Below are 113,785 nucleotides of genomic sequence, written 5' to 3'. Positions count from 1 at the left end.
TGACGAGCTTCAACGTCACGCGGCCGTTGTCGGCCTTCTGATCTCCGGACGTATCGGTCGCAGCACTCGACGGAGCGGCGCTACGAACCGTCGGCGCGGATTTTCCCGCATCCGCAGCGTTGGCAGCTGGCGAAGTCGGCGAAGGCGTCTTGTTGGCATTGCCGGGATTGATTCTGGCCTGCTCCGCTTCCGCGCCAAGAAGTGGCAGATTGCGGTTGCTCTTCGCCTGGTTGAGATCGCTCCGAAGCTCCTTCTCCACGAAATGCGCGAGCTTGCGATTACCCGCTACCGTGAAGTGCACACCATTCCTGAGGCGCAGCAAACGGATAGCGCCTTCGAGATCGGGCCCGTATGCCGAATACCCGCCCGCTTCATCGGTGAAGCCTTGATAGGCGTCGATATACTTGTACCCGTTGAGGTACGCGCGTTCGCGCAAGACGCCATTCATACGCTGCGCGATGTCGTTTGCGTCATTGCGCGCAAGGATCGGAAGGCCGACCCAATAGACGCCGACGTTCTTACGCTTGAACGCACGCATCAGCAGGTCGATCCGGCGCGTAAATTCCGCCACCCACTCTTCGCCGCCCATAGCGAGGCGCTTGCCGTCGCGGTTGCGCAATGAAATCCAGACGTTCTCGCCAATCATGACGACAGCCGCGCCAAGCGGCTTACTGGCGATCTTCTGTTCCAGCGCCGCAACCTTGGCTTCGAAATCCGCCGCGCCGACAGGTGGAACCGTGTTGATCTGCCGATCGATGTTGAGACGTACGTCAGCGTTGAACGCCTGTATCAGCCCGCTCAGCAAGCCCTCAGCGAAGCCATCGCCAAAAGCCGAGATCTGATAAACGTCACCATCTGGAAACGGTGTGAGGAACGTCGCGCCTTGATCCTCATTTGCAGCGTGCGCAGAAAGAGAGAACAGCGCAATTGCCATCGCCATCGCGACTGTCGCGATCCAGACCGGCAGACGGAAAAGGCCTTGTCTCATCCGGGCGCGTTGCCTTGTCACTCGAAGGTGTCTCTCGAAAGTGTCTTCACGGACGCCTTTAGAAGAGCGGCCCGAAGCGAAGCATACCGCGTTGCGAGCCACGCTCCAACTCATCAGACGCCCCCGCCTAACACCCCATCGCCTGAGACAGGCAGATCAGCGTGCCGCCTGCGAATTGGCGTGCTTTAGCACCGATTCGGACGGCCAACAGTCGATTTTGATGCCGTTCGTCTTCTGATAGCGGCCAATCTGCTTGCGCGTGTTCGAACCGATCTTGCCGTCGATCTTATCCATCGGATAGCCGAGCGTTTGCAGCCGGGCCTGGAGATCGTGAACCGTTTTCGTCCGCGGCTGCGAGAATGAATCCCACGGCGTCGCGAAATCGCCGCCACCCCGGATACGATCCGACAGATTGCCGACGAACAGCGCATAGAGATCAGATGTGTTGTAGAGGCGAATAACGCGGAAGTTTTGCCCAGCCAGGAATGCGGGGCCATATCCTCCCGCAGGCATCATCAGATAAGCGTCTTGCTTCATCTCATCCGCTGTAAACGGCTTGGGACCGACTTTGCGGAAACCCATGCGCACCCATTCGCTGATCGGACGCGTATCGGGCGGGCCCTCAAGCGAACAATCGGATTTCGGCGGCGCGATCACTTCATAGCCCCAGCGCTGCCCGCGCACCCATCCCTTGCCTTCAAGCTGCCGCGCCGTAAACGCGAGCGCATCTTCCACCGAGCGCCAGATATCGATCTTACCGTCGCCATCCCCATCGGTCGCGAACTTGAAGTATTCCGTCGGCATCGCCTGCGTCAGGCCCAAAGCACCGGCCCAAGACGAGCGCATGTCCGAACGTGGTACGCCGGATTCGAGCATCTTGAGCGCCGCGATCAGCTCTTCGCGAAATTTATCCTTGCGCTTGCCGGTGTATGCCAGCGTCGCCAGCATGCGAATGGCGTCGTTCGGCGGCTTATAGCTGCCGTAAGCGGTCTCGCGTCCCCAGATCGCAACGAGCGTGAACCGATCAACGCCAGTCAGCTTCTCGATCCGACGCAATCCTGTATCGTGATCCTTGAGAAATTTACGACCCTGCACAGCAAGCTTCGTCAGATACGGAACCGAGAGATAATCCGCCGCCGTTTTTGTGAATTCCGCTTGCCCGCTGTTGTCGACCTTAGGCCGCCCGGGAAGATCGAGATCCGGGATCGAAAGATCGGGCATCAGCCCCGCAAACGCCGCGTCGAACGTTTTACGGCTGACGCCAGCACTCTTTGCCTCCGGCCAAAGACCTTCGACAAACGCCGGGAAATCATCACCGGGACGAGCATCGCTGCTGCCAACCAAACAGGTCCATGCAAGCACCGAACAGAAAACCAGCGTGCATGCCCGGAAGAATGTCGTGTTGAAGCTCATCTCATCCCTGAAGGTTCGTGCGCCGCCCGTAATCAGGCGTAACGGAGTGCCTTCGGATGCGCAAATTTCAGGGCGATTTTGCGGCTTTACGCCGTTAATGACGTACCCTTGAGCTGATCGACCCGCCGCTCCCACGCAAGCGCTTGCCCAACGATTCCGTCGAGATCCTCGTGCTTTGGGCGCCATCCGAGCGTCGCGCGCAGCTTGTTGGATGCCGCCACGATTGCGGCCGGATCCCCGGCGCGCCGGGGCGAACGAACCACTTTGAAATCAACGCCTGAAACGCGCTTCACCGCCGCGATCACGTCATCCACGGAATATCCCTTCGAATATCCGCAGTTGAATATATCGGAAGCGCCGCCATTCCGCAGATAGGTCAGCGCCGCGAGATGCGCCGAAGCAAGATCGTTGACCTGGATATAGTCGCGAATGCACGTGCCATCGGGTGTCGGATAATCGGTGCCGAACACTTCCATCTGCGCCCGCTTGCCGAGCGCAGTTTCCGACGCGACCTTGATCAGATGGGTCGCCTTCGGCGTCGATTGCCCGGACCGCCCTTTCGGATCGGCGCCCGCAACGTTGAAGTACCTCAGCGCGACAAAGCGGAAGTCGTGCGCCCTTGCCGTATCCGCAAGCATGACTTCCGTCATCAGCTTTGACGAACCATAGGGCGACATCGGGGTGAGCGCCGCCGTCTCCGTCACAGGATTCTCCACCGGATTGCCATAAACGGCAGCAGTCGATGAAAAGATAAACGTCTTCACGTTTGACGCCACGGCCGCAGCGATCAAGCCGCGCGACTTGACCGTGTTATTCAAATAGTAACCGAGCGGATCAGCGACTGAATCCGGCACGACGATCGATCCAGCGAAATGGATGATGGCATCCACCTTATGCTTTCGGATCGTCTCCATCACGACATCGGTATCGGCGATATCCGCCACGACGAGGTCTGCGCCCGCAGGCACCGCCCAGCGATACCCCGTAGACAGATTATCGATCACAACAACCGACGCACCCGCATCCAACAGCTCAAGAGCCATGTGGCTACCGATATAGCCGGCGCCGCCAGTAACCAACACACTCATCTTGAACGCAACCTCGAGTTTTACAGACACAAAGACCAGCCACCCGCTTCACGCGGCGACAAATCCGCGCTAGCAGTCCGCCTGCCCCGTTTCGAGCGCGTCGAATCCGTAGAGCAAGGCGTTAATCGGAAACGACTAGCAGATTGTTCTTGATACCTCGTTTAATTCCCGGAGCATGAAATGACCCGATCCCCCAAGCCGATCCGCAAGGCCGTATTGCCCGTAGCGGGGCTTGGAACGCGCTTCCTCCCGGCCACCAAGGCCGTCCCGAAGGAAATGCTCACGGTCGTGGATCGCCCTGTTCTGCAACACGTCGTCGATGAGGCGCGCGCTGCGGGAATCGAGCACTTCGTATTCGTGACCGGCCGGAACAAGGGTGTCATCGAGGATCACTTCGATAACCAGTTCGAACTCGAAGCAACCCTTTCCTCTCGGGGCAAAAAGAAAGAGCTTGAAGCGCTCGAACGCGATCTCCCGGGCGCTGGCCAAACGAGCTTTACACGCCAGCAGGCTCCGCTCGGCCTCGGCCACGCCGTCTGGTGCGCGCGCGAGATCATCGGCAATGAACCGTTCGCGTTGCTGCTTCCCGACATGATCCATCACGGCACCGAACCCTGCCTGGCGGAAATGATCGCGGCCTATAATGAGACCGGCGGAAACCTCGTCGCCGTTGCGCCCGTCCCTGAAGATCAGACGCATCAATACGGCATCGTCGGCGTCCAGGACGCCGCCGCCAAGGTTTCGCAAATCACCTCAATGGTCGAAAAACCGAAGCAGGGCACAGCCCCTTCGAACTTGCACATCACCGGTCGCTACATTCTGCAGCCCGAGATATTCGGCTTGCTCGAAAATCAGACCCACGGTGCGGGCGGCGAAATCCAGCTCACCGACTCGATGCTGCGTTTGATGGCTGACGCATCGCAGCCATTCCATGCCGTCCGTTTCGACGGCACGATTTACGACTGCGGCTCGAAACTCGGGTTCCTGACGGCGAACGTTGCACTCGCACTGGAACGCGAAGATCTCGGTGCAGACTTCCGCCGCGAGATCACGCAACTGCTCGCAAAGAAATAGCCCGCCTACCGCCGCAGTCTGATGCCGACGTGAATTTCGTCGCCGGTGTAGTCGCTCGGAATTCCGATGCCATCGAAATTCACGTGCGAATACCGGCCGAACAGAACGGTATTCCGGTCGGCGAAATATTCGAGACCAATCGTTTCGCGGAACTCGTTGTCGTTGATAACGCCGTCCTGCGAGTCCTGGTTCGAATATCGGAAACCGGCCGACGCAACGAGATAGCTCCGCAGTTGGTGACGAAGCTCAATGCCTGCCGAACGATAAAACGCCCCGCCAACTCCGCTGGTGATCGTCTCTGAGACATCCGAGTTTGCGGTGAAGAGAAGCGACGTCAGAGGCGTCACGCGCCACGTAGCATTTGCGTCGATGATCAACCCATCCACGGCATGTAACCGGTTATCGACCGGCCGCTGCACGCCGTATCCCAGGCTAATCTCTCCACGGATAATCTCGCCGGTATCGCCGAACGAAATGCCGACGCGGTAGCGCTGTCCGTTCGATGTCCGATTGATAAAATCCGTCTGCGCCACTTCCGCATAGTCGCGGTGATTGTTGGCGACTTCGATGAACGGCGACAGCGACGGCTTGAGTTCCCAAGTCGCCCGCCCCGCTTCTTCAAATTGCGTAAAGTCGCGATCTCGGTTGTTAAACTCGGTATTCGCGATATCCGTATCACCGTACGAATTGTCCGTGACGCTTCCACGGATCTGCAACGACAGCCGGTTAAAGCGCTGATTGTACGACGCCTCGGCGCGATCGACCAAAATCTTTGCGCGCGATCCAACGGTGCTCGCATCAAGCGCCGAACGATCCTCAAACGATTGCTGCCGCGCGATCAGCGCCTGAATGTTCGCTCGCCGCGTAATATCCAAACGCCCGCGCGCTTCAAGCGCATAATCCCTGTCGTCCTCGCTCACGTAAGTGTCGTAGAAGCTCAGCGTTCCACGGCCGTTGAACTCCAGCGCATGTCGCGACCAATTCGAAACAAGCCGCGCCGAAGGATTGACGTCGAGTGCCATATCCGAGCGCGCGGGCGTGGTGTGAAACACGTTCGAATAGTACGACGTCCCGAGTTCAAGCTCCGGGAACAGCACGAAGCTGCCAACCTTGATTCCCACCGGATCGTATGGCTCTTGCCGGAACAGGCGGCGCACCGAGCGGTTGTCGTAGATCGGATCGAGATTTTCGATTTGGTAAAGCAGCGGATCGGGCGCAGCCGGACGATTGTCGAAATTCGAGACCGCACCCGTGCCCGGCATATCGAGAACAGGCGTATCGATACCGTCAACAGGCGCCGCGCGTTCGGCGCTATCGACATCGCCATCCTGACCTCGCGCAGGGACCGCCCCGCCCGACGCATCGCCATTTTGAAGGGTGTCGTAGAGGTCGCTGTCGTCCTCGATGGGCTCGGTCGTCGTCTCGCCCTCTTCCGGACTGACTCCATCAGGCAATACAGGGACGAACCCATATCCACCCTCGCCGCCGTCGCGCCAGGTCTGCCCGGCTTCGCTCGGATCGGTCGGGATGTAACGTGCAGATGCGGGCTTGGCCGCCGACGCGCCAGCGCCCACCAACGACAATGCCGCCAGCGAAACCAAAAGCGTACTAAAGGACGCGTAAAAACGCCGGTCGCCCATGATTTTGTGGCGGCCCCATGTGAGATTCCAACTGAACGCTGTACGATTCGAAGATCCCAACTTAAAAACGCGGGGTTAACGTGCCTTTAAGGCTGCGAACGGCTTGCGCATCTATGCGGGGCGCGGAAAAACGAAGCAACGAGTAAGCGAGTCTCAGTTGGCAAGACGACGGAACGAGCAAGGATCGGCGAGGCCCATGCAGAAGGTGGTCCCTTTTCCGCGCGCCACAGCCAAAAACGGCGCGGCAGCAGTGAAACGGCGAACCGAAGCGCCAGTCGCCTCGGCCGTGCGCACCCTCAACATTGAGACCGAAGGCTTGGCGCTGCTGGCCAAGGAACTCGACGGGCCGCTCGCGCCCCACTTCAACGAAGCCGTGCAGCGACTGGCAGCCGTCAAAGGCCGAGTGATCATCACCGGCGTCGGCAAAAGCGGTCACGTCGGCCAAAAGATCGCGGCAACATTCGCCTCCACCGGAACGCCCGCGTTCTTCGTCCATCCGACGGAAGCCTCCCACGGCGATCTCGGCATGGTGACGCCAGCAGACATCATCCTGGCGCTGTCCTGGTCCGGCGAGACGCTGGAACTAAAACCGATCATCACGTATTCGCGCCGCTTCGCCGTGCCGCTGGTCGCGATAACGTCTCAGGAAAAATCAGCCCTCGGCCAGCACGCCGACGTTCTGCTGCTGATGCCCGCGGCGAAGGAAGCCTGCCCCCACGGCCTCGCGCCCACCACTTCGACGACGATGCAGCTCGCCCTCGGCGACAGCCTCGCCATCGCCCTTTTGGAAGCACGCGGCTTCACCGCCAATGACTTCAAGATTTTTCACCCGGGCGGATCACTCGGCGCCAATCTGAAATACGTGTCCGATATTATGCACCGCGGCGATCGGCTGCCGCTGATCAAGAGCGGCGCCTCGATGGCGGAAGCCCTGGTCTCGATGACGGAAAAGAGCTTCGGCTGCGTCGGTGTGCTCAATCGTTCCAAACGGCTGATCGGTGTCATCACCGACGGCGACTTGCGTCGTCACATGCGGGGCAATCTGCTGCAAGCCAAGGTCGACGACATCATGACGGCAAAGCCAAAGACCATCCGTCCTGAGATGTTGGCTTCTGCGGCGCTCGAACTGATCAACTCCTCGTCGATCACCGCGCTATTTGTCGTGCAAAACGGCAAACCGGTTGGACTGATCCACGTCCACGATCTCCTCCGTCTCGGCGTCGCTTAAGCGACATCAAACCGAGCCGGCCGGTCATACGCGGCGACGCGGGAGTTTAACCCGCTGCGTCTACTCGCGAGACGACAAGCACGGTGCCATCAACGCCCGTCACCTTGACGCGCGCACCCTTCGGAGCATCTTCACCTTCGGCAGCCCACACAGAATCGCCGATTTGCACCCGTCCGCGGCCATTCACGATTTCAGTCTCAACAGCCACGATGCGACCGATGTACTGCGCGCCTCTGATATTGAGATCGGGCACGTCAGACCGCGCACTCTCCGCACTGCCTCTGTTTCGCACCCAGAACACAGTCGCGAGCGCAATCAATGCGAACGCAATAAGCTGCCATTCCCAGGCGAATGGCACAGCAAGCGCCACGATGCCGACGATCGTTGCGGACAAACCGAACCAGACAAAATGCACGCCCGGAACGAGGGATTCGAGTACGAAAAGAACCACCGCCAGCGCGAACCATAACCACGCGCCGAACTGTGCGATCAAGTCAGACAGTGACTGCATAATATCGCCCTCGATTGCCCGAACGATCGCGCACTAAGCCCGTGGCACTGTTCCGGAACGCGCGGCCGGCGCACGCGGTGCTGCACCACTCGGCCCATCGCCGCCACCAAACGTGTCGGAAGCAATCTGCGCGATGCCCGCAAGTGACCCAATGACCGACGACGCTTCGAGCGGCATGAGGATCACCTTCTGGTTCGGTGCCTTTGCCAACGCTTCCAGCGCCTTCATATAGTTGTTGGCCACGAAATAGTTGATGGCCTGCACGTTGCCTGCCGAGATAGCGGCTGACACCATCTGCGTCGCCTTTGCCTCGGCTTCAGCGGCGCGTTCGCGCGCTTCAGCATCACGATAAGCAGCTTCCCGGCGGCCTTCAGCCTCCAGAACAACGGCCTGCTTTTGGCCCTCAGCTTTCAGAATTGCGGCCTGCCGCAAGCCTTCAGATTCCAGGATCTGCGCGCGCTTTTCGCGTTCGGCTTTCATCTGCCGCGCCATACTGTCAACGAGGTCACGCGGCGGCGCGATGTCCTTGATCTCGATACGCGTGACCTTCACGCCCCACGACTCCGTCGCTGCATCGACGACCTGCAGCAGCCGGTGATTGATCTGGTCGCGATTTGAAAGCAACTCGTCGAGATCCATCGAACCCATCACGGTACGGATATTCGTCATCGTCAAATTCACAATCGAATGATCGAGATTATCGACCTCGTAGGCCGCCTTCGCCGCATTGAGCAGCTGATAGAAGGCGACGCCGTCCACCCGCACCATGGCGTTGTCTTTGGTGATGACGTCCTGGCTCGGAATGTCCATCACCTGCTCTTTCATGTTGAGCTTGTGCGTGACCTTTTCCAGAACCGGAATGAGGATGTGCATTCCCGGCGCAAGCGTCCGGGTATAGCGGCCCAGATTTTCGACCGTAAAATTGAAACCCTGCGGCACAATTTTTACGGTGGACCAAAGCACCCAGATGGCGGCCACCAGCAAGATGAACCCAAACGATTCGAATCCGCCAAATCCAGGCATAGCCATTCCCCTTCTCAAGCGAATCAATCGCTATTCCGCTATTCCGCGGGTTTTAATCACCCGGCAACGAAGAAAAGGTAAACAACCCGTAATTACAGGCAGAATAACGGCTTCAACTCGTTCTTCTGTAGGCGGACTTTAAAGATCGATAGGATTCTTCCAGATCTCTGGAACTTAAATCCAGCCCATAAGCTCTCGACGCGTCACGGCTTCAATAACGTCTATTCCCTCGGGACTGTCATTGAGAGCCGGTAAATAGGCGAATTTTTCTCCGCCGTTGCCTTCAAAATAGTGACGATTTTCGCCGTCCAGCTCTTCCAGCGTCTCGAGGCAATCGGCCGAAAACCCTGGCGCCACCAGAGCAAGCCGCTTTACGCCGGACTTCGCCAATTCCTGCACAGTTTTGTCCGTGTACGGCTGAAGCCACGGATCGTTGCCAAATCGGGATTGAAAAGTCGTTAGCCAACGGTCCGGCTCGATACCGAGTTCGGCACGCAGCAACCGAGATGTCTTCTGGCATTGGCAATGATATGGATCGCCTTTCGCCAAATAGGCTTCCGGCATTCCATGAAATGTCGCGATGATCTTTTCCGGTTCGAAATCGAGTTTCGCCAAGCTCTTCCGAATTGATGTAGCAACGGCCTTGATATAGGCTGGGTCTTCGAAATACGCTGGTGCCGCGCGCACCGCGGGCTGCCAACGCATTTTCATCAACGCCCGAAACGCCTGATCGCATGCCGTCGCCGTCGTCGCTGCGGCGTACTGCGGATAGAGCGGCACAAGCAGAATGCGGTCGCACCCCTGATCTTTCAGCGCCTGAATCCTGCTTTCCGTCGTCGGGTTCGCATAGCGCATCGCCCAATCGACGACGATACGCGGATCGCTCTTGAATCGCTCCGCCAGTTGCGAAGCCTGATTCCGCGTGATCGTTTTGATTGGGCTCTCATCTTTCTCCTTGTTCCAGATCGTGGCGTAGTCCTTGCCCTTACGCGCCGGTCGAACCGTCAGAATGATGAGATTGAGGATCGGCCACCATTTCCAGCGCGGAACTTCGATCACACGCTCGTCCGAGAGAAACTCTTTCAGGTAGCGCCGCATAGGCCAGTAGCCGGTTCCATCCGGCGTGCCGAGATTGAGCAGCAATATGCCAATCCGTCCGAACGCGACTCGCGGATGATCTGCCGGAGCATTGGCAGGTCGAATGCCAAATTCGCTCGACTTCGGAAGTTCGTTCATGCGCAATTCGGTCCTTGCGATATCGGAAAATCAAACAATAGCCGATCAAGCGCGCCGTTGCGACGGCACTGCGACAGCGGGAGCAGGAGCAGACTGCGCCTTGCTTGAAGACCCGGCCGTATCGAGAGTCGTGACAGTCCCGAGCATCTTGTCGCTCGCACGAGCGTTCGCCTGGCTGCGGACGATCGGCACGATATCTGGAAACGGCGCCGCGTGGCCGCATTTCCAATACGCCGCCATCCGCGCAATGAACGCATCAGGCTTTTCAGCAAATAGCCGATTGACGGATGGACCCACCGAAGCCCTGATCTCCTGCTGACGAGCAAAGCAGAGCTCGACAATCGCTTCCTTCTGCTCAGCCGAAAAATCGGTGGCCTTGATCGTTGCAGCAATCAGCATGGCCAGATCGTGATCGTCGCCTAGCGCCTGTGAAAGCCCACGCGCCGCCTCAACGCGCACGGCATATTCATCGGGCCATGCGCGCGCCAGCAAACTCATCTGACGCCAATGCCATTGCACGGTCTTCCGCAGCGTATGGAAGCTTTCATCCGATGGCTCGCGATACGCATCTTTCAAAGCCTTACGCGCACGCCGGTAGCTCGTTTCGAGGCCGCCCTTCTGAGCGGCAAATCCCCTATGCTTCAACTTCGCACGGCCAAAGGTCTCCGCCTCGGAGCGAAGAAGAACGCGCATCCGCTCAATGCTCTGAGGATCGATCTGCGCCTGTTCTGCTTCACTACCAAAATGCAATAGCCATGGAGCAAGAATAGCTGCCGCGTCAGGTCCGCCTTTGGCTGCAAGCTGGCTCACCGTATCGCGCAGAACGGCTTCGTCGCGGCGGCTCGCAAGCATCCGCCCGGCATCGGCCAGAGACTTCCCCAGCCGCTTCGCGCGTTTCGACCCAAGCGACGGTCCGACAAGGCGCACCAGAGCCCTCAGCCGCTTCAGCGCCTTCCGGCATTCGTGCACGCCCTTGGGCCGCATGTCCGGCGATGCGAGTTCCGAAAGCACCACCTCAAACTGTTCGCGCGCGATGCGGCGAAAGCCCTTCTCCACCGGCTCGTCGATCTTAAATCTGTACGGCATCGGGAGGGGTCTCGATTGATATGAGGTTTACGGCGCAGTTTAAGTATGGGGATGGATGGCGTGTCAAACGCCCTCAATAATACTTTCGCAGAATAGTAAGTTAGACCTTACGCCCTAATTCCTTGCCCAATTCACCCATTCCCGAACCCTGGCAATGGGATCGGCCGCTGTCACAAAGTCGGTAATGACGGCCAGACTGTCGGCCCCCGCCGTCGCCACAGCCGGCGCACGCTCCGGCGTTAACCCACCGATCGCAACGAGTGGCAGAGATCCGACCCGCGTTCGCCAGCTAGCAAGCTTGTCCAAGCCCTGCGGCGCCCACGGCATTACCTTTAATTTCGTCTCGTAAATCGGTCCGAGCGCAACATAGTCGGGACGGGCGGCAAGAGCTGTCGCGAGCTCCGCATCATCATGCGTCGAAATTCCGATCCGGATCCCCCGCGCGCGGATCGCAGCGAGATCCGCACTCGCAAGATCCTCCTGGCCCAAATGGATGAAGTCCACTCCCTCATCGATTGCGACGGCCCAGTAATCGTTCAGCACGAATTGGCAGCCATGCTCGGCGCAGATCGCGAGCGACCGCCGCGTTTCTCTGGCGACGTCACCCGGCGTCGCATCCTTCATGCGCAATTGAACCAGCTTGACGCCGAGCGGAACAATCCGGCCCAGCCAATCGGCGTCCGGCACAATCGGATAGAAACGCGGAAGGCGAAGGGGATGTGAACTCACCGGATACTCAATCGATATCGAAGAAGGGCGTGCCCGCAACCGGCGTCGAAGGCACCGCCATGTCACGCGCAGGCATCAACCCGGCTTCAAAGCCTAGCCGCCCCGCCTTGATCGACAGCGCGAACGCGTCCGCCATCGCAACGGGATTGGCCGCTTTCGCCACGGCCGTATTCAGCAAGACCGCGTCGTATCCCAATTCCATTGCCATCGCCGCATGCGACGGCGCACCGATACCGGCATCGATGATCAGCTTTACATCGGGAAAATAAGCCCTGAGGCTGCGCAACGCCGAGACATTCGCAAGGCCGCGCCCACTACCGATCGGCGCAGCCCACGGCATGATGACTTCGCAACCCGCACGCTGCAGACGCTCTGCCACCGACAGATCTTCCGTCGTATAGGGAAACACCTTGAAGCCATCCGCCGTCAGCGCAGTTGCCGCCTCGACCAACCCAAACACATCAGGCTGCAGCGTATCGTCGTTGCCGATGACTTCGAGCTTGACCCAGTCAGTCTCGAACAGCTCGCGGGCCATCTGCGCCGTCGTAATCGCTTCCCGCGCCGTCCGGCATCCTGCCGTATTCGGCAGCACGAGCACATTAAGGTCGCGGATCAAATCCAGAAACCGTTCGCCGATCTTGCCACCCGCCGCTTCCCGGCGAAGCGAGACCGTCACCACACTCGCGCCGGATGCCTTTACGGCGTCTTCCAGAATGGCGGGTGAAGGATATCCGGCCGTGCCGAGCAGCAGCCGCGACTCGACCGCCGTGCCATAGAGCGATAGCGCCTTCGGCGCATGGAGACCTTGATCCCGAATGTTCATCGCTGCCTGATGCTCGCTTAGCCGCCTTGCCGAGCGGATACGATTTCAACGCTGTCGCCAGCTTCGATCGGTGTGGTAGCACGCCTCGCCACCGGCACGAAATGACCGTTAAGCGCAGTGGCAACCCGCAAGTCACCCGCTGCGTGGTCCTTCACGAGGGCCTCCAGCGTTCGAGCCGCCGTGCCGGTCTGCCGTCCATTGATTAAAATTTCGATTTTAGCCATTGGCATCTGCATAAGTGAGATTTTCGTTCCGGCCTTTTGGAAGTAGGAATTTCATGGGCAATTACTAGAGCATTTAACGATTTTTACCGCGAACCTGCCTGGCAGGTCAAAGCATCGTTGTTCCGCCTTATTGACGAAGTTCCTTCGCCTTCCTTCCAAGGATGATCCCAATGTTTTCTGAGTTGATGACGTCACGGCGGTTCGCGCCTCTCTTCTGGAGCCAGTTGCTTGCCGCACTGAACGACAACCTCCTCAAGAACGCACTCGCGATGCTCGTCATCTACCGGCTCGCGATGGAGAACGGACCCGCGATCGGAACGCTCGCCGGGGCGGCCTTGATCCTTCCATTCTTTCTGTTCTCGTCTCTCGCCGGTCAATACGCAGACAAGTATGATAAAGCCGCGGTCGCAACGCGTGTGCGCCTTCTCGAAATCCCGATCGCGCTCGCCGCTGCCATAGGGTTCCTGATCCCGTCCGTCACGCTGCTCTTCATCGCGCTCATTCTCTTCGGAACACTCAGCGCGTTCTTCGGCCCGGTGAAATACGGTCTGCTGCCGACCCACCTCGAACTCAAAGAGCTACCCGCAGGCAACGCCGCCATCGAAGGCGCCACGTTTCTCGCAATTCTCATGGGAACGATCGGCGGAAACCTCGCTTCAGGCGGTGACCGTGAGGTGCTGTTCGTAGCAGGGGCCATCGTCATCATCTCCGTTCTCGGCTGGCTTTCGGCGCGCGCCATACCGCCCGCACCGTCACCGGTCCCCGACCTCGTCGTCGATACGAACATCTTTACCTCGACCAAAACGCTCATCGCCGACCTGAGAACAGACCGCCGCATTTGGCAGGGCGCGCTCATCACGTCATGGTTCTGGCTCGTCGGCGCTGCGGTTCTCGCGCTGCTACAGAACCTCATTCCTCAAGCGCTGAATGGCGCGCCGTCCGTCTACACGCTCGCGCTCTTCACCTTCGCGGTGGCAGTCGCCCTCGGTTCTATCGCCGCGGCGCGCGCCAGCAGAAACCGGCCCAACCTCGCCCTTGTTCCCATCGGCGCTTTGCTGATGGGCCTGTTCCTTCTTGATCTCGCGCTGTTGGCGTCCAGGCTTACGCCAGCTGCAACGCCGCTCGGAATGTCCGATACGCTCCAATCGGTCACCGGCATCCATATGCTGATCGATCTCGCAGGCATCGCTTTTGCGGGCGGCCTCTATATCGTTCCAGCGTTCGCCGCCGTGCAGGCGTGGTCCCCCATCGACCGCCGGTCTCGTGTGATCGCAGGATGCAACGTCCTCTCCGCGGCCTTCATGGCGCTCGCAGGCCTCGCCATCGCCCTGCTGCAATACGAGAAGATCTCCGTTGCCCTGCTGTACGCTGGACTGGGACTTGCAAACTTGATCGTCGTCGCGCTGGTGCTCCGCGCCTGGGGCGCAGAAGGCGTGAAAGATGTCGGCGTCTTCCTCTTCCGAACGTTTTTCGGCGTCGAAGTGATCGGCCGCGAAAACCTTCCGCAGCCCGGTGAAAAGGCCATCATCGCGCCGAACCACGTCAGCCTTCTCGACGCACCGTTGATGCACGCGCTAATGCCGTCGCACGCCACGTTCGCGATAGACACCGGCATGGCGAATACCTGGTGGGTGAAACCGTTCCTGAAACTCGCGAAGGCCTACCCCATCGACCCGACGCGACCGCTCGGCATGCGCCATCTCATTCAGGCCGTGAAAGACGGATCGTCCCTGATCATCTTCCCGGAAGGCCGACTGACGGTAACGGGCGGCCTGATGAAAGTTTACGACGGCACGGCAATGATCGCCGACAAGGCCGACGCACCAATCATCCCAGTGCGCATCGAAGGCCTCGAACGCTCCCGCTTCGGTTACCTGAGTAGTTCGCAGACGAAAAAATCCTGGTTCCCGAAAACCACCGTAACGATCCTGCCGCCCGTCAGACTGAAGGTCGATCCAGCGCTGCGCGGAAAGCAGCGTCGCCTCGCTGCAGGCGCGGCTTTGCAAGATGTCATGACGGACTCAGCCGTTATGACGACGAACATCGATCAGACGTTGTTCGAAGCTCTGGCCGAAGCCCGCAACACGCGCGACACCGGCAAGCCCGCAGTTCAAGATCCACTCGGCACGAAGCTGTCGTACAAGAAGCTCATCGTTGGCGCGCAAGTGCTCGGCAAGAAGCTCGAGCCGATGCTGCCGCCTGCTGGCGAGACCGTCGGCGTGCTTCTGCCGAATTCCGCCGGCGTCGCAGTCACGTTTTTTGCCTTGCAGACGATGGGCCGCGTGCCCGCCATGCTGAACTTCTCAGCCGGCGCGGCAAACGTCCTTGCCGCATGCAAGGCCGCCAAAGTCAGCGTCGTTCTGACGTCGCGCGTATTCGTCGAGAAGGGCCACTTTGAAAGTTTAGTCCAGGCGATCGAAGGCGCGGCCCGCGTCATTTATCTCGAAGACGTGAGGGCAACGGTCTCGTTTACGGACAAGCTCCGCGGTCTCGCGCAAGGGTCAACTCCACAGGTTAAACGCGATTGCAATTCGCCTGCAGCCATCCTCTTCACATCGGGCTCGGAAGGATTGCCGAAAGGCGTCGTACTCTCGCACCGCAATCTGCTGGCCAACTGCGCACAAAGCCTGACGCGCGTCGCGTGCAACGGCAGCGACAAGGTGTTCAACGCACTCCCAGTGTTCCACTCGTTCGGACTGACCGCCGGATTGTTGATGCCGCTCGTCGCAGGCGTTCCGGTCTATCTCTATCCAACGCCGCTGCATTATCGCATCATCCCGGAACTCGTGTACGGATCGAACGCCACGATCCTGTTCGGCACGGATACGTTCCTGTCGGGCTACGCGCGTGTGGCGCACCCGTATGATTTCGCGCGTGTCCGCCTCGTTCTGGCCGGCGCCGAAGCCATCAAGGACCGCACACGCCAACTCTACATGGACCGTTTCGGCGTGCGCATTCTCGAAGGCTACGGCGTCACCGAAACCGCACCCGTCCTTGCTATCAACACACCGCTGGCCAACAAGGCCGGAACGGTCGGACGTCTCTCGCCGCTGATGGAAGCACGCCTCGATCCCGTGCCCGGCATCGAAACCGGGGGGCGCCTCTACGTGCGCGGCCCGAACGTCATGCTGGGTTATTATCGCGCCGAAAATCCCGGCGTTCTCGAACCGCCGCAAGACGGCTGGCACGACACGGGCGACATCGTCGAGATCGACCCGCAGGGATTCATTGCAATCAAAGGCCGCGCCAAACGCTTCGCGAAAATCGCAGGCGAGATGGTCTCCCTCTCCGCTGTTGAAGCGCTCGCCGCCGAGCTTTGGCCAAACCTCATAACCGTCGTCGTCTCGCTGCCCGATGCGCGCAAAGGCGAAAGGCTGGCGCTACTGACGACCGATGCTTCACCGACACGCGAAGCCTTCTCGCAATTCGCACGCCGCAAGGGCGCAACCGAGCTGATGGTGCCCGCCGACATTCTGCACGTGAGCAAAATTCCGTTACTCGGATCGGGCAAACCGGACTACGTCGCGGCGCTCGAACTTGCCAAAGCGGCGATGGCTGAAAAATCAGGATCGTCGGCCGACAGCGCCAAAGAGCGGCCCGTCGCTCCGGCCGTCTAGGACGAACTGCACGACCGCTTGCGCCAACACCGGCGCAAGCAAAAATCCATGGCGATAGACGCCATTCACCCGGATCGTGCGCGCACCATCTTCCACGACAATGCGCGGGACGTTATCCGGAAATGCGGGTCTGACGCCCGCACCCATGTCGAGGATCGCCGCTTCCGCAAATGCCGGATGCAGCGCATACGCCGATCCCAACAATTCGAGCGCCGACTTGACCGTCATCGGCCCGTCGTCCTCCCGCTCGATCACACTTGCGCCAACGACGAAACGTCCCTCGCCCTGTGGAACCACGTAGAGCGGCTGGCGTGGATGCAGAAGTCGCACCGGCCGCGAAAGCGTAACGTCATGTGATTGGATTATCAGACGCTCACCGCGAACGCCGCGTAGCTTCGGCACGTCTCCCTGCGCACCAATCCCGCGGCAGTCGATCACAATGTCCGTCGCCAAGTCGTCGGTAACAAACGGCTGACCGAAAGACGTCTCAACACCCAGCGCGCGAATTTCGCTCAGCAGCCAAGTCAACGCATCCATCGCGCCGACGTGCGCCTCACCAGGAAACAGCAGCGCCCGCGCAAACCGTCCCGCAAGCGCAGGTTCAAGTTCCGCTATCCCGCGCGCTTCGACAACGTCATGTCGCTCCGTCATCCGCTCGAAACGCGAAAGATCAGCCGCATCGCGCGCTGGCGCGACCACAAGCGTGCCGTTCACGATCGTGCCAGGATAGGCGCGCCACAACTCCACGCTGCGGCGGCCGAGATCGCGAATGATTGACGGCGCGCCTTCGGCCTCGCATTCCGGCGCAATCATCGCGGCTGCCATCCGGCTCGCGCTCGCGACGAACGGCACAGCGCTTCGCTCCCATAGGCGAACGCGAAAACCGGCACGCGCAAACGCATACGCCTGCCACACGCCGACGATCCCAGCACCTGCAATAGCAATCGATCGCTTGCTCACGGCGCCGCCTGAACGCTCATATCGGCTTCATGTTCGGCAGCATCGGGTCTTTCAATCGCCAAGCGCAATTCCTTCCCGGCGCGGATCGGCGCCACCTTCAAGATGCCCGTTCCGGCGCACGATGGTGTGCACGCCGGAGGTCATCGTTGTCCGGCTGATAACATGACCATAGGACGTCAACTCGAACGCGGGCCAGATGAAATTGTCGGAATATTCGATGATCAACGGCCCACCTTGGCTGCCGAAGTTCGGCAACGCCACAGCCTGCTGCGCATCGAGCCCCCAGTCCATCAATGCAACGAGGTTTTTAACTACATAAAGGATGATCTGCGATCCACCCGGAGATCCCGTGACGATCTCCGGCAGCCCGTCGCGACCAAGAACGATCGTCGGCGCCATCGAACTTCGCGGGCGCTTACCGCCAGCAACCGCGTTCGCGATCGCGTCACCGTTGGCGTCGACAGGCTCGAACGAGAAGTCCGTCAATTCGTTGTTCAGCAGAAAGCCCGAAGCCCACAGCCGGGATCCGAAGGCATTCTCAATCGTGACGGTCATTGCCAGCGCATTACCGTCTCCGTCGATGATGGAAACGTGAGTGGTGCCCGGAACCTCGTGCGTCGCATCGATGCCGAATGTCTTCTTGGCCAGTCCCGGAGGAAATCCTGGCTCCGCTTTCTCCATCGCGCGCGTCGCATCGATCAGGCGGCGGCGCTCATCCAGATAGACAGCATCCAACAAACCCGATGGCACCCCAATATGATCGGGGTCGGCGATGTAGCGATTGCGATCCGCGAACGCCAGCTTCTGAGCTTCCGCAACAATGTGCAGCGCCGGAGCGCTCATGCGCGCGTCCACGCCTTGAACTTGCGGAAATGGTTCGATCAGCTTCAGTGTCGAACCAACAGTCAATGCGCCAGAGGACGGCGGCCCCATCCCGCACACGCGCCGCTCTCGATAATCAACGCATGTCGCCGGACGCTCCTTCGCAACGTACGACTTGAGGTCAGCGAGCGTCAGATCGCCCGGATGCCGTGGCGCATTCTTCACAGCCGCCACGATCGACTCTGCGATCGGGCCTTCGTACAGCGCCGACGCACCTTTTTCCGCAATGCTTTTGAGAGTCGCCGCATATTCAGAATTCTTGAGGATTGTCCCCGCAGTGCGCGGCGTCCCAGCCTCGTCGAAAAAATAACCGCGCACAGCGGGCGCGAAATCATCAGGTTTCAAAAGCGCAAGCAGCGTCGCAAGCCGTTGCGAAACAGGAAAGCCGTTTTCGGCCAGCGCAATCGCAGGCTTGAACAAATCCGCCCACGGAAGCTTTCCATAACGCGTGTGCGCGTCTTCCAGCATCCGCATCAATCCCGGCACGCCGACGCTGAGACCCGAATTCACCGCATCGGGAAATGCCATCGGCTTGCCGTCACTCGTGAGAAATCGATCGGGCTTTGCAGCGGCGGGTGCCGTTTCTCGCCCGTCGAACGTCTCAAGCGAACGCGACTTCGCATCGAAGTAAACGATGAACCCACCACCGCCTAAGCCTGACGATTGAGGTTCGACAAGCCCAAGCACCATCTCCGTTGCGATAGCGGCATCGACGGCTGAACCACCTCGGCGCAACATCTCGCGACCCGCCTCCGCCGCCAGCGGATCGGCCGCTACGATCATTTGATGATCGGCAACGACAACATGCTTCTCGCGAAATCCAGAGGACGCTTCAGGCGCAGGCCGCATATCCTGCGCGCTCACCGCCGCGGCAGCGATAACGAAGCCGAACGCAACCAAGAATCGCCTGAACATCGCGTCTCCGGAATTTACGATCTACGCGGATACTTGTAAGGACCAAACGCTAGCCACACGATAGCGCGCCGCTGTTTTGCAAAGCAAATATCGCTACAGGAGATACCATGCCGAATTTGAATTCTCTTCATGTGATGGCTGCGGCAGGTGCGCTCGCCATGTTTGTTCTTGGGGCCGCAACGTCCAGCGCGCTCACGCCCGCCCCGCCGCGAATGATGCCGCTGCTCTCGACCGACGAAACGATCATGGGCGAACCAATCGTATATCCCGCTGGTTCCGCACTGCTGACGACGGCAGTGATCTCCTTGCCGCCTGGAGGACAAACCGGTTGGCACACGCACGGCGTTCCCGTGACGGGTTACATACTCGAAGGCGAATTGACGGTCGATTACGGCGAGCGCGGCAAACGCAAATACAAGAAAGGTATGTCAGTCGCCGAGGCGATTTCTATTCCTCACAACGGCACAAACACCGGTGAGACAGATATGCGCCTGTTCGTTGTCTACATCGGCGCTGAAGGACTACAGAACTCAACCCCGGCGAAACAATAGCGCGTCACGGACTCGGATGCGGATTGCTCGCCAATCTAATCAGATATGAGCGAGAATGTTGACGAGTCTGCCGAATGGATCGCGCACGTAGAAATGCTTGACGCCCCATGGCTCCCGCTGCGGTCCGTATTCAATGGGCAGCCCTGCAGCTTTCACGCGTCCAAGCACATCGTCGAAATCGTCCACTTCAATTGAGATATCGGGGACGGGAGTGCCCGAGCCTCCTTCGCTGGCAAAACTGATCTGCGGCTGAGCAAGAACCGCCGGCGCGGCCAAGGTCGCAATCCATCCATGATCCATCACCGTTTCGAGCCCTAGAATTTCGCCATAGAAAGCGCGCGCGGCTTCAGGATCCGGAGTCGCGACATTGGCGATTATGCGTTTGACAGACATGAGGTCCTCTATTGCGAAGGGTGCTGGATTTGGCCCGTCGACCGGACTGACGCCCACCGGCCGCGTGGCAATTGAAGCACGTCTTCCAACCGCTTGCAGGGAACAGAGCGCTGTTACCGATCCGTGAGTTGCAAGCGCCACGAAGCTGCGCCTAGGGTCCCGCCGGGATTCTCAATCCCGGAAAGATCGGAGGGGAATATGCGTTTTTTCAAACTCAGCCTCATCGCCGCTGCATCGTTCATAGCAGTCTCAGCTTCAGCTCAGGCCGGCGATTGCGTCCGGGTATCGGCCTTGGGCGATGGCCTCACTCATGACCTCGCCGTCGTCATGTCCACCCACGGCCTCGCCAACATCATCGAGAACAAGGGCCGCAAAGGCTCCGGCAAAATCCAGACGACATGCGCCCCGGCCGCGTTCTTGACCGAGTGCAGGTCCACGCAGCTCGCCTGCAAGTAAGCTTTCGAACGACCCAGAAGCGTCATCGGCACGACGGTGTCGGATGGCGCTTTTGCTGTGTTTGAGCCCCGTCACAATCCTGTTATCCGGCGCGCGATTGTCTTGGGTTGCAGAGCGATCTCATGGTGAGGTACGCCAAATTTCGTTCGCACTTTGTGCACGTCAAAACGGCAGTTGCCCACTTCTGCGCCAAACAAAAAACGAACCTACCTGTCGCAGTCGTCGAATAGCAACACGAAGAGGCGCAAATCCGAAGAGAGCGAAGGAAATAAGGCACTCATCCGTATTACAAAATGGAGTGTGGCTTCCCTGCTCTGCCGGTTCCGATCAGACTGATTTATACCGGCTCTTCATTAATCAAAGTCAGGATAACTAAGGTTATCCTGCTATACTCCTTTAGACACTTTTTGGAGCATCCCCCCGATGGCCCTGCCTCCCCGCTTCACTGGACTTGCCCTCGCCGCAATGACACTTGCTGGCGGCCTGATTTCGATACCTGCTGCTCAAGCGCAGGATATGGTCGACTTCATGTGGGGCGGCGGCGAGGAATACGGCGGCGGCCGCAGCGTCGTTTCCTTCAGCCAGAAGTACAAGCCGGGCCAGATCATCGTCTCGTTCTCTGACCGTAGGTTGTATCTCATCACAAAGCCTGGCCAGGCGATCACCTATCCGATCGCTGTGCCGAAGGCTGACGCACGTTGGCAGGGCGTAACGTTCGTCTCCAACAAGCGCGTGAATCCGTCGTGGACGCCGACGCCTGAGATGATCAGCAAGAACCCGCGCCTTCCGCGTTGGGTCCCGGGTGGTCATCCGATGAACCCGCTCGGCATTCGCGCACTCTATCTCGGTTCGAGTGCTTACCGCATTCACGGCACAGACGCGCCCTGGACCATCGGTCAAGCCGCTTCGGCCGGTTGCATCCGCATGACCAACAAGGACGTGCTGGATCTCTATCCTCGCATTCCGGTTGGCACGCGCGTCACCGTAACGTGGGAACGCTTCAAGACGGGCTCGGGCCGTTACTCGTCATCTGACTACGATTACTCGAGCAGAAGCACGGCCGCCTACAACAACCAGAGCAGCAACGAAGAAGACTATTCCGCCGCTGACGTTGCCGACACACCGGCACCGACGCCCGCACCCCGGCAGGCCGCCCGCTCCAACGGCGCCGCTCCGGACGGTAGCTTGTCGAGCCTGTTCTTCTGGGACGATGCACCTGCCGCCCGCAAAACGGCTGCACCTGCCGCTGCTCAGAAAGCGCCAGTAGCAAAAGCTCCTACGCGCACCGCGGCAGTAGCTGACGAAGGCGTCGACGCAACTGTTGAAATGGATGAACCCGCAGTAGCACCGGCTCCGGCAAAGAAATCGGCCTCGACAGCTACGCCTGCGAAAAAGAAGGCTGAGTCTAAAGCACCCGCCGCGCCTTACGCCAATGTCTCTGACCCGGTGAAAACCCGTTCACCTGCTGCAGCTGACCCGGTTTCGTCCAAGACGGTGGTCGCGGCGACGAAGGCAGCAGCCTCATCGACCGACACGGCGGCGCTCCAGAAGTCAACCGAACAAAGCCAGTAATCGCCTTTCACGGCGTTCGAATTTTACGGGGCAGCCATAACAGGCTGCCCCGTTTGCGTTTAGCAGGCATGCCAGACGAGAATCCTCCAATGTCACAGGTGCAACACCGCACGGATCAGCGTTAGACTGGCGCCAAGTCATTCGCGAGTTGATCCATCTTGGTAACTTTACTCGACACCACAGGCGCCAAGCCACGCCCGCGTCATCCGGAAAAGGCATGGCGCCCGGATTCGCCACAGCTCGCCAAGCCACCTTGGCTCCGCGTTCGCGCACCCGGTAACACCGGCGCCTATGCCGAAACCCGCGCCATCGTTCGCGAGCACCGCCTGCATACCGTCTGCGAAGAAGCCGCCTGCCCCAACATCGGCGAATGCTGGCAGAAGCGGCACGCAACGATGATGATCATGGGCAGCATCTGCACGCGGGCCTGTGCCTTCTGCAACGTCGCGACCGGCCGCCCGCAGCCCTTAGACCACGAAGAACCAATGCGCGTGGCCGATGCCGTCGCGCGATTGAACCTCGACCACGTCGTCATCACGTCGGTCGACCGGGACGACCTCGCCGACGGCGGCGCAGACCATTTCGCTCAGGTCATAACAGCGATCCGCGCAGCAGCTCCCAGCACCACGATCGAAATCTTGACGCCTGACTTCCTGCGCAAGGACGGCGCGGTGGAGACAGTCGCCGCCGCACGCCCGGATGTCTTCAATCACAACCTGGAAACCGTGCCTGCCCTGTACCGTCAAATTCGGCCCGGCGCGAATTACGCGCACTCGCTCGCGCTCCTGCAGCGTGCAAAACACATTGACCCTCGGCTCTTCACCAAATCCGGCATCATGGTCGGGCTGGGAGAAACACGAGATGCCGTGCTTGGCGTCATGGACGATTTGCGCGCGCACGACGTGGATTTCTTGACGATTGGCCAATACCTGCAGCCCACGCGCAAGCACGCCGCCATCGCGCGATACGTCCCGCCGGAAGAATTCGATAGTCTCGCAGAAGCCGCCCGCGAGCGCGGATTTCTTCTTGTCGCCGCTTCTCCTTTGACGCGATCGTCGTATCACGCGGGCGAAGATTTCGTCCGGCTAAGAAACGCCCGCGCTGCCGCACTCGCCACACACGACGCACGACACGCTGCGAAAGAGATCTAATGCCGAAGTTCGCCGCAAACCTCTCTCTGCTTTTTACCGAGATGCCGTTTCTTGACCGCTTCGACGCAGCGGCGTCCGCCGGCTTCACTGGAGTCGAGTTCCTGTTTCCGTACGAATACGACATCGAAGATCTCACCCCGCGTCTCAAAGCCAACGGCCTGACGCAGGTGTTGTTCAATCTCTCCGCAGGCAATTGGGCTGCGGGAGACCGCGGCATGGCGATCTATCCAAATCTGGAGCGCGAATTTCGAGACAGCGTCACGAACGCCATCCGATACGCAAAAGCCTTGGGCTGCACGCAACTTCATTGCCTTGCGGGCATCGCACCCATCGGAGCGGACCATCGCTCGATGCGGAAAACTTACGTCGCCAATCTTGAATTCGCCGCCAAGGCACTGGCCGACGAAGGCCTGACGCTGCTGATCGAACCAATCAACACACGCGACGTGAAAGGGTATTTTCTCGACTCGACCGCGAAGGCAATGGACGTCATCGAAAGCGTCGGCGCACCCAATCTCAGGCTGCAATACGACGTCTATCACATGCAGATCATGGAAGGCGATGTTGCGCCGACGATCCAAAAATGGCTGCCGCACATCGCGCATGTGCAGATCGCCGACACGCCAGGCCGACACGAACCCGGTACGGGCGAAATCAATTTCCAATACATTTTCGATCATCTCGACCGGCTGGGATACGGCGGCTGGATCGGCTGCGAATACAATCCGCTGACATCAACCTACGACAGCCTTGCATGGCACCGCGCGCTGCGTGACAAGCGCCAACCGCGCAATGCCTAGGCAAGCGTCTCGGACGGTCCCTGCGTTCCTGCCTTCACGACCTTTTCCGTCAGCTCAGGTGCGCACAAAGCAATGAAGCGGTAAGCGAAGCCGCGCAAAAATCGCCCGCGACGCAATGCGATACGCGACGTCGACTGCGGAAAGAGACGCGAACTGTCGAGCAGGCGTAAACCCGAATCTCTCGCGGGATCAAACGCCATCGACGCAACGATGCCGATACCGAGGCCAACTTCAACATATGTCTTGATCACGTCCGCATCCAGCGCAACCATCACAATGTCTGGCGCAACCCCCGCCCTCGCGAAGGCTGCATCGATCGCAGGCCTGCCGGTGAACCCTTCGTGATACGTAACGATCGGCCACTCTCCGACCTTTTCGAGAGTCAGCGGAGATGCAGTTTCCAACGCATGCCCCCGCGGCACGATGATGCCATGGTGCCAGGAATAGAATGGAAACGAGACAAGCTCTTCCGCATCTTCGAGCGCCTCAGTCGCAATTCCGATATCCGCCGTGCCATCTCGCAACATGGCTGCGATCTCAAGCGGACTTCCCTGCTGCAGAACCAAACGAACGTTCGGAAACTCCGCTTTGAACTGCGCAATGGCCTTGGGAAGCGCATACCGCGCCTGCGTATGCGTTGTTGCAATGGTGATTTCGCCGCGATCCGTTTTCGAGAACTGTTCCGCAAGCCGCTTGATGTTGTTCGTATCGAGAAGAATACGTTCGACGATCTGCGCCAATTCCTTGCCGGGCTCGGTCAAGCCGAGCAGTCGCTTACCGCGCCGAACGAAGATCTCGACACCGAGTTCGTCTTCTAGGTCCTTGATGTGCTTCGACACGCCGGACTGCGACGTATAAAGCGCGTTGGCAACTTCGGTCAGATTGAAGTTGCGGCGAAGCGTTTCGCGGATAATGCGGAGCTGCTGAAAATTCACGACGTCATATACCGTTCTGTTCTGGAAAAACGCTCAGCCGGCTGCTTCTGATTTTAACGCGCTGGCCGGCCGAAAGACCTAGCGACGCCGCTTCGCTTCCGGCAATTTCAACTTCAAAAAATTCTTTCCGGTTTTCGCGAGCCGCGTCATCGGCGACAAGCTCGATCCGCGCCACCGTAGAATTTCCAAGAATGCGATCGATACTGGCGCTTATGCCATCGTCAGACGCATCCGGCACGATCTCCGTATCATGCGGCCGGACAAACGCAACGACCTCCTGCCCATCCCGCAGATTGCTCGCGTTATGCGCCAAGCGCTCGTCGCCAACCCGCACATACCCACCCTCGATCCTGCCGCGAAATTCGTTAACAGGGCCAATGAACCCGTAGGCGAACGCCGTCGCAGGCCGCTCGTAAATCCCTTTTGGCGTGCCGACCTGTTCCACGCGACCCTTGTTGATCAACACAACGCGGTCGGAAACCTCGAGAGCTTCCTCCTGATCGTGAGTCACAAAAATCGAGGAAATATGCAGTTCGTCATGCAGCGCCCGAAGCCAGCGACGCAACTCCTTGCGCACCTTTGCATCAAGCGCGCCGAACGGTTCGTCGAGCAGAAGCACGCTCGGCTCCACCGCAAGCGCACGGGCAAGCGCAATGCGTTGGCGCTGCCCGCCTGACAACTGCGACGGGAAACGGTTCGCGACCCATGACAACTGTACAAGTTCGAGCAAACGATTGACCTTCGCCCTGATCTCTTTTTCGCTTGGCCGTTGCGAACGTGGTCGCACCCTCAATCCGAACGCAATATTTTCAAACACCGTGAGATGCCGGAACAGCGCATAATGCTGAAAGACAAACCCAACGCGACGCTGGCGCACATCCTGATCCGTCGCATCGTGACCGTCGAGAATCACGCTGCCGCTATCGGCATGCTCCAACCCCGCGATCACGCGCAGCAGCGTCGTCTTCCCGCAGCCTGACGGACCGAGCAGCGCGACGAGTTCTCCGTCCGGAAAATTCAGAGAGATATCGTCGAGCGCCTTGAACGTCCCGAATGCCTTGTGGACGTTGCGAACTTCAATGCTCATGTCCGTGCCCTTCCAAACTCATCTTGCGTCCACGCCATTCGACGTAGGTTTTTAGAAATAATGTCACCAGCGCGAGAAGCGCGAGCAACGAAGCAACCGCAAACGCCGCCGAGAATTGGTACTCGTTGTAAAGAATCTCGACGTGCAGCGGCATCGTGTTGGTCTCTCCGCGAATATGTCCGGATACGACCGATACGGCGCCAAACTCACCCATCGCGCGCGCGTTACACAGGATCACCCCGTACAGCAGAGCCCACTTGATGTTCGGCAGCGTCACTCGCCAGAAAGTCTGAAAGCCATTTGCACCGAGAGAAACGGCGGCTTCTTCTTCGTCCCTGCCCTGCGCCTGCATCAGCGGAATAAGTTCGCGCGCGATGAACGGAAACGTCACGAAGACTGTCGCCAGAACGATCGCCGGAACCGCAAAGATTATTTTGATGTCATGCTCGCTCAGCCACGGTCCAAACCATCCCTGTCGTCCGAAGACCAACACATACACAAGCCCCGCAACCACCGGCGAAACCGAGAACGGAAGATCGATCAGCGTAATCAGGAAATTCTTGCCGCGAAATTCGAACTTGGCGATAGACCAAGCAGCCGCCAGCCCGAAGATAAGATTAAGCGGAACGGCAATCGCAGCAGCAAGCAACGTCAGGCGAATGGCTGCCAGCGCATCGGGCTCAATGAGCGCCGTGAAGTACGCGTCGATGCCTTTCCGGAAAGCCTCCGCAAATACAGCAACCAGCGGCAACAGCAGAAATGCTGAGACGTAAGCAAGCCCCAAACCAACGATGAGATACTTGACCCAAGGAGGATCGCGCGTCGCGGCGTTGGCTTCGAACTTGCTCGCGATTGGCGCGCGTGTGTCGAACGTGGCGACAGTCCCCGACATCTACGAATTCCTTCCAAAGCGCCGCGAGTTCCACGCCTGCAGGGCATTGACGACAAGAAGCAGGACGAACGAAATCACGAGCATAACGGCCGCCACAGCGGTCGCGCCGCGATAGTCGAATTGCTCAAGCTTGGTAATGATAATCAGCGGCGTAATTTCCGAGACCATCGGGATATTGCCAGCGATAAAAATCACCGATCCGTACTCGCCAACAGCTCGTGCAAATGCCAGCGCAAATCCCGTCAGCAATGCCGGAAGCAACGTCGGAAACACAACCCGCTGAAACGATTGCCAGCGCGTCGCGCCGAGGCTCGCGGCCGCTTCCTCATATTCCGTTTCCAGATCTTCGAGGATCGGTTGAACAGTGCGGACGACAAACGGCAACCCAATGAACGTCAGTGCCACAAGCACACCAAGTGGCGTGAACGCGACCTTGATGCCAAGCGGCTCCAAGAGGCTGCCAACCCAGCCATTTCCTGCGTAAATCGCAGTAAGGGCAATGCCTGCGACTGCCGTTGGAAGCGCGAATGGCAGATCGATCAGAGCATCAATAATCTTGCGACCGGGAAACGTGTAGCGCGTCAACGCCCAGGCAAGCAGCAATCCAAACACCGCATTGATGCTGGCAGCCAACAGCGAAGTCCCAAATGTCAGCTTGTACGACGCGACCACCCGCGGCGACGTCACCGCCGACCAAAACTCTTGCGGCGCCATAGAAGACGATACGATGAACACCGCTGAAAGAGGGATGAGAACGATCAACGACAGATACGTAAGCGTAAATCCGAGCGACAAGCCGAAGCCCGGAAGAACACGTTTGTGGGAAGCCCCCGCCATGACTTGCCCGCGCCTCAAACAGAAATCGTTATGATAAGAATGAACGCGCTCGCGGCCAGAAAGCCAATCCAAGCAATAGTTTCTCGCGCTCGATATTGGCGAAACATTCTAGCCTCCGTTAAAGCGTACAATCTGCAGACTAAGTGAGAGGCATGCCTCCGCTAACGAAGAAGACATGCTAAGGATATTCCACTTGGGAAATTGAGGGCGTGAGCTGAATGAGAGAGTGGCGTTAGAACGCCCGCACGCGCGAGCAACTGCCATCCGCCGCGGTGACGACAAGAAACGCCTTTGCTTCGGTGGCGCCCGCATTGCGAAGACGATGCTCAGTATCCGCGTTGAAGAGAACAGCATCTCCTGCGCAGAGCCGGGCCGGAGAATATTCCGCCACGATCACTTCGACCTCGCCAGTGACGACAACAAGCGCCTTTCTGGTGCCCGCCGAATGCGCAGCGATGCGTTCGCTGTGGTGCGGCGCTATCGTAACTTCGTAGATCTCGATGCTCTGCGGGTCCCCCCAGGGGAACAGCGCACGACAGGTAAACCCGCCTTCGCCCGAACTCACGATCGTCGCCTTCTCGCGCAGAACGACAACTGTGCTAGCACTGCTGGAATTTGAGATCAGACTAGGAACAGAAACCTTCAGCGCGTCCGCAATACGCCCCAGAAGATTGATCGTCGGCGCACTTTTTCCTGACTCGATTTGACCCAGCATCGCACGGCTAACGCCGGAAAGATGAGCAAGCTGCTCGAGTGAAAGTCCGTTACGCCTGCGCAAATGGCGAAGGTTTTCTCCAACAACGGCCGAAAGTTTGGTCACAACCTCTTGCTGCCGACCAACCGGCATTATCGTCTCGTTTGCCACGCCCATTGCTTCGCCCGTTGCCTGCAGAAATTCTGCAATCATCGATAGTCAGCCGACGATATCAACGGAACGAAGAAGAAGTGCTGAGCTTATGACCACGAGACGCCACTGCTTAAATTGGTCGTTTTCTATGCTCCCCAAGCACCCCGCACGAAAAAGGGCGGCGCCAAGCACCGCCCTTCCAATGAAACGCCCGCAAGCGCTTGATCTAGAAGTTGACTTTAACGCCCCCAATGACCTGATCGAACGCCGCCAACGATGTACTCGTCGTATCGGTGCCGATCAGCGCTTCACCATCGGTATGCTGGTAAACCAAATACAGCATCGTCTCTGCCGCATCGAGATACTGAGCTGCGCCAAGCGCCCACCACTCGACTGTTCCACTTTGCGTCCGAAGCGCACCTGACGCGTTCAGGTTAGATCCGGCGTCGTCCCTGCGATAATGGCCGAAAAAGTTGGTCTTCCCGAGCGAGAACCATTTCTGTTCGATACCCGCTTGAACGAACCAGGTCGTATCCGTCTTGTCGACGAGTTCCGGATTGATCGCAAATTCCGCCCGCGAGTTGTCGTTCTGCTCGCCGTAACCTGCGTATGCAAACAGGCCGGTTGGCTTGTGCTGCACGAAACCCGAAACGCCCCACCATTCGCAATCGCCGTTCTCTCCTACCGAGGGAACCGTATGGCACGCCGTCGAGCGCCCATCCGTCGAATGTCCATAGCCCGCGCGCGCGTTCACCGTGAAGTCGCCGATCTCACCTTTGTAGATGAGAGCAGCATCCCAGATGTCGTCCTCTCCCCACGACGTTGTTGCGGAAAATCCCGCGACCGTCGGCGTGTCATAGCGAACGATATTGCGGCGGCCGTTGTCGCCGGGCGTTGAGTTGTTGAACCCACGTGTGACGTCGCTCCAGCGGAGATTGCCACCACCCGACGAAATGAACGCGCCATTCCGGTCTCGCACGAAGAACTTGGCCTGATAGTCCGGCGGACCTTCGGCATCATAGAAATTTCGCGTCATCGTCGTGTCTGCGTCGTCAAGCAGGTGATACGTTGACGTTCCGTCTTGACCGACAAGAACCTTACCGAACCTGGCACTCTTGATGAACCAGCTGCTCTTGCGAACATTCAAGCTGTTGGCACCAGAGCCGTTCAGATTGTTCTGATCCCACTGACCGCCAGGCGCGCCGTTCACGCCGATTTCGAGCACATATCCCGCAGACCAATCCTTATCGATCTTAGCTTCGCCAATGAAGCGGAAGCGCGATTGCTCAACCGGGTTGGTGCCGATGTAAACATTCTGCTCGGTGCCATCATCCCACCAGGCAATCTGTTCGCTGACCCACCCCGAAATCGTAAGACTGACTTTGCGATTTCCCTTTCGCGCTGTCGTCGCTTCGAGTTCCGCGATGCGCTCTTCGAGATCCGCGCAGCAATTGCCGCCAAGATCCGCAGCAGTTGCCGGTAACACCGATGCCCCCATCAGGAGTATTGCGGCGCTAGTTAGCAAACCCTCCTTCAAACCGACTGTCATCATTCACCCCCGTTCGATCCGAATGGATCCCCAACTAGCCGTCTAGATATTTAAATGATTCCCACCGCCAAATAGCGCATACCGAATCGATGCAAATCATCGCTGTCCGCTTCTGCAATAGCGGCGTGGCTATCTAGCACCACGGACATGCTCATTCTTTGAGCAGGCAAGACCGAAGCGATTACGAGGCAGGTAGCAAACTTAGATCGCCAAGCTATTCCGCCACTTTCGAAATTCGAGAACGGTTCGGTGCAGCAGCGTGGGCTGCACCGAACGCTCGAAAGCTTAGCTTTTGCCCGTCGTATAGATTTGGTCGAACGACGCGCCGTCCTTGAAGTGCGCTTCGTAAGCCTTCGTCCAACCGCCGAACGCGGCATCGATCGTGAACAAGTTCACTTTCGGAAACTGGCTGTCGTACTTGGCAGCAACCTTCTCGTCACGCGGACGATAGTAGTTGCGGGCTGCAATCTCCTGCCCTTCTGGCGAATAGAGATACTTCAAATAAGCCTCCGCCACCTTCCGGGTGCCGTGCTTGTCGACGTTCTTGTCAACAACAGCGACTGTCGGCTCAGCGAGAATAGAAACCGACGGAACGACAACCTCGAACTTCTCCGGCCCGAGTTCCTTGATCGCAAGGAAGGCCTCGTTCTCCCAGGAGATGAAGACATCGCCAACGCCGCGCTCAACGAACGTGGTGGTCGAACCGCGCGCGCCGCTATCAAGAACCGGAACGTTCTTGTAAAGCTTCGTCACAAACTCTTTAGCCTTGTCCTGGCCGCCATACTTCACGTCGGCATAATGCCAAGCCGCGAGGTAGTTCCACTGCGCGCCACCCGATGTCTTGGGGTTCGGCGTAATAACCGAAACGTCCTGCTTCACCAGATCGTCCCAATCCTTGATGCCTTTCGGATTTCCCTTGCGCACCAGGAACACGATCGTTGAGGTGTACGGCGCCGAATTATTGGCGAGATGCGATTGCCAGTCTTCCGGTAAAAGCTTGGCGTGCTGCGCAATGCCGTTCACGTCCCGGGCAAGCGCCAGGGTCACGACGTCAGCTTCAAGCCCATCGATAACGGCTCGAGCTTGTTTGCCTGATCCCCCGTGCGACTGCTTGATGCTGACGTTTTCGCCTGACGTCTCTTTCCAATGCTTCGCGAATGCTTTGTTGAAATCGGCGTAAAGCTCGCGCGTCGGATCATAGGATACGTTCAGAAGCGTTTTCTCTGCAGCCGACGCATACCCTGCAGCGCCGGCAATCCCGAGCCCAAGCGCTGCGGCAATTGCCGACCGGCGCGTAAGAACCGTCAATGACATGTGAACCCTCTCAAGCTGAGTTGACCTGAGAGAGAGGCTATCGGCGCCGGAAACGCTCATGAACGAAGAAGAACTGCTGAGCTTATGAGAAAGCCAAGCGCCGGAATTGAACAGCTCTCTAGTTTTCGCCCGGCTACTTCGTCCGCGGCTGCACGCTATCGGCCGCTATCGTATAGCCCGCATCGGCAAGTCCCGTTGATGCGACAGCTGTCGTCAGCTTACCGGTAACCGTCACCGGATCGAACATCCCGCCGACTTCGAAGCCCTTGTCGGACTTGACGTAGATAATCTGGTTCGCAGGCGGCGGCGGAACGTGAATGCAGGCACCGACAAATGGCACCAGCAGAAATTCCTTAACAGTCGTCGCGTCGAAATCGAGCGGCACCACATAGCCACCGATCGAAACAGACTTTCCGTCGAGGTCTGCAACAACTTCAGGCGGCCGATCGCTACCCGGCTGACGGCGCTTGACCGACATGAAGTTGCCTTCCGCGAGTGGCGGCGGTGCAGCGTCATCTCCGTGAACCGGCGTCGATCCGCCGAAGAACGTCTTTGCTTTTGACGGCTGCGCAGGCGCGGTCTTCGGGATGAGATCGGCCCACTTGAGCATTTGCGGCGAATCCGACGCAACTGCCGGAACGACGCCCGCGAGAAGAGCCAGTACAACGGCACCCTGAAGCAGCTTATTTCGCAGTCCCATAGGTCGTCTCCAATTCGTTCGTCAGGTTCTGACGGTCATTCCGTCCGCAAGCGAAAGGCGGTAAGCCCTGATCGCCGGCAAAAGCGCGGCGACAAATCCCGCCACAACAATGAGTGCAAGTTTCATCCATTCATCGAAGCGTGGCGGATCGATCGTCAGGCTGAGGCCGTATGTGTGATCGATGAATGGCCGGGCCAAAACAAGAGTTGCATAAAGCCCAACGACACCCGTTACGACGCCCGCAAGGGTCAGCAGCCCACCCTCAGCTGCGAGCAGACCGAGAACAGTGGCCGGCGTCGCACCAACAGAGCGAAGGATCGCCATTTCGCGCCGCCGCTCATTTAGCGTGGTCAGGATCATCGTCATCATCCCCAGCAGCGCCGTGGCGACGACCATGGCAGAGACGACGGAAAGCGCGGTTTCAGCCGTACCAATGAGGCCCCAAAGTTCCTGCAGCGCAGCGCCCGGCAAAATCGCCGAAAGCGGTTCCTCCGCATATCCGTTGATCGCCCGCTGCATTCGGAACGTCGCGATCTTCGATTTTAGGCCAACGAATGCCGCAGTAATCGCACGCGGCGCAAGATCCATCTTGCGCACCTCGTCGGCCGAAAGACTTTGCCCCGGCACCGGCGCGCCACTCTGCCAATCCGCATGAATGGCTTCGATCGCTTCGAGACTGACATGCACAGTGCGATCGATCGGCGTACCGGTCTTCGTCAATATCCCGCTCACGCGAAACGGCTTGTCCTCGTGCTCAACGAACGAGATCGCCCCAAGACCGTGCGCAACGATGATCTTATCGCCAACCTTGTAGCCGAGCGCTTCGGCCACATCGGAACCGATCACCGCATCGAAGAGATCGCTGAATGGCTTGCCGTCAGCGAACTCGATGCCTTGTCCGCGGCGGAATTTATAATGCTTGAAGTAATCGCCATTGGTTCCAAGAACGCGAAATCCGTGATGGCTATCGCCGAGCGAGATCGGCACGATCCAAGCGACATCCGGCATGGCCGCAATGTCCTGATAGCTCTTCCACGTCACGTTGTTCGTGGCGTTACCGATCCGGAACACGGAATAGAGCAGCAGATTGAGACTTCCGCTTCGGGCGCCAACGATGAGGTCCGTTCCGGAAATTGTATCGGCGAAACTCTGCCGCGCGCCAGTTCGAATTTTCTCGACACCAAGAAGCAGCATGACGCTCATCGCAATCGCGAGAACCGTTAGAAGCGCCGTTACCCAGCGGTTCCTCAAAGATTGCAGCGCAAGCCTGACGATCATCATAGGGCTTTGCCTCGCGTCGTCGTCGCGATCTCGTTGAGCCGCACAACGCGATCGAAATGCCGCGCGAGGCTCTCATCATGGCTGACCATCATGACGCTGGCTTGCCATGCACGGCTCTGATCGAACAAGAGATCGAGAAACGCGCCTTCCGTATTGCGATCCAGCGCCGAGGTCGGTTCATCGGCAACGATGATCTGCGGCGCTCCGATAAGAGCGCGCGCCGCCGCCACACGTTGCTGCTGGCCAACGCTGAGATTCGCAGCCTTTGCACCGTCGATAACAGCCCGATCAATGCCCAACGCTTCGAGCAACCGAACCGCTACATCTTCAAGCGGTCCCTGTCCCTTCGTCCGCTCCCGGCGCAATTGAGAGAAGCGGAGCGGCAGCAGAACGTTGTCGACCAGAGACGCATAGGGAAGCAGGTTGAACATCTGGAAGATGATCCCGAAGTGCTCGACGCGAAACCGGTCTCGCCGCGCGCCGCTGAGACGCGCCATGTCGGTTCCCAGCACTTCGACGCGTCCGGAGCTTGGAGTCACGATTCCCGCCAGCAGACTAAGAAACGTACTCTTGCCGCTGCCGGACGGCCCAAGCAGCAGCAGCTTCTCGCCACGACCCAGCGCAAAGCGATCGACGCTCAGCGTGAACGGCGATGCACCGCCCCAGGAATAACGAACGCCTTCGAAAGAAACGGCGTCACGGGATTCAACCGCCGCTTCCCCTGGGTCATTCGCCATCAATGAAGGATTACCAGCGCTCACATCGCACCCGAAAGGTCGAGCATCGGCTTGTCACGCGTCATCTCGGCCTGCGTCTGCCCTTTGGGCGAAACGAGCGTGACGTTCAACGCCTTCGCGCCTGAGAATTCTGAGAAGTAAGCCGTATCGAGCCGCGTGAGCTTATCCGGCGCATCGCACTTCAACTGATAGGTGGCGTGGAATTCCGAATGCCCCGCATGGCCATCCTTGTCGGCCGCATCGTGGGAATGTTTGTCGTGATGATCGTGTCCGTCGTGGCCCTCATGATTGTGGTCGTGGTCCTCCTCATGATGCGATTCCTGATGCGTTTCAGCGCTCGCCGTCTGAACCTTGCAGTTCGCCGCATCGGGGAACTTAAAAAGCTTCGTCACATCCGCGAGAGACGCCTTGGCTTTCTCAACGGCGGCTTTCTGCTCGCCCGATGAAGCCGCATGCTCAAACCCGACGACGTCCATTCCCGGCGCGACGAGTTCCAGTGAAACGGTTTGCCCCTCGATTACAATGTCGAGCGTTCCGGTTCCATGCACGTGCGCACCAAGCTGGCGATGACGTGTCTCGTCCGCGAGCGCGGGAGCACTAACCAAAAGGGCGACGACGAGGCCGCTGCAAATCTTTAACATCCTATGTCTCCTTGATGGACGACTGAGCTCGCATCTGTCGCCAGTCTATGGCGCCAGCAAGCGCACATGCGCGGGGCATACCGTCCGGTTTTGCTATCGAATTAGAAACACTTGTCGATCATGCGGAAAGCGCCCGCCCCAGAGGGCAGCGAGACGCTCAAAGATCAGACGAATGCGGGCGGACCGCGTGCTTGGAAAAAGTTGCGATGCGCAACCTCAGCACAGTCATTTGAGGCAACGCTCATCCGCCCATCGATTTGCGACGGCGCCACGGGCGCACCGGTGGCAGGAGGCAGAACAGAATGGCCTGCCGCAGCAGTCGCCCAGCAGAGAGCACACCCATGTGAATTCTGCTGGCACGGATCGGGTTTGCAGCCCACACCCGATTGGTCACAATACCCCGCGGTGATCGCTCGTGAGGCAAGATCGCCCGGCCGCGGTGACGGATGGTGATGAGCAGCAGCGACGACGAGTTGCACGCCGAACGCAAACAGCGTCAGCCATGCCAATCGGATTCGTCGGGGCTTCATCATCATGCTTGGTCGATCATTCCCTGTCCCAGAAGTCGGTCGGAGATATGTCACTATCGTGGCATTACCGACCCAGGGCAAATGTGGTTACGAATGAGTAAGATATTTTCGGCCTAAAACGCACCTCAACCGCAGGCGTACGGAACCGAAATTGCCCTTTGGAATTATGGTGATGTAGGATTCCTGCATGTTACGGCGCTATGATTGAAAATCGCAAAGAGGAAGGGGGGGAAGGCCAGGGCACACGCAGCCCGAATACGTATGTGCGTGCATTTAGCAACCTCCTGAGCCGCACCCCCGCCTGGGCGTTTGTCTGCGTCCTTCTCCTCCCCTGGATCGCCCTGAGCACATTCGTCGTCTCGGTCTTGAATACCCGGGATCGTTCGACGCTCGTCCAGGCTGCCGAAACGCGGGCGGATCTCGCGTCGTCGATGCTCCAACAGCAAATGACGAGCCTCATCCACACCGTCGCTGCCGCCTCCAGTGCATCGCCTGCGGTGACATCGACAGAGTTAAGCGCCTTCTTAGGAACCGGCGTCCGGATCCTGAGACCGGAAACGATCCTCAGCGCCAGCAATCCGAGTACAGAGGACGATAAGAAGACGCCAGCGGCGCTCGCACTTTCATCCAAGACGCCGCAAGTCTCGACGTTCTCGGAAGGCGACGACGTTGGCATCGACCTTTGGCTGCCCGTTGACGACAAGAGCGGCGGAAACACAGCCGTGTTGCAGATTCACGTTCCTTCGTCGCACCTTTCGAAAATACTGAGCGGCTTTGTATCAGACCCTAAGTGGTCGATCGCTCTGGCCGGTCGCGATGGCCGCGTCTTCACACAATTCGGTAGCAACTCGGATTGGAACACTAGCGCGCCATCAGCATCGTACGCCAAAGCACTATCGGAACCATCTGACCTTGGTCTTCGGGTCGGGGCTGCGACCTCATTTGCCTCGGTTAACTCCGATGCACAGCGCAACTGGGGACGTCTCTTGGTCGTTACTTGTCTTCTCAGCGCTGCAACGCTGGCAGCGGGAAGAACATTAACGCAGAGGCTCGTCCTGGACCTGAATGAACGCATACCAAATCCCCGGAAGTCGGACACCGGCGAAGCAGTTGGCCTGAGCGGCGGATCGCGCTTGGACTCGAATACCATCCAGTTCAAGCGCGTCGACTCACCGTTGCCAGGACACGGCGCAATGGACGAAGACCGCCTTCGTCTCGCGTTAAGCTCCGGCGGTCTATTCGCCTGGAACTGGGACGTCGCCAGCAGAAAGATTAACTGGGATACACCCGCAAGAACGCTGCTGCGCTTGCCCTCCGGCGCTGAGGAACCGACGATCGCTGAACTCTTGCGACGCACGACGCCAAGAGACCGCCGACGCTTGCTGCACGCAGTAAATCGCTCGCTGCATCACGCGCAGTCGTTTGCCTTCGATATCGCGCTGCATTGTTTCGATGGGACAGATCGTTGCTTGTCGATTGACGCCTCGCCGTTGAAAGATCACCGCGGCAACGTCTCGGGTCTGGTGGGAATTGCGTCGGACGTCACCAACCAAAGGCTGGCGTTGGCACGCACGGATTCGCTGCTGCGCGAAGTTTCTCATCGTTCCAAGAATCTCCTGGCGCTCATCCTGGCCATGGCGCGATTAACCGCGCGCGACGCCATCAACATTAAGGCGTATCTCAAGGACTTCACGCTACGCGTCGCCGGCCTCGCCGCATCGCAGGATCTGATCGTTGCGTCCGATTGGCAAAATGTCGATTTCCGCACCCTGGCATCGGCCCAGATCGAGGTCGTCGCGCGCGCCGACGCAAGTCGCGTCAAGATTTCGGGACCGGCGTTCCTACTCGCGCCTGAAGCTGCGCAAACCATCGGCATGGTGCTCACCGAGCTTGCCCTGAACGCTGTCGAGCACGGCGCGCTGTCAGTCGCCACGGGTGAAGCAAAGCTGTCCTGGCGCTTCCCGACACCGCTGACGATCGAAATCATGTGGGAGGAAACCGGCGGACCGGCTTACGATTCCAATCGGCGCAAGAAATACGGTCACTCAGTCGTTGAGCGCTTTTCGACTCAGGGCTTGAAGCTGCATTCGAGCCTGCAAACAGATGCCGGGAATCTTCGTTGGAGCTTGAAGGGGCCAGTCGGCACGCTTGGCACAGTCCCTCCGCGGCCGTCGTCCGCGCCAGCAACGGGCTGACCGTGCCTCAATAGCATCGCTTGCACGCAACTGACCGAAGGCCAGGAACCCTTGGCACCGCACCGCGTTGCTCACCTAACGCCTTCTCCAATGAGAGAGCGCGGTTAGGACAAGGGCGGGAAACCTTGAATATTCTGATCACAGAAGACGAACCGATCCAGGCTGAAGAGCTTCAGGCAATCGTTAGAGACTTGGGACATCAGGTTTTAGGAGTCGCCGCCACCGTGCGCGCGGCAATGCGATTGGCGGAACATGCGGAATGCGATCTGGCTCTGGTCGATGTTCACCTGCGCGACGGCGCGACCGGACCGGAACTCGCTCGCCGACTCTGGCAGGAAAACGGAATAGTGGTGATCTTCACCACATCGAACCCAGACGGAATTCCCGACGACTTTGGCTCCGCATGCGGCGTCCTCACGAAACCTCTATCAGAACAAAGCATCAAATCGACAATCCGCTTCGTCAAGGACTGCATGACGACGGGATGCGCCACCCGGCCAAAGCCGTACGGGCTCTCGCTGTCCCCTGCATACGCAAAACGCTGGAACGTCGCTTGATCCCTGCACCAGCGCCATCAACCGTCTGACGACTCTGTCAGCGGAAGTTCGGTTAGACGAACGATGACTCGCGTTCCCGGCCGAGCGGCGTTCTCAGGCGATGCCAGCTCATAACGGATTGTTCCTGCGAACTGTCGCGTGAGCAAAGCCGCGATCTTGGTGCCAAGACCTTCGTGCACATTCGCCGCCTCAACCTTGTCTTGACGCATGTCCTCAGGAAGACCCACGCCGTCATCCTCGATGATCAGATCCGCCATATCCTCGCCGGTCTTTCTCAAACAGACGCTGATATTGCCTTTTGGCTCATCGACGAACGCATGCTTCAAGGAATTGATGACAAACTCCTGAACGAGAACGCACAGTGAAGTTGCGATCTGTGCCGGGGCCAACAGCGGCCGAACGTCGACGTTGAGCGTAATCTTCTCTTCAGCGGTCGCCGCAACAACGTCGCCCATAACGTCGTGAATAAGCGTATCGATACGCACCAGCTCCAGATCGTTAGCAACGTTGATACGCCGCTGAGCACTGGCGATGGCGTGAATGCGATCGCGCGCACCCGTCAGCGTCTTGACCGACCTCTCGTCGGTCGTATGGCGAATGTGCAAATTGATGAAGCCGACAACGAGCGACAGAGTATTCCCGATGCGATGCGTAACGTCACGAAGCAAAGCTTCCGCGCGCTCCCGTTCCACTTCCGCTCTATCGCGCGCATCCGCGAGTTCCTCGGTGCGCGCAGCGACACGTTCTTCAAGAGACCGGTTGGCTGATGTTAAAGCGAGTGCCGTCAATTCAAGCGCCGCCGCGCGTTGCCGTTCTCTGACGATCGCAATCATCGCCAGCCCTCCACTGGCGAGCAACGATGCCAGCAAAGCAGCGAGCAACCAAAAACTCCGGTCGCGAAATTGCACGATACGAGCTTCGAACAGCGTCTGCTTTTCGAGCTGCGCCACGGCGAACTGTTGGCGCAGGCGATCCATCATCTCCTTGCCATGCGCATAGTCCGCAGTACGGAGCGCTGTCTTGGCTCCGGTCTGGGCCGCTTCCGCGAGCACGAGATCAATGCTCGCCAACCGCTTGTTGATCGTATCGTTAATGGCTCGGACGACGGCTGTGTCCCGCGCATCGTTCGCAACCATCTGACTAAGGTCGGAATAGATGCCGTTGAGCGATGCCTTGGCAGACCGATAAGGGGCCAAGTAACGCTCATCGCCGGTCAAAAGATAACCGCGCTGCCCGTTCTCGAGATCCTGCGCAGCACTCCACCATCTGGCGAGCTGCTGCTGCACGACCTGCGTATGCGTTGCACCGCCCGCCGCCGAAACCGTCCAACGCCAAGCCGCAAGGGCTGCAACCGCGGAAAGAACCGCAATCCCGATCCAAATCGCAACCGCACGAGGTAAGCTGGGCGTATGCAATGCCATCGAATGTCGAATCGTAACCCAAGATCCAAGCCGCGAGGGCTGATGCTTAGAGCGTCTTGACCGGCGATGCTATGTCTTTTGATATTGTAGAAGTGAGCCTTTTCCGGCTACTCGATCTCCCCGGCGCCATGCCAGCGCCTCGAACAATGCGTGACGAATGCTACGAAAGTCGATGCATGCAGCATATCATTCAGGGCGTCTTCCGGCTTTCCCCGGATAGACAAAATGACGACGGCGAGGGTGTCGAAGCAGGTGGGCACTTCGCATGACCGGCCAGGGCAATACAAAAAAATCGGCGCGCGGTCGCGCTGCCGCTCGCGAATCGCAACAAACTCCGTGCGTAAAATGTCCGTTGAGGAAACTCGCCTGCTTTTGTGACGTATCGCAGGACGAACTCGATTTCATTCAATGGATGAAATCGGGTGAGTTGGTGGCCGACCAAGGCACGACCGTGCTTATGGAAGGTCACAGCAGCCCGCACCTCTACACGATACTTTCCGGATGGGCATTCCGCTTCAAATCTCTGCCCGATGGCCGTCGACAAATTCTGAACTTCGCATTGCCAGGCGATTTTCTCGGCTTGCAAACATCGATGTTCAACGAAATGCAGCACTCCGTTGAAACACTGACCAACACGGTCATGTGCGTTTTCCCACGCGACAAAATCTGGACGCTCTACAAGAAATTTCCCTCACTCGCTTACGACCTGACATGGATCGCATCGCGTTCGGAACGCTTACTGGACGAACAACTCCTCGCCGTCGGCCGACGATCGGCACTCGAGCGTATTGCGTTTGTTTTGCAGCATCTGGCTTCAAGAGCTCAGCTCCTCGGTCTTGGCAACGGAAACAACCTCGCCCTTCCCATCACCCAGCAACATTTGGCCGACGCTCTTGGTCTGTCTCTGGTTCACACGAACAAGACACTGAAGATCCTGAACGACCGAAAGATCATACGTTGGAAGGAAGGCAGTTTTGCTATCCTTGATGAAAAGGCCATGCGCACTCTTTCGGGCCTCGAAGCTGATCCGCTTTTACGTCCGCTCATCTGATTTTTTTTGAATTCGACCCGGAACCCCACTCGCAACAGCGAGTTTTCTATAAGTGACCGCGCCTCTACTCCCTCCACTCCCCCGTGGCCCCCAGGTGCGGCCCAGATAAGGACCCGCGTACGCTTCCCCCCAGCGACGCGGGTCCATTCTTTTCAAGCCCTCCTACACATCGCACCGTTAAAACGCGTCGCCGCAAATTCGCGCGACTCGCGACGGAAATGTGGAACCCACGGCAATTGCAGAGCGTTTTATTCCCATCGAGAATTGCAATTGGAGGCTCCACGATGGGCAATCTTTTACACTACGCTATCGTGTTTCTGGTCGTCGCCATCGTGGCCGCGTTTCTTGGCTTCGGCGGTGTAGCGGGCACGGCTATGGAAGGCGCACGCCTGTTATTCTGGGTCGCCATCGTTCTGTTCGTCGTCGCGCTTATCGCAAACTTTGTACGGCGAGCGTGAAGCTGACCCGTCTATAAAATCGGCATCCGTTGCTGACATCGGACGCATCAATCGGCTGGCTCACGCTGGCCGATTTTGCTTTTCGAACGATATGCCTGGCGCGCTTTGCCTGCTGCCGTTCCTAAGCACATGAAACGCCATCCGGAACGAAACGGCTGCCCCCGCATTCTTTGATCACAAAGAATTGGAGGCCCTGCTTATGAGAACATCAAGCACTCTTGTTCGCGTCGCGACGATCGCGGCTCTTGTTGCCGCGCCTACCGCGTTCGCGACATCAGCGTATGCTCTATCATTCGTTCCCTCGCAATCGAGCGGCGAGCAAAGCTCTTCGAGCATCGTCGGCCTGAGCGTTGAGAACGCGAACGGCGACAAACTCGGCAGCATCAACTATCTCGTTCTCGACTCCACCGGAAAAGTCACCACCGCGGTGATCGGCATCGGCGGAGTTCTCGGCGTGGGTGAAAAGAACATCGGCGTACCCTACTCCGAACTGAAATTCGGTGAAAAAGACGGCAAACAAATCGTGATAATCGACGCTACCAAAGACACGCTCGGAACAGCCCCGAGCTACCTTTGGAAAGAAAAATCCACGATCGAAAAACTGAAAGAAGATGCCGAGCGCTTAACCGACAAGGCAAAAAACGCAGCTGGCACAAACCATCCCGCGCCCCCGCCAGCGGAAACCAAATAGCGCTGGCGATCCGCATAAAATAAAATGAGGGCGCGGATGACATGACATCATCCGCGCCCTCTCAATTTCCAGAGATTATTTCGTTCAGGCCGCGCGCTGGCCTGCCTTGTTGGAGCGAAGGTCAAAGAACAGCGATTGGCTGATCATGGCTTTCACAACGGCAGGCTCAAACGGCTTGGTGATCAAGAACACCGGTTCGGGCTTGGTGCCGGTTAGCAAGCGCTCAGGGAAGGACGTGATGAAAATCACCGGCACGCTAATCGTTTCGAGAATCTCGTTGACGGCTTCTAGACCCGAGCTTCCGTCCGCAAGGTGAATATCGGCAAGAACCAGCGACGGCGCCTTCCGCTCAACCTCAGCAACGGCTTCCTTGTGTGTACGCGCCACGGCTTGAACACGGTGCCCGATATCGACAACGAGCGCTTCAAGATCCATCGCAATCAGCGGTTCGTCTTCGATAATCAGAACATCAGCCGATAGCTGCTCAGCGATCTCGGCGCCGGCCATCTGCAGCAGTTCCGTTACATGCGCGGGCGTAACATCGAGAATCTGCGCGGCTTCCGCCGTCGTAAACCCCTCCACGGATACGAGCAGAAACGCCTGCCTCGGCAGCGGGGTAATCGATTCAAGCCGCCGCTCAGGAAGAGATTTATCCTGCGATGTCGGTTCTTCGCCGACGCGATTGACGGCCACCGAATTCCAAACCTTCGTAAACGCACGATACAGCGCCGCACGAGACGAAAGAGATTTATCGAACGTGCTGGAATCCTCGATCAACGCTTCGAGAACCGCTGCCACATAGTTGTCGCCTGACAGCTGGCTGCCTGTCAGCGATCGAGCATACCGCCGCAGATAGGGAAGATGAGGAGCGATAGATTCGGCGATCGACATTAAAGATACCTCGCGAATTTCTATTCTTCAGTGTTCATACCGGCGAGAAGCGGGACTTCCCCCAGCTACCGCACGACGTTCTGCCCCATACGAACAAGACCGATAAAATCGTTGCTGGAAGCAAAAGTCTCTCCAGCTTCCAACCCGAGATTTTTGGCCAAGGCGACGCGCGCGCGATTAACTCGGCTCTTCACAGTGCCAACAGCCGCGCCGGTAATTTCAGCTGCTTCTTCGTACGAAAATCCTTCCGCACCCACCAGAAGCAGAACTTCCTTTTGATCGTCGCTTAACGTTCCGAACGCTTTCTTGAAGTCGATAAGATCCATGCGGACTTGCTGCTCGGGAAGCACAGACATGCGCTCCGCCATCGCGTTATCCGCATCCTCAACCTCTCGGCGACGTTTCCTAAGCTCCGAGAAATACGTGTTTCGGAGAATAGTGAAAAGCCACGCTTTCAGGTTCGAGCCTTCTTGAAAGCTTTGAAGATTGGTCCACGCTTTGACGAGTGTATCTTGCACAAGATCATCCGCTCGTGTGGGATCGCCACACAGCGAATTGGCAAACGCGCGCAGGTTCGGGACGGAACCAATTAGCAAAGTTTGAAGATCGCTCGAAGGCTGAGTCACGCTCCTTGGCCTCCACTTTGATCTTCACTCGTCTTCAGCTGCTGCAAAAGCTGAACGAAACGATCAGGCACAGGTTCGCCGATCAATTCGTTATAAACTTCACGCAGGCGCTGTCCGATCTGCCCTTGGAGCTCAGCCGGAATCGGTGTCTGCATGCTGACCGAATCCCCTCCTTTGGGAGCACTGTCGGTGCCCATCAAAAAGACCCCTATTTCAATGCCGCGGATCGCGGATCTGCCTTAACGTTCATCGTGATAAATGCCTGACGGCGCTGAAAAGTTCCGCACGCGGCATGCGGCGTCAAGAAGAGTTAATTATTAAGCAAATTCAATGTGATAGCAGCCGCTAAAGCGCGGCGTTGTCTATTAAGTGAAAGAACGAGCCCGTAACGAGGCCGCGTCGGCTGCTACCGGAAGGCACTGCACGTCCGTCGCTATCGGTCAGCGCAAACAGCTCTTCATCCGTCGATGAGGTCACGCTGGCATAATGAAATTCATGCCCCGCGAACGACCGACCGGCTTCCCCAAGCGCGCAGGCAGCGAGCAACCGGGCCTTGCGATAACCGAGCGTCATTTTTCGAACAGCGAACGAGGTTTCGAGGCCAAGGAGACCAAGCATCTCGTGGCGCGCGCCGTCCGCGTCTACAAGGCCCGCTCCGAGCGCCATGTATCCTCCGCACTCCCCATGCACGGGACGCGTTTCTGCAAAACGGCGCATGCCCGCCTTGAAGTTGCTTGCCGCCGCCAGCGCGCCAGCGTGCAATTCGGGGTAACCCCCCGGGAGCCAGACGACGTCGGCAGTCGGGTCTGGCGCTTCGTCGGCTAGAGGAGAAAACGGAATGATCTCCGCGCCCGCCGAGCGCCACACTTTGATGAGGTGCGGATAAACAAATGAAAATGCAGCATCACGCGCCAACGCAATACGCTGTCCCGGCGGGCGAACGGCTGGAGGCGCTTCAACAGTCACCGTCCCGGACAGGGCAAGTCCAGCAAGCCGCCCCACATCCACATGCGCCTCGACAAAATCAGCCAGCGCATCAAGACGCGCCTCAAGCGCTTCGGTCTCCTCGGCTTGCACAAGCCCCAGGTGCCGCTCGGGCAGGATAATTGTCGGCGTTCGCGGCAATGCGCCGACAACCGGCAGCCCAACCGCCGCCATCGCATCGGACGCCAATCGAATGTGCCGCTCACTTCCCGTGCGATTGAGAACGACGCCCGCTATAGTGACGCCCTCGCGCAATCCTTGAAAGCCACGCGCAACGGCGGCTGCCGTCTGCGACTGACCCGAGACATCGAGAATGAGGATAACGGGCCAGCCGGTCGCTGCAGCAAGATCGGCGCTCGCGCCGTTGCCCCATTGCCCGGGCAACGACACACCATCGAAGAAGCCCATTAACGCTTCCGCGATGCAAAGATCCGCGCCCTCCGCAGCTTTCGACATCAGCGTCGCCGCGAGTGGCCAACGCATCGCCCAGCTATCGACATTGTAAGACGTCCGCGCAACCGCCCGCTCATGGAACGCAGGATCGATGTAGTCCGGACCGCATTTGAATGGCTGAACGCTCAACCCTCTGCGATGAAGGGCACGCAACAATCCGAGCGTAAGTGTCGTCTTACCGGAACCCGACCTTGGCGCGCCGACGATCAGACCCGGGGGCAATGTGAGCGCGTGTGTCATGCGTCCTGGCCACCGCGAAACCGCCGCCGGTAATCCACGCTGTAAAGAGCGCTGTCGCGGAAATCCTCATGCGCGAGCGCCGCGCCGACCAGGATGAGCGCCGTTCGCTCCAGCCCCAATGCAGCGGCGTCTCCCGCAATGGTTCCGAGCGTTCCCCGAATAATCTGTTCCTCCGGCCATGACGCACGACAGACGACTGCGGCCGCACAATCTGCTCCATACAATGGCAGAAGACGCGCAACCACATCGTCGATCGCGTGAATAGACAAGTGGATCGCAAGCGTCGCGCGCGTTGCAGCGAACGCTTCCAGCGTTTCGGTATCAGGCATCGAAGACGCCCGACCAGACGTCCGCGTCAAAACCACTGATTGCGCCACTTCCGGAAGCGTAAGCTCACGGGCAAGCGCAGCAGAAGCAGCAGCAAACGCCGGAACACCAGGCGTAATCGTATAGGGAATGGCAAGACGGTCGAGCCGCCGCAGCTGCTCCCCAAGCGCACTCCATATCGAGAGATCGCCGGAATGAAGCCGCGCAATGTCCTTCCCGTCGCGCGTTGCCCGTTCGATATGCGCAATGATTTCGTCGAGCGTCATCGGCGCGGTATCGATGATCTCAGCCCCGGCCGGGCAATAATCCAGCAGAGCGCGCGGCACCAAAGATCCAGCATAAAGACAGACCGGCGATTGCGCGATCCGGTCTCGCCCACGCACCGTGATGAGGTCCGCGGCACCCGGACCCGCACCGATAAAGTGCACCGTCATGGCCCGCCCGCTCCTTCGCGATTGTCGTGCGTAACCGCTGCAGCGGCTGTCACGCCGCCAAATATCCGCCGCGGCGCAATCAATTTCGCGCTCGGGCCTGCCGCCGCCAATGCCGCCGTTTCCGCAACCGAGGGCAGACCATAACGCGCCTGCGCATGCTCTGAATGCGTAAGACACTGTTCCTTACGTTGCAGCAATTCAGCTACCGGCAATGCACGCAACGCGATACCCAAATCGGCGGTCGTCATCGTGAGAGCATCAAGTGCGCTCAAATCATCGACAGTCGCAACAACATCGACTCCGCCCGCGAGCCCACGCATGCCGTCGATCGCCACCGCAAAATCAGCTTGCGTTGCGCGACTGTTCGCTCCGATGCCGATTGCGATCATGTCGTGCTCGCCGGTTTCACGCACACCCATTGCACCACGGGCAACGCCGGGCGCCACGCCATGCGCCGGCCGATCGGCTCCGCGCGTTCCGCACTCAATCGCGTCAGTGTTCCGCCGTGCAAATGATAAGCAGCGATCAGCGCCTGCTCCGACTCGAGCGTCACGCTGTTGACAACGATCCGCCCGCCCGGCTTCAGCGCGGCCCACGCCGCTTCAATCGCCTTTCCGCCATCCGTTCCGCAACCGATGAAGATCGCATCTGGCGCAGGCAATCCAGCAAATGCTTCAGGCGCACCGCCACGGCGAATATCGAAATGCGGCACACCAAGCGCCACGGCATTACGCTCCGCACGCGCAGCACGCACATCGTCCCTTTCGATACCAATCGCTCGATTAGCCGGATGCGCCAAAAGCCATTCGATGCCGATGGACCCGCTCCCGACTCCCACATCCCAAAGCAACTCACCGGGAGACGGCCGCAGAGACGACAGCGTCACCGCGCGAAATTCTCGTTTCGTAAGCTGCCCGTCGCTTTCAAAATAATCATCCGGCAACCCGCAAGTGTAAGGAATTGGCCTCGCGTCGGGACCAGCAACAACATCGATCCCGATCACATTGAGCGGATCGACGCTATCGAGATCGAAGCCTTCCGCCGTGGCATGGCGGACGCGTTCGCGCGGCCCGCCAAGCGCTTCCATAACCGCTAGACGGCTCGGCCCGTAGCCCGCAGAAACAAGAAGGGCAGCCACGTCACGGGGTGTTTCTCCGTTAAGTGCAAGAGCGATAATTTTCCGCCCGTCATGAACATGGCGGCGCAACAGAGGCACCAACCCTCGCATGTTGAGCCCAAGCGTCTCGACATCCTGCAGCGGCCAGCACAGACGCGACGCAGCCAACGAAAAACTGGATGGCGACGGCAGCACGAGCATTTCCTCAGCGGGGATAGAACGGGCAATCGTTACGCCCGCGCCAAACCAGAAAGGATCACCCGACGCCAGAACGACGACAGGCCGTCCACGCAATGCCAGAATTTCTGCAACTGTCGCGTCAAGCGGCGTAAGCCACTTGAGTTGCCGCCCCGTCGTCGCGCCGATCAGATCGAGATGACGCTGTCCGCCGACTACCAGTTCTGCACTGTCGATGAGCGAGTTGGCCGCCGCGCTGAGACCCGCGCGCCCGTCCTCCCCAACTCCAATGATGGACAACCAGCGGCTGCTCATGGCATGGCGCTCATATGACGGAAGCGATCACGGAAAATCGAATGAACGTTCTGCTGCTCGGCGGCACCAGCGAAGCCACGCGCCTCGCGGTGCAACTTGCGGCCGAGCCGGGCATCGACGCTACGCTCTCGCTTGCAGGACGCACCGCGCGCCCGCCCGCCTCTCCGTTGCCAGTACGCAGCGGTGGCTTCGGTGGCGCAGGCGGACTGGCCTGCTATCTCATCAGCGAAGCGATCGGACTTGTGATTGACGCCACTCACCCCTTCGCCGCCCGCATCAGCAGCAACGCAGTTCTCGCCTGTGCAGAAGCGCGAATTCCGCTCATAGTTGTGGAGCGACCACCCTGGCACAAAACGTCCGCCGACGACTGGCAAGAGCATGCAACTGTCGCGGAGGCCGTCGCCGCGCTGCCAGTAACGCCCTGTCGAATTTTTTCCGCTCTCGGCCGTTCGGCCATCACCGAACTCGAAACCCGCCCCGAGCACCACTACATCATCCGCGTCGTCGATCCGCTGACACCACCCCCCGGCCTCGCCACGGCGACGATCATCGCCGCCCGCGGACCGTTCAATGTTGACGACGATACAGCACTCTTTCGCAAACACGGAGTTGATCTCGTGCTGGCAAAAAATTCGGGAGGCGATGCCGCCTACGCCAAGATTGAAGCCGCGCGCCGACTTGGAATCAAAGTGCATTTGATCCGCCGCCCGATTATCGCTGAACGCGAGACCGTTAGATCGGTTGACGACGCAATGGATTGGATACGCGCTCATTATTCGACCCTGACCGATCGCGGTGTGTAAACCCACGTCCTCCCATCGCCGCAGGTAACGGTCCGCGTCGCGCTTGAACCAACGATGACGAGCGTCCGCATATCGCATAACGCCAGTGGTGCGGCTTCAAGCGTAGTAATCTCAATCGATTCATCCTTCCGCCCGACAGCGCGCGCAAAGATCACCGTCGTCTTCGGCGAACGCACCGCGCTGAGAATGCGGAAGGCCTCTCCGATCTGTTCCGGCCGCGCCTTCGAAGCAGGGTTGTACAGGGCCAGCACAAAATCCGCTTCAGCAGCAAGACGCAGACGCGCTTCGATCGTCGCCCAGGGCTTCAGATTGTCGGAAAGTGAAATCGCACAAAAATCGTGACCAAGCGGCGCCCCAATGCGAGCCGCTGCGGCGAGCATCGCCGTAACACCCGGTTCCACGCGCACACCAATTCCTCGCGCGGAATCGGGATTGGCCTCGATCGTCTCAAAGACGGCCGCAGCCATCGCAAACACGCCGGGATCGCCGCCGGAAACCAGCACAACGCGCTGCCCGTCTCGCGCCAACGCAAGCGCCCGCGCTGATCGCACCATCTCTTCGCGATTGTCGGACGCTTCGAAAATCTGGCCCGGCTTCGGAATGAGACGTTCAAGATAGGGAGTGTACCCAAGCAGAACATCCGCGTCGGCAACGGCTTGGCTTGCGGCGGGCGTTACCCAATCTTCCGGTCCCGGCCCAAGTCCAACGATGGTTAGATCGCCGCTCATACGATGCGTCTCCCGCGCCCGCCGGGCAGCAAAATGATCGAGAAATAGGGCACGGCGTCATCGCCCAGCTCCCGCAGCGGCACCACGCGTTCGCCCTCCATCGTTCCGCGTTCGACGTAAATCGCTTCGCCCATCCGTCCTGCGTCGGCAAGTGCCGCCTTCACCTTGGCGAGGTTCTTCCCAACCTTCATGATGACGGCAGCATCAGCCGTACGCAGATGCGCCGCGAGATCAGCCTCTCCAAGAGTGCCCGGCAGAATGGTGAGCACGTCGTCGCCATAAGTTATGGGCGCAGCAGCAGCGGTCCAGCAGCCTGACATCCCCGTGATACCAGGTATGACCGACACCGGATGGGAGCCCTTGATGCGATCGTACATATGCAGGAACGATCCGTAAAAGAATGGATCACCCTCGCACAGCAGCGCCACATCACGACCAGACGTGAGGTGCTCCATGATCGTCCGCGCGCTCGCACTATAAAAATCGCGGATCGCTTCGACGTACGCATCGCTGCGGAAATAGATTTCCGTCGTCATGGGATAATCGAATGCGGCTTCAATTACAGAACCAAGATGCGGCGCAGCGATTGTCCGCGCATGCCCGCGATGTCCACGCTTACGAAAATACGCGACAACTGGTGCACGTCTCAAAACGCGCGCGGCTTTCACCGTAACGAGATCCGGATCGCCGGGACCGAGGCCAACGCCATAAAGTGTGCCGGATTTGACGTCGCTCATTCGCGTTCGCTCGCCAGTGCGTTTATCGCGGCCGCTGCCATCGCGCTCCCGCCCTTTCGGCCTTTCACGATCGCAAACGGCACACGCCCATCTGCCGCAAGCGCATCCTTCGATTCCGCTGCCCCAACGAAGCCGACCGGCATGCCGATCACCGCCGCCGGTTTCGGCGCACCTGCGTCCAGCACTTCCAGCAAGCGGAAAAGCGATGTCGGCGCGTTGCCGATCACGACCACGGCGCCAGCAAGCTTCGGCAGCCAAAGTTCCATCGCCGCCGCCGACCGCGTTGTGCCAAGCGCTGCAGCGGTCTCAATCACGCGCGGATCTCTCAGCGTGCAGATGACGGGATTATCAGCCGGAAGGCGCGCGCGCGTGATGCCATCCGCCACCATCATTGAATCGCACAAGATCGGCGCGCCCGCCTTCAGCGCGGCCTCGGCATCCCGCGCGAACGACGAAGACATAATAATGTCGCGCGCAACCTCAACCATGCCGCACGCGTGAATGATGCGCACGGCAACGCGCTCTTCGAGCGCAGAAAAATGCGCAAGATCCGCTTCCGCACGAATGATCGCGAACGACTTCGCGTAGATCGCGGCTCCGTCACGAATGTAAGTCTCGACGCTCACCGCCACTCCCCTCTCACGCGACCAATCACGCGCGCCAGCGCCTCAGGCTCGATACCGCGCACCGCAGCCGAGTCAGCAGGACCGCCGTCGAAAACGGCGTCGTAATGCCCCTCGCGCGCAACAAGCGTCAATGCCGCAGAGCCTCGGTGCGCGCAACCCTTTTGGCACCCTGAAACATGGATTGATGAATAGACATCAAGTGCCGCGCCAAGCTCATCAATGAGCCTCGCCGCATCCTCTCGCGTGCGGGTGGTGGCGTTTGCGCAGCCCGGCGCGCCCGAACATACGTCCAGCCGCAGCCGCGGATCATCCGCATCCGTAACGAAACCGGCCTGTCGTGCTCCTGCGAGGAGTTCCTCTGCAGCACCATCATCGGCAATCGGAAACACAAACGATCGATCCGGACCGACACGTACCGCCGCGACACCTGCTCTCGTCGCGGCGTCATGGAGCGCACGCACGCCACGCGCATCGATGCGGCCGAACGGAAAACCTATCCCCACCGCAAACGCTTTGTCCTCATGCACGAGCCGACCGACAGAACGTACCAAAGCCGCATCTGGCAAAGGCGCCCGAACCGATGGCCGAAGTCCCGCATCCCGAAAAATTCGTTCCGCACCATGATGCGCGACCGCGTCGGCCATTCTCGAATGGTCTGCGCCGTCACGCGACATGGTCAAGAACGCTTCGGCCAGCTTGCCGATCGCCGCAACAGCGTCGTCCAGACTAACCACAGCCTCGACAGCAGCTTCACCGTCAAGCACAAGAGCCGCCGCCTTCGAATCCAACACCGCCAGCATGATGTCCGTCGTGCGTTCAGAAAGACACGGATCGGCACTGCCGGAAAAGCTAAATCCAAACTTCCCCGGCAACTGATGAAGCCGCACGTTCGATGCCAGCAACCGTTCGAGATCATCGGCCAGCGGCCGCACATCCGCGTGCAATGGCGTGAGCCCACTCAGCGGATCGACGATAATGTTACGTACCGACTCGATTCCAACGTCGGCATCGATCAGGCGCGCTTCATTGAGATATACAATCGCAGAAGCGTGGGTATCCTCATCTAGCCCTCGCAGCTGCACGTTTGCACGGTTGGTCAGCTCGATTTCGCCCGAGCCGAACCGCTCGGCCGTCTCCGCGATAACCGCAAGCGCAGACGCCGCCAGCGCACCGGCGCGAGGTCGAATGCGCAGCAGCAATCCGTCGCCAGAACGCATCGGCCGGAGCGCGCCCGGACACCAGCCCTTCCGCAAATGATCCGGCGCCGTCATTCAGCAGCCTCATCCGACGGAAGCCCTTCAATGCCCGACAATCGCCGCGCAACGTCGTTGCGACGCGGTTGCCAAAGCCCACGCGCAATCGCCTCATCAAAGCGCTTACGCATCGCCTCAATTGCAGCGGGATTCTCGCGTGTGATGAAAGCCGCAACCGCGGGATCGCCCAGATACGCCTCGTAAAGACGCTCGAACGCACCATGATCCACGCTCCGCGCGGTCGCTGCAAAGGCAAATGCAGCGTCCACGCTTTGCGCCATCTCAGCCGCGCCCCGATAGCCATGCCGCATCTGTCCATCGATCCAGCGCGGATTGGCAGCTCTGCCATGGACCACACGCGCACATTCTTCTTCCAGCGTGCGCACGCGCGGCGTCTCGGGGACGCCCGTATCCGTGTGATAGAGCGCAACATCCTCATTACCAGACGCTGCGGCAGCGGCGGCAAATCCACCCTCATGCGCCGCGAAATCCCCGCCCGTCAGCAGATCAATCTCGCGGTGATCCTGGATATGCACGAACGCGTCCGCGTTCTCGATCTGCGTCTGAAACGACGATTGCGCTCCCTGCGGAGCTCCTTCACCTCGATAGGCATGCGAAGAGTTATCGAGATACGAACGTCCGAGATCTTCTCTCTTCAACCATTCGCCGCTGTCGACAAGTTGCATAACACCGGCACCGAAGGCCCCATCCGCTGGGCCAAAAATGCGATCGAGACGCTCTTCTCGCCGCGCAGCCGCGATCAACGGATTGTCGCTCTCGTCTTCCTGCATCTTCGCAACGAGCGCCACGGCACTATCGAACAACGTGAGCTGCGCGCCGAACATATCTCGGAACAATCCCGAAATTCTCAGCGTAACGTCCACCCGCGGCCGTCCGATCTCCGCAAGCGCTTCGGTCTCTATTCCCGTGACGCGATAGGAACGCTGATCCCAAACCGGCCGCACGCCAATGAGGGCCAACGCCGTCGCCAGCTCTTCGCCGCCCGTCCGCAGCGTCGCGCTGCCCCAGAGATCCAGAACAATCGCACGCGGCCAGTCGCCATGATCGGAGAGATACCGATCGAGAATAGCCTTTGCCGCGCGTTTGCCGTTCGACCATGCCGTCGGTGTTGGCGTCGCCCGCGGATCGACACTGAAGAGATTGCGCCCTGTCGGCAGCACATCGGAACGGCCACGGCTCGGTGCTCCAGCGGGACCGGGCTCTACGAACTTTCCATCAAGCGCGCGAACGATCCCATCAAGCTCGGTTCGATCGAGCACGTGCAGTCCGTCGCGAATACTGAGTTCCTTCACGTCGCAAAGAAATGCATCGATACAAACGAGAGCGTCCGCCGTCGTCATTCCCCGCTCAAGGCCACACTGCTTCGCAATGCCTGCGCGAAGCGCGGCGTCAACGATCTCCGCGGAGAGTGCCGCGCGCCGTCGAGGATCAAGACCATCAGCCGACGAAAATTCATCAACCAGTCGCTCGACTTCGTTGAGCTGAGTGGAAAGCCCTGCTTCGATCATCGGCGGAGGCTTGTGTCCCAACGTCACCGCCGCGATGCGCCGCTTCGCCTGCGCCGCCTCACCTGGATCGTTGACAATGAACGGATAGACCAGCGGCACCGCACCGAGAATGGCACGCGGTGCGCAAGCCTCGCTTCCCGCGATTGCCTTGCCCGGCAACCATTCCAGCGTGCCATGCGCGCCGAGATGGATCAGCGCATCGATTTTTCCAACGTTCCGAAGCCAAAGATAGAACGCAACATAGCTGTGCCGTGGCGGAGTCGTCGGATCATGATACAGCGCCTTGCGGTCGTGCGACGACCCGCGCTCCGGCTGAAGTCCGAGAACGAAATTTCCGAACCGTAAAGCGCGGATAGCGAATGCACCCTGCGTAAGCAGATCGTCGTCTTCCGGTTCACCCCAAGCCGACGTCACCTCGTCTCGGAACGCACGCGGCAACTCGGAAAACGCACGCTTATAGGCGTCGAGCGGCCACGATTCCGAGCTCGTCTGCAAACTCGAAACAAGTGCATGCAGATCGTCCGGAAAATCAGAAACGGCGTATCCCTCAGCAACCAGCCGAGCGGCGATCGAAGCTGCGCTTGCGATTCCATCCAAACCAACGGCATGCGCGATTTGATCCGGTCGCCCCGGATACGTCGAAAGCATCAGCGCCACGCGCCGTTCGCGCGCCGGCAGAGATTTTAACCGCGCCCAAGACGCAGCAAGATCGGCAACATGCGCAATGCCGTGAGCATATGGAACATGCCGCAGAAGCGCAGGCCCAGCATCGCCGTTCAGAGCTTGAGGCTCCTTGAACGAAATAACGCCCGCAAAAATCCTGCCGTCGAGTTCCGGCAGAACGACGTGCATCGCAAGGTCGGACGCACTGACGCCGCGCTGTGATTGATTCCACAAGGTCTCCGGCGCGTTCGTCATCGCTACCTGCAGCACTGGACAATCGCCAGCGTCGAGCGGAGACGTATCATCCTCGCGCGCCGAAAACGCCGTCGCGTTGACGACCACGCTTGGATTGAGCCGCTTCAGTTCGCCCGCAAGCCAGACAGCCGCGTCAGGCGCGCGCAAACTCGGCACGTAGAGTAACGTCGCTCCCATGCCGCGCGCTTCGAGCGCTTCTGCGAGCTTCTCGATCGGCGCAATATCACCAGCCGTCAGGTGTGAACGATAGAAAACGATAGCGGCAGAAGCCCCAGCCGTCTTGCCCGCATCCGCAGCACGATAACACCCGAATTGCGGCGTCGTGCGAACCTCTGGCATTGGCGAAGCTTCGCCGCGTGCGCGCGACAGCAAGCTTCGGAGAGCACTGCGCACATTCTCCGCGCCACCGTCATCGAGTAACGCTTCGAGACGTGCGAGATCATCAGCTGCAACAGTCGAAAGTGCCGCAAGACGCATATCGGGACGGCCATCGCCAGGCACGATTGCCAGCGCGACGCCCAACTCGCGACACCTGCGGCTCAACTGTTCGCCGCCGTAGCGCCAATAATCGAGCCCACCAAGCAGCCGCACCAGAACCGCACGCGATCCCTTCACAGTCGCGTCGAGAAACAGATCGACCGACATCGGGTGCCGCAACGTATTGAGGTTTGCGAAGCTCAAGCTCGGACGCTCGTCCTGCGGCACATCGCAAAATGCTGCCGCGGCCATCGCCAAATCGGAGTCTGAAAACGACAGGACGACGAGATCTGCCGGCGCGAGCGCGAGATCCTGAGGCGCAGCGGCCTCATCGAGATCCCGACTCTCGCGCACGACCAGATGCATTAGCCAGCGCCCGTGAGAGCGCGCGCAATCGCGTCACGGTTCAGTCCCTTCTGGCCAATGACGACCAGACGCCCGATACGTTTTTCTTCCGCGGTCCAGGCGCGTTCATAGCGCGTATCGACCCGCTCGCCGACGCCTTGCAGCAGAAGCCGCATCGGCTTGCCCTGGACTGCCGCATATCCCTTGATGCGGAGCACATCATGCGTCTTCGCCACATCCTGAGCCCGCGCCGTGAGATCGGCTGGCGACGTCAGTTCCGGCACCTCGACAATGAACGTCTCGAAATCGTCGTGGTCATGATCGGGCATATCGTCATGATGCGACGGTCGGGCGGCGAGATCGTTCTCAGCGGCGGCCGAAAGACCGAGCAGCACACTCGGCGCCACGCGTCCCTCACGCGTCGCCACGATCTTGATCGCGCGCGGCACGCTATTCTTGATTTCGGCAGAAACGGACGCCGCTTCATCGTCCGTCAGAAGATCCGTCTTATTCAGCACGATGAGATCGGCGCAGAGCAGCTGATCCTCGTAAACCTCTTCAAGCGGATTGTCGTGATCGATGGACTCGTCTTCCGCACGCTGCGCAGCAACCTTCTCAGGATCGTCGGCAAAGCGACCCGCGCGAACAGCCGGACCGTCAACCACGGTCACAACTCCATCCACCGTCACGCGATTGCGAATATCCGGCCACTCGAACGCCTTGAGCAACGGCTTCGGCAGAGCCAAACCCGACGTCTCGACGATGATGTGATCCGGAGCGGGACTACGCGACAGCAATGCTTCGAGCGTCGGCACGAAATCGTCCGCGACCGTGCAGCAAAGGCAACCGTTCGTCAGCTCGACGATATTCTCTTCCGGGCAGTTCTCGATACCGCACGAGCGCAGAATGGTGCCGTCCACACCGACGTCACCGAACTCGTTGACGATCAGCGCCAATCTCCGCCCCTCAGCATTTTCGAGAGCATGACGAACGAGCGTCGTCTTTCCCGAACCAAGAAAACCGGTGACGATCGTAATAGGAACCTTACGCGGGCTCATGCAGCAGTCTCCTGGCCGGATTTATGGTGCGGGCGTGGCGGCGAGGGAAATGGTCTGCAGCACCGGACAACGGTTCGCATCTTAACCTTTCCGCGCCCCACCGGCGCCGGTTTCAATAAATGATGGCAGGTTTCCTGGCTCGCGGGTCGCGGCATCCGGCAACCTTCCCGGGACGTATCCCAGTGGTACATTTGCTGGATGCTCGCCGCTTACAGTTGCGGGGGCAGCTGCGGAGTGAAACCGCATTCCCTTAGAACCCTCTTGCGAGGGACCATCGCCTCAACGGATAAGTGACGCCCCATGCTTCGTCAATCGCCAAGCGCCGCAACGGTAACCCCATGCCGCCTTCCATGACGTGCCCCCCGCTAACACTCGTTCTGGGCGGCGCACGTTCAGGCAAGAGCACGCATGCCGAGCGTCTATTGACCGCACTGCCCCCGCCTTGGGCCTATGTCGCAACGGCCGAAGCTTTCGACGATGAAATGCGCGATCGGATTGCAACCCATCGCGCACGCCGCGGCGCCGGTTGGCAGCAATTCGAAGTGCCCCTGGACCTTGCCGACGCTTTGGCTAACCAGACCGCATCCCTCCCCTGCCTTGTCGATTGCCTGACGCTCTGGCTCTCGAACTTGATGCACGCCGAAAGAAACATCCCGCACGAAACCGACCTCTTGATCGCCGCACTCGCCAAACGGACCGCACCCTGTATCATGGTGTCGAACGAGGTAGGCCTCGGCATCGTGCCCGACAACGCGCTGGCGCGCCGCTTTCGCGACGAAGCCGGACGATTGAACCAACGCCTCGCAACCGTCGCCGACCGCGTGCTCTTCATCGCCGCAGGTCTTCCGCTGACACTGAAAGGCTAATCGTGACCGAGAACCATACGACGACCGAAGACGCCGATCGCCACAAAGCGAAGATGGCGAAACGCAAAGCCCTGCAGGATGCGGAAGTCGCGTCCAAAACGGTCGAAAAAGGTGTGCTGCTCATTCACACCGGCCCCGGCAAGGGCAAATCGACGGCGGCGTTCGGCCTCGTGTTGCGTGCACTCGGGCACGGCTGGAAAGTCGGCGTCGTGCAGTTCATCAAGGGTGCGTGGCACACCGGCGAACGTACCGCGCTCGAACGCTTCGGTGATCAGGTTTCCTGGCACACGATGGGAGAAGGCTTCACCTGGGAGACGCAGGACAAGGCGCGAGACATCGCCGCCGCTGAACGCGCTTTCGCCAAGGTCAAGGAGTTGATGGCCGATCCCGAAATTCGTTTGCTAATCCTGGACGAATTGAACATCGCCCTGCGCTACGATTATCTGCCGCTCGACGACGTCATAGAAACACTCCGGAACCGTCGCGCCGATTTGCACGTCGTCGTTACGGGCCGCAACGCCAAACCGGAATTGATCGCACTGGCTGATGGCGTGACGGAGATGGGCGCCACGAAGCACCACTTCGCCGCTGGCATCAAGGCACAGCAGGGTATCGAGTTCTAAAGGCATGCCCGCACGCGCGCTGATGTTCGTAGGCACAGGCTCCGACGTCGGCAAATCGCTGATCGTCGCGGGCCTCTGCCGCCTATGTGCGAACCGCGGCCTCCGCGTCCGCCCGTTCAAGCCGCAGAATATGTCGAACAACGCTGCTGTTACGGCTGACGGCGGCGAGATCGGTCGCGCGCAAGCACTACAAGCCCGCGCCGCTCGCGTTCCGCTCTCCGTTCACATGAATCCCGTGTTGCTCAAGCCCCAAAGCGAAACCGGCGCACAAGTCATCGTGCAGGGGCGCATGATCGAAACTTCGGGTGCGCGCGCATTCCAATCGAAAAAACGAAGCCTCATGCCCGCCGTGCTTGAAAGCTTCGAACACTTGAAGGCCGATGCCGACATCGTGCTGGTGGAAGGCGCGGGCAGCGCATCCGAGATCAATCTCCGAGCAAACGACATCGCAAACCTCGGCTTCGCGCGCACCGCTGACGTCCCGGTAATTCTCATCGGTGACATCGACCGCGGTGGCGTCATCGCCAGTCTCGTCGGAACGAAGCACGTTCTCGATGCCGCCGATGCGCAAATGATCCAAGGCTTCATCGTCAACAAGATGCGCGGCGATCCAACTCTATTTGCGGACGGCATGACCGCCATAACCTATCTCACCGGATGGCCTGCCCTCGGCCTCGTTCCATTCTTCAACGAAGCGCGGCGCCTGCCGCCCGAAGATGCACTCGCGCTTGACGAACGTCGCGCGCCGACGGGTAAACCGGTCATCGCCGTGCTCGCCTATCCGCGCATCTCGAACTTCGACGACTTCGATCCGCTTCGCCTCGACACCAGCGTCGATCTGCAAATTCTGCGTTCCGGCGAACCGATCCCCGGCGACGCGCGCCTCGTCATCCTTCCCGGCTCCAAATCCACCATTGCCGATCTCAATTCGCTGCGAGACTTTGGTTGGGATGTCGACCTTGCCGCCCACATCCGGCGCGGCGGCCACGTGCTGGGCGTTTGCGGCGGCTATCAGATGCTCGGCACGGCCATTCACGATCCCGACGGCATCGAAGGGAACCCGGCAACGGTCGCGGGCCTCGGCTATATCGATATCGAAACGCGCATGTCAGGCGACAAGAAACTCATCGAGATATCGGGCCAGCTATCGGCACAACCCGTGCCTTTCGACGGTTACGAAATGCATGTCGGAGAATCGACGGGACCGGGCCTCGAACGTCCATTGCTGGAGATCACAGGCGGCCGCCCCGACGGCGCAATCGACGCTTCGGGACGCATTTCCGGCTGCTACGTACACGGCCTATTTTCCAATGATCGCATGCGTGCGCACTGGCTGCAGCGCATCGGCATCGAAGCAGACAGCAGTGCCGCCTTCAATTACGAGCATGACGTTGATGCCACGCTCGACGCATTCGCCGAGCATCTCGCGCAGCATATCGATATCGAGCAGCTTCTCAGCCTCGCAAAATGACCGCGAGCACGAGAATTGCCAGAACCATGAATCCCCAGGCGCTCACCGAAACGCGGAGCGCGGCGTAAATATCGCCCGCCGTTGCATCCCGCCGCCCGTCGCCCATGTAGGCATCTTCAACAAACGTCGTGCCGTAGGTCTTCGGCCCGTTGAGCTTGAGCCCCAGCGCACCCGCCATCGCACTCTCCGGCCAACCGGCATTTGGCGAACGATGATTTTTCGCGTCGCGCTGCATCGCCTTGATTGCCCCCGAACAAGACGTCGTCTGCGAAAAAAGAGCGGCCAGCGCGAAAAGCAAACCGGTCAAGCGCGACGCGGGCAAATTCACCAGATCGTCCATCCGGGCCGCCGCCCAGCCAAACGCCTCATGTCGCGGCGTGCGATGCCCGATCATGCTGTCGGCCGTGTTGATGGCTTTGTAAGCAACGACGCCTGGCAACCCCAGCACCGCAAACCAAAAGACCGGCGCAACGATACCGTCAGACGCATTCTCGGCCAGACTTTCAATCGCCGCACGCGCAACGCCATGCGCGTCGAGTGTCTCCGGATTGCGGCCGACGATCCGTCCAACGGCAAGACGCGCAGCGGTCAAATCGCCCGTGTCCAGCGCCCGCGCAACGTCGCGCACATGATCGTAAAGACTGCGGCTCGCGAACAACGTCGAAGCGATCAGCATCAATGCGATCATCCCAAACGCGGATAAGCCCAGCAACCGCTCGATCAAAACGGCAATGAGAACCGGAACAACCACGATGACGAGCAGCGCGAAAACGCCCGCCATCTTGCGCTCGCCAAACGAAGCATTTTCGCGATTGAAAGTTCTATCCAACGCCGAAATCAGCGCGCCAATCCATGTCACAGGATGGCCCACCAGCCGATAGATCGGCTGCGGGTAGCCCAGCGCCGCTTCGACGCTGAGAGCACCCGCAAGAACGAACAACGTTGATGAGGTTGTCATGCGGCAATCGGAAATGACGAACGCATGACTTAGGATTCAACCGGCGCTGCACCGACGGTGGAAAAAAGTGCAGCGGTCTGCTCAACCACGTCGAGCGGAGTGGCATGTCGCAGCGCTTCGCCGATCATCACAAGAACCGGCCCCTCCGGATGCGCCGATCCAAGTTCCGCCGCAACCATTCCAACTGTTGAAATGATCGCCTGCTCGTCAGCGCGCGTTGCGTTCGCGACCGCGATCGCTGGCGTTTTGGGATCAAGACCATGCGCGGTTGCAATATCGGTCAGCTCCGCGAGCGTCCGCTTCGGCATATAAACGACGGTTGTTGCGGCCGGGTCTGCAACAGCGCTCCAATCGATGTCGGCGGGAAGCGTTCCATGCCGGTCGTGCGCCGTGATGAACTGCAGGCGCCGTGCATGATCGCGGTTCGTCAACGCGACCTTGAGGTTTGCCGCTGCCCCCTGCGCGGACGTAACGCCCGGCACGACACTCAACGGAACACCCGCGGCGCGGCACGCGGCAATCTCCTCGCCTGCACGCCCGAAGATCAGCGGATCACCGGATTTCAGCCGCACCACCTTCAAGCCTTCTCGCGCGAAGGAAACCAGTTGCCGGTCGATGTCGGGTTGCTTGCAGGATTTGCGATAGCCGCGTTTACCGACGTCGATCAGCTTCGCGCCAAGCCGCACATAATCCAGGATCGGCCGCGCAACCAGATTGTCGTACAGCACCACGTCGGCAGTCTGCAGCGCACGAAGAGCCTTGAGTGTCAGCAATTCAGGATCGCCTGGCCCCGCACCGACAAGCGTTACCGAACCACCCGACTGCGAGCGCGGTGCATCTTTTGACGGAGCAGACGTGTCCTCCACCTTCCCAAGTTCACGATATCGGCCCTCGAACGGCGTCCGAGGCTGCCACCCATATCGCTCGAGCTCAGGATCAAGATGCTCTTCCTCCGGCCAGCCGAGAAGAATGTATCCGATCAGCTTCCAGCTTTTGGAAACACCTAGCGTCTCAGCAATCGCGGCCGGTTCCACAATCGAAACCCAACCAAGTCCCAGCCCCGCTTCGCGCGCAGCCAGCCACAACACCGTCACCATGCAAGCGCACGAATGATCCAGCGTCTCCGGCATCGTCTGCTGGCCAAGGCCGTGTCCTTGCGCAGAGTCATGGTCGCAGAAAATTGCGAGATGCACCGGCGCCGCGTCGAACCCGGCTAGCTTCAATTTGTTGTAGAGGGTCGCTTGATCGCCCTCATAGCCGCTCACCGTCCGGCTCCGCTCCCGTTCGAACTGCCGGGCCACCGCGAGACGTGCAGCACCATCTTTCACATTGAGGATACGCCAAGGTTGGCTATTTCCAACGGAAGGCGCCAGATCGGCGAGCCTCAGCAGCCGCTCGATGAGATCATCCGCGACCGGATCCGGCTTGAAACGCCGCACATCGCGCCGCCAGCGAACCAACTGTTCGAGCGACGCCGGCTGGCCAGCGGTTCCATCGGTAGGCGATCGGGACGTCATCTCTGAAAGATACCTGAACTTACTCACCAGGAGCGAACAGCCCTCTATAGCACTATCGGAATTGCTCTGAGAGGCCTGAGACGTCGCAACCTAACGGTGGGCGGATGCCGAAAAGGGCAGCCTTAGCCCAAACTCGCGCGGCCACGATGAACAGGCTTTGATTTCAACGGGCAAGTGCCGCGTTCTGGACCCAAGTGACCCGGCGTTAACTCATCAGTTACCGCACGACGACGATGCGCGATCCTCCGCACATTGATCGCACCGGAGACTTGCTTCTAGCGTATCCGATCCCAACGGCATCGGCACACCGCAAGACGCACATAGGGTGTGATTGCCCTGCTGCAATCCCTGCCCCAGCGCCACGCGCTCATCAAAAACGAAGCACTCACCGCGCCACAGGCTCTCTTCCGGCGCAATGTCTTCGAGATACTTCAGGATGCCGCCGCAGAGCTGATTAACGTCGGTGAATCCTTTTGTGATGAGATACGCGCTCGCCTTCTCGCACCGAATGCCGCCCGTGCAGAACATCGCGATCTTCCGCTGCGGATTCTGCGCCAGCTCATTCGCAACGTAATCACGGAACTCACCGAACGATCGCGTCTTCGGATTCTGCGCGCCTTCAAACGTCCCGATCTGAACCTCGTAATCGTTCCGCGTATCGATCAGGAGAACGTCCGGCTGGGAAATCAACGCATTCCAATCCGCCGGCGCAACGAACCGGCCGGTCGCTGCCGAGGGCCGCGCCTCAGGAGCGTCGAGCGTAACGATCTCACGCTTCACTTTCACCTTGAGCCGCCGAAACGGCTGCCGCGGCGCACGTGAGAGTTTCACCTCAAGATCTGAGAAACGTGCATCCGAACGCAAGCCTGCGATGACCTGCGCGATCGCATCATCGGTTCCCGAAATCGTCGCGTTGATGCCTTCGGTCGCAATCAGCATCGTGCCCTTGATGCCATGCGCATCAAGTAAAGCCAGCGCGTCTTCGCGCAGATTGTCCGTCGCATCGATGTCGACGAATTTGTAGAACGCCGCTACGGCAACGCTCTCAGAGAGATGCAAATCGTTTTCGCTGCTGGATGGTGTCATGTGAACTAAAGCATCAATTCTCGCGGAGCTATTCGCGCCGCGTGGTATCGGAAATCTTTGTCGCCGTCGCCGTAGGCCAGAGAACGGAAGCGAGCACGCGCGTCGCAACCAGCTTAGCCCCGCTGACGGTCAGGTGATTATCGTCGAAATAAAGCACCGCGCCGTCGATGTCAGCCCGGCACAGCCCGCCGGGACAAAGAAACGGCAACAGCGTTACGTACCGGGCGCCCGCGTCCGCCGCTATTCCTTTAAGACCCGCTTCGAGAAGGAGCATTTTCCCCATGTCGGGCTGAAATGTATAGGTTTCCGGCGTTTCTCCGAACAACGCCCGGCGCGCCAAGGCTCCCGGCACTGGCACCTCATTCGGATGCGGCGGCACCGGCCCAAGAACGACCAAGCGCTGCCCTGCGGCGGAAAGCCTCTCCACGACGTCCTTCAACCCGGCCATGAAGCCCGGCGTTTCCCCATTCGCCCAACCAAACGAGTTTGCAGCAATAATGATGGTCGTGCCTGGCGGCGCCGCGAGCAGATCTTCCATCATGTGCGCGTTATAGACCGAGCATTGCGGTCGGTTCGGATAGTTGAAGCCAGTCGCAGGTGGACAGCCGGATGCCGTCAACTGACGCACGCTCGTTCCTCGTGCCTCCGCAAGCGACGCAAGCGCCACGCTTAACTCTGCGCCATGACTGTCGCCGTAGACGACGATCGTAGGGGGCACATCCGCGCCGAGCACACACGAGTTATCGTAGTCCCCGCGCGCCGATCCGTCGAAATGGCATTTTCTGCGTAAAGGGCTCGAGTCCTTTGCAGCGGCAGCCAGCGCAAGCACGTCTGGAGAAAATCGCCCCGGAAGCCCTTTCGTCAAAGCAACGAAAGCGCCGCACGCCACCAGCGCACCAATTCCAACGCCACCAGCAGCAAACGTGCCCCACTGCGAAGTGCTGGCCGTGCCGCGCCGCCGGAATGGCGTCTCAACGAAACGCCATGTCAGAAATGCAAGCGCAATGGATACGGCAGCGAGAGAAATCTGATCGAGCGGTGTTATCGCTCTGGATAGCAACAGCTTCGCGAATACGATCAGCGGCCAATGCCACAGATAAAGACTGTAGGAAATGAGCCCGATGAAAACCGGGCCTCGCGCACTTAACAACCGCTCAACGGTGTGCCCGGCGCCAGCCCAGATGATGAGCCCCGCACCAACACACGGCAGGAGCGCTGCAGGGCCCGGAAATGGCATTTTGTCCGTATAAAACACGATCGCCACAGCAATCGCCGCCAGCCCTGCAAATCCCGCGAACTCTTTCTGCCGCTCATTTCGTGGCGCAGGCACAAGGCCAAGCGCCAGCACAGTCCCCACCAGCAATTCCCAGGCGCGGCTATGAAGCAGATAGAACGTCGCCTTCGGACCTACCGAAAGAAATAGCGCGCTCAAGCCAAGTGAAACAAGCAGCAGGATCCATATGACTGCCGGAACCGCTCTGCGGCTAAACTTATAAAGCCCGGCAAGCAGCAGCGGAAAAATCACATAGAACTGCTCTTCGATTCCGAGGCTCCAAGTATGAAGCAGCGGCTGCGTCGCCGCCCCCGGCGCAAAATACGACGTATGCAGCCAGAACCAGACGTTGCTGATGGAGAGCGCCGCCGCCGTAAGTGTTCGCCCATACTGCTTGAGCTCGTCCGGCATCAAAAGGAGCAGCGCCGCGAAAGACACGCATGCCAACACGACCACCAATGCCGGCACGATGCGGCGTATGCGACGCTCGTAGAAATCCGCCAGACTGAAGCGCCCCACACGAAGGTCGTCAGCAATCAGCCGCGAAATCAGAAATCCGGACAGAACGAAAAAGATATCGACGCCGACGTACCCGCCCGAGAATCCCGGCACGCCAAGATGGCAAAGAAGGACGGACGTTACCGCGATCGCACGAAGACCGTCGAGCTCCGGGCGATACGCAAACCTGTCGTTCCCCACCAAACCCCTCCGTTCAGCCCCGAGCCGATGGCATATAACCAGCGTGTGGTGCTTCGAGCCGCCCTATTCGCAAAGCCCCACGCACTTTTTTATGACATACGGCGCAGCGATTGGCATCCGGGCGGGAATGTCCTACCCTCGCCATCCAATGAAAATAACCGGGCGAATAGCACTTTTTGTTCTTGCAAGCGTCGCGCTGCTTCTCGCGCACGCAGCAACGCCGCACACGCTGTCGCCTCCGTCGCTTCAAACTGTCTCGCGCATCAGCGATCAGGGCTTCACGCTCCCGTCGCAGCTCGAAGCCACGATTCGCGCGCATGTTCTCAGTGATCACAGCGTAAAAACGGATCGCCACCATCCCGGCTCCGGCGTCCCGGCGACCATTACCGATGCGGAAAAGCGGGCCATCTACGCCCCGCAGAGTTCGGCAACCGTTCACGTCTCGCTGCCTTTGGCTCGCGTCACGAACAACCCGCGTGACCCACCCGCCGCCTGATTCTCTGTTTGAAAATCATCGCCCTTTTTCAGACGCCGCACCCAAAGAGTGCGGTGCCGGCGTTGCCCTATTTCAAGGACATCCACCGATGGACGAATCAACTGCAATCGCGCCTGCCATCTCTGAGCGCGAAAAAGAACTGAGTGACAAATTGGGAGCCCGCACGCTGCTCGTTTGGCTTGTGGTACTCGTGGCTTTTGTCGAGATGCTCGTCATCGTTCAACTCGCAAAGTGAGCGATACATCCGGATCGACGAAAGTACGATCTTCCGTTTGCAAATAAAAACGTCCCCGGCGCACGCGTGCCGGGGATTTTTTGTTGCGTCGACGGCATTTTTCGAGTCCGCATTAATCGCGAATCAGCTTCACGATTCTAGCGATTCAGCACGCCTCTATTCGCTTCGCACGTTCGCCGATGCCGTCAAAGATTGTCCATAGATCCCCCCTCACCTAAGCTTTGAAAAGCAAAGTGATTCGGCATGAATGCCGTCCTTTTGCTCAACAAATTCTGACGAATAGCCTGAGGCATCTTTCGTCTCGGCCAAAGCATCGGGTCGCTTTGCGTTTGCGTCTAAGGGGGAAGACACGACCGTGCGCAAAGCCCGGCAATTTGGCATGCTGGCAATTGCGATCGCATCGATTGCAAAGGCTGGCCCGGCCGACGCCCTGGAGCTATTCGGGGTGCATATTTTTGGCGAGACCTCATCGGTCGCGGCAGGCGACCTCGCCTATCACACATCGCTGAACATCTCCGGAACCGAAGACAGCAGCTCGCTTGAAAAACTGATCTCCGACGTATCGCACACGATGCAGGAGCAAGAGCACGGCGCGCAGGACGCCTACACCCTGGTCGCGCGCACACGCGGCGACGTCGATCAGATCCGGGCGGCCCTCTATAGCGACGGCTACTATGCAGGCGACATCGACATTCGGATCGCCGGACAAAAACTCGAAGGTCTCGATCCCGCTACGTTAAGCACTGCAAAAGACGCGCGCATCGAAGTCGCGTTCAACATCGCGACCGGACCACGCTTCGCCTTCGGCAACGTTCAACTCACGCAGCGCTCTCATCCCAACGAAGCGCCATCCATAACGGCAGAAGATCTCGGCCTTGTGCGCGGCGCCCCTGCGAAGTCCAGCATCATCATCGCGGCAACGGACAAACTCGTTGAATCGTGGCGCGTCGCAGGCTTCCCGCTGGCACGCGTCGTAGACAAAGACATATCCGCCGATCACGCGCAGCACGCCGTCGATGTTCACGTAGAGATCGATCCAGGCCCGCCTGCCGTCTACGGTTGGGTTGGCGTTTCCGGCGCGCCGACGCTCAATCACGACACAGTCATGGACCAGAGCAAGCTGGAGCCGGGTCAACGGTTTAGCCCGGCAGACTTGAAGCGAGCGCGTGACCGTCTGGCGAAGATGCCAAGCGTGGAGAGCGTGAGGGTCGTCGAAGGCAACGCAGTCGATCCTAACGGCGGCATCCCGGTCAGCCTTGAAGTCGTCGAACGAAAGCCTCGCTACTTCGGCGCAACAGCGTCGCTCTCATCCACTGACGGCGCAGAGATTGAAGCGCATTGGGGACACCGCAACTTCTTCGGCGAAGGCGAACACCTCCGCCTCGAAGGAGGCCTATCGCGAATTGGCGATAACATTTCGCAACTCGAATTCGATGCAGCTGCGATCTACACCAAGCCGGGCGTGCTCGACGTCGATACAGATCTCATCAGCGAATTCCGTCTCGCGCGCGAACACCCAGATACGTACGAAAGCCTCGATGCGTCCGCGAAAGTCGGCTTGGCGCACGTCTTCAGTCCCGCACTTTCCGGCTCGGTTTCCCTCGCAACGAAGTTCTCGCGCGTGGACGACGCATTCGGCCAGAATGATTATCTGCTGATAAGCCTTCCCATCGAAGCCGCTTACGACACGCGCGACAAGCCATTGGACGCGACGACCGGCGTTTCCATTCTCGCCGCCGTAACTCCAACGGCCGAAGCCATCCGAGGCGTCGTATTCAATAAGTCGGAGGTCCAGGCAGCAACGTACCAGGCGCTCGATGCGGACGGCCATGCTGTCCTTGCCGGACGGATCGGTGCGGGTTCGATTGCGGGTGCTGCGCTCTCTGAAGTTCCCGCTTCGACGCGCTTCTTTGCAGGCGGCGGCGGATCGGTTCGCGGATACGATTATCGAAGCCTCGGCCCGATGCTCGACGGCAATGTCATCGGCGGGCTCGGCTATGTCAGCGCATCGGCGGAACTTCGACTCCGCGTCACCGAACAATTCGGCATCGTCCCGTTCATTGATGCCGCATCGGTCACCGACAATCCCTGGCCGTCGTTCTCCGATATCTTCATCGGCGCAGGCCTGGGCTTGCGATACTACACCGCTATTGGTCCGCTGCGCATCGACGTCGCAACGCCGCTGACCGATCGCGACGAACATTCCTCGGTCGCTGTCTACATCGGTCTTGGGCAGGCATTCTGATGCGCAGGATCACAAAGATTCTGCTTTTCATCGCAGCGGCCTTCGTGATCGTCGCCACTGCAGCGACGTCAACGCATCTCGGTCAATCGAGCATGTTGCGTCTGGTCGCCTCGATTGCGTCGTCTGAAGACAGCGCAATCGCAATCGGAGAACTCAACGGCTCTCTCTTCGATGAGGCTTCGATCGCCGAAATCAGCGTGTCCGATAAAGACGGCCCCTGGCTGACGGTCCGCAACATTTCGTTTGCATGGAGCCCGTCCGAACTCTTCAGCGGCCGCGCGGCAATCTCATATCTGCACGTCGATAAGATCGCAGTGTTGCGCAAGCCTGTCGGCGCACCAAAGAAAACAAACACAGATAAGTCTTCCCCCGGCCTGCCCTTAAAAATCGCGCTTCGCGAACTCGACGTGAAAGCGATCGACATTTCCGAGCAGGTGACAGGTGAACACGCAACGCTCCGTCTCACCGGCGGCGCTGACGTCGGTGACACAAAGAAAGCAAACGTCGCGCAGTTTCACCTTGAGCGGATAGACGGCCCGCAGAGCGACTTGCGCGCGAACGTGTCATACAATCCGGAGATGCGTGCTCTGGAACTTGCGATCAGCGGAAGTGAATCGGAGAATGGGCTGGTTTCGCATCTGCTCGGATTTCCCTCGCGGCCGCCTCTCTCGGTAGAACTTCACGGCAGCGGCGCGCTGAATGCTTGGAAAGCGAACCTCTCACTTGCCGCGAATAGCGAACCGTTCCTCGCTGGCACCCTTCGCCTAGACGAGACGAACACCACGACGCATCGTCTCTCAGGTTCGCTTGCTGGATTCGTCGAACGCCTCGTGCCTGCCGCCGCGGCAGACATTCTCGCCGGAAAAACGGAGCTGAACGTCTCCGCCGACATTACCGGACTAAATGACGGCGCTCTCCGCTCAATCAGCGACATTCGCGTCAACGCCACCGGCGCATCGATGCAAGTCGCTGCGACGGGCGGTATCGATATCGCATCCGGTTATGTTCACGGCGGGATCGAGGGCCATGCGCGCCGCAACGACGGCGAACCGCTGACGTTCCCAATTGAAAAAGATAATCCGGTATCAGTTCGGGAGATCTCTTTCCGCGCAACGCTGCCCGACACGAACACGGCGCGCCGGTCAACGGCGACTGTACGTCTCAACGGCATCGACAATCAGAAATTCGCCGCAGAGACGTTGCTTCTCGAAGCAACCGCGTCCCAACCCGATCCGGCAGGACAACGCGCCTCGGTCTTTGACGATATCAGACTGACTCTTTCGGCCAGCGGCGTCGACGAAACCAAAGCACTCGGCAAATCCGTCGGCCCATCACCACGCTTAGCATTCTCCGGAACCTACGACGGATCTCGACTGACTATCGCCAAAGCGGACGTCGAGTCCGCAGGCGCCGTCGGGAGCCTGGCCGGAATCATCGAAGGCGGACGGATCAACGGAACCGCACGCCTCAACGTTTCGGATGCGTCGCGGTACGACGCGATCGCAGACCGGCCGCTCAAGGGGCGGATGACTCTTGGCATCAAGTTCGACGGCGATCTCACTGCGCAAACGATTGCGGCCGCCGTTTCCGGAGAAAGCACGGGCCTCGCAACGGGCGTTGAAGCCCTCGACGGCGTTCTAGCTCCGGCAACAAAGTTTAGCGCTGTTATTGAACGCACCGCAGACGGCGCTCTCTCAACGCGCGACACCTCAATCTCAAACGAACTTTTTGCCGCGACGTTGAAAGCAAAGCGTGCGCAGAACTCGCGGAATGCATCGGGAAGCGTCACGCTCTCGTCGCTTGCCGCCATTAATCCGCAACTCACTGGCAAGGCGCAACTCGCGCTGGATGTCAGCGGCTCAGATGCCGATCTCGTGTCGCACATCAGCCTCACAGGTGACGGCGTGACACTCAACGGCAAACCCGTCGAAGAGCCAAGCCTAAGCTTTACCGGCCGCGGCCCGTTATCTCGGCACGAAGGCAAATTCACCGCCAACGGCACAATCTCCGGCGAAACACTGACCGGCGCTGCGGCATTGATGTTGTCGGATACCGGCGCGATCTCCATAAGCGACCTCGACTTGGACATCGCCGGAACGAAGCTCGGCGGCAACCTTGCCTTGGGCGGCGCAGCGCCACCATCTGGAACGCTCAAGATCCATGCTCCAAACCTCGCGCGCCTCGGCAACGCAATCGGCACGAAGCTCAAAGGGCGGATCGCAGCAGATGTTGCGCTGACCGGAGACAAAGCCAACAGCATTGCGAAACTGAACATCACCGCGGACGATATCCTCGTCGGTGATCTGCGCATCGGCAGCATTCGCTCAACCGGCAACGTCGCAAACTATCTCGAATTTCCCGACGGCGTGATCAGTGCAAAAATTGCTGGCATCGCCAACGGCAAGAAAGCGCTCGGCGGGCTATCGTTGGATGCACGCTTCAAGGATGGCGGCGCGACACTGACATCGAAAGGCCAAATCGACGGCGGCGCGCTAGAGCTTTCCGCAACATCTCGTACCGTCGAAAATATCCAGCAGATCGAAATCAAGTCTGCATCCTACACCGGCAAAAGCGGCCTTCCGCCGATCCGGCTCGCATCACCCGCTCGCCTTTCCGTTAAGGGCGAGACTGTGTCGATACCCAACCTGAAGCTCGCCATCGGCACCGGCTCTTTTCTGGTCAACGGCTCCGCGAATTCGAACGCACTCGACTTGGGACTTAACTTGGAGCTTGTCCCGGCGTCGCTCGCATCCATCGCTGCGCCTGAGCTCGGAGTGGAAGGCAGCATTAGCGGCACAGCGAAGATCAAAGGCAATCCTTCCAATCCTGAGATCGCAGCCACGATCTCGGCGACGACGCTGTCGCTGCAAGAGACGCACACGAAGCAACTACCTGCTGCCGACGTGACGATCGACATCGCCGCGAAAGACAGCAAGGCTCAGGTCAAGATGCGCGCCACAGCACGCGGCGGAACCGACTTGGCGGTCAACGGAACGGTCGGAATGAAGAACGGCTCCGCGCTCGCACTATCGGGGCGCGGAAGCATCCCGCTGGCTCTCGCAAACGTCTTCCTCGCCGATCGCGCGGCACGCGCGGGAGGCACTGCGATGGTAACGGCTGACATCTCCGGCAAGCTGTCTGACCCTCGCGTTGATGGCAGCATCCTCGTGGATGGCGCGACACTGAGCGACCCCGGCCTTGGCCTGGAGCTCTCGCCTATCGCGGCCGACATCGGATTTTCTCAAGATAAAGTCACAGTCCGAAAACTCGTCGCCACCAGCAAGAAGGGCGGCAGCGTCAATGCAGAAGGCGCGCTTCTCCTGCCGAAAGTCGGCGAACCGTCGGCAGACGTCGCGATCAGGATCGCCGCATTCAAGTTCGGGAATCAAGATCCCGTCGCGGGCGAGATCGACGGCAACGTAAAAGTCGCCGGACCGCTAAATGCACTCGTCGCAAACGGCAACGTTTTGATCGGCAGAATGGACGTCACCGTTCCAAACAAGATGCCGAAATCGGTCAGCGCGCTCGATATTCGCCATGTGAATGCACCTGAAAAATTTCAGTCTCCTGAGCGCGAGAAGGAAAAGTCGAACGCAGCGTCATCGTCTGGATCAACCATTTCGCTCGCGCTCGACGTTCGCGCGAATGATCGCATTTTCGTACGCGGACGCGGCGTCGATGCGCAGCTAGGCGGCTTCGTTAAGATTCGCGGCTCCGCCGACAATCCATTTACCGACGGCCAATTCACGACCTCGCGCGGCAAGCTATCGATCATCGGACGCCAGCTCGACTTCAGCCGCGGCAATGTTGTGTTCATGGGCAGCCTCGAACCTTCGCTCGACATGGAAGCCCAAGCAGACGCAGACGGCACAACGGTTACGATCAGAGTAACTGGACCGGCCTCGAACCCAAAATTCCGGTTCACATCGTCGCCCGAGCTGCCGGAAGACGAGATCGTTTCACTGCTGCTCTTCAACAAGAAGCTTGCAAAGCTTTCGGCCGCGCAGCTCGTTCAACTCGCGAGCGAGATCGACAAAATCGGCGGACTGTCCAGCGGACCGGGCACACTGGACAAGATGAAGAGCGCCATGGGTATCGACGTTCTCGACGTAACGACCGATGAAAAAGGCAACGCCCAAGCCTCGGCCGGCAGCTACATCGACGACAAGACCTACGTCGGCGTCAAGCAAGGCATGAGCCTCGGAAAGAGCCGGATCGTCGTTGATCACAACCTGACCAAAAATCTCAAAGCGCGCGGAGAGGCCGGCACCGACGGCGACAGCAAACTCGGCCTCGGGTTCGAATGGGACTATTGAAGCGCGACGGCGCCCCGTCCCATCTCGGCAAATAAAAAGCCCGACGACCACAGCAAACATCGAAGACGATTTACCGCTTTGATTTTTTAATCTCTCCGCGGTGAAATCAATTTCAGCTGCCGTGCAGGCGTATTCACCAATCGGCAGCGCGATGCGAACTTCTGGTCAGGATTGCCCCGCAATGCTCGTTCCGGCCTCGCCCATCGTCCTCCGCGGAAAGGTTTGCCCTCTCGGCGACAAAGGCCATCTCAGCGGTATTGCAAAAACGCCAACGGAAGGGCCGTGGCATTTCACGCGAGTTGGCTTAGCCGGTGACGAACAGGCCGATCGCAAAAGCCATGGCGGTCCGGAAAAGGCCGTGCACCATTACGCCCAAGATCACTACGACGCTTGGCGCGCCGACATCGGATCACACCCGCTGCTCAATTCGCCAGGCGCGTTCGGCGAAAACATTTCCACCACCGGATGGACGGAGCACACGGTCCACATCGGAGACATCATCCGATTCGGCGGCGCCGTGCTCCAAGTCAGCCAGGGGCGCCAACCGTGCTGGAAGCTGAACGTCCGTTTTGCGCGGAGCGACGTTGCTTACCAAACACAATCCAGCGGACGCACCGGCTGGTACTATCGCGTGCTTGAAGAGGGGAACGCAGCCCCCGGCGACCAGCTCATTCTTGAAGACCGGCCCCAACCCGATTGGCCCCTGAGCCGCCTCATCACCCTCCTCTACCGGGACAAGGATCGCTACGGCGACCTGCAGGAAATGGCCGCCATTCCCGAGCTTGCGGAAGGCTGGCGAAGACTTGCCACCAAGCGCGTTCAAGCCCGCTCCGTGGAAGACTGGACGCCAAGGCTTAACGGCCCGCTGTGAATCCAGCAGGGCAGCATCAACTTCGATCAGCCATTATCGACTTATGAACCTGGTCAGCATTTGCCGGATGCTTGCCATCTAAAAACGTGCCCATAATCCGACCACGGATAGATGGGGCCGATTTCTACATATTAATCAATTGTGATCCTTAGAGGCACTGAATGTCGACACCGAACTGGGCGGCGCGCCTTGCAGCGTCTTTCGTTGTGGCGTGCACCGGCACGTCCCTGTGCTCCAGCATAGCGTCGGCATCGTCCGACGCCGTTCGAAATCAATTGGCGCGCACAGACTGCGTCCGGGGAAAGTTTAAGGATTATTACCTTCAAGACCAGGGCGGCAATCCCCCGGTGAGCTACAAAGGCAGAGTTTTCAAACTCAGCCAGAATTATCCCAACCAGCTCCCTCCGAAAGAAAACTATCCGTGGCTCAAGATTCCGTTCAAGGACGGCGGCCCGGTCGATGCGCGAGCCTACCTGCAGGCCATGCTCGACTACGGCCTCGAAGGTAATATCGAAGTCGATTTCTATGTCGAAGACAACAAAACACGCCGTTGGTACGGCGCACCCTGGATGGACTGGAATACCGAGGTCGCATCCGATTGGCCGGGAACCGATGGCCGCGAATATATCCACGGCCTGACACATGAATTCGACTCCGCCGGCAACACGTTCGGAGAGGCGCAGGTCGGCTTTGTCGACACCTGGGCGCAGGCCTACATGAACGACCGCTATGGATTTGGCCTGGGGCAAGTCTATTGCGATCCCGACGATCCCAAACCCGGTGCGCTCAATCCTGACCCGACCGGACTGAACACCTTCCCGGACGGCTCATTCGTCATCAAGCTGCTTTTCTCAACCGTGAGCGAAGCCGAGCTTCCCACCGTCAAAGGCGCGTTTGAGTGGGACGCCAACATCTACATCAATAAAGATCCGCAGTTCCGGAACGCTGGACCGCTATCGCGCTTCGAACGCCGCACCGAAAAAGTGCGCCTTATCCAGATCGATCTCCAAGTCCGCGATGAGCGCAGCACAACCGGATGGCTGCTCGGCACCTACGGATATAACGGCAACGCCAAAGGCGATACGCCGTGGAAGCGGATGGTGCCGCTCGGTCTTCAGTGGGGCAACAATCCGAAGGTCACGTTCGCAGAAACCTGCGCTGGACCGAACGGGCCGTGCGACTACGACAAGCTGACCGAACAGTGGATCAATCGCCAAGCGGTCGTAGACCTCGCCACGCCTCCGCTGAACTTCAACCACCTCGGATATGGCGGTCGCCTCGCAGGCCCCGTCGACAATCCGAAAAGCTCGTGCATGGGCTGCCATCAGACCGCTGGCTTCCCGACGGTGCCGATCCTCGCCGAGTTCGCTCCGAATGGCTCGATACTTAAACTGGACGCGCAGAAGCATCCCGAGACCGCGCAAAGTTTGCGTATGATGTATTTTGGAAACGTCCCCGGCGGCGCTGTCTTCAGCGACACGCAGCTCTATTCGGCCGACTATTCGTTGCAGCTCGCCATGGGGCTCCAGAACTTCGTCTCGCTGCGATGCGCAGCGAACGCCAGTGGACCGCGTCCCTCACTCTGCGATGAACTCGCCAATTGGGTTCGTTTGCAACAAAGCGCACTAAGCGCACTGCAGACGTTTGGCACGCCCGGTCCCGGAGGCGCGCCGATCAAGCCGTAGAGCCACGAACCGCTCCTCGAAGCAGCCGTGTGGCCTGAGACATGCGCGCGATTCTCTCGCGAAGGCGCTCTCGGACCAGCGGCTGCCGGTAAGGCTGAGGAATGCGTGATATCGAGGGGTGCTAAAACGATGGTGCCCAGGGCCGAGGCCGTGAAAAACCGCTTTTTCAATACGTTAGACAATGGTGCGACACTCAAATCTAATATCGGTTTTGGTGCGCCTCTGATGGCTTGTGACTCACTTTCGGGAACTAGCACCATGGTCCTTGGCGAAGAGGAAGATGCGGTGAACAAGGACGGGAAGGATGCCGCTGCGGTCAGTCTCGGTAAGCGCGGAGAGCCTGACTCGGAAGCAGCGAAAAACGATTGCCGAAAAGGCCGCCGCGGCGCACACTTTGCGCGAAAGTAAATTGTTCTGATCAGAACACATCTACGCATCTCCTTCCGCAAGGCGGATTCCCCAAACCGGAGAGAGCCCTAGTGCTTGGTCGTCGAACTGGCACTACCACCTGCGGCCGGAACTTCCCCCGGTGTTTTGATCACCCGATTGAGAATATCTCTCAGCGCAACGACATTTCCCGATGTCATCGTAATCCTTGCACGTACGATATCATCGTGGATTACTTTTCCCTCAAACAGATCCTGCGCGCGGGGGCGCGATTGCGTAAAGGTCAGCGTAAGCAAGCCACCCGACGAAGAAATATTGAACCGGCCGTCACATAGAATTTCCGCAACGTTGTCGGGGTCGAGAACTTTGGTTGCCTCGGGATTGTCACTCATGCACCTGCCTCCGCTTTGTATGTTTGTCAGATAAATCAGTGCCTGCAGCAGCACGCCCCGCAAAAATTGCGTGCCCGCGCCACCGTCCATATCGCAATGAAGTTGTCGTTGAGCTGATCCGCCCTCCCGAACGCCGATATGCAGCGGGCTTGGCTCCCACTTGGCTTCGCTCGCGTAACCTACGCCTCGGCAATCAGCGCGCGGTCGATCCACTTTTTCGCGGCCGCTTCTGTCATCGTGCCGCTATCAGGAAACTCGTGAATCGTCTGGGCAACTGAACGTGAGTTTGCGCGCCATATATTCGCGAACCAGCCAGTACCGCGACAATGTATTTGTACCCGATATCCTCGATAGAATATCTCTTTCATTCAAAACCTTCGACTAGGCTCCAAATCCAAGATTATCCTGCTGAGGCCCGCTTGGTCTTCGTTGCTCGCGCAGCCAATGCTTCTGCAATCAGCTCACGGACGATCTGCCCCTTCTCTGGCTGCTCCATTGGGCGAGAAGCCACAATTTCTTCGATTGCTCGCATCATCGGTTCGGGAAACCGAACAGTTATCGGCCGCAACATCGCTTTGCCGCCGACTTTCGGAGGCCGACCGCGGCCTCGAGAACCAGTTTGTTTCATATCCTGACATTACGTAGCCGCATCAAATTTACAAAATCACGAAAATGTGACAGGACAAATTGTTAAACCAAGAGCCAGCGCGGAAGTGAGAGCGATACTTGAGGACGACCGGCCGCCCGAACCAAACAGTTCTATCGCCCGGCGTGGCGCGGAATGTAGCAAAAGCAGCCGGATATTTGAGGAGCAAGAACATGGCATTTTTTATTGGAATTCTGGATGGCAGCGACGACGTTTGGGGCGTGCGCGTTCCCGACGTTCCTAGATGCAACGGCGGCGGCGCAACTCCGGAGGCGGCCATTCAAGATGCGATTAGCGCGCTCCGCGAAATGGGTCACGAGACACGTACAGTAACGCCCCGCGACGCACGGACTATTATTACCGATCCGACCACAGAGTTCGCGCCCGCCGCCGGAGAAAGCCTCGTAATGTTGCCGTTCTTGGCCGAAAGCGGTGTCCTCACGCGCGCTGATATATCACTCGACGAACGCCATCTCGCTGCGATCGACGAGGCTGCGAACCGCCGCGGCGTGACACGGTCGGCGTTTCTCGTGTCAGCGGCGATCGACAAGATAGCGACCGGTAGCTGATGACGCGGCATTCGGAATTTTTCGTGATCTCGCGAAGAATTCCGAGCCCTGCGCGATGCAGTAAATGAAGCGGCCCAGCGCGGTGTGCAGCCACCGAGCCGGGCCTTGATCCTTCACCAAGACGGTTTTGGAGAAAGACCCATAAAATCCTCTATCCCAACCCGACAGGGACTCGCAATACTTGTTGGCGCCGGCCTTGCCCGATCATGAGGTTAGTTGCTTAGGTGAATTCGATGAATTTCATTCTGGCCACGGGTCCAATCTAATCCCGTTAGCTACTGCCCGCATGAGCTTCCGCACTGGCTCAGGCGGGCTCATGCGTTTGCCAGTCCCAAGATGTTTTCCGCTTTCATATTGCTTGATCGTCGTCAGCGCGACCCCAAGCGCGGCTGCCGCTTCTGTTTGCGTCATCCCGACTTTGGCACGCCATTTCGCAAATGTTGTTTCAGCCATGGTGCATGATTAACACGCAACGCGAACCTGTCAATCCATGTTGTCTGATAATAGAAGGTTGACTAGGTACGCATTGAGTACTATTATCTGTGCGTGATGGCGCTAACCAGCCCCAGAAACAAGGCGGCCCAGCGCGGTGCTTCAACACCGAGCCGGGCCTTGATCCTTCACCAATCACTACTTGGAGAAAGACCCATGAAAACCTCTATCTCAACCCCACAGGGGCTCGCAACCCTAGTCGGCGCCGCCATCCTCATCGCCGCGACGAACTCTAACATCATGCAGACGGGCGGATATTTCGGTGCACACGCCCTTGTCGTCGCCGCTCTCAGCGCTGGTGTCTTTGCCGGTGCCCGCGTTGTCGGCGCCGGCGTCACAGGCAAAATCGCAGCAATGATCATCGCCGCGCTTTGTGCCGGCGAACTCTACAATCTATTTGCAACGGCGGAACGGATCGTCGTTGAACGCGAAACGGGATCGGCTCCGTTGAAAGCCGCGCTGGATCAGCACAATAAAGCCGTTTCTAACTTGAACGCCCTTCAGAGTGCTCCAGTCACGTCGGTCCGGCTCTCACTCGCACTCGAGGCCGAAGCGAAAGCTCAGGCTGCATACGAGAAAGAACTTCGCGAAGGTGGGCGTTGCAAATCCATCTGCAACGGACTCAAAGCCAAGGCTGCTGAAGCCGAAGCCGCTGTGACCGCTGCCGCGTCGGAAGCTCAGAATTTACATCTCGCTGCAATCGAAACCGCTAAGGCTGATGTTGCTGCGAACCCGGTGCCTGCTTCTGCTACGCCGTTAGCTGACCGTATCGGATGGGCGCCATCGACACTTGACCTTCTGATGGCCGGCTTACTGTCGATCGGAGCGAATGGGCTGGCAGGCGTGCTCATCGCGTACGGAGCACACGCACCGGTTATCCAGTCAGCTTACGTGCCAGTTGCCGATGCCGTTCAGACTGACTTCGATCCAACGCACGCGGACAATCTCACTCGGTTCTTTCGTCCGGACGGCGGCGGACCCACAAAACGCGGACCGGACCGTCCGAAAAAGCCCGGACCGTCCGGCGGACTGTCGAAGTCTCAGGCCCTTGATGACCTAATGCAACGATTGGCGGACGGACAGACGATCCCAAGCCAGCAGACTCTGGCGGACGATTGGAACCGTCCGAAGCAAACCGTCCACGAGTGGATGAAGGGCTGGCGTCAGATCGGCGTTATCCCCGCTGCAACTCCTGCCGGACGGTGTAAGGCAACGGTGGCTTCATAACCTGCAAGAAGTGCAGCTAACTCAAGCCCTCGGCGCCCAGCGCCGGGGGCTTTTTTATTTCCGGCGATGCGAAGCCTGATTCTACTTAACTTTGACGCTGTCATCGTTGGGTGTGGGCGGAGGATTCTTCTTCGCGCTGCCAAGATCAGTATTACCCGATGTTCCAGTTGAAGTTCCGTTGGCACCGCTTGAAACGCTGGATCCATCCGAATTCGTATTCTTGCTTGAGACGCTGGGGTTGGGCTTTTTGCTGCTTTCCGGATGCATGCCATTGTCATCCGCCGCGATGACCGGAGTGGCGACGAAGAACGCTAATGCCGCTGCTACCAAAAATGGTTTCATAAGGGGTGCCTCCTCGGGTTTGTGTTCCGGCTCAACACTGCCCACTGAGGAACGTTCCAGAAAAAATTTTGATCGGGAAATGATCCCGGAAAGCTGCGGGACAGTCATACGTCCGGCTTTACGCTCTCCAAGAATTTGCGCTTAATGTCAGTCCGAAATTCACTTGCAGAACCCTTTATGCCGCCCTGAGCAGCGGCCATTATCAAGAGCGCAATGCGAATTCGATCTGCGGCCGGATCCCCCATGCGGGGATAGCCTTCCCGGGCAACTTCCGCCCAGACAAATTCCAATGTTTCGGTTAGAAAAACCACTTCATCAGGCCCGAAACCGCCATCGGTGATCGTCTGCCGCGCTTTCACGCTTATGTCCTTTCCACCAAAGAACTGGACCTGCATCACGACGTGTACATTCTACACCTCGCTCATATCGCTTGAAATACACATCAGGCTGATCGCGCCGCGCCGCAAAGTCCCTGTAGAGAAAATTGGCTGCAGGTAAAGCTGGTTAAGTTCAGCTGCGCGCGCTCCGTAGCCGTATCTTTTCTCTTTCTCGGCCCGGCAACTCCCGATTTTTAAAGTAAAGCCGGCAACATGGAAACAAAGTATGTGAGCCACGCATTCTGGGTGGAGGCGCTTCAATACGAACGCTTGTCCAACCGGGATCAGAATCATGGAAACGCTAGAAGATCTATTCGAAGACACTCTTCGCGATATTCTCTATGCCGAAAAGAAAATACTTAAAGCCTTGCCAAAGATGGCGCGGAAAGCCTCGTCCCCGGATTTAGCGACCGCCTTTAAGGACCATATCGCTGATACCGAAGGGCAAGTCGATCGCCTCGAAAAAATTTTCGAAATGATTGGCAAGTCGCCCCGCGGCAAAACCTGTCCGGCGATCGACGGCATGACCGAAGAGGCGTCGGAGATCATGCAAGAGGCGGAAGACGATACCGTCCGAGACGCTGGCATGCTCGCAGCGGCTCAGGCGGTCGAACACTACGAAATTTCACGTTATGGAACCTTGGCCGCTTGGGCTGATAAGCTTGGAATGCCTGACGCGGCCGATCTGCTGCGTGCAACATTGGAAGAAGAGAAAGCGACGGATCTCAAGCTCACCGAACTCGCGCTTAGCGAGATCAATGTGGACGCCGATCCGCCGGAAATGAAGGCCGCATCAAAGAAAACAGCGCGCCGGTGACGCGATGGTCAGCACGGTTCCGCTGGTTGAATTGGCAGAGCGGGTGATTGCCCTATGCCAGGCGCGAAATGAGCGCCTGGTAACTGCGGAGTCGTGTACCGCGGGCTCTCTTTCAACTTTGCTGTCCGATATTCCAGGGGCGGGTGAGATTCTTGAGGGTGGCTTTGTAAGTTACGCGAAATCCTTCAAAGCAGACGTCTTGGGTGTCGATGAGGGATTGCTAGAACAAGAAAGTGCCGTTTGCACCCCAGTCGCCCTAGCCATGTCCTACGGAGCGCTCGCACGCTCCACGGATGCTACATTAGCGGTATCGATAACCGGGGTTTGTGGTCCCAAACCTGACGAGGATGACAACCCCGTTGGACTAGCTTATCTCGCGGTCGTTTATCGAACCGGCAAGGAAAACGTAATAAAACTCGAATTGGATCGCCACCTGAGCAACGGCCATTTGCGCGGGCAAATGCTAGGGGCGGCACTCGCCTTGCTCGTCGAAACCCTCACCGCTGAGAATTGATCAGTGACAATCCGAATTATTGGGATTGTTCCAGCAGTGCATTTGACCTTAAAGCCGTGATAATCCCCAGCACCTTGATCTTCTTCTGGATCAAGGTGTTTCCATGTCTGGACCTTGCACAGTCCGGCGCTTCGTTTCAGCGCTCCCAAACCCAGATCGAAGCTTGCTGCAGTCTAGCAACCGCTCCTTAGGAAAGCCGCATCTTTAGGAATTAACGCTGCCGCCTAGAAGCACTGCGACGAAGCCCAGGCCAATCACGACTGCAGGTGCCGCAATCGCATAGAAGAACTCCATGCCGATCATAGTAAGCCTCCGAGAATGTGTCCTGCAGCCAAATTTAGTTCGACTACAGATAATCCAAGAGCCTCGGCAGTTCCAATCGGGCCTTAGACAGCTGTCACTCGGCAGCGTCGGAAAAGCATGCAATTTGCTTGAGGAATACTCGCTTTACCTGCTCGCAAAATTCCTCTCGAGATTGTATCGCCCCGGACTTGGTTGTCGATAGGATGATCATGGCCAATCGCTCGCGGGCCAAGGTCCGATCCATACCGGCATGAAGGCCTCGGGCCTCAATTTCCCGCCAAACGGCTTCAAGAACATCGGTCAAAAAGATTAAATCCTTTTCATCGAGCCCGCGGTCTAAAATGATCCTTCTAGCTTTCATAACACGCACCCTTACGCCGCCACAGAGCAAAGTTTTGGATAGTATTTCTACATCTGATTGGGGTTGCCTGCATCCAATTATGGACTTCTACAGGATAGCCGGTGTTTCCCTCCCACGCAGTCTTCTCCGCCACCGTGATCGGATATCCAGGACGAGCAACAGCTGATGGAAGATGGAAACTGCAATTCTTTGGAACGTATGAAAGCCGAGGATGGTTCAACTAGAAGATGACCTGTGGAGGATCCCGTGGATACCAATACGCTTCTAATCATCGTGCTCATCGTTTTCCTTCTCGGCGGCGGAGGCTTGTATGGGCGAGGGCGCTGGTGGTAAATCCAGCAATACCCCTACGCCGCAAACTTCGGCTTCGCGCCTGTTCTCGGCATGCGATCCCAACCTAATGGCGCAGAGCCTTTGTTCGAGTAAACGGTGATTTTCTTGCAACAAAGGCCTGCACGTGCAGCCACGTGGTGCACAGATAGCCAACCAATCAGTTAGCTGCTACGTTGGTTGGCATACTCAGAAACACTAGTTTTGCCGAGTTATGGCTTTCGCATCGCGAGCCTCCGGCCCTTGAGGGCCATCTTATGACTTCAGTTCCTTCCAATTTTCTGGTTGAGGCCGCTAGCACTCTTGCTATCGTGGCTTCTTCCAACGAACCTCTGCTCTTTTTATCTGGCGATCTCAGAGTGATTGCCGGCAGCGCGTCGTTCTGCCAAACATTTGATATTGACGCTGCAAGTCTTCCTGGCCGTTTAGTTTCTGAAATTGGCTCGGGCGAATGGGCCATCCCTCAACTCCTCTCCCTGCTGAAGGCCACGGCTTCCGGATTCGCACAAATTGACGTTTACGAAGTCAATATCGTCTCCCAGGATAACAAGCCACGCTGCCTCTTGCTCAACGCGCGGCGGCTCGACGACGGAGATAAGTATCGCGTGCGTCTTCTACTAGCGATAACGGACGTAACGAGCGCTCGTGACGAGGCTCGCCAGAAAGATGACCTCATTCGCGAGAAGTCGATCCTTCTGGAGGAACTACAGCATCGCGTTGCGAACAGCCTCCAGATTATCGCGAGCGTCTTGATGCAGAGTGCCCGCAGTGTTCAGTCGGATGAAGCGAGAGGCCATCTTCAGCTGGCACATCATAGAGTGTTGTCGATTGCGGCTGTCCAACGCCACCTGGAGATGTCCAGCGTTGGAGATGTAACGCTTGCGCCTTATCTGGTGCAGCTTTGCGAAAGCCTTGCCGCTTCGATGATCATGGGCTCCGGGCGATTAGCCATTAAAGTGAAAGTCGACCATAGCGTCGTGGCTGCGAATGTTTCTGTGAGTATCGGCCTCATCGTTACAGAACTCGTAATCAATGCGCTTAAGCACGCCTACCCTAACAATCGTTCCGGCGTAATCCGCGTCGATTTCCGTTCAGAAGGCCACGAACGGAGCTTAACGGTGACCGACGACGGTGTCGGCATGCCGTCCGATCCTGAAAAAGCCAAGGCGGGGCTCGGAACCGGAATAGTAGAGGCGCTGTCGAAACAGCTTGGTGGCAAAATTAGCGTGAGCAGTGGTGGGCCGGGAACGACCGTGCAAATTGTCTTCAATAAGGTCGTCGCCAAGGATGTCGATGCGCGACCAGCAGCCTAGAAAGCGATTTCGCGCGCTTGTCGATGCAAGGGTGAAACTCCACCCACTCCATCAGTGTTCGTGGACCACCTGTTAAGTTGATCGTGGTCTCGGACCGAACAACTGTTGAGCAAAGCAATCCGCCGCACGGGCCAGATTATCTCAAAGCCTTACACTGAAAATAGCATAATAGACGCTGGGCGCGAATGCTAGCCGAAGTCACGTCGCTTGGACTATTTGGTGATCTTTGCACGAGAAGGCTTCTTCGCTGGCACTTCCGCTTCTCGCGCTATCCTTGCTGCTCGCAACCGCGCCGTCTTTGCGCGCGTGGCGATCATCTCAGCCTCATGCTCTTTGACGGCTAACGCGGTATCCTGTTCTCGCTGTAGCTTGATTTTCATTGCTGACGATTTTGCCAGCGCAGCATCACGCTCGGGCTTCATCCTATCGATGGCCGCTTGATGTCGAGCGCTCTTTGGATAGTCCCAAACATCCATGATAGTTTCCTTCGGTTAGAGATTGGCCGGATAGGCCGGAAAAAGAAACAGCCCGCGCATAAGCAACAGCATGCGATTGCTTACTGAAGCTCAGCAGATATTTACCACGAGGTTCCCGCCCAGGTATTTGTCAGGGTTCTGGCCACCCGGATACGTTCACTTCTCATGCTGTAAAACATTCGCATCATTCTTCTGGGCAACTTCAAGGTCTGCCGGATCAATGGCAACTAACTGCCTTGCTCCATCGCCATACCCATTGGCCTTCAGAGTTATCGTGGTCGAGACGCGGCGGTAGGCAATGAATGACAGACCTTCGATAAGCTCTTCGCAGGTTTCGATATCGTACGTTCCCGCTTCCAACTTCTCCTCTATACCGCCGAGAGAGAAAGGATGCAGAAACGTGACGGCCTTGCGCGTTGTCCGCTCCAGCACGACAGCCTCCAAATTGTTCTGATGTCTTCGCCGCCCCTAGCGATGGTGCTAGGAGCGACGTGTCAGCGGCAACGCGGCAATAAGGCCGCCAACCGAAAACCAACAAAGGCGCTTACGTCCTTTTGCGGTTGCGCTTTATCCAGCGGCTCTTTGGGTTGAACTGAATACACATGGACTTCAATAGTGTTTTAATAAAGTCCCTCAGTGTGGAAATAAAAGTGGGCAGAGTGCTTAAAGGATCAACTTCAGATGCCACGACTATGATGGCGTCCGCCCTGCTGTTTATGCCCTTTGCTATGTTAGCTGTGTGCATTGCTGCCTTCGCGGTCGTTTGGCTTCGCGCGAGTGCATGAACGGTCGCCTTTAATTTGGCTGGCGATCCGCGATGAAGGCTAAGCGCAACAGCGTCTTGTCAACTCTCTGCTTTAGTGTGCGGAGCGAAGCCCGGATGCATTGCAACTTTTCGCGATCAAGTTCTTTCAGCCTATTGTGCGGCGTAGCTTCGATCTCGTCGCATAATTCCAACAAACGGACTGGGTTAATGGGCATAGCTGACGCCACTCCAATAGTTGAGCTTTCGCGCATCATCTTACGGTACCGAATGTCTCCGCCGATTAGAGGTAGATCGGATAAGTCAGACTGGCCGACGTTTGACGGACTGCAAGCCCCCTGACATCATCGACAAAGAGTACGAGCTTGCGGGAAAAGGAAACGGCGCGCGCATAGGCAAGAGCGTGGGACTTGGTATTGAAACTCCGAAGATGTTGGCTGTGGGGTTCTTTTAGGACCGACCAGGTACTGGCAAGCCCTGCGGCTACTCGGATATGTTCACTTTCCAATGTCATGGTTCCTTTAGGGTTGCAGAAACGTGACGGCCTTGCGCGGTTTCAGCTCCCGAACGAAGGTCTCCAAATTGTTCTGATAAATCGCTGCTAGCGTTAGCGCTTGAGCAGCGCAGTTTTCGCAAGGGCGACTTGAGCTAGCAAGGCACTAACAGGCTTTAGCGGATAGGCATCGCCGAAGCAGCTGTGCACACATCCTAACACACGTGCGTACAATAGTGTTCACTTTAAATTCCGGTTTCATAAGATTAAACATCGAAAGCGCGTGTTGGCGATGTCCGCGCAGCCAACCAGAGCACGAAATGCGATAAATTGCGCCTCGTGCAGCTCCGTTCCTTGGCTTTCCTGCGCGCATCGGCTGAATGAATGATATGTTTGCCGTCGTCTGACGCTTTTTGGCTACTGATCATGCCGCTCCCACATCCCCAGGACGAAAGCTAGCGCGCCCCGTGCCTTCTCGACAAGGCCAGTCACAGCTACATCCCAACGGGCGCGCTGACGCCCAGCGCCGAATTGCCCCAGGGCTTGAGCGTGTTGCCTTCAAAGCGTTGCGATATATAACGCGGTGAGGGTGTCGCCGCATGCAGCGGTGAAACAGGATTGCGCTGGTCGGGCCGCCACGCGGAGAGCCCGCGCCCATGAATCGACAGATCAATGCCCGCGATCTGCCCCGCGCCCAGAGGCTGGCTGAGCGCGCCTTTAGCACCCTCCTTCGATTTCTTCACGTAGAAGCTTTGAGTGGTGTGCTTCTGCTACTGGCTTCCGCAGTCGCATTGATTTGGGCCAACTCGTCATTCGAGCAGAGCTACGTTGACCTCTGGCACATTCCGCTCTCCATTGGCATCGGCGACTTCGTGTTTTCCAAGTCCCTGCATTTTTGGATCAACGACGGTTTGATGACCGTCTTCTTTCTCGTGGTTGGAATGGAAATCCGGCGAGAGATGCACGAAGGCGCGTTGAGCAAATTCGATGAGGCGATTTTGCCAGTTGTAGCGGCGATGGGCGGGGTAATCGGACCGGCCCTCATTTATTTGACGGTCAATGCCAATACTATGCAATCGCACGGTTGGGCGGTGCCAACCGCCACCGACATCGCCTTTGCGGTCGGCGTGCTCGCACTTCTTGGGCGAATCATTCCAGCCAATGTTCGAATTTTCCTGCTCGCGCTAGCGATCATCGACGACGTTATCGCGGTGCTAATTATCGCCTTTGTGTATTCAGGCGGTCTCCAGCCGATTGGGTTCATGATCGCGGCGCTCGGTCTCCTTATGGTTTTCGGAATGCAACGCATCGGCGCCGGGTCCGCGTATTTCTATATTTTGCCAGGTGCGGTCGTTTGGACGGGCTTTTTCGTTGCCGGCATCCATCCAACACTTGCGGGCGTTCTACTTGGTCTCTTGACGCCCGTGCGCTCAGTTCCGATGCGCGAAGCCCCCGTGGACGTCGTCTCTCGCATCGCTGAGGAATTGCGCAACGACGACGCCGTGGCCGCTAAGGATATACACCGGTTGGAGGGACCTCTTCGGCTCCTGGGCGTGGCGCGCCGAGAAATACTGCCGCCAGTCGTCCGCGTTCAGACGGCGCTCCATCCGTGGGTCGCCTTCATCATCATGCCAGTCTTCGCGCTAGCGAATGCGGGTGTGGGCCTAGCAGGTGTCGATCTGTCGAACGCGGATGCGCAGCTTGTCATGCTGGGAGTCGGCCTAGCTCTTGTCCTCGGAAAACCTATCGGAATCGTCACGGCGACGTGGTTGATGGTCCGGCTTCGCTGGTCGCGACTGCCGCAGGGTGTATCTTGGAGCGGAATCGGCCTTATCGGTCTTCTCGCAGGCATTGGCTTTACGATGTCGATTTTCATCGCGATGCTGGCTTTCACAGACGAAGACCTTCTTCGCGCCGCGAAGCTTGGCGTGCTAGTCGGCTCCCTGATCTCGGCAATAGCTGGGATCGGTTGGGGTTTCTTTTACACACGGCGCCTGCGCCGTGTTTCGAAACCTAATTAGCGGAAGCAGAGACTATCTGATGCCAAGCAGCAAGGGTGTCTATCGAATAAAACAAGATGGGGAACCGGCAGCCCTGGTCAACTATGGTATTTCAAAAGGCTTCGCGATTATTCCAAAAGCGCAGTACGAGGCCGAAGGACATAAGCCTCCCTTTAATTGGCTACCGACTAGGGAAGAGTTTGAAAATCGTGGCTGAGATTATACGCTGATGGTTCAGTGGAGAGCGGGCAGCTCGATCCGTTGGCCGGTTCGCCCTGCCCCGCAAATGGCGATGTGGCAATCGATTGAGCTAGGCCGCCTTGCCCCAACGCGGAAAGGGATCGGATAGCTTCGCCCAAGCCTTCGTGTCGACAGCTCCTTCCGCCGGCAAATCGAGCAGACTCGCATCGAGTTCTGCAATGATGGCGGTCTTATTCATCTCGCGAGTGCCTATAAAGACGATCTCCTGCCGCCGATCGCCCCAAGACTTGTGCCAATCTTTTTCGATGCGTGCGACCAGCGCCTCATCCTTGGGCCAATTTTCCTTCGGTACAGCGGCCCACCAGTAACCCATCGCCTCGTGGCGAACGAGCGCACCCGCTTGCGAAACTTCGCCGACAAATTCCGGACGCGAAGCGAGCCAGAAGAACCCCTTTACTCGTACTACGCCGGGCCACGGTTTACTGAAGAATGCGTGCACTTTCTCTGGCTCGAAGGGGCGGCGCGCTCGATAGACAAAGCTTGAGATACCGTATTCCTCGGTCTCGGGAAGATGCTCCTTGAAGCCATTGAGTTCCTTGAACCAGGTCGGATGCCGATGTGCCTCGTCAAAATCGAACAGGCCCGTATCGATAATATCGCGCGTTGAAACCCGCGCATGACTGGTTTCGATGATGCGCGCGTCCGCATTCAGCGAGCGAATAATGGTGCGCGCTGCTTGGACCTCATGTGGCTTTGCTATGTCGACCTTGTTCAGAACGATGATGTTGGCGAACTCGATCTGATCGACAAGGAGTTGCACAAGGGAGCGCTCATCCTCCTCGCCCGCCACTTCGCCCCGGTCCTTGAGGAAGTCGTGAGATGCATAGTCCTTCAGGAGGTGCGCTGCATCCACCACCGTGACCAAGGTATCGAGCCGAGCGAAGTCTGAAAGGCTGTTGCCATTCTCATCGCGGAACTCAAAGGTCGCAGCGACAGGCAGCGGCTCAGCGATGCCGGTACTCTCGATGAGGAGATAGTCGAAAGTCTTCTCTGCTGAGAGACGGCGAACCTCCTTCAAGAGATCGTCTCGCAGCGAACAACAAATGCAGCCATTCGACATCTCGACCAACGTTTCATCGGTACGCGACAGGTTCGCACCGCCATTGGCTATGAGATCGGCGTCAATGTTGACTTCGCTCATATCGTTGACGATGAGCGCAACCTTGAGCCCGTCACGGTTATTCAAGACGTGGTTGAGAAGCGTCGTTTTCCCAGCGCCAAGAAAACCGGAAAGCACCGTAACCGGAAGTCGCGAATCCTCAGCTTCTCCCGAACAGTTCAAATGCTGCATTGCCTTTATTCCTAACAATCGACCTTACTTCAATGAAACGGATATTATAACATCCGTCAAGAGTGCAGATTAGGTTAGTCAGATCCGGCCCCCTTCCCATTTCGTAGCTCGGGGCCAAGCCAGCTCCGGTGAGAATTCAACGACGTACGGCGGAGGATCGGGCTCTCGTATACTAGCGATCATTACTGGACGCAGAACGACAACGGAAAGTATCACCCCTTCCGCGATCAAGAACGCCGTTAGGAACGGCGACTTGATCGAGACTTCCAGCTTCTGTGCCATCTGATTCACTCCCCCACCTTCCTCGCGATCGCAATCAAGTAATCGAACCGCCGCAACATCTCCTTGTCAGTCCACACCTCGATTTTGCGAGCAGCCGCGTGCTTGCGGATCTCCGTCGTGATGAGCGCGAGACCTGCGTCGTCATCGCTGAAGCTCATCCAGTCGCCGCGGCCGTCTTCAAACTGGCGGCTCGCGAGAAGACTCTGATACGTATCCCGCCAAATCTGATCGGCCTCGTCCCAATCATCGCACCAGAACCGGGTGATCAGGGCGCGCTCTTGATAGGACTCGCTTGACGAGAGAACCGCGCTTTTCCGATCCTCCCAGGATTGCGTCAGTCCCATCATCACGGGCCAGCCCCCCTGGTTGTCCCCCCAATACCTCTGCTGTGCGCCAGTGAGATTGGCAGCGATCCAAAGCGCTGTTGGCGAAATGTCCTCGAACGCTAGGCGGCGTTCCGGTGAAAGACGAGGAACGACCAACCGCTCATAGTGAGGTGACGTGCCCGAGTCGTTGGCCGGTTGTGTGCCGGGTGTCTGAAGCTGATTCATCTGCGCGCTGCCTCCTGCTCCAGCAATCGTTGACCTTTGAGCAGCCGCTCGGTCGTCGACAGCACAGAAGCTCCGATAGCGTCGGCTGCATCCCTCAGAACCGCCTCGAGCACCGTCGGTTTGCAGCCAACCCAGCGGCCGTCACGCCGCTTGCCTGACTGCTCAAGAAGCTCGAGACCACGTGCGATCACACGTCCCGCAACAACTTCGTTCTGCACGTAAATCGTCATCGCGATGCCGCACACCCGTGGGTTCGCCTTCCGGAAACTGCGAAGCTCGCGTTCCGGGTCGCGTGTCGACACTACCTTCATAAAGTCATCGCTCTCAGCGATTGCGATGATCGCTTGAAGATCGAGCGCCGCAAGCGCGGCCTCAAGTTCTTTGCTGTTGGGTTGCGCGTCGGTAGCAGTCGATGACCGCTCGGTTGTAGAGCGTTCTGACTTTAGTTGCATTGAACTTCCCCTTTTTGAACTTCGGCATTTCGGCGATGGCGCGAATTGAAAACCCCTTGGCTCGCAGCCAGCAGACGTCTTGTTGCTCACGCTGCAGCCGAGCGAACCAGGTGAGAACGAGCTCGGAATCATCCTGCTGCGCGCGGCTCGGACGAAATCGTGTGTCGATCGCAGGCGCATAGTCGCCGAGCCCGGCGCACGTGATCAGCCCGTAGACCTTGACGCGGACCATCGCGCGGATCTCATCCGGCAGGCTCAGGTGCACCTTGAGCGCCGTAATCAGACGATCGTTGAATACCTCGAGCGCGGCAGGAACGTCGGCGAGTTCCGGCCCACTATGACGTGGCACGGGTTCCAGACCAGGCTTCTTGATCGGAGTGAGAGGCGACCAGCCTTCAGGCCAGTCGCTCTCAGGCACACGCACCGGCACATTGAAACGATTGAAGCGATAGAAGGCCTTGTAACTACGGTTACGGCCCTTCGACCAACGCCAGTACCCAAGACCATCCCACGAACGACCATAGAGGTGAGCGCGGGTGTTTTCCGGCAGCGAGGCGATGATGAATTCACCAACGGCCGGACGCTGCCGAGCAATAGATATGGGCTCCTGCATGGTCATGCGCGCACCCGCCAGCCGCTCGGCTCTATCAAACGACACCGGCCATCAATCCAAGACCAGAACGTCAAGCGGCCACCAAGCAAACGTCGATGTGCGAAGCCTGACCTCACGCCGGCTGCTGTTCGGAGGTCAAGTTCGACGTCGTGCGGAGGTTCGGACAGAACCGGACTCCACCGTGCCGGTCTCGGCGCAGGCGCGGGCATCGTCCCCGCCCACACGCCGTGGCGTTCTTCCTCGCCGGAAAGCAAGATCGGATCGATCACGCTGCCGTCCTCCAGGTTTCGGCGACGGCGCGCGGTATCCAATACGGCATCGGACCGTCAGCCAGGTCCAACTGGCCTTCGAGCATCTCGGCACCGTCATCGATCAGAACGTGCTCTCGGCCGTAGTCGTCGATGAGGAGCAGAGCTGGTGCGCCCAGCGCTCCGACAGTGTCGTCGTGTGTAAAATCGGCGGGGAGTTCCATCAGTGGCCCTCCGCTCTCACCGGCGGCCACGTGAGCCGATCCAGTTCGTCGACGGCGCCAGATGCGCTCCAGAGCTGCGGTGCGCTGATGTCAGGCGGCGGAGCAACCGAAGCTATGATCTGCCGGAAGACCGAGACAGGAGAAGAGATGTCTCGACGGAGTTTGGGACCCAGTACAAGCACGCGCTTCATCCCTTCCATCAGACCGCGGAGGAGCGCCGGGGAAGTGCCGTCCGTAAGATCAACCAGCAGTTCAATGTCGTCATCGGTGAGTTCGAAAGGAGCGGAATACCGTTTGAGGATTGCAAACCGTTCTTCCTCCCCCGGTAGAGCAACGCAAATTTGAAGACCGAAACGGCGCCACATGGCGGGATCGATATCTTCAGCAAGATTCGTTGCGGCGAGTGCGATTCCGTTGAAGCCTTCAATACGACGCAACATAATCGACATCGATGAGTTGAAGTCTTTGTCCCCCGCGCTCGATCCGCGAGTTGTACGCTTTGACATCATCGCGTCTGCCTCGTCGAACAGCACGACGCACTTGTCTGAGACGGCATTCAGCGCGTCGAACACCATTCCGATGTTCTCGCCCGTAGCACCGATCCAACGTTCGTGAATTCTCTCAGTCTGAAGTGCGACGAGCGGAAGCCCGAGCCGAGCGGCCAAATGGTGCGCGAGCGTCGTTTTACCCGTCCCTGGCGGCCCATACAGCAGAGCAGTCGAGCGCGCTTTTAGACCAACGGACTTCAGTTCATCACTCGCGCGAATTTCCGTCATCCACTCAAAGACGGCAGCACGCACCGGTGCCGCCAATATCGGTTCCATCGCGTCTCGAGGACGAAGTATTTCTCCAAACCGATCGAGCACGCCCCATGGATCGCCACTACCTGAAGCCTGAGAGAACGACCTCATGCAGCACCGCTGTTTCCGCCGTTGCCATTCTTCGGATCGTCAGGCTTCGAATTATCTGGTTTAGACTCCTTTCGACGCCAAGCAGTCGGGATACCCATTCCGTCGGAGCCCTGCTCTTCGCACCAACCCTCATCCCAAGCCGCGCGTTTCGCGTCTCCTGCTGGATAGGGATTTTCAGTGACCTTCAGTCCATCACGCGCCGCTTGTCGGCCCTTCTCCCGGGACTCTTCAACGGTCTCTTGGATCTCCGGAGTTTGTTCGACCTCGCCGATCGGAAGATCGGGCGGAGTATCGTGGTTCTCGTCGACCTCTCCAGTCTCCGGATTGATCTTCGGCTGCTCGCTGAGCTTTTTGCGTGCAAACTCACCAAGCGGTGTGCCGTCGAGCATGCCCAGCGCGCCTTTGTAAACCTCCAGAAGCGCTTCAGCTTCCTGCCGCTCAGACTCAGACATGCGCCGAAGCCGAAGAATTTCGCGCATCGTCTTGCCGCAAAATCCAAGAGCCTTAGCCTCAAGGAAAATTTCGGTCCGATCGGAGTTGCGCTTAGCGATTTCGCCGTTGACGTACTCGATACGCTCGATGAATGAGCGAAGCTGCTTGCCCGCAGCAGAGTTATGACCGATGCCATTCATCCGGATATCTCCCCGATTGTTACGCCTGCGTTGCATCCGAGACGATGGCGGTGGACTTGTTGAACGTCGGCACCGGCTTGAACTCGTTCGTAATGACGTCAAGCGGCAGACCCAGCGCTTCCTTCAGAACGCGTTCGCCTGTGTCCTCATCGATGAGTACGGCGTCACCGTCGTGGATCAGAAACCCAGTGAGAGCGCAGCGGATTGGCTCATCCAATTCTTCGTCTCGCTCCGGTTCGCCGTAACCAGCGAAGTTCACCCATGCGTCTGCCGCCGCTTCGTATGCATCATCCAAAGCGATCAGATTAGCGTCACCGCTAGCTGCGATCGCAGGTGTCTCGGCGTCGATACCGGCGTCTTCACAAGCAGAAATCAGAGCTTTGTAAGCAATCTCCGCGGCTTGGAAGACCTTTGCCGCTTCTCTTCGCCCGCTGATGTCGTGGAGGTTCGCAATGAACTGAGCGCGTTGTTCTGGTGTCATGAAGATGTTTCCCTTCTGTTTCGGTTGAAAATTCAACACGGCGAACTCACCAAACAATCGCATCGCCTCTCGGTCGTACGCTGCGGCTGCGGCCTCTGCGGTCGCAAACGTGCCAATTTTTGTGTAATGGGGACCACATCGGATCGAGGCGAGCCACGTCCCTCGGTCTTTCCTGAAGCAGACGCCCTTAAACCCGCTTGCGTTGTTCGACGCGAGTTGGCGATTGCGGGCGTTCTGTGAAGGAGTGGCTAAGCGAAGATTGTTTCGGCGATTGTTAAGTGTATCGCCGTCCCGGTGATCGACGACAAAATCTCCACGATCACCAAAAATGACATGGTGCAGATAGAGTTTTTTAGACCGCCCCAATCCTGTGCTTTGACCTCTGAATACATACTTCTTACCGCTACGACTAATACGGACAGACCAGTTCCATCCCTCCACGAGGTGCCTATCGGCAGCATCGATGACTGCATAACCATGCGCACCGAGATCAACGAGTACGTCATTCCCCTTGCAATCAATGGCGCGAACGTTCGTTTTCCATGTGCGCTTACTCAGCATGCCACATCCCTGCTTCATCGCCCCACGCATCCCAGCCTTTACGGTTGGTGCGCGAGAAGATCTCGACCCGGCGCGCGCCTGGCATAAGTTGCTCAGCGGCGCGGAATGCTTCTTCTGGTTTTTGCGAATGACCGCGGGCTCGGCCCATGACGACTGACCGGACACCACGCGTGGTCTCGGGATTCCCGCGCGTTCCGATCAGAAATGGTTCGTGCGCGTTGCGCAGAACGTAACCCGTTCCGAACCCAAGCTTGTTGTTGACCGTCGTTTTTACCCAGACGCCACTGGTCTTGAATTCAAAGCCCCAGGCAGTCAGGACGTCGATCTGCATGTCGAGCATCGGAGCTGTCGCCCAGAGCCAGAGCAAGCAGTCTGCCTTTGCTAACCCGGCGACAGGCAGCGCCTTGATGTCGTCAAGCGTCATAGTGCGATAGTGCGCCTGCGCTGACTTCTCTTCGCCCTTCTCGGAATACAGTTCGAAGCGCCATGGCGGGTCAGCCATGATGAGATCGTACGACCCGGCCTCGAAGTCTCCCCACGGCCAATACCCGCGCATCTCTGCCTCGGTGAAAAGCAGGTTCATCAGCTTGGCTCCGCAATGCGCTCAGCGATATCGAGCAGCACCAGATATCCAAGCAGATCCTTGGCAACGTCCTCACCGGCGCGTTCTCCACGCACGAGACGGCTGATCTTGTCGTCGAGACGGACTCGGATTTGCTCAGCAGGGTCCGCGCTCGAAAACACGCGGACGGGATCCAGAGCGGAATTCCCGTAGGCCTCGTTCTTCGCAATCAGCATCGCGCGGATGCCCGCCAACGAACGATCCAGTTCGGCTGCAAAGCTGAATGTTTCTGCTGGTGACTTCAAGATGCGGACTCCTTGATCACGATGGGTGTTTGTTGATTTCCATCCGGCCCGTAGGAGACAATTCCGAGCATCGAGCGCACCATTTCGATTGGCACTGAGAGATGGCGCGAGATCGAACGGTCCGACCAACCGCGGATGCGTAGCGCGCGGACACGCTCACCGAACGGTGGCTCATTGCGAGGCGGCGCAAACCGATCACCCTTCATGCGCTCACCCGATGCGGTATTGGCAGAACGACAACACTGGCGATTGCAGGCGGAAGCGGTTCGAACGACTGTCCGTCCGGTCCGCACGGTCCGCCGGACTCACGAAGCGGCTGAGCGAGCTTCGGACGGTCCGACACGTGGTCCCGGTGTAGTCCGCACATAACCGGCAAGACCGCGATGCAATGGGCGCATTCCGCGCATGGACGTTTGACGCTCATTGCAGCGTCGACCCCGGCTCGTTGCGAGCGCGCATGACAGAAAGCTGCTCTGAGATGATCTCAGCGATCGCATCACCGACACCTTGGGCGTCGATCTTGTCTGCTACACCGATCTCCGCCGCGATCCCGGCGAGCATGTGACCCACGAACATCGTCAAGGCGACGAGCGCCGTTTGCGGATCCATCTCACGGACACTTACAAGCCATTCGTCAGTGGACTTGACGAAGCTCGCTGCTGTTGAGGCTTTGAGATCGTCCCATTCCTTGTCGCTGATCGCCTTCACGCCTTTGCCCTCGCCTGCTTTGCCGCTTCAAGTTGCTGTTCAACCCAAGTCCTGACTCGCTTCACAGCGTCATGCGCGTGCTCGGTCATCTTCAGCTTGGCCAACCGCTTGAGATCACCAGCGAGGATCTGCAGCTTGAGTTCATCCTCGGCCGCACACACGAAACCTGCCGTCTGGGGAACGAACAGATCCGGCTCGGGCGAGATCGGCGGCAGGTGGCGCTCCACGCGCGCCCTGACTTGCGCCTCGAAGCCGTTGTCGATCAGCGCTTCGATCTGGGCATCAAACGCGTCCAGCAGACGGTTTCTCGGATCGTCACGATCTTCGGGCTCGGAACGCGGACGAGCAGCGAGTGCGGTAGTGCTCATGCGACCTCCTTCGCGCCAGCGACGGCTGGCGACATCCAAACGAATTCAACTCGGGTGACTGTGGGCCATTGCGCCCTGCAGGCGGCTAGGACATCGGCCTCGTAGGTTTTCCGAACCCAGTCGCGCACCATGCGGGTCGGCGCCGTGCAGATCGCGAAGCCGTCGGTGGATACGGCGAAACGCAGCTTGGAAAACCAAGCGCCGAACTTGGCAGGGCCGTGACGCTCGAGAAGGCGATCTCGAACCCCCTTCCCTTCCAAATCAAAATTTGAATCTTCGCTTGGCGCGCGCTCGCGCGCCTCTTCACTTGTACGGTTTCTAGTACGGTCTTCCTTATGCCCGGACACCTGTTGTCCGGGGGGCCCGGACATAGCTGTGTCCGGGGGGGAGCGGTCATTTTGACCGGTGGGGGCCCGGTCATTTTGTCCGGTGGGGGCGCTGTCCCGCACACGGCTTTTGCGCGCCTTCGTTCGTTCGAGATACCAGTCGCCAAAACCGACGATTTCGATCTCATCCTCGATGCGCGCGCCGGCGCAATCAAACCGCGGCGTCCGCTTGATGAACGGCGTGCCGGTGAGAGTGGGTTCTCCTGTCTCTGGGTCCTTGGTTAGGCCGGAGAGCGCGTCCAACTGGCGGCGCAACGTACGGACGGAAATCCGACCGGACTCAAACGCAATCTGCTCCTGTGGAAGCACGCAGCGAAAGCTATCGTTGAACGTGTTTTCGCCGATCACGTACATGATGAGCCGCGCCGCCGCGCTTTCGACGTCGCCCAATTCCATCGTTTTGACAAAGGCGAGAGCTTCGACCGACACGTGTTTTCTTCCCCGGCGCTTGGCGCAAAAGATCCCCGTGCGGAGAAATTGACCTCTCCGCGCACAATTCAGAACGGCTTGGAACTCAGCCCGACGCGTCTCGCAGACAGCGAGACGGAACAACGACACGGCGGCGGCAGGCTGCCCCAGAACCTACCGCCGTACGCAACGCAACTGACGCAACAAGCCCTCGAACGCGATTACGCGACGCGCGTGGACGGCATGACAAAATCGGACCCATTTATCGGTGTCGGACGCATTTGGACTCTACCGTCCACCTTCAAATGATTGGCTTTTCTGCCGATGGCCGCAGACGTCCGCACAGGAGGCGTGACCGTCCCGGACTCGACCATGTACGCGTCCGGACGCACCCGGACTCGTGCGGCCTTGACCAAATCAGCAGGCAAAATGCGAATAACAACTGGCCTCTTCGGCGGAGATTCTCCGCGTGCGGCGTACCAGTCGGCCATCTGGCGACGGAACCGCTCCCATTTCGCGCCACCCAGTCGTGGCCGATCCCAGAGGACACCGGGCAGTTGATAGAGCAGCTCGCGAAGTGCCTTCGCCTCGATCGGGAAGTAATTCTCTTCGCGACAGAAAACTTGATACTGGAGATCAAGTTCGCCGACCCAGATGTAATCCGTATATTCGTTCGCTCGCATCCAAGCGGCGAAACGCTCTGCCGCAACAGCAGGCTGCAACGGCCGGGACAGGCGCGTATCGAAGACAAGCTTACGCGGCACGCCTTGCGGTGGATCTATATGATCCGGCAGCGCCGGAATCTGCACCGAAGGCAACGCGGCAACGCGCGTTGTTTCCTCTTCGCGTGGCGACGAAAGTCGCTCGGGCTTTGCACGACGCTCAAATTGCCCAACGCGCCGTAATGCGTACGCGATCTGCGGCCACAGGCGACCACCGACCACGCCAAAGCCCCACGCCGCAGTCGCGGCGAGGATGGCAGGCGTCGATGTCAGCGCGTCGTACATGACGGATCCCTTCCGTGCCACAGACACGGCTATTGACGGATGCCATCGACTGCCGTTCCTTGCGTCAGCAACGGGAGAAAGCGATGGAACGCGAACTCGAAGACTTAAGACGCACAGTCGCGGAACTTGAACGCAAGGTCAGACATCTCGAAGCCCAGGTCACCGAACTGGACACGACCGTTCGTAATCTTAAGGTTCAGCGTTGACCTCGCGCCCACAAATGAACGCCTCCACCACACGAGCCCGCGCGAGAACCTGATCGGTATCTTCACCGCCGCCGGATAGGCCATAGCGCAGCGCGATTTCCAGCGCGTCGCGACGGCGAAGCTCAGCCTGGTCGTATCTCGGCATGCTGTGCGGGTAAGGTGCGTCCGCAGTGTCTTGGTCCTGATCTTTGCTCATCTTTGCCCTCGTGTTCTTGTCACTTTGAATCTGAAGCTCCTGCCGCCGATGGTCTTGGCGAACCATCGGCGGACCGGGAGAAAGACCAACGCAGCACATCCTCAAACCGGCGGCTGATCGCCGGGACGCAAAGCTACCAGGAGAACTTCATCGTCGAATCCTTCAGACTGCGGACGGCCATGAACGCAAAAGTCGAAAGGAAACGACGCCAATGACCGACACTGATTGGGCCGCTAGAGTTAAGAAACTCGAAGATGAAGTTGCCGATTTAAAACAACGCTTGTATGCGATCGAATGCGCAAACAGAGACGCTAAGGCGCGACAATCTCGGAACCGCTAAGATACTTTCTTACGTGTTCGGCCATGGCTTCGTAATCAGACCAAGGCTGCCCGCAATTTACGCAGGAAAGCGCGAGAAGCAGAGCGTCTCGGCGCCGTGCTTCTTGCTCGCGGTATGCCGGATCACGAGCCAAGAAAGGGAGATGCCCAGAAACATCTTCGGTGTTGGATGGCGATCCCGTCGGCAGTGCATCGTCCTTCATTCCCTCTTCCCTTTCTCTAAGCTGCTACGCGTGCTGATGATATGCGTTCAGGCTACTCGCTCCGTACGCGTAGCATTTGCAACGTGATGGCCTCGTTTGGATTTCTGCCGCAATCGGTCGTCAAAGACGCATTGGTCGATTTCGAAACCTCGTTCTTTGGCTTCGCGGTCCAACCGAAAGTGCCAACCTGGCGGGATGTGACCACGGTCAATCCAATTACAGACTGCCGGAGCACCGATCCCAGCCCACTCAGCCATACCGCTCGGCCCCCCAAAGGCCCGGACGACATCAGGAATAGTCGTGAGTTTTTCCAACTTAGCCATGCAGCGCATTTTATTCACCAATCGTGAATATTGTCAAGCGAGTGATTTGCGAATAGATTCTTGCCCACCCGACGTGTCTAATTGTCGGATGGTGAAGAACTGGGATGGGACAGGCTTGGATGCTATCGGGCGACGCTTAGCGCTTACCCGTCAGGTACTCGGCCTTCAGCAAAACGAGTTTTGCGAGCGCGCCAAGATCGCTGCGAATACTTACAATCAATACGAAAAAGGGAAAAAGCGGCCGAGCGTCGAAAACGCCATTCGCTTGTGCGAAGCATACCACCTGACGCTAGATTGGATTTTCCGTGGAGATCCATCTGGCCTACGCTACGAGACTGCTGACGCTATTAAAGCTGCCCGTGCCGCCCGGGCTTCTGAGGCTAACAACTAGTCTCGAAAGAAGCAAATAAAAAGAACATTAAGTGAACATAGAACGCATTGAAGCGCGTCGCCAAATGCCCGCTTTCGAGACTCGGCAACGTTTGGCAGCCCGGAGTCTGGATAGTCGCAGAAGGCGCGGTTGATGGTGGAAATATATGGACCGGATGCGGCTACGGCCGGGCGGCCAAGCTACCGACCCGTAGAAACCAATGCATCTAGCAGTTCGATTGTGCATTCCAAGAACTTGACGTCATCTGGCGGTGGTGGTTCGGGGAGCGTCAGCAGAATGTCCATCCCCTTCGGCACTCGGTTTAAACCGATCTGAATTTTGTTTTGCATAGCGCTAGTGAAGAATTTCATTGTGGCGTCCCCATCGCTGCCACCACAAAAACCATTTGGGTTGTCACAGGGGACCGATTTGTCGGGCGCAAATTCATTTCCGCTTCGCACGTAGGCCTTATCAATCTTTGCCAAGGCGCCCTTGTTGAGTTCAGGGTCGGTCCAGTCAACTAGACCCATTTTGAAGAACAAGCCGACACCGCCTTTGCCGACTTTCATAATATTTATTGTACCACTGACGCCGCTGAGTTCGCCGCTTCGATAGATGTGATCCAGGAAAACTCCAGAATACTCTAGTCCACATCCGGTCAACTCTCCGCCCGCTCTGATTTCCACTGGCTTAACTTCGGCTTTCAAGAAATCGGCTGAATGCGCGTTCGCGCTTAAGGCTTGCGCCGCAATCAGAAGCGCGCTCGCTGCGACGAATTTCATGAATAGTGCCCCCGGCCCATTTGAACGCAGGCTTTGCTCCCATCCGTCCAAAGTCAACGATCGCCTGATCTGATCCACGTTCTTCTGGGGCCACCCCACTCAGCTTAGACGTCGCGACATGATCAAGAAATAAACTTCACTATTTGTGAATTTTATTGATTGACATATTCACCAATAGTGAATTATTTTCTAAATCACCAGACGCGTTTACCTGACTCTAGACGGTCGGCAGCTGCAACGGTCAACGGGGGGATTTTTCATCATGCAAAAGCGCGAACCACTTCCAGACTTCGGCCAAGAGCTGAAGCCAACCTCAAACATCCTTGCACTGACGTTGAATAGCCTACGAACCTACGTGGGCTCCGTGCAGCCGCCAGATATGACCGGTATCTGCACATTCGTGATCCATCACGCGGTCGAAACTATGCGACGCGCCGGGCTTCACGACGTAGCGCGGCAAGTTCTCGCCGACGAAATCCGTGATCTCGATCTCGCACGCCGGCACTCATCCAAAACACCGACGACGTTGCGCCTGGTCTCCCGTCCAGAAGCCTCCTGACGTCTCTGATTCATCGATTGGCGGCGGGAGATTACGCGCGCCTGTAGAGCGGAGGCTCCGGCTTTCATGCCCGTCGGAGTCTCCGCTCGTTGGAAACAGATGAGCCGAAAACGTATTTCAAGAATGGATCACAGATGGGTCTGTTGCCTCCGCCACCATACGGTTCACTGCTGAAGCAAGGTGGACCGCGCCCCAAGCACAAGAATTCGAAAGTGCAGGCCGAACGGCCGGGAATGTCCCCAGCGCATTTGGACTTCATCCGAAAACTGCCGTGCTGCATTTGCGGCAAGTCACCCGGCGGCCAAGCCCATCATTTGAAAACCGCTGAGAAGCGAGGCGTCGGTCAGAAAGTCACCGATCAGTGGACAGTACCTCTCTGTCACGACGACCACATCAACGGGGTTGAGCGCGTCGGATCGCGCAATGAGGTTTCCTGGTTCAATAAACGCGGCATCAACTGCCTCTGGCTTGCCTCCGCACTCTGGAAAGCCACCGGCGACCTAAAGCAAATGCGGAAAATTCTGCGGGCGCACGTGACGACGGAAGGGCCGATAAAATGATGGCCGCCATTTGGTCGCTTATCTGTGAGCACCCCTTGTGGATAGGGGGGATCGTTCTCATCGCCATATGTTTCATTGCTGACTATTTTTTCGAGAAAACGCCGTGGAGGTGGAAATGAGCACCTCAGCCGCAGCAGCAGTGACGACAATCCTGAACAAGGCAATGAGTCATGTCTGAGCTATCAATGCAGCATCAACAAGCATCCGCTGAACTGCGCCGAGGGCGCCGCACACGACTTCAGTGGAGCACCCAGGAAGTCGCCAAACTCCGGGCGCTGCACGCACACCCGGATATGCGATTTATCGATATCGCCAAGAGGCTTAATCGCTCAACGAAAAGCGTGGCGCTAAAGAGCTGGAAAATTGGACTGCGGAAACGGCTGACCGTGAACTCGACCAGTTCAAAGCGCCTGTTTGAAATAGTATGGAGCGAGCGCAACAAACGAGTGCTTCGGCAAACGTATCTAGAATACGAGGCTAAGGCGATAGGCGAGCGGTTAAATCGATCGGCCAAGGCAGTCTATACGATGGCAAAGAAGCTCGGCTTGAGAAAGCGCCGACCAATCCATGTTTGGAAGCCAAGCGAATACGCCTTTCTCGCAGAGCTTTCAACGCTCGAAGCAGCCTTGAAAATTAGATGCAGTCGCCAGGCGGTTGCCAACAAACGCAGAGAAATGCGTGGTCTGAAGCGCGCGACAAAATCATATCGCGAGTATCTTTTGCAGACAAAAAAGAACGGCGCTTCGGAGCGTAGATGCAATGGTTGAAAATGCGCCGGCACCGGACTTCGCGCTGACTGATGACGTTCGCATCCCGCTGCACTCATTGCAGGCGGACATTGGATGGCACGTCCGAATGCGCTTTACAATGAAACTGGCTGACGGTGTCGAAGCGGGTGACGCCGGCACGGCTCGCAGCACAGCGGTAAAGGACGGCGGGGAATAGGTATGGCAGCACGCGCGACTCGCCTTGCAAACCTGCCGGCAAGCCTGCCACCGCGAGGTTTGTCGCGCGAGGAATCTGCGACGTACATTGGTGTCAGCCCGGTAAAATTCGATGCGATGGTACAGGACGGGCGCATGCCAAAGGCCAAACAGATCGACGGCCGACGAGTGTGGGACCGCCTCAGGCTTGACTCTCACTTTGCAGCGTTGCCCGATACTGACGGCCGCGACGACGGGGACGATAGATGGAGCAATCTCGCGGTGTGATTGGAGCCGCTATGCTGACCATAAAGCTGCGCCACATCCTCGAAGACACCGACAGGCACGGCAATGTGCGGGTTTACTTCCGCAAGCGCGGCCAGCGGATGGTGCGCATGCGCGATCCAATCGGCAGTCCAGAGTTTATGGCGCAGTATCAGAAACTGATGTCGGGAGAAATCGAAGCGCCGCCGGTTGCCCAAATCTCAAGGCCGTTGCCCGGTACATGGCGCGCCCTATGCGTTGGCTATTTCGCGAGCAGCCAATTTCGCCGCCTGGACGACTACACGCAAGCTCGCCGCCGCGGGGTCCTTGAAGGGACTTTCACCGAACCGCTTGCACCGGGATCCAAAGATCATTTCGGAGAAATGCCGGTCCAGAGATTCGGTAGCAAGGCGGTCCGTGTTTTGCGCGACCGCAAGATAGAATTTCCAGAAGCTGCAAACATGCGGTTGAAGGCCATACGACAGGTCTTCAAGTGGGCGATCGACGACGAGGTCTCAGGCGTCAAAAATAACCCAGCGCGAGATGTCGACTATTTTCGCTCCGCTACCGATGGGTTTCACTCGTGGACGATCGAGGAAGTCGAACAATACGAAGCCCACCATCCAGTAGGTACGCGTGCGCGGCTTGCGCTCGCCTTGATGATGTATCTCGGCGTTCGCCGGTCTGACGTTGTCCTATTAGGACGACAGCACGTCAGAGACGGATGGCTGAACTTCACGGCGACGAAAGGCCGGAAGCGGAGCCCGACACGCCTATCGCTGCCAATCTTGTCGGAGCTTCAGGAAATCATCGACGCGACAGAGTGCGGCCATCTCGCATTCCTTGTTACCGAATTCGGGAAGCCGTTCACTGCGAACGGCTTTGGCAACCGCTTCAAGAAATGGTGCGTGGAAGCGGGCCTTCCACATTGCTCGGCGCACGGCCTTCGAAAGGCTGGAGCGGTGATCGCGGCCGAGAATGGCGCGACCGATCATCAGCTCATGGCTATCTTCGGCTGGAAGACGATCAAGGAGGCCCAGCGCTACACCAAAGCGGCACGTCAGAAGGTTCTGGCTGGCTCAGGAATGCCGCTACTTCGCAGAGCGAAACGCGAACAAAAGTGACTCACTTTTTTCGCGGATTCCGCGATGTGCGACAGAAACCGAGTTTTTTGTTTGTAAATTCAATGGCGAAAAAATAACTGGTGCCCAGGGCCGGAATTGAACCAGCGACACTGCGATTTTCAGTCGCATGCTCTACCAACTGAGCTACCTGGGCTTGCCTCCGCGGCGGCATCAAGCCCAAGCGAAGTCCGGCCCTTATAGGGGGGCAGTTGACGCGATGCAAGCGCCTAGAGAGCGCTGCCCCGCGGCTAGTTTTCACCCTCCTCCGAAGGCTCGTTCGGGCGCTGCGGCAACTCCCCCGTATCGTCGTCGTCGGCGCGCCCGCTCACGCGATAGCTGCCGCTAAACCAGCGCCCCAGATCGATATCCGCGCAGTGCCTGGAGCAAAAAGGGCGATAGGCCTCAACCGCAGGCTTTCCGCAGATTGGGCACTTGAGCGGCTTACCGCTTCCCGCTGGCGATGGGGAGGACACGACCCTCGCTCCTCACTGTCGATCGACTTCGGCGGCCCGAACCCAGTTGTACTGGATGGGAAATTTTTCGGAATTGAGCAGCCCCACAACTTCCGTCAGCGGCAGACCAACCACATTCGTGTACGACCCGACGATCCGCTGCACAAAGCACGATGCGAGCCCCTGGATGGCGTATCCGCCCGCCTTGCCGCGCCACTCGCGCGACGCGATGTACGATTCAAGCTCCGCCCGGCTGATGTAGCGAAACCGAACACGGGTATCGACGATCTTCGTGCGGATTCTATCGTCCGGCGTGATGAGGCAGACGCAGGTCTGCACTTTATGCGTCCGGCCCGAAAGAAGCTGAAGCGACGCCATCGCTTCCTCAATGTGCGCAGGCTTCATCAGGATTTTGCGGCCCATCGCAACGACGGTGTCGGCGGCGATGATGTAGGAATCGGCCAACTCGCGGTCGTTCGCAATCTGGTTGCGCGCCACTTCAGCTTTCGCACGCGCCAATCGTGAGACGAGCGCCCTCGGCATCTCGCCACGCTTCGCGCTTTCGTCGATCGATGCGGGGCGGAGCGCGTCAGGCGTTACCCCGACCTGCGCGAGAAGCGTAACCCGGCGAGGGCTGGCGCTGGCAAGCACAAGACGCGGCCGCTCGATCTCGGTCTTGGACCCGGCACGCTCGCGCGCCAGAGACCGGCGAAGCGTTTCACGGCTGGGCGCATCAGAGCGCGCAAAGGCCGGAAGGAAAGTACTTTTGAGCGACGCCATCTTGATCCGCCTGAAGCCGGGCTCGAAGCACCTCGGCAAGGGTTAAATCGCGCGGACAATGGCGAACCGACGGCCGCTTTGCAAGGCCCGTACACGTTGCAGATAACCGCAAAACAGGCCATGAGTAGGGCCCGAATTGGCGAGCTTGATGGCAACAATGGCATGAAGTCCGATTTGACAGCCCTCCTCGCGAAAACGCCGCTGTTCGCCGGCCTGGATGAAACCAATCGAAAAGCGGTTGCCGATGAGCTCCGCGAAGCCACCTTCGAGACCGGCCAAGTCATCTTTTCTCGCGGCGATACCGGCGCTGACTTGCATATCGTCACCAAAGGGCGCGTTCGCTTGTCCGTTCTGACAGCAGACGGGCGCGAACTGTCCTTCGCACACGTCGAAGCGCCATCCATATTCGGCGAACTAGCGATTTTCGATGGCCGACCGCGCTCCGCCGACGCAACCGCCGTCAATCGCGTCGAAACGCTGATGCTGTCGAAGTCGGCATTCATGCGGCTACTGGCTTCTCACCCGCCGATCGGCGAAGCCGCCATCCGCTTTCTCGCCGGACGCCTTCGCGATGCGGACGAGCAGCTCGAAGCGATCGCACTGCACCCAATCGAAGCCCGGCTCGCGCGCTTCTTCCTCGCCTCAGTCCGGCAGAAAGACCCAAGCGGGAAAGCCGAGAAGATTTCGCTGCCTTTGCCCATTTCACAGAGTGAGCTGGCACTCCTCGTCGGCGCCAGCCGACCAAAGGTCAACGCGGCACTCGGCCTGCTCGAAGCAGAAGGCGCAATCGAACGGCGCGGCCAGCAGGTCATTTGCAATCTGCCGCAACTGAGTGCCATCGGCCGCCTCGACGACAAAGAGTAACCCGGCAAACCAACTCATCTGCGGCCTGAGCCGGACCCCATGAAACTGACGCGCGCCGAACAAACCAACGCTGCGGAGTCGAGACCTTCGAACTGGCTCGCACGGTTGACCGGGCTAGTGCGGCCGCTGCGGAATGCGTTCCGCTTCATCGCCGAGATCGGCATCAAGGATTATCCACCCGACAGCCAGCGACGCCTGAAGATCGTCAACGTTTTCTCCTCGCTGGTCGTCATCACGACGTTTGTTTACGCGATCCAGCTTTGGATGTCGGGCGACGAGGCGATGATGCCGGTCGTGCTGTTGAACCTTGGCCTCGCGCTCGTCGTCTCGCTCGTGCCGCTCATGCACCGGTTCAGCGATATTGCCGGAGGCCTCCTCCTCGTCGTCGCGGAATTCACAGCGCTGATCGGCTTTACCGCCTACTTCGGCCGTCTCGGAGGTGCGCCGCTGCAATACGTCGTGGCGGCGGCGGCACCGTTCGTTATTTTCGAAGCGCGCCGCTTCTGGCTCGTCTTCGCCATCGTCACGAGCGCACTCGCGCTGCATCTCATCGCGTGGTTCTCCTTCCCGATGGAAGTCGCCCGATTGGCCGCCGACCAGAAGATCATCGACTCGCTCTACGTGCAGGGGGCCATCACCACGTTTGGGCTCATCTCAGCCTGCGTCTACTATGCGTTCAGCCTCGTCGAACGCGCGAAGGCGGAAACGGAAACGGTGCTCCGCAACGTGCTGCCCGACGAAATCGTCGAACGGCTGAAGGCCGCGCCCGGCAACACCATCGCAGACGGTTTCGCGGATGCTTCCGTTCTATTCGCAGATATCACTGGCTTCGTTCGCCTGGCTCGGGAGCTTGGACCCGAACGGACGGTCGCTCTGCTCAATCGACTGGTCTGCGCCTTCGATGACCTCGCTGAAATTCACGGCGTCGAAAAGATCAAGACGATTGGCGATGCCTACATGGTCGCTTCAGGCGTTCCGGTACGCACCCCCAACCACGCTCAATCTCTGGCCGCAATGGCTCTCGACATCGTCGCGACGTTGGAAGCCATCAGTGCCGAGGAGAATATCGCCATCGGCGTGCGCATCGGCATGGCGTCTGGACCGATGATGGCAGGCGTCATCGGCAAGAACAAATTCAGCTACGATGTGTGGGGCGATCCCGTGAACCTTGCGAGCCGCCTCGAACAGGCAAGCAGCCCCGGCCGCATTACTGTTTGCCCTGGCTGCTATGACGCGCTAAAGGAAACGTTCGTTCTCGAGCCGAGAGGCGAAATCGAGATCAAGGGCGTCGGCATGCAGAACGCATGGTTCCTCAACGGACGACGCCCGGAAATCAGCCCTTCCAATGCAATGAGCAAACGAGCGTAAAAAGCCGTCGCGACGTATCTTCGTCGATGACGATCTTCGGCAACAGCTTGTCACGCAAGAGCACGCTGCCCTCGTCGTGCAGCGCACGGCGGCTGACGTCGATCGCTTGGATCCGCGCGGGCGGCGCCGTGCGCACCGCCTCGTAATACGACTCGCAGATCATGAAATAGTCTTTCATCAGCCGCTTGAGCGGCGTCAGCGCAATCGCGTGCTCAACGGTCTCCGCATCCGCTGACTCGGCCGCAATCGTAAGCACTAGCCGGTCCTCAGCGATGCTGAGGTGCAGCTTGTACGGGCCCGCATCGATCCCATCGACGCGGAATGCGTTCCCGTCGAGAATATCGAAGATCGCAACTTCGCGTTCGTGCTCGGCATTGGCATTCGCCCGGCCGAGCGACTTCGTATCGAGCGTAATCTCGGCCAGCCGGTCACGGCTCTTCTCGGACGATGTCGCGGATTCGCCCATTACCTCAGCTCGTTTTCGCCAAACGGAGTTCGACAGAACGGCGGTGGCCGTCGAGGCCTTCAGCGTGCGCCAGAACCATCGCAGCCGGCCCCACCTCGGTCAGCGCTTTCCTGTCGAGCTTCAGAAGTGACGTGCGCTTCATGAAATCGAGCACACCGAGACCCGACGAGAACCGGGCGCTACGCGCAGTCGGCAGAACATGGTTCGAACCCGAAACGTAATCGCCAATAACCTCCGGCGTCATCCGCCCGATGAAAATAGCGCCCGCATTCCGAATACGTTGCGAAAGCTCATCCGCGTTATGCGTCGCAATCTCGAGATGCTCAGCAGCGATACGATCCGCAAGCGGCGGCGCCTCATCGAGCGAACGCAGAATGATCGTAGCTCCGAAGCGGTTCCAGCTTTCTCCCGCGATAACGCCGCGCGGAAGTTCCTGCAGTTGCCGCATGACCGCAGCCTCGACAGCCGCCGCGAAATCCGCGTCGTCCGTCATCAGGATCGACTGCGCCGCGAAATCATGCTCGGCCTGCGCAAGCAAATCGGATGCGATCCAATCCGGATCGTTGTCGCGATCGGCAATCACCAAAACTTCCGACGGTCCGGCAATGGAATCGATTCCGACCGTACCGAAAACCTGGCGCTTCGCTGCCGCGACATAAGCATTGCCCGGACCAACAATCTTGACGACGGGCTGAATGGACTCCGTGCCGTAAGCGAGCGCGGCAACCGCCTGTGCGCCGCCGATGCGATAAATCTCGCTGACACCCGCAATCTTCGCCGCCGCGAGAACCAGCGGGTTCAAATCTCCACCCGGCGACGGCACAACCATGACGATGCGCGGAACACCCGCAACCTTTGCAGGCACGGCATTCATCAGAACGGAGCTCGGGTACGACGCCAGCCCGCCCGGAACATAGAGCCCGGCGGATTCCACCGCCGTCCAGCGATGACCGAGTTCAACACCAGCGTCGTCGCGATACATCTCATTTTCGGGAAGCTGGCGCTGGTGATGATCCCAGATGCGCTGATGCGCAAAGCGCAACGCATCGAGCGTCTCAGCCGAGCAACCGCGAACCGCCGCGTCGATTTCTTCACCGCGAACCGCAAACCCGTCTTGCGAAAGGTCGAGCCGGTCAAACTTCAACGTGAGTTCGGCAAGCGCGGCATCGCCACGGGTCCGCACATCCGTAACGATCGCCCGCACGGCATCGTCCACGTCCACGGAAACTTCGCGCTTCACGCCAAGTAACGCCGTAAAACGCTTCTCAAAATTTGGGTCGGTGCTGTTCAGCCGCAACGGCATCTGCAAGGTCCTTGAGAGTCCCGAAGTCTGAAGGGGGTCAGCCCGCGTCCTCGGGATGCTCTGGCGTGCTCTTCGTAGCCCAGACCGCTCCGAGATCTTTCAATTCAGCCTCGATGCATTCAACACTAAGCCGAATGGCCGCCCCGCCAGAAAAAGTCAACGTGACATCACCTTCCGGCGCGTCCTCGCCGCCCGTCCGATTGAACGTAATCGAAAGCAATGCCAGCACGGCGCGCGGGTCGTTAAGACTGATACCTTGGACGCGGGCGCCAATGACGCGCTCGAAACGAAGAGCAGCGCGCCGCCGCTGAGCTTCTGCCGCCGAACCACCTTTTCCGGCTGGAATACCGCTCGTCCAGTCGAAGCGGTTCGCAATCGCGGCGAAGCGTCGTTCCTTCGGTAAATATGCCATTTCGCCGACGCGCAGAACGGCGTCCTGCAAATGCGCCGAAACAATGCCGAGGTCTTCCGCATCGAGGGCGATGAGTTTCAGTTCGGCCATTGGTCCTGGAAATCTCCCCGGATGCACTTGCGGTCGATCATTCGGCCCGCCGAGTGTTATCGGGGACGAACGTGTGGCGCAACCGCCCGGGTTCCGCTGAAGTTATTTCCGCCTAAAGAGATTAGCCCGAAGTCAGCCGCTCGATGTCCGCTCCGCACCGGCTGAGCTTCTGTTCAAGCTGCTCGAAACCGCGGTCGAGATGGTAAACCCGGTTGATGACCGTGTCGCCCTCGCCCGCCAATCCCGCGATGACGAGCGAGACAGACGCCCGGAGATCCGTCGCCATGACAGGCGCACCCTTCAGCGTCTTCACACCACGGATCGTCGCCGTATCGCCGTGAAGCTGAATATCCGCTCCGAGACGAGCCAATTCTTGCACATGCATGAAACGGTTTTCGAAAATCGTCTCGCGGATGACGCTCGTACCGTCGGCAAGCGACAGCAGCGCCATGAGTTGTGCCTGCAGATCGGTTGGAAACCCGGGAAATGGCTCCGTCTCGATCGACACCGGCGCAATCCCGTTGCCGTTGCGAACGACGCGAATACCGCTATCGGTCGCCGTCACCTGAGCCCCCGTCTGGGCCAGAACATCAAACGCCGACTGAACGTCCGCGATCCGCGCGCCCTCCAGCGTCACGTCACCTCCCGTCGCCGCGACGGCCATCGCAAACGTTCCGGCTTCGATGCGGTCGGGAAGAACCGTATGGACAGTGCCTTCGAGCCGGTCGCGCCCCTGCACGCGCAGCGTCGACGTGCCGATGCCCTCGACTTTCGCACCCATCTTGGAAAGACACATCGCGACGTCGCCGATCTCCGGCTCGCGCGCGGCGTTCTCGATCACGGTCTCTCCCTTCGCCAGGGCAGCCGCGAGGAGCACGTTATGCGTTGCGCCGACAGACACCTTCGGAAACACGACCCGCGCCCCGCGCAGTCCGCCTTTGGGTGCCTTTGCGATCACGTAACCTGCATCGATATCAATTTCGGCACCCAGCGCCTTGAGCCCTGTCAGATGCAGATCGACGGGACGTGTACCAATGGCGCACCCGCCGGGCAGCGACACCTTCGCTTGCCCCATGCGCGCAAGCAGCGGCCCGAGGACCCAAAAACTGGCGCGCATCCGCGAAACCAATTCATAGGGCGCCGTCAGATCGACGATCTCGCGAGCCGTCAAATGAAACGTCTCGCCCAGATGCATCGCAGGCCCAGGACGCTTCCCGTCAACTGCCAGATCAACACCGTGATTGCGCAGAATGCGCACCAGCAGATTGACGTCTGCCAGGTTGGGCACGTTCTTCAGGGTCAGACGGTCTTCGGTCAGAAGGCTCGAGATCAGCAGCGGCAGCGCGGCGTTCTTGGCCCCCGAAATCGGAATAGTCCCATTCAGAGGACGGCCACCGGTAATTCTGATTCGATCCATGCGTGCCGTCGCCCTCAATCCGAAGCAATGTAACGTCGCCGCCGCGGGATTCGCGTGCGCCCCAGATCGGGTTTAGCGACTGCATCAGTGCCGTCGCAAGCGCTTTTGCCAACGACCCACCGCCACCGCGGCACTTGCTCCGACGCTAGTTCGCTCCGAATTATGGAATTGGCCCGCATTACTCCTGGGTCTGGCCGTCCTGATTAGCGGCTTCCGAACTCTCGTCCGCGTCGCCCGCCCCCTTCGCAGCAGCCTTCCGCCGCTTCAGATTCGCGCGCAAAACGTCCGCCAGCCGCCGCTCGCGAAGCTCCTTCACGGAGAGCTGCGGCGCTTTCGTCTTCCCTGCCGGATCTGCCATCGATTTTGTCCAATTATCGCGATGCCGACGGTGCAAAACCGTCGCGACGGCAAACTTGGCTTTGCACCTTGCCCGGCGTCAAGCCTTGTGGCAGTGTCCGCCCGCTTCGGGAAGCTTGAGCCTACGCGTCGAGAATTTCGGCGCGTTTCGTCATTTCTTGTTGCCATTTACTCGGGCGCGCATTCGCGCTGCCCCGGGCTGCCGTAGCTCAGTGGTAGAGCACTCCCTTGGTAAGGGAGAGGTCGAGAGTTCAATCCCCTCCGGCAGCACCAGTTTTTTTTCAAACACGATCTGAATTGCGGCGCTCCAATTGGCGGGCGCATCGCGAACGCTGCCTGACGTGCGCAGACCTGAGCGATGTCATGCCGAACCAACGCCGAGGATTGAGCGGAACGAGTCGTCTTCGCCCCGCTCAATCTCGTTATTTCTTCCGCGGATCGTCTCTCGGATTGACGTAGATGAGATCGAACGGCCCAACGGCCACGACTTAAATGATCGACTCCTCATCATCGTTCACACGTAATGCGGGTGGTCTGCTGGCAATAACAGCAACGATCGGCCCCAAGAATTTTGCCTTTTTCCCTTTCGACCGTCTCGCCCATGCCGCTTCCCATAGAGCCGGTCAAAACCGTGACGGATTCAAAAACAGGATGGGTGTGCGGCGGCACAACATAATGAGGCGGGAATTTCGCTCGGGTAATAAACAATCCGGGCTTATCGCCATCGCGCAACTCTCAGACAAATCGAATTTCAGGCCCGCCTCCAATAAATAGCCTGTTATGCGGCCGTGACGGAGATTGGCGCGGAAAGCGCCCGAAAACCGATGGATTCGGCGCCCCAACGGCTTGTCCCGTCAGGATAAAATGAGATAGCGACCAGGGAACGATTTCTCTCGCTGCGGGTAAGCCCCTGACAACAATTGCACATTTTATGGGCAGTTATTGTTTCGGCGATGATATTTACGAGTCGATGGTCGCAAACCAACCAGCGATTCAGCCCTATCTTCGCCATGCAACAGGTGTTAGAGAGGCGCACCTCAGAGTTGAGGCGATCTTACGACTGACAGGATAGATTTATGTCGATAGGCACGGTTAAATTTTACAACGCGGATAAAGGTTACGGCTTCATCGCCCCCGATGACGGAGGCAATGATGTCTTCGTGCACGTATCGGCACTGCAGCGCGCTGGCCTCTCTGGTCTCAAAGAGAACCAGAAGGTTGAGTTCGAAACGGAAGTGGATCGCCGCTCCGGCAAGACCGCCGTTAGCACCATTCGTCCGGCCTAAGCTGGATTCGTCTAGCGCGTCCTGTTTTTTTGATAGGACTCTTCGCGCTGACATTAATACCATCCGGGCTCGTCTTAAATGACGAGTCCGGATTCTTCTCCGCCGAATACCTTAGCTATGTAGCGCTACGCTCTCGCATAGCGCCCCGCTAGTCGGTACTCCGTTCGCCGAACGTCGAGAACGCTGCTCTCTCCTCCACCCTCACGCGTTAGAAGATCTACTCCCTGCGATCTCACATCATCGCGTGCAATCGCGCACGCATTTGTCATCTCGGCAGTAGCAACCAGACTGCGCGAATTAATCCGCACTCAGATCAATCTCTCACGCATCTCAAGCTCGTGCGAAAAGCCCGCAAACAGAAATTAGAATAAATATAGTTTTAGAATACACGCTGACTTATCCCAATGCGGCAACTTTTTGTTGCAGCATGGCCACGCAAGGCGCTGGAAACACAGCCTAAGGACCATTTTGCGTCGCCATTGTGGACTGTGCCGGTACAGTAAAAGCCACTTCGCGAACATCGCTCAGAAATTTTAGTGCCGGGGGGCCAAACTAATGAAATCGTTCAGTAAGCGTCCTAATTCGTTGCGTAGCCAAATTGCGCGGCCGCACGTTGTTAGGTCCGAACTGCGTCTCACCACCAGTGCCATAGCCGCCGCTTGCGTCGCCGCAACGTTCTCTGCCTCGGCATTTGCGCAAGAAGCGCAAGAACAGCAGGATCCCGCAGCAAACCTCCCCGAAGTCAGCGTGATTTCGCAATCCGCGACGGCAAAAACGAAAAAGAAAAAAAAGGTCGCGAAGACGTCGCCAGCGGTAGCCAACCCGCAGCCCGTGTATCAACCAGCGCCCGAACCGACGAACAACCTCACGACGGACGCAAGCGCAAATCCCTACGCCAATCCAGATGCGCCCTATATGGTTGAACGCTCCGGATCGACCAAATTCACGCAGCCTCTCGTTGATACGCCGCGCACCATTACAGCGGTTCCGAAAGAGGTGCTGCAAGATAAACAAGTCACCACCATTCGCGAACTCGCGCGCCAGACACCCGGCGTGACGATTGGCTTTGCTGAAGGCGGCAACGCGTTTGGCGACGCAATTGCGATCCGTGGCTTCAACGCCCGCAACGACATCTTCGTCGACGGCGTGCGCGACCCCGGCAATACCGCACGCGAAGCCTTCGCGATCGAGCAGGTCGAAATCTACAAAGGCCCGAGCGGATCCGTCGGCGGCCGTGGAACACCGGGCGGCGCCATCAACATCATCACGAAGAAGCCGAACCTGAGCGGCTCGTTCTATGAATCCGAAACGACCGTTGGCACCGACAAAACGGTTCGCCAGACGTTCGACATCAATCAGGTTGTAACGCCGGACTTCGGCTTCCGCGCCAACGTGCTTTACAATACCAACGAAGTCGCCGGACGCGATTTCGTCGAAGACGAGCGTTGGGGCGGACTATTCTCCGTTACAGCCAAACCGACGAAAGACGTCCAGGTTACGCTCGATTATTATCGGTTGCGGACCGACGGCCTGCCCGATTGGGGCGTGCCGGTCAGCAGGACCGCCAAGGTCCCGTTCACCGAACTCGGGCTCGATCGCAGCACCTGGTATGGCAACCTTTCGCGCGACTTCACGCGCAATGAATCCGATGTCGGAACCTCAACCATCGTCGCGAAGCTTGCCGATAATATCAAGCTGACCAACATCACGCGCTTCGGCACAAACACGTCCGCTTATGTGGCCTCTGCGCCGCGCCCGGGAGCCGGTCAGCCGACTGCTTCGGACATGATCAACATCACGAATCCCAATCGGTATCAGTCGACGACGTCTGTATCGAACCACACGGATGTCGAATGGAAGTTCAACACGGGCTTCCTCCAGCACACGGTCGTCGCGGGTCTCGAATACTCTCAGGACACCATCGCACGCGCATCTTATGCGCTGACGACGACGACGCAGAACATCTATAACCCCAATCCATTCCGCACCGGGTTCACCGTCGGTCCGCGCTCAAAAACATACGACGCAACGATCGAGGATTTTGGCGCCTATATCGAAGACACGGTAAAGATCGGCGATCAGTGGATCGTCAATGGCGGCATCCGCGTCGATGATTTCTCACGCGATCAGGTCGGCGGCCCGACGCAGCCGGCAAATACCGCATACCGTCAGGATACGCTGGTCAACTGGCACACGGGCATTGTCTATAAGCCGATCCCGATTGCCAGCATCTACGCTGCGTATGCGACGGCTGAGAGCCCGATCGGTGGCGATCTCGATTCAACTGGCGTCACCTATAACGGCCTCAGCGCTGCGACGCTGCCGTTGAAGCCTGAAGAAACGACAGGCATCGAAGTCGGCACCAAGTGGGAATTGTTCGATCGTCGCTTGCTCGCGACGGCCGCATTGTTCCAGACGACAAAGGACAAAGCCCGCACCAACGCCAGCACAATGGTCGACGGCGTCGCTGTCGACGGCAACGCCGGTAAATATCGCGTGCAGGGCATCGAACTGAGCGTAGCTGGCAACATCACCGATCGCTGGAGCGTTTACGGCGGCATCGTTCTGATGGACACCGAAGTCTTGCGCTCGAACGATCCATCCGAAGTGGGACGGCGATTGGCGA

115 protein-coding genes, 2 tRNA genes and 1 riboswitch (2 of these 118 only partly in view) are annotated in these 113,785 nt (G+C 58.6%); of the genes, 42 read left to right on the top strand and 75 right to left on the bottom strand.

Going from position 1 to position 113,785, the window contains the following annotated elements:
- The 3 genes from DLM45_RS11160 to galE form a co-directional block, all read right to left on the bottom strand.
- Positions 1-988, bottom strand: partial view of an SGNH/GDSL hydrolase family protein gene (locus tag DLM45_RS11160; RefSeq protein WP_181337182.1) — the 5' portion only. 338 nt of this gene lie to the left of the window's left edge; the window shows 988 of its 1,326 coding nt (coding positions 1-988); it begins with the start codon at positions 986-988; the stop codon falls past the left edge of the window.
- Positions 989-1,144: 156 nt separating this feature from the next.
- The gene (locus DLM45_RS11155) at positions 1,145-2,401 is read right to left on the bottom strand and encodes a lytic murein transglycosylase (RefSeq protein WP_181337181.1); all 1,257 of its coding nucleotides are present in this window, start codon (positions 2,399-2,401) and stop codon (positions 1,145-1,147) included.
- An 86-nt stretch (positions 2,402-2,487) separates the two neighbouring features.
- Entirely contained in the window at positions 2,488-3,489 is a 1,002-nt protein-coding gene (gene galE / locus DLM45_RS11150) for a UDP-glucose 4-epimerase GalE (RefSeq protein WP_181338292.1), read from the bottom strand.
- Between the two features lie 180 nt (positions 3,490-3,669).
- Between galE and galU the strand changes: the two genes are divergently transcribed.
- Complete coding sequence (gene galU / locus DLM45_RS11145) at positions 3,670-4,563, top strand: UTP--glucose-1-phosphate uridylyltransferase GalU (RefSeq protein WP_181337180.1); 894 nt, start codon at positions 3,670-3,672, stop codon at positions 4,561-4,563.
- Positions 4,564-4,568: 5 nt separating this feature from the next.
- On the opposite strand, the gene DLM45_RS11140 is transcribed toward galU, so the two are convergent.
- Complete coding sequence (locus DLM45_RS11140) at positions 4,569-6,203, bottom strand: outer membrane beta-barrel protein (RefSeq protein ID WP_181337179.1); 1,635 nt, start codon at positions 6,201-6,203, stop codon at positions 4,569-4,571.
- Positions 6,204-6,399: 196 nt separating this feature from the next.
- Here DLM45_RS11140 and DLM45_RS11135 point away from each other — a divergent pair, with 196 nt between their 5' ends.
- The gene (locus tag DLM45_RS11135; protein ID WP_181337178.1) at positions 6,400-7,431 is read left to right on the top strand and encodes a KpsF/GutQ family sugar-phosphate isomerase; all 1,032 of its coding nucleotides are present in this window, start codon (positions 6,400-6,402) and stop codon (positions 7,429-7,431) included.
- Positions 7,432-7,477: 46 nt separating this feature from the next.
- Here the strand turns inward: DLM45_RS11135 and DLM45_RS11130 are convergent, their stop codons facing one another.
- From DLM45_RS11130 to thiS, 7 genes are all read right to left on the bottom strand, one after another.
- Positions 7,478-7,942, bottom strand: coding sequence for an NfeD family protein (locus DLM45_RS11130; RefSeq protein ID WP_181337177.1), 465 nt, complete (start codon positions 7,940-7,942; stop codon positions 7,478-7,480).
- Positions 7,943-7,975: 33 nt separating this feature from the next.
- The gene (locus DLM45_RS11125) at positions 7,976-8,965 is read right to left on the bottom strand and encodes an SPFH domain-containing protein (protein ID WP_181338291.1); all 990 of its coding nucleotides are present in this window, start codon (positions 8,963-8,965) and stop codon (positions 7,976-7,978) included.
- 174 nt (positions 8,966-9,139) lie between these two features.
- Positions 9,140-10,201 (bottom strand): ferrochelatase, encoded by a 1,062-nt coding sequence (gene hemH / locus DLM45_RS11120; RefSeq protein WP_181337176.1) that lies wholly within the window; start codon positions 10,199-10,201, stop codon positions 9,140-9,142.
- A gap of 45 nt (positions 10,202-10,246) precedes the next feature.
- Entirely contained in the window at positions 10,247-11,287 is a 1,041-nt protein-coding gene (locus DLM45_RS11115) for a CHAD domain-containing protein (RefSeq protein ID WP_181337175.1), read from the bottom strand.
- A 114-nt stretch (positions 11,288-11,401) separates the two neighbouring features.
- Positions 11,402-12,016: a thiamine phosphate synthase gene (locus tag DLM45_RS11110; protein WP_181337174.1), complete on the bottom strand. Its 615-nt coding sequence runs from the start codon at positions 12,014-12,016 to the stop codon at positions 11,402-11,404.
- Positions 12,017-12,023: 7 nt separating this feature from the next.
- A complete protein-coding gene (locus DLM45_RS11105; protein WP_181337173.1) occupies positions 12,024-12,839 on the bottom strand; it encodes a thiazole synthase in 816 nt (271 codons plus the stop codon).
- Between the two features lie 17 nt (positions 12,840-12,856).
- A complete protein-coding gene (thiS, locus tag DLM45_RS11100; RefSeq protein WP_246317331.1) occupies positions 12,857-13,063 on the bottom strand; it encodes a sulfur carrier protein ThiS in 207 nt (68 codons plus the stop codon).
- Positions 13,064-13,233: 170 nt separating this feature from the next.
- On the opposite strand from thiS, the gene DLM45_RS11095 reads away from it, so the two are divergent.
- Positions 13,234-16,680 carry an acyl-[ACP]--phospholipid O-acyltransferase gene (locus DLM45_RS11095; RefSeq protein ID WP_181337171.1) on the top strand — a complete coding sequence of 1,149 codons (3,447 nt, stop codon included), beginning with the start codon at positions 13,234-13,236 and terminating at the stop codon, positions 16,678-16,680.
- Here DLM45_RS11095 and DLM45_RS11090 read toward each other — a convergent pair.
- Positions 16,627-17,640 (bottom strand): FAD-dependent oxidoreductase, encoded by a 1,014-nt coding sequence (locus DLM45_RS11090; protein ID WP_181337170.1) that lies wholly within the window; start codon positions 17,638-17,640, stop codon positions 16,627-16,629. The genes DLM45_RS11095 and DLM45_RS11090 overlap by 54 nt on opposite strands.
- Before the next feature lie 51 nt (positions 17,641-17,691).
- Positions 17,692-19,437, bottom strand: a complete 1,746-nt coding sequence (gene ggt, locus DLM45_RS11085) for a gamma-glutamyltransferase (RefSeq protein WP_181337169.1) — start codon at positions 19,435-19,437, stop codon at positions 17,692-17,694.
- A gap of 107 nt (positions 19,438-19,544) precedes the next feature.
- Here ggt and DLM45_RS11080 point away from each other — a divergent pair, with 107 nt between their 5' ends.
- A complete protein-coding gene (locus DLM45_RS11080) occupies positions 19,545-19,988 on the top strand; it encodes a cupin domain-containing protein (protein WP_181337168.1) in 444 nt (147 codons plus the stop codon).
- A gap of 39 nt (positions 19,989-20,027) precedes the next feature.
- On the opposite strand, the gene DLM45_RS11075 is transcribed toward DLM45_RS11080, so the two are convergent.
- Positions 20,028-20,381, bottom strand: a complete 354-nt coding sequence (locus tag DLM45_RS11075) for a VOC family protein (RefSeq protein ID WP_181337167.1) — start codon at positions 20,379-20,381, stop codon at positions 20,028-20,030.
- Positions 20,382-20,579: 198 nt separating this feature from the next.
- Between DLM45_RS11075 and DLM45_RS11070 the strand changes: the two genes are divergently transcribed.
- From DLM45_RS11070 to hyi, 4 genes are all read left to right on the top strand, one after another.
- Complete coding sequence (locus DLM45_RS11070; protein WP_181337166.1) at positions 20,580-20,837, top strand: hypothetical protein; 258 nt, start codon at positions 20,580-20,582, stop codon at positions 20,835-20,837.
- 423 nt (positions 20,838-21,260) lie between these two features.
- Complete coding sequence (locus tag DLM45_RS11065; protein WP_181337165.1) at positions 21,261-22,409, top strand: L,D-transpeptidase; 1,149 nt, start codon at positions 21,261-21,263, stop codon at positions 22,407-22,409.
- Between the two features lie 158 nt (positions 22,410-22,567).
- Positions 22,568-23,560, top strand: coding sequence for a lipoyl synthase (lipA, locus tag DLM45_RS11060; protein WP_181337164.1), 993 nt, complete (start codon positions 22,568-22,570; stop codon positions 23,558-23,560).
- Positions 23,560-24,360 carry a hydroxypyruvate isomerase gene (hyi, locus tag DLM45_RS11055; protein ID WP_181337163.1) on the top strand — a complete coding sequence of 267 codons (801 nt, stop codon included), beginning with the start codon at positions 23,560-23,562 and terminating at the stop codon, positions 24,358-24,360. Before lipA ends, hyi begins: the two co-directional genes overlap by 1 nt.
- Here the strand turns inward: hyi and DLM45_RS11050 are convergent.
- From DLM45_RS11050 to zrgA, 11 genes are all read right to left on the bottom strand, one after another.
- Positions 24,357-25,295, bottom strand: coding sequence for a CysB family HTH-type transcriptional regulator (locus tag DLM45_RS11050; protein WP_181337162.1), 939 nt, complete (start codon positions 25,293-25,295; stop codon positions 24,357-24,359). The two genes, hyi and DLM45_RS11050, sit on opposite strands and share 4 nt — an antisense overlap.
- Before the next feature lie 4 nt (positions 25,296-25,299).
- A complete protein-coding gene (locus DLM45_RS11045) occupies positions 25,300-26,382 on the bottom strand; it encodes a sulfate/molybdate ABC transporter ATP-binding protein (RefSeq protein ID WP_181337161.1) in 1,083 nt (360 codons plus the stop codon).
- Positions 26,372-27,274 carry a sulfate ABC transporter permease subunit CysW gene (gene cysW / locus DLM45_RS11040; RefSeq protein ID WP_181337160.1) on the bottom strand — a complete coding sequence of 301 codons (903 nt, stop codon included), beginning with the start codon at positions 27,272-27,274 and terminating at the stop codon, positions 26,372-26,374. The genes DLM45_RS11045 and cysW overlap by 11 nt, the downstream gene beginning before the upstream one ends.
- On the bottom strand, positions 27,275-28,111 hold the full coding sequence (gene cysT, locus DLM45_RS11035) for a sulfate ABC transporter permease subunit CysT (RefSeq protein WP_181337159.1): 837 nt from the start codon (positions 28,109-28,111) through the stop codon (positions 27,275-27,277).
- 232 nt (positions 28,112-28,343) lie between these two features.
- On the bottom strand, positions 28,344-29,018 hold the full coding sequence (locus DLM45_RS11030) for a helix-turn-helix domain-containing protein (RefSeq protein WP_246317329.1): 675 nt from the start codon (positions 29,016-29,018) through the stop codon (positions 28,344-28,346).
- Positions 29,019-29,184: 166 nt separating this feature from the next.
- The gene (locus tag DLM45_RS11025; protein WP_246317327.1) at positions 29,185-30,456 is read right to left on the bottom strand and encodes a porin; all 1,272 of its coding nucleotides are present in this window, start codon (positions 30,454-30,456) and stop codon (positions 29,185-29,187) included.
- A gap of 336 nt (positions 30,457-30,792) precedes the next feature.
- On the bottom strand, positions 30,793-31,821 hold the full coding sequence (locus DLM45_RS11020) for a sulfate ABC transporter substrate-binding protein (protein WP_181337157.1): 1,029 nt from the start codon (positions 31,819-31,821) through the stop codon (positions 30,793-30,795).
- Positions 31,822-31,954: 133 nt separating this feature from the next.
- Entirely contained in the window at positions 31,955-32,521 is a 567-nt protein-coding gene (locus tag DLM45_RS11015; protein ID WP_181337156.1) for a DUF3299 domain-containing protein, read from the bottom strand.
- 21 nt (positions 32,522-32,542) lie between these two features.
- Positions 32,543-33,802, bottom strand: coding sequence for an ABC transporter permease (locus tag DLM45_RS11010; protein WP_246317326.1), 1,260 nt, complete (start codon positions 33,800-33,802; stop codon positions 32,543-32,545).
- Positions 33,799-34,539, bottom strand: a complete 741-nt coding sequence (locus DLM45_RS11005; protein WP_181337155.1) for an ABC transporter ATP-binding protein — start codon at positions 34,537-34,539, stop codon at positions 33,799-33,801. Before DLM45_RS11005 ends, DLM45_RS11010 begins: the two co-directional genes overlap by 4 nt.
- A gap of 20 nt (positions 34,540-34,559) precedes the next feature.
- Positions 34,560-35,180 (bottom strand): zinc uptake protein ZrgA, encoded by a 621-nt coding sequence (gene zrgA / locus DLM45_RS11000; protein ID WP_181337154.1) that lies wholly within the window; start codon positions 35,178-35,180, stop codon positions 34,560-34,562.
- A 730-nt stretch (positions 35,181-35,910) separates the two neighbouring features.
- On the opposite strand from zrgA, the gene DLM45_RS10995 reads away from it, so the two are divergent.
- Entirely contained in the window at positions 35,911-37,905 is a 1,995-nt protein-coding gene (locus DLM45_RS10995; protein ID WP_181337153.1) for a sensor histidine kinase, read from the top strand.
- 125 nt (positions 37,906-38,030) lie between these two features.
- Positions 38,031-38,462 carry a response regulator gene (locus DLM45_RS10990; RefSeq protein WP_181337152.1) on the top strand — a complete coding sequence of 144 codons (432 nt, stop codon included), beginning with the start codon at positions 38,031-38,033 and terminating at the stop codon, positions 38,460-38,462.
- A gap of 17 nt (positions 38,463-38,479) precedes the next feature.
- Here the strand turns inward: DLM45_RS10990 and DLM45_RS10985 are convergent, their stop codons facing one another.
- A complete protein-coding gene (locus DLM45_RS10985; protein WP_181337151.1) occupies positions 38,480-39,883 on the bottom strand; it encodes a sensor histidine kinase in 1,404 nt (467 codons plus the stop codon).
- Between the two features lie 265 nt (positions 39,884-40,148).
- Here DLM45_RS10985 and DLM45_RS10980 point away from each other — a divergent pair, with 265 nt between their 5' ends.
- From DLM45_RS10980 to DLM45_RS10970, 3 genes are all read left to right on the top strand, one after another.
- Positions 40,149-40,934: a Crp/Fnr family transcriptional regulator gene (locus DLM45_RS10980; RefSeq protein ID WP_181337150.1), complete on the top strand. Its 786-nt coding sequence runs from the start codon at positions 40,149-40,151 to the stop codon at positions 40,932-40,934.
- Positions 40,935-41,218: 284 nt separating this feature from the next.
- Positions 41,219-41,392 (top strand): DUF1328 domain-containing protein, encoded by a 174-nt coding sequence (locus DLM45_RS10975; protein WP_181337149.1) that lies wholly within the window; start codon positions 41,219-41,221, stop codon positions 41,390-41,392.
- 199 nt (positions 41,393-41,591) lie between these two features.
- The gene (locus DLM45_RS10970; protein WP_181337148.1) at positions 41,592-42,083 is read left to right on the top strand and encodes a PRC-barrel domain-containing protein; all 492 of its coding nucleotides are present in this window, start codon (positions 41,592-41,594) and stop codon (positions 42,081-42,083) included.
- An 84-nt stretch (positions 42,084-42,167) separates the two neighbouring features.
- On the opposite strand, the gene DLM45_RS10965 is transcribed toward DLM45_RS10970, so the two are convergent.
- From DLM45_RS10965 to cbiE, 7 genes are all read right to left on the bottom strand, one after another.
- Complete coding sequence (locus DLM45_RS10965; protein ID WP_181337147.1) at positions 42,168-42,974, bottom strand: response regulator; 807 nt, start codon at positions 42,972-42,974, stop codon at positions 42,168-42,170.
- Positions 42,975-43,039: 65 nt separating this feature from the next.
- Entirely contained in the window at positions 43,040-43,600 is a 561-nt protein-coding gene (locus tag DLM45_RS10960) for a sigma-70 family RNA polymerase sigma factor (RefSeq protein WP_181337146.1), read from the bottom strand.
- Positions 43,597-43,797: a NepR family anti-sigma factor gene (locus DLM45_RS10955; protein ID WP_181337145.1), complete on the bottom strand. Its 201-nt coding sequence runs from the start codon at positions 43,795-43,797 to the stop codon at positions 43,597-43,599. Before DLM45_RS10955 ends, DLM45_RS10960 begins: the two co-directional genes overlap by 4 nt.
- Before the next feature lie 148 nt (positions 43,798-43,945).
- Positions 43,946-45,277, bottom strand: coding sequence for a cobyrinic acid a,c-diamide synthase CobB (locus DLM45_RS10950; protein ID WP_181337144.1), 1,332 nt, complete (start codon positions 45,275-45,277; stop codon positions 43,946-43,948).
- Positions 45,274-46,038 carry a precorrin-4 C(11)-methyltransferase gene (gene cobM / locus DLM45_RS10945; RefSeq protein WP_181337143.1) on the bottom strand — a complete coding sequence of 255 codons (765 nt, stop codon included), beginning with the start codon at positions 46,036-46,038 and terminating at the stop codon, positions 45,274-45,276. The genes DLM45_RS10950 and cobM overlap by 4 nt, the downstream gene beginning before the upstream one ends.
- On the bottom strand, positions 46,035-46,427 hold the full coding sequence (locus tag DLM45_RS10940) for a cobalamin biosynthesis protein (protein ID WP_181337142.1): 393 nt from the start codon (positions 46,425-46,427) through the stop codon (positions 46,035-46,037). Before DLM45_RS10940 ends, cobM begins: the two co-directional genes overlap by 4 nt.
- Positions 46,424-47,647 (bottom strand): precorrin-6y C5,15-methyltransferase (decarboxylating) subunit CbiE, encoded by a 1,224-nt coding sequence (gene cbiE / locus DLM45_RS10935; RefSeq protein WP_181337141.1) that lies wholly within the window; start codon positions 47,645-47,647, stop codon positions 46,424-46,426. Before cbiE ends, DLM45_RS10940 begins: the two co-directional genes overlap by 4 nt.
- A gap of 14 nt (positions 47,648-47,661) precedes the next feature.
- Between cbiE and DLM45_RS10930 the strand changes: the two genes are divergently transcribed.
- Entirely contained in the window at positions 47,662-48,450 is a 789-nt protein-coding gene (locus tag DLM45_RS10930) for a cobalt-precorrin-6A reductase (RefSeq protein WP_181337140.1), read from the top strand.
- Here the strand turns inward: DLM45_RS10930 and cobJ are convergent.
- The 6 genes from cobJ to cobW are packed head-to-tail and all read right to left on the bottom strand — an operon-like array spanning position 48,420 to position 56,121.
- The gene (gene cobJ, locus DLM45_RS10925; RefSeq protein WP_181337139.1) at positions 48,420-49,178 is read right to left on the bottom strand and encodes a precorrin-3B C(17)-methyltransferase; all 759 of its coding nucleotides are present in this window, start codon (positions 49,176-49,178) and stop codon (positions 48,420-48,422) included. The genes DLM45_RS10930 and cobJ overlap by 31 nt on opposite strands.
- Positions 49,175-49,915 carry a precorrin-2 C(20)-methyltransferase gene (locus DLM45_RS10920; RefSeq protein ID WP_181337138.1) on the bottom strand — a complete coding sequence of 247 codons (741 nt, stop codon included), beginning with the start codon at positions 49,913-49,915 and terminating at the stop codon, positions 49,175-49,177. Before DLM45_RS10920 ends, cobJ begins: the two co-directional genes overlap by 4 nt.
- Positions 49,912-50,541, bottom strand: coding sequence for a precorrin-8X methylmutase (locus DLM45_RS10915; protein WP_181337137.1), 630 nt, complete (start codon positions 50,539-50,541; stop codon positions 49,912-49,914). Before DLM45_RS10915 ends, DLM45_RS10920 begins: the two co-directional genes overlap by 4 nt.
- A complete protein-coding gene (gene cobG, locus DLM45_RS10910; RefSeq protein ID WP_181337136.1) occupies positions 50,538-51,812 on the bottom strand; it encodes a precorrin-3B synthase in 1,275 nt (424 codons plus the stop codon). The genes DLM45_RS10915 and cobG overlap by 4 nt, the downstream gene beginning before the upstream one ends.
- Positions 51,809-55,084, bottom strand: a complete 3,276-nt coding sequence (gene cobN / locus DLM45_RS10905; RefSeq protein ID WP_181337135.1) for a cobaltochelatase subunit CobN — start codon at positions 55,082-55,084, stop codon at positions 51,809-51,811. The genes cobG and cobN overlap by 4 nt, the downstream gene beginning before the upstream one ends.
- Positions 55,084-56,121 carry a cobalamin biosynthesis protein CobW gene (gene cobW / locus DLM45_RS10900; protein ID WP_181337134.1) on the bottom strand — a complete coding sequence of 346 codons (1,038 nt, stop codon included), beginning with the start codon at positions 56,119-56,121 and terminating at the stop codon, positions 55,084-55,086. Before cobW ends, cobN begins: the two co-directional genes overlap by 1 nt.
- A gap of 107 nt (positions 56,122-56,228) precedes the next feature.
- A riboswitch (cobalamin riboswitch) is annotated at positions 56,229-56,412 on the bottom strand.
- A gap of 47 nt (positions 56,413-56,459) precedes the next feature.
- Here cobW and cobU point away from each other — a divergent pair.
- From cobU to DLM45_RS10885, 3 genes are read left to right on the top strand one after another with little or no spacing between them, the layout of a single operon-like run.
- Positions 56,460-56,987 carry a bifunctional adenosylcobinamide kinase/adenosylcobinamide-phosphate guanylyltransferase gene (gene cobU / locus DLM45_RS10895; protein WP_181337133.1) on the top strand — a complete coding sequence of 176 codons (528 nt, stop codon included), beginning with the start codon at positions 56,460-56,462 and terminating at the stop codon, positions 56,985-56,987.
- 2 nt (positions 56,988-56,989) lie between these two features.
- Positions 56,990-57,610: a cob(I)yrinic acid a,c-diamide adenosyltransferase gene (cobO, locus tag DLM45_RS10890; protein WP_181337132.1), complete on the top strand. Its 621-nt coding sequence runs from the start codon at positions 56,990-56,992 to the stop codon at positions 57,608-57,610.
- Positions 57,611-57,614: 4 nt separating this feature from the next.
- The gene (locus DLM45_RS10885) at positions 57,615-59,081 is read left to right on the top strand and encodes a cobyric acid synthase (protein ID WP_181337131.1); all 1,467 of its coding nucleotides are present in this window, start codon (positions 57,615-57,617) and stop codon (positions 59,079-59,081) included.
- On the opposite strand, the gene cbiB is transcribed toward DLM45_RS10885, so the two are convergent.
- The 4 genes from cbiB to DLM45_RS10865 form a co-directional block, all read right to left on the bottom strand.
- Positions 59,065-60,039 carry an adenosylcobinamide-phosphate synthase CbiB gene (cbiB, locus tag DLM45_RS10880; RefSeq protein ID WP_181337130.1) on the bottom strand — a complete coding sequence of 325 codons (975 nt, stop codon included), beginning with the start codon at positions 60,037-60,039 and terminating at the stop codon, positions 59,065-59,067. The genes DLM45_RS10885 and cbiB overlap by 17 nt on opposite strands.
- A gap of 29 nt (positions 60,040-60,068) precedes the next feature.
- Positions 60,069-61,556, bottom strand: coding sequence for a uroporphyrinogen-III C-methyltransferase (gene cobA / locus DLM45_RS10875; RefSeq protein WP_181337129.1), 1,488 nt, complete (start codon positions 61,554-61,556; stop codon positions 60,069-60,071).
- 213 nt (positions 61,557-61,769) lie between these two features.
- Positions 61,770-62,642: an oxygen-dependent tRNA uridine(34) hydroxylase TrhO gene (gene trhO / locus DLM45_RS10870; protein WP_181337128.1), complete on the bottom strand. Its 873-nt coding sequence runs from the start codon at positions 62,640-62,642 to the stop codon at positions 61,770-61,772.
- Positions 62,643-62,670: 28 nt separating this feature from the next.
- Positions 62,671-64,614: an SGNH hydrolase domain-containing protein gene (locus tag DLM45_RS10865; protein ID WP_181337127.1), complete on the bottom strand. Its 1,944-nt coding sequence runs from the start codon at positions 64,612-64,614 to the stop codon at positions 62,671-62,673.
- Between the two features lie 91 nt (positions 64,615-64,705).
- Here DLM45_RS10865 and DLM45_RS10860 point away from each other — a divergent pair, with 91 nt between their 5' ends.
- The 7 genes from DLM45_RS10860 to DLM45_RS10830 all read left to right on the top strand — a co-directional run bounded on the left by DLM45_RS10860 (position 64,706) and on the right by DLM45_RS10830 (position 74,870).
- Positions 64,706-65,110 (top strand): hypothetical protein, encoded by a 405-nt coding sequence (locus tag DLM45_RS10860; RefSeq protein WP_181337126.1) that lies wholly within the window; start codon positions 64,706-64,708, stop codon positions 65,108-65,110.
- 88 nt (positions 65,111-65,198) lie between these two features.
- On the top strand, positions 65,199-65,345 hold the full coding sequence (locus tag DLM45_RS10855; protein ID WP_181337125.1) for a hypothetical protein: 147 nt from the start codon (positions 65,199-65,201) through the stop codon (positions 65,343-65,345).
- Between the two features lie 355 nt (positions 65,346-65,700).
- Complete coding sequence (locus tag DLM45_RS16545; RefSeq protein WP_181337124.1) at positions 65,701-67,590, top strand: BamA/TamA family outer membrane protein; 1,890 nt, start codon at positions 65,701-65,703, stop codon at positions 67,588-67,590.
- Positions 67,590-71,906, top strand: a complete 4,317-nt coding sequence (locus tag DLM45_RS10845) for a translocation/assembly module TamB domain-containing protein (RefSeq protein ID WP_181337123.1) — start codon at positions 67,590-67,592, stop codon at positions 71,904-71,906. Before DLM45_RS16545 ends, DLM45_RS10845 begins: the two co-directional genes overlap by 1 nt.
- 181 nt (positions 71,907-72,087) lie before the next feature.
- On the top strand, positions 72,088-72,777 hold the full coding sequence (locus DLM45_RS10840) for an MOSC domain-containing protein (RefSeq protein WP_181337122.1): 690 nt from the start codon (positions 72,088-72,090) through the stop codon (positions 72,775-72,777).
- A 161-nt stretch (positions 72,778-72,938) separates the two neighbouring features.
- Positions 72,939-74,462, top strand: a complete 1,524-nt coding sequence (locus DLM45_RS10835; protein ID WP_246317324.1) for a hypothetical protein — start codon at positions 72,939-72,941, stop codon at positions 74,460-74,462.
- Between the two features lie 258 nt (positions 74,463-74,720).
- Positions 74,721-74,870, top strand: coding sequence for a hypothetical protein (locus DLM45_RS10830; protein ID WP_181337121.1), 150 nt, complete (start codon positions 74,721-74,723; stop codon positions 74,868-74,870).
- 68 nt (positions 74,871-74,938) lie between these two features.
- Here DLM45_RS10830 and DLM45_RS10825 read toward each other — a convergent pair whose 3' ends face one another.
- A complete protein-coding gene (locus DLM45_RS10825) occupies positions 74,939-75,241 on the bottom strand; it encodes a hypothetical protein (RefSeq protein WP_181337120.1) in 303 nt (100 codons plus the stop codon).
- Positions 75,242-76,060: 819 nt separating this feature from the next.
- On the opposite strand from DLM45_RS10825, the gene DLM45_RS10820 reads away from it, so the two are divergent.
- On the top strand, positions 76,061-76,456 hold the full coding sequence (locus DLM45_RS10820; RefSeq protein ID WP_181337119.1) for a type II toxin-antitoxin system HicB family antitoxin: 396 nt from the start codon (positions 76,061-76,063) through the stop codon (positions 76,454-76,456).
- A 240-nt stretch (positions 76,457-76,696) separates the two neighbouring features.
- On the opposite strand, the gene DLM45_RS16730 is transcribed toward DLM45_RS10820, so the two are convergent.
- Positions 76,697-76,909: a helix-turn-helix domain-containing protein gene (locus tag DLM45_RS16730; RefSeq protein ID WP_181337118.1), complete on the bottom strand. Its 213-nt coding sequence runs from the start codon at positions 76,907-76,909 to the stop codon at positions 76,697-76,699.
- A 195-nt stretch (positions 76,910-77,104) separates the two neighbouring features.
- Here DLM45_RS16730 and DLM45_RS10810 point away from each other — a divergent pair, with 195 nt between their 5' ends.
- Positions 77,105-78,175, top strand: coding sequence for a hypothetical protein (locus DLM45_RS10810; protein ID WP_181337117.1), 1,071 nt, complete (start codon positions 77,105-77,107; stop codon positions 78,173-78,175).
- Between the two features lie 81 nt (positions 78,176-78,256).
- On the opposite strand, the gene DLM45_RS10805 is transcribed toward DLM45_RS10810, so the two are convergent.
- Positions 78,257-78,517: a hypothetical protein gene (locus tag DLM45_RS10805; RefSeq protein WP_181337116.1), complete on the bottom strand. Its 261-nt coding sequence runs from the start codon at positions 78,515-78,517 to the stop codon at positions 78,257-78,259.
- Between the two features lie 104 nt (positions 78,518-78,621).
- Entirely contained in the window at positions 78,622-78,915 is a 294-nt protein-coding gene (locus tag DLM45_RS10800; RefSeq protein ID WP_210269827.1) for a hypothetical protein, read from the bottom strand.
- 271 nt (positions 78,916-79,186) lie between these two features.
- On the opposite strand from DLM45_RS10800, the gene DLM45_RS10795 reads away from it, so the two are divergent.
- From DLM45_RS10795 to DLM45_RS10785, 3 genes are all read left to right on the top strand, one after another.
- Positions 79,187-79,711 (top strand): YciE/YciF ferroxidase family protein, encoded by a 525-nt coding sequence (locus DLM45_RS10795; protein ID WP_181337114.1) that lies wholly within the window; start codon positions 79,187-79,189, stop codon positions 79,709-79,711.
- A 4-nt stretch (positions 79,712-79,715) separates the two neighbouring features.
- Entirely contained in the window at positions 79,716-80,225 is a 510-nt protein-coding gene (locus tag DLM45_RS10790) for a CinA family protein (RefSeq protein WP_181337113.1), read from the top strand.
- 1,251 nt (positions 80,226-81,476) lie between these two features.
- Entirely contained in the window at positions 81,477-82,532 is a 1,056-nt protein-coding gene (locus DLM45_RS10785; protein ID WP_181338288.1) for a sensor histidine kinase, read from the top strand.
- A 212-nt stretch (positions 82,533-82,744) separates the two neighbouring features.
- Here the strand turns inward: DLM45_RS10785 and DLM45_RS10780 are convergent, their stop codons facing one another.
- The 3 genes from DLM45_RS10780 to DLM45_RS10770 form a co-directional block, all read right to left on the bottom strand.
- On the bottom strand, positions 82,745-83,008 hold the full coding sequence (locus DLM45_RS10780; RefSeq protein ID WP_181337112.1) for a hypothetical protein: 264 nt from the start codon (positions 83,006-83,008) through the stop codon (positions 82,745-82,747).
- 156 nt (positions 83,009-83,164) lie between these two features.
- Positions 83,165-83,440: a hypothetical protein gene (locus DLM45_RS10775; RefSeq protein ID WP_181337111.1), complete on the bottom strand. Its 276-nt coding sequence runs from the start codon at positions 83,438-83,440 to the stop codon at positions 83,165-83,167.
- A gap of 1,318 nt (positions 83,441-84,758) precedes the next feature.
- Positions 84,759-85,007 (bottom strand): hypothetical protein, encoded by a 249-nt coding sequence (locus tag DLM45_RS10770; protein WP_181338391.1) that lies wholly within the window; start codon positions 85,005-85,007, stop codon positions 84,759-84,761.
- On the opposite strand from DLM45_RS10770, the gene nhaA reads away from it, so the two are divergent.
- Positions 84,921-86,285, top strand: a complete 1,365-nt coding sequence (nhaA, locus tag DLM45_RS10765; protein WP_181337110.1) for a Na+/H+ antiporter NhaA — start codon at positions 84,921-84,923, stop codon at positions 86,283-86,285. The two genes, DLM45_RS10770 and nhaA, sit on opposite strands and share 87 nt — an antisense overlap.
- A 19-nt stretch (positions 86,286-86,304) precedes the next feature.
- Positions 86,305-86,481, top strand: coding sequence for a hypothetical protein (locus tag DLM45_RS10760; protein ID WP_181337109.1), 177 nt, complete (start codon positions 86,305-86,307; stop codon positions 86,479-86,481).
- A 93-nt stretch (positions 86,482-86,574) separates the two neighbouring features.
- Here the strand turns inward: DLM45_RS10760 and zigA are convergent, their stop codons facing one another.
- From zigA to DLM45_RS10680, 16 genes are all read right to left on the bottom strand, one after another.
- Entirely contained in the window at positions 86,575-87,816 is a 1,242-nt protein-coding gene (gene zigA / locus DLM45_RS10755) for a zinc metallochaperone GTPase ZigA (RefSeq protein WP_181337108.1), read from the bottom strand.
- Positions 87,817-88,103: 287 nt separating this feature from the next.
- Entirely contained in the window at positions 88,104-88,649 is a 546-nt protein-coding gene (locus DLM45_RS10750; protein ID WP_181337107.1) for a hypothetical protein, read from the bottom strand.
- Positions 88,646-88,960 carry a hypothetical protein gene (locus DLM45_RS10745; protein WP_181337106.1) on the bottom strand — a complete coding sequence of 105 codons (315 nt, stop codon included), beginning with the start codon at positions 88,958-88,960 and terminating at the stop codon, positions 88,646-88,648. Before DLM45_RS10745 ends, DLM45_RS10750 begins: the two co-directional genes overlap by 4 nt.
- Positions 88,961-89,021: 61 nt before the next feature.
- Positions 89,022-89,759: a hypothetical protein gene (locus DLM45_RS10740; protein WP_181337105.1), complete on the bottom strand. Its 738-nt coding sequence runs from the start codon at positions 89,757-89,759 to the stop codon at positions 89,022-89,024.
- 220 nt (positions 89,760-89,979) lie between these two features.
- Positions 89,980-90,186, bottom strand: a complete 207-nt coding sequence (locus DLM45_RS10735) for a hypothetical protein (protein ID WP_181337104.1) — start codon at positions 90,184-90,186, stop codon at positions 89,980-89,982.
- Complete coding sequence (locus DLM45_RS10730) at positions 90,186-91,097, bottom strand: AAA family ATPase (RefSeq protein WP_181337103.1); 912 nt, start codon at positions 91,095-91,097, stop codon at positions 90,186-90,188. The genes DLM45_RS10735 and DLM45_RS10730 overlap by 1 nt, the downstream gene beginning before the upstream one ends.
- Complete coding sequence (locus DLM45_RS10725; protein ID WP_181337102.1) at positions 91,094-91,729, bottom strand: DUF2312 domain-containing protein; 636 nt, start codon at positions 91,727-91,729, stop codon at positions 91,094-91,096. Before DLM45_RS10725 ends, DLM45_RS10730 begins: the two co-directional genes overlap by 4 nt.
- Positions 91,730-91,748: 19 nt before the next feature.
- On the bottom strand, positions 91,749-92,771 hold the full coding sequence (locus tag DLM45_RS10720; protein ID WP_181337101.1) for an HNH endonuclease: 1,023 nt from the start codon (positions 92,769-92,771) through the stop codon (positions 91,749-91,751).
- Positions 92,761-93,354: an MT-A70 family methyltransferase gene (locus DLM45_RS10715; RefSeq protein WP_246317322.1), complete on the bottom strand. Its 594-nt coding sequence runs from the start codon at positions 93,352-93,354 to the stop codon at positions 92,761-92,763. Before DLM45_RS10715 ends, DLM45_RS10720 begins: the two co-directional genes overlap by 11 nt.
- Positions 93,354-93,638 (bottom strand): hypothetical protein, encoded by a 285-nt coding sequence (locus DLM45_RS10710; protein ID WP_181337100.1) that lies wholly within the window; start codon positions 93,636-93,638, stop codon positions 93,354-93,356. Before DLM45_RS10710 ends, DLM45_RS10715 begins: the two co-directional genes overlap by 1 nt.
- Positions 93,635-93,844, bottom strand: coding sequence for a hypothetical protein (locus DLM45_RS10705; RefSeq protein ID WP_181337099.1), 210 nt, complete (start codon positions 93,842-93,844; stop codon positions 93,635-93,637). The genes DLM45_RS10710 and DLM45_RS10705 overlap by 4 nt, the downstream gene beginning before the upstream one ends.
- Positions 93,845-94,058: 214 nt before the next feature.
- The gene (locus DLM45_RS10700) at positions 94,059-94,346 is read right to left on the bottom strand and encodes a hypothetical protein (RefSeq protein ID WP_181337098.1); all 288 of its coding nucleotides are present in this window, start codon (positions 94,344-94,346) and stop codon (positions 94,059-94,061) included.
- Positions 94,343-94,714 (bottom strand): hypothetical protein, encoded by a 372-nt coding sequence (locus DLM45_RS10695; protein WP_181337097.1) that lies wholly within the window; start codon positions 94,712-94,714, stop codon positions 94,343-94,345. Before DLM45_RS10695 ends, DLM45_RS10700 begins: the two co-directional genes overlap by 4 nt.
- Positions 94,711-95,529 carry a DnaA N-terminal domain-containing protein gene (locus DLM45_RS16685; protein ID WP_181337096.1) on the bottom strand — a complete coding sequence of 273 codons (819 nt, stop codon included), beginning with the start codon at positions 95,527-95,529 and terminating at the stop codon, positions 94,711-94,713. The genes DLM45_RS10695 and DLM45_RS16685 overlap by 4 nt, the downstream gene beginning before the upstream one ends.
- 200 nt (positions 95,530-95,729) lie before the next feature.
- Entirely contained in the window at positions 95,730-96,515 is a 786-nt protein-coding gene (locus tag DLM45_RS10685) for a hypothetical protein (RefSeq protein WP_181337095.1), read from the bottom strand.
- Positions 96,516-96,704: 189 nt separating this feature from the next.
- Positions 96,705-96,917 (bottom strand): hypothetical protein, encoded by a 213-nt coding sequence (locus tag DLM45_RS10680; RefSeq protein ID WP_181337094.1) that lies wholly within the window; start codon positions 96,915-96,917, stop codon positions 96,705-96,707.
- Positions 96,918-97,759: 842 nt separating this feature from the next.
- Here DLM45_RS10680 and DLM45_RS10675 point away from each other — a divergent pair.
- A complete protein-coding gene (locus DLM45_RS10675) occupies positions 97,760-98,173 on the top strand; it encodes a helix-turn-helix domain-containing protein (RefSeq protein ID WP_181337093.1) in 414 nt (137 codons plus the stop codon).
- 179 nt (positions 98,174-98,352) lie between these two features.
- On the opposite strand, the gene DLM45_RS10670 is transcribed toward DLM45_RS10675, so the two are convergent.
- Positions 98,353-98,934: a hypothetical protein gene (locus DLM45_RS10670; RefSeq protein WP_181337092.1), complete on the bottom strand. Its 582-nt coding sequence runs from the start codon at positions 98,932-98,934 to the stop codon at positions 98,353-98,355.
- A gap of 262 nt (positions 98,935-99,196) precedes the next feature.
- On the opposite strand from DLM45_RS10670, the gene DLM45_RS10665 reads away from it, so the two are divergent.
- The 5 genes from DLM45_RS10665 (at position 99,197) to DLM45_RS10645 (ending at position 102,364) form a co-directional block, all read left to right on the top strand.
- The gene (locus tag DLM45_RS10665; protein WP_181337091.1) at positions 99,197-99,493 is read left to right on the top strand and encodes a hypothetical protein; all 297 of its coding nucleotides are present in this window, start codon (positions 99,197-99,199) and stop codon (positions 99,491-99,493) included.
- Positions 99,494-99,582: 89 nt separating this feature from the next.
- Entirely contained in the window at positions 99,583-100,053 is a 471-nt protein-coding gene (locus DLM45_RS10660; RefSeq protein ID WP_181337090.1) for a DUF968 domain-containing protein, read from the top strand.
- 170 nt (positions 100,054-100,223) lie between these two features.
- Positions 100,224-100,820, top strand: a complete 597-nt coding sequence (locus DLM45_RS10655; RefSeq protein WP_181337089.1) for a hypothetical protein — start codon at positions 100,224-100,226, stop codon at positions 100,818-100,820.
- Positions 100,813-100,998: a hypothetical protein gene (locus DLM45_RS10650; protein ID WP_181337088.1), complete on the top strand. Its 186-nt coding sequence runs from the start codon at positions 100,813-100,815 to the stop codon at positions 100,996-100,998. The genes DLM45_RS10655 and DLM45_RS10650 overlap by 8 nt, the downstream gene beginning before the upstream one ends.
- Positions 100,999-101,275: 277 nt before the next feature.
- Positions 101,276-102,364 carry a tyrosine-type recombinase/integrase gene (locus DLM45_RS10645; protein ID WP_181337087.1) on the top strand — a complete coding sequence of 363 codons (1,089 nt, stop codon included), beginning with the start codon at positions 101,276-101,278 and terminating at the stop codon, positions 102,362-102,364.
- 78 nt (positions 102,365-102,442) lie between these two features.
- On the opposite strand, the gene DLM45_RS10640 is transcribed toward DLM45_RS10645, so the two are convergent.
- From DLM45_RS10640 to DLM45_RS10630, 3 genes are all read right to left on the bottom strand, one after another.
- Positions 102,443-102,518 (bottom strand) — tRNA-Phe (locus tag DLM45_RS10640).
- A gap of 94 nt (positions 102,519-102,612) precedes the next feature.
- Entirely contained in the window at positions 102,613-102,837 is a 225-nt protein-coding gene (locus tag DLM45_RS10635) for a DNA gyrase inhibitor YacG (RefSeq protein WP_181337086.1), read from the bottom strand.
- A gap of 12 nt (positions 102,838-102,849) precedes the next feature.
- The gene (locus DLM45_RS10630) at positions 102,850-103,596 is read right to left on the bottom strand and encodes a Maf family nucleotide pyrophosphatase (protein ID WP_246317318.1); all 747 of its coding nucleotides are present in this window, start codon (positions 103,594-103,596) and stop codon (positions 102,850-102,852) included.
- Positions 103,597-103,716: 120 nt separating this feature from the next.
- Between DLM45_RS10630 and DLM45_RS10625 the strand changes: the two genes are divergently transcribed.
- The gene (locus DLM45_RS10625; RefSeq protein WP_246317306.1) at positions 103,717-104,460 is read left to right on the top strand and encodes a Crp/Fnr family transcriptional regulator; all 744 of its coding nucleotides are present in this window, start codon (positions 103,717-103,719) and stop codon (positions 104,458-104,460) included.
- Positions 104,461-104,499: 39 nt separating this feature from the next.
- Positions 104,500-105,828 (top strand): adenylate/guanylate cyclase domain-containing protein, encoded by a 1,329-nt coding sequence (locus tag DLM45_RS10620; protein ID WP_181337085.1) that lies wholly within the window; start codon positions 104,500-104,502, stop codon positions 105,826-105,828.
- On the opposite strand, the gene DLM45_RS10615 is transcribed toward DLM45_RS10620, so the two are convergent.
- The 5 genes from DLM45_RS10615 to DLM45_RS10595 all read right to left on the bottom strand — a co-directional run bounded on the left by DLM45_RS10615 (position 105,794) and on the right by DLM45_RS10595 (position 109,874).
- Positions 105,794-106,294, bottom strand: a complete 501-nt coding sequence (locus DLM45_RS10615) for a UPF0262 family protein (RefSeq protein ID WP_181337084.1) — start codon at positions 106,292-106,294, stop codon at positions 105,794-105,796. The two genes, DLM45_RS10620 and DLM45_RS10615, sit on opposite strands and share 35 nt — an antisense overlap.
- Positions 106,295-106,298: 4 nt before the next feature.
- The gene (gene hisD, locus DLM45_RS10610; RefSeq protein WP_181337083.1) at positions 106,299-107,597 is read right to left on the bottom strand and encodes a histidinol dehydrogenase; all 1,299 of its coding nucleotides are present in this window, start codon (positions 107,595-107,597) and stop codon (positions 106,299-106,301) included.
- Positions 107,598-107,634: 37 nt separating this feature from the next.
- The gene (locus DLM45_RS10605; RefSeq protein WP_181337082.1) at positions 107,635-108,099 is read right to left on the bottom strand and encodes a DUF2948 family protein; all 465 of its coding nucleotides are present in this window, start codon (positions 108,097-108,099) and stop codon (positions 107,635-107,637) included.
- Positions 108,100-108,220: 121 nt separating this feature from the next.
- Entirely contained in the window at positions 108,221-109,516 is a 1,296-nt protein-coding gene (gene murA / locus DLM45_RS10600; protein WP_181337081.1) for a UDP-N-acetylglucosamine 1-carboxyvinyltransferase, read from the bottom strand.
- A gap of 178 nt (positions 109,517-109,694) precedes the next feature.
- Positions 109,695-109,874, bottom strand: coding sequence for a hypothetical protein (locus tag DLM45_RS10595; protein WP_181337080.1), 180 nt, complete (start codon positions 109,872-109,874; stop codon positions 109,695-109,697).
- Positions 109,875-110,071: 197 nt separating this feature from the next.
- On the opposite strand from DLM45_RS10595, the gene DLM45_RS10590 reads away from it, so the two are divergent.
- The 3 genes from DLM45_RS10590 to DLM45_RS10580 all read left to right on the top strand — a co-directional run.
- Positions 110,072-110,146, top strand: a tRNA-Thr gene (locus DLM45_RS10590).
- 803 nt (positions 110,147-110,949) lie between these two features.
- Positions 110,950-111,159 (top strand): cold-shock protein, encoded by a 210-nt coding sequence (locus DLM45_RS10585; RefSeq protein ID WP_181337079.1) that lies wholly within the window; start codon positions 110,950-110,952, stop codon positions 111,157-111,159.
- Positions 111,160-111,714: 555 nt separating this feature from the next.
- On the top strand, positions 111,715-113,785 hold the 5' portion of the coding sequence (locus DLM45_RS10580) for a TonB-dependent receptor (protein ID WP_181337078.1). 317 nt of this gene lie beyond the right edge of the window; 2,071 of the gene's 2,388 nt are visible here — the first part of the coding sequence; the start codon lies at positions 111,715-111,717; its stop codon lies off the right edge, out of view.

The organism is Hyphomicrobium methylovorum, from assembly GCF_013626205.1.
Classification (GTDB): Bacteria; Pseudomonadota; Alphaproteobacteria; order Rhizobiales; family Hyphomicrobiaceae; genus Hyphomicrobium_B; species Hyphomicrobium_B methylovorum.
This window is presented reverse-complemented; position numbering and strand designations above follow the sequence as displayed.

Excerpts from the sequence above, each read along its gene's own strand:
- DLM45_RS11155 (WP_181337181.1), bottom strand. The coding sequence starts at position 2,401 with ATGAGCTTCAACACGACATTCTTCCGGGCATGCACGCTGGTTTTCTGT.
- galE (WP_181338292.1), bottom strand. The coding sequence starts at position 3,489 with ATGAGTGTGTTGGTTACTGGCGGCGCCGGCTATATCGGTAGCCACATG.
- galU (WP_181337180.1), top strand. The coding sequence starts at position 3,670 with ATGACCCGATCCCCCAAGCCGATCCGCAAGGCCGTATTGCCCGTAGCG.
- DLM45_RS11140 (WP_181337179.1), bottom strand. The coding sequence starts at position 6,203 with ATGGGCGACCGGCGTTTTTACGCGTCCTTTAGTACGCTTTTGGTTTCG.
- DLM45_RS11135 (WP_181337178.1), top strand. The coding sequence starts at position 6,400 with ATGCAGAAGGTGGTCCCTTTTCCGCGCGCCACAGCCAAAAACGGCGCG.
- DLM45_RS11130 (WP_181337177.1), bottom strand. The coding sequence starts at position 7,942 with ATGCAGTCACTGTCTGACTTGATCGCACAGTTCGGCGCGTGGTTATGG.
- DLM45_RS11125 (WP_181338291.1), bottom strand. The coding sequence starts at position 8,965 with ATGCCTGGATTTGGCGGATTCGAATCGTTTGGGTTCATCTTGCTGGTG.
- hemH (WP_181337176.1), bottom strand. The coding sequence starts at position 10,201 with ATGAACGAACTTCCGAAGTCGAGCGAATTTGGCATTCGACCTGCCAAT.
- DLM45_RS11115 (WP_181337175.1), bottom strand. The coding sequence starts at position 11,287 with ATGCCGTACAGATTTAAGATCGACGAGCCGGTGGAGAAGGGCTTTCGC.
- DLM45_RS11105 (WP_181337173.1), bottom strand. The coding sequence starts at position 12,839 with ATGAACATTCGGGATCAAGGTCTCCATGCGCCGAAGGCGCTATCGCTC.
- thiS (WP_246317331.1), bottom strand. The coding sequence starts at position 13,063 with ATGGCTAAAATCGAAATTTTAATCAATGGACGGCAGACCGGCACGGCG.
- DLM45_RS11095 (WP_181337171.1), top strand. The coding sequence starts at position 13,234 with ATGTTTTCTGAGTTGATGACGTCACGGCGGTTCGCGCCTCTCTTCTGG.
- ggt (WP_181337169.1), bottom strand. The coding sequence starts at position 19,437 with ATGTTCAGGCGATTCTTGGTTGCGTTCGGCTTCGTTATCGCTGCCGCG.
- DLM45_RS11080 (WP_181337168.1), top strand. The coding sequence starts at position 19,545 with ATGCCGAATTTGAATTCTCTTCATGTGATGGCTGCGGCAGGTGCGCTC.
- DLM45_RS11075 (WP_181337167.1), bottom strand. The coding sequence starts at position 20,381 with ATGTCTGTCAAACGCATAATCGCCAATGTCGCGACTCCGGATCCTGAA.
- DLM45_RS11070 (WP_181337166.1), top strand. The coding sequence starts at position 20,580 with ATGCGTTTTTTCAAACTCAGCCTCATCGCCGCTGCATCGTTCATAGCA.
- DLM45_RS11065 (WP_181337165.1), top strand. The coding sequence starts at position 21,261 with ATGGCCCTGCCTCCCCGCTTCACTGGACTTGCCCTCGCCGCAATGACA.
- hyi (WP_181337163.1), top strand. The coding sequence starts at position 23,560 with ATGCCGAAGTTCGCCGCAAACCTCTCTCTGCTTTTTACCGAGATGCCG.
- DLM45_RS11045 (WP_181337161.1), bottom strand. The coding sequence starts at position 26,382 with ATGAGCATTGAAGTTCGCAACGTCCACAAGGCATTCGGGACGTTCAAG.
- cysW (WP_181337160.1), bottom strand. The coding sequence starts at position 27,274 with ATGTCGGGGACTGTCGCCACGTTCGACACACGCGCGCCAATCGCGAGC.
- cysT (WP_181337159.1), bottom strand. The coding sequence starts at position 28,111 with ATGGCGGGGGCTTCCCACAAACGTGTTCTTCCGGGCTTCGGCTTGTCG.
- DLM45_RS11030 (WP_246317329.1), bottom strand. The coding sequence starts at position 29,018 with ATGATTGCAGAATTTCTGCAGGCAACGGGCGAAGCAATGGGCGTGGCA.
- DLM45_RS11025 (WP_246317327.1), bottom strand. The coding sequence starts at position 30,456 with ATGGGGGCATCGGTGTTACCGGCAACTGCTGCGGATCTTGGCGGCAAT.
- DLM45_RS11020 (WP_181337157.1), bottom strand. The coding sequence starts at position 31,821 with ATGTCATTGACGGTTCTTACGCGCCGGTCGGCAATTGCCGCAGCGCTT.
- DLM45_RS11015 (WP_181337156.1), bottom strand. The coding sequence starts at position 32,521 with ATGGGACTGCGAAATAAGCTGCTTCAGGGTGCCGTTGTACTGGCTCTT.
- DLM45_RS11010 (WP_246317326.1), bottom strand. The coding sequence starts at position 33,802 with ATGATGATCGTCAGGCTTGCGCTGCAATCTTTGAGGAACCGCTGGGTA.
- DLM45_RS11005 (WP_181337155.1), bottom strand. The coding sequence starts at position 34,539 with ATGGCGAATGACCCAGGGGAAGCGGCGGTTGAATCCCGTGACGCCGTT.
- zrgA (WP_181337154.1), bottom strand. The coding sequence starts at position 35,180 with ATGTTAAAGATTTGCAGCGGCCTCGTCGTCGCCCTTTTGGTTAGTGCT.
- DLM45_RS10995 (WP_181337153.1), top strand. The coding sequence starts at position 35,911 with ATGATTGAAAATCGCAAAGAGGAAGGGGGGGAAGGCCAGGGCACACGC.
- DLM45_RS10985 (WP_181337151.1), bottom strand. The coding sequence starts at position 39,883 with ATGGCATTGCATACGCCCAGCTTACCTCGTGCGGTTGCGATTTGGATC.
- DLM45_RS10980 (WP_181337150.1), top strand. The coding sequence starts at position 40,149 with ATGACCGGCCAGGGCAATACAAAAAAATCGGCGCGCGGTCGCGCTGCC.
- DLM45_RS10975 (WP_181337149.1), top strand. The coding sequence starts at position 41,219 with ATGGGCAATCTTTTACACTACGCTATCGTGTTTCTGGTCGTCGCCATC.
- DLM45_RS10970 (WP_181337148.1), top strand. The coding sequence starts at position 41,592 with ATGAGAACATCAAGCACTCTTGTTCGCGTCGCGACGATCGCGGCTCTT.
- DLM45_RS10965 (WP_181337147.1), bottom strand. The coding sequence starts at position 42,974 with ATGTCGATCGCCGAATCTATCGCTCCTCATCTTCCCTATCTGCGGCGG.
- DLM45_RS10955 (WP_181337145.1), bottom strand. The coding sequence starts at position 43,797 with ATGGGCACCGACAGTGCTCCCAAAGGAGGGGATTCGGTCAGCATGCAG.
- DLM45_RS10950 (WP_181337144.1), bottom strand. The coding sequence starts at position 45,277 with ATGACACACGCGCTCACATTGCCCCCGGGTCTGATCGTCGGCGCGCCA.
- cobM (WP_181337143.1), bottom strand. The coding sequence starts at position 46,038 with ATGACGGTGCACTTTATCGGTGCGGGTCCGGGTGCCGCGGACCTCATC.
- DLM45_RS10940 (WP_181337142.1), bottom strand. The coding sequence starts at position 46,427 with ATGATCGCAATCGGCATCGGAGCGAACAGTCGCGCAACGCAAGCTGAT.
- cbiE (WP_181337141.1), bottom strand. The coding sequence starts at position 47,647 with ATGAGCAGCCGCTGGTTGTCCATCATTGGAGTTGGGGAGGACGGGCGC.
- DLM45_RS10930 (WP_181337140.1), top strand. The coding sequence starts at position 47,662 with ATGACGGAAGCGATCACGGAAAATCGAATGAACGTTCTGCTGCTCGGC.
- cobJ (WP_181337139.1), bottom strand. The coding sequence starts at position 49,178 with ATGAGCGGCGATCTAACCATCGTTGGACTTGGGCCGGGACCGGAAGAT.
- DLM45_RS10920 (WP_181337138.1), bottom strand. The coding sequence starts at position 49,915 with ATGAGCGACGTCAAATCCGGCACACTTTATGGCGTTGGCCTCGGTCCC.
- cobG (WP_181337136.1), bottom strand. The coding sequence starts at position 51,812 with ATGACGGCGCCGGATCATTTGCGGAAGGGCTGGTGTCCGGGCGCGCTC.
- cobN (WP_181337135.1), bottom strand. The coding sequence starts at position 55,084 with ATGCATCTGGTCGTGCGCGAGAGTCGGGATCTCGATGAGGCCGCTGCG.
- cobW (WP_181337134.1), bottom strand. The coding sequence starts at position 56,121 with ATGAGCCCGCGTAAGGTTCCTATTACGATCGTCACCGGTTTTCTTGGT.
- cobU (WP_181337133.1), top strand. The coding sequence starts at position 56,460 with ATGCCGCCTTCCATGACGTGCCCCCCGCTAACACTCGTTCTGGGCGGC.
- DLM45_RS10885 (WP_181337131.1), top strand. The coding sequence starts at position 57,615 with ATGCCCGCACGCGCGCTGATGTTCGTAGGCACAGGCTCCGACGTCGGC.
- cbiB (WP_181337130.1), bottom strand. The coding sequence starts at position 60,039 with ATGACAACCTCATCAACGTTGTTCGTTCTTGCGGGTGCTCTCAGCGTC.
- cobA (WP_181337129.1), bottom strand. The coding sequence starts at position 61,556 with ATGACGTCCCGATCGCCTACCGATGGAACCGCTGGCCAGCCGGCGTCG.
- trhO (WP_181337128.1), bottom strand. The coding sequence starts at position 62,642 with ATGACACCATCCAGCAGCGAAAACGATTTGCATCTCTCTGAGAGCGTT.
- DLM45_RS10860 (WP_181337126.1), top strand. The coding sequence starts at position 64,706 with ATGACATACGGCGCAGCGATTGGCATCCGGGCGGGAATGTCCTACCCT.
- DLM45_RS10855 (WP_181337125.1), top strand. The coding sequence starts at position 65,199 with ATGGACGAATCAACTGCAATCGCGCCTGCCATCTCTGAGCGCGAAAAA.
- DLM45_RS10845 (WP_181337123.1), top strand. The coding sequence starts at position 67,590 with ATGCGCAGGATCACAAAGATTCTGCTTTTCATCGCAGCGGCCTTCGTG.
- DLM45_RS10840 (WP_181337122.1), top strand. The coding sequence starts at position 72,088 with ATGCTCGTTCCGGCCTCGCCCATCGTCCTCCGCGGAAAGGTTTGCCCT.
- DLM45_RS10835 (WP_246317324.1), top strand. The coding sequence starts at position 72,939 with ATGTCGACACCGAACTGGGCGGCGCGCCTTGCAGCGTCTTTCGTTGTG.
- DLM45_RS10830 (WP_181337121.1), top strand. The coding sequence starts at position 74,721 with ATGGTCCTTGGCGAAGAGGAAGATGCGGTGAACAAGGACGGGAAGGAT.
- DLM45_RS10825 (WP_181337120.1), bottom strand. The coding sequence starts at position 75,241 with ATGAGTGACAATCCCGAGGCAACCAAAGTTCTCGACCCCGACAACGTT.
- DLM45_RS10820 (WP_181337119.1), top strand. The coding sequence starts at position 76,061 with ATGGCATTTTTTATTGGAATTCTGGATGGCAGCGACGACGTTTGGGGC.
- DLM45_RS16730 (WP_181337118.1), bottom strand. The coding sequence starts at position 76,909 with ATGGCTGAAACAACATTTGCGAAATGGCGTGCCAAAGTCGGGATGACG.
- DLM45_RS10810 (WP_181337117.1), top strand. The coding sequence starts at position 77,105 with ATGAAAACCTCTATCTCAACCCCACAGGGGCTCGCAACCCTAGTCGGC.
- DLM45_RS10805 (WP_181337116.1), bottom strand. The coding sequence starts at position 78,517 with ATGAAACCATTTTTGGTAGCAGCGGCATTAGCGTTCTTCGTCGCCACT.
- DLM45_RS10795 (WP_181337114.1), top strand. The coding sequence starts at position 79,187 with ATGGAAACGCTAGAAGATCTATTCGAAGACACTCTTCGCGATATTCTC.
- DLM45_RS10790 (WP_181337113.1), top strand. The coding sequence starts at position 79,716 with ATGGTCAGCACGGTTCCGCTGGTTGAATTGGCAGAGCGGGTGATTGCC.
- DLM45_RS10785 (WP_181338288.1), top strand. The coding sequence starts at position 81,477 with ATGACTTCAGTTCCTTCCAATTTTCTGGTTGAGGCCGCTAGCACTCTT.
- DLM45_RS10780 (WP_181337112.1), bottom strand. The coding sequence starts at position 83,008 with ATGGATGTTTGGGACTATCCAAAGAGCGCTCGACATCAAGCGGCCATC.
- nhaA (WP_181337110.1), top strand. The coding sequence starts at position 84,921 with ATGAATCGACAGATCAATGCCCGCGATCTGCCCCGCGCCCAGAGGCTG.
- DLM45_RS10760 (WP_181337109.1), top strand. The coding sequence starts at position 86,305 with ATGCCAAGCAGCAAGGGTGTCTATCGAATAAAACAAGATGGGGAACCG.
- zigA (WP_181337108.1), bottom strand. The coding sequence starts at position 87,816 with ATGCAGCATTTGAACTGTTCGGGAGAAGCTGAGGATTCGCGACTTCCG.
- DLM45_RS10750 (WP_181337107.1), bottom strand. The coding sequence starts at position 88,649 with ATGAATCAGCTTCAGACACCCGGCACACAACCGGCCAACGACTCGGGC.
- DLM45_RS10745 (WP_181337106.1), bottom strand. The coding sequence starts at position 88,960 with ATGAAGGTAGTGTCGACACGCGACCCGGAACGCGAGCTTCGCAGTTTC.
- DLM45_RS10735 (WP_181337104.1), bottom strand. The coding sequence starts at position 90,186 with ATGGAACTCCCCGCCGATTTTACACACGACGACACTGTCGGAGCGCTG.
- DLM45_RS10730 (WP_181337103.1), bottom strand. The coding sequence starts at position 91,097 with ATGAGGTCGTTCTCTCAGGCTTCAGGTAGTGGCGATCCATGGGGCGTG.
- DLM45_RS10725 (WP_181337102.1), bottom strand. The coding sequence starts at position 91,729 with ATGAATGGCATCGGTCATAACTCTGCTGCGGGCAAGCAGCTTCGCTCA.
- DLM45_RS10720 (WP_181337101.1), bottom strand. The coding sequence starts at position 92,771 with ATGCTGAGTAAGCGCACATGGAAAACGAACGTTCGCGCCATTGATTGC.
- DLM45_RS10715 (WP_246317322.1), bottom strand. The coding sequence starts at position 93,354 with ATGAACCTGCTTTTCACCGAGGCAGAGATGCGCGGGTATTGGCCGTGG.
- DLM45_RS10705 (WP_181337099.1), bottom strand. The coding sequence starts at position 93,844 with ATGAAGGGTGATCGGTTTGCGCCGCCTCGCAATGAGCCACCGTTCGGT.
- DLM45_RS10695 (WP_181337097.1), bottom strand. The coding sequence starts at position 94,714 with ATGAGCACTACCGCACTCGCTGCTCGTCCGCGTTCCGAGCCCGAAGAT.
- DLM45_RS10685 (WP_181337095.1), bottom strand. The coding sequence starts at position 96,515 with ATGTACGACGCGCTGACATCGACGCCTGCCATCCTCGCCGCGACTGCG.
- DLM45_RS10680 (WP_181337094.1), bottom strand. The coding sequence starts at position 96,917 with ATGAGCAAAGATCAGGACCAAGACACTGCGGACGCACCTTACCCGCAC.
- DLM45_RS10670 (WP_181337092.1), bottom strand. The coding sequence starts at position 98,934 with ATGAAATTCGTCGCAGCGAGCGCGCTTCTGATTGCGGCGCAAGCCTTA.
- DLM45_RS10665 (WP_181337091.1), top strand. The coding sequence starts at position 99,197 with ATGCAAAAGCGCGAACCACTTCCAGACTTCGGCCAAGAGCTGAAGCCA.
- DLM45_RS10655 (WP_181337089.1), top strand. The coding sequence starts at position 100,224 with ATGTCTGAGCTATCAATGCAGCATCAACAAGCATCCGCTGAACTGCGC.
- DLM45_RS10650 (WP_181337088.1), top strand. The coding sequence starts at position 100,813 with ATGGTTGAAAATGCGCCGGCACCGGACTTCGCGCTGACTGATGACGTT.
- DLM45_RS10645 (WP_181337087.1), top strand. The coding sequence starts at position 101,276 with ATGCTGACCATAAAGCTGCGCCACATCCTCGAAGACACCGACAGGCAC.
- DLM45_RS10630 (WP_246317318.1), bottom strand. The coding sequence starts at position 103,596 with ATGGCGTCGCTCAAAAGTACTTTCCTTCCGGCCTTTGCGCGCTCTGAT.
- DLM45_RS10625 (WP_246317306.1), top strand. The coding sequence starts at position 103,717 with ATGAGTAGGGCCCGAATTGGCGAGCTTGATGGCAACAATGGCATGAAG.
- DLM45_RS10620 (WP_181337085.1), top strand. The coding sequence starts at position 104,500 with ATGAAACTGACGCGCGCCGAACAAACCAACGCTGCGGAGTCGAGACCT.
- DLM45_RS10615 (WP_181337084.1), bottom strand. The coding sequence starts at position 106,294 with ATGGGCGAATCCGCGACATCGTCCGAGAAGAGCCGTGACCGGCTGGCC.
- hisD (WP_181337083.1), bottom strand. The coding sequence starts at position 107,597 with ATGCCGTTGCGGCTGAACAGCACCGACCCAAATTTTGAGAAGCGTTTT.
- DLM45_RS10605 (WP_181337082.1), bottom strand. The coding sequence starts at position 108,099 with ATGGCCGAACTGAAACTCATCGCCCTCGATGCGGAAGACCTCGGCATT.
- murA (WP_181337081.1), bottom strand. The coding sequence starts at position 109,516 with ATGGATCGAATCAGAATTACCGGTGGCCGTCCTCTGAATGGGACTATT.
- DLM45_RS10595 (WP_181337080.1), bottom strand. The coding sequence starts at position 109,874 with ATGGCAGATCCGGCAGGGAAGACGAAAGCGCCGCAGCTCTCCGTGAAG.
- DLM45_RS10585 (WP_181337079.1), top strand. The coding sequence starts at position 110,950 with ATGTCGATAGGCACGGTTAAATTTTACAACGCGGATAAAGGTTACGGC.